The following is a 115,343-nucleotide window of genomic DNA, read 5'->3' as shown; positions in this document are numbered from 1 at the left end:
AAAGGGGTTATCGATCGCTTATGGAAAACCCATAGAAACCCGTTTGAGCGATTTAGCCGCCGACAACGAAGAAGGAGACATACAGGCGATCGCCAATCTGCTGAAGCTATCTGAAAAGCAAGTGCGTTCGCCGTTGTTATCCCTCGATGAAAAAACGATCGAACAACGCCTGCAAGGCGAAGATGCCATAGATTATCCTCAGTTGTTAAAACACTACATCCAACAGCTTGAAGGAGATTTAGTTTTTTTGGAGGGAGGGGGAACGCTTTTAGAAGGGAGTATCTTTGGTCTGTCTGTCGAGCAAATGGCTCATAATGCCGATGCTTCCGTGTTATTAATATCTCGCTACACTTCTCCTCTCGTTACAGATAATCTTTTAGAAGCGAAAAAAGACCTCGGCGATCGCCTCTTAGGAGTTTTAATCAATGATATCTCCAGCGATCGGTTAGAAGAAGTACAAAATTTCGTCAAACCTTTTCTAGAGAAACGAGGAATTGCCGTTTTTGGAACGTTGCCCAGTAGCAGTTTGTTGCGCAGCGTCAGCGTTAGAGAAATTGCGCGTCAATTAAAAGCTCAAGTCTTGTGCCGTCCGGATCGGTTGGACTTTATGGTAGAAAGTTTAACTATTGGGGCAATGAACGTCAATGCTGCCTTAAAATATTTTCGCCAAGGAAAAAATCAAGCAGTTGTCACGGGCAGCGATCGCACCGACTTGCAACTAGCGGCTTTAGAAACCTCAACCAGTTGTCTGATTCTCACGGGTAACGCACCGCCCCAACCCCTCATTCTCAGTCGCGCCGAAGACTTGGAAATCCCTGTTTTGGCCATCGATCTCGATACGTTAACAACGATAGAAATTATCGATCGCGCTTTTGGCCGCGCGCGCCTTCAGGAACCAATTAAAGTTGAATATATTCAGAAATTGATGGCAGAATATTTTGATATGGAGCGATTTCTGAAAAAGTTGGGCATATAGTCAGTCTATAGATCCAGCTTTAATAATTGGCTCAATGAACGCTATTTTGGCAATTTTTTTGCTATTGCTTCTAGCAGTTGATTCCTCTTGGTATTAATAACAAGCATCGCTCATTATGTGCTTATGTTAAATTCACGAATTCTTATTTTATCGATCGGGTTTTCTCATAATAAGTTTTAAGTCTATTGGCATTGCCGATCGCGATCGCTTTCTTGAAATAGGGGTCTCCTCGACGGTTAAGATAAAAAGTAATTCTGGATAATTGCGCTCCAAAGTTTATCAAAAGGTTATGCAAACGCTGGACAGTTCTATACAAGCTACTACGAATTCTGCTCCCGAATTTGACACAGTAATCCACCGACGCAAAACCCGTCCTGTCAAAGTCGGAGATGTCACCATTGGCGGTGGCTATCCGGTCGTGGTGCAGTCTATGATTAACGAAGATACCTTAGACATAGATGGTTCGGTGGCTGCCATTCGCCGCTTACATGAAATTGGCTGCGAGATTGTCCGCGTTACCGTGCCCAGTATGGCTCATGCTAAGGCAATGGCAGAAATCAAAGACAAACTCGCCAAAACCTACAAGCCAGTGCCTCTCGTAGCCGACGTTCACCATAACGGCATGAAAATCGCCCTCGAAGTTGCCAAACACGTCGATAAAGTGCGGATTAATCCGGGGTTGTATGTCTTTGAAAAGCCAAAAGCCAATCGCACTAAATATACGCAAGCAGAATTTGATGAAATTGGCGAAAAAATTCGAGAAACCCTGGAGCCTCTAGTGATTTCTTTGCGCGAACAAGGAAAAGCAATGCGAATCGGGGTAAATCACGGTTCTCTAGCCGAGAGGATGCTATTTACTTACGGCGACACCCCAGAAGGAATGGTAGAGTCTGCCATAGAATTCATTAGAATTTGCGAATCCCTCGATTTCAAGAACCTCGTTATTTCTCTAAAAGCTTCTCGCGTTCCCGTCATGTTAGCTGCCTACCGCTTGATGGTCAAGCGCATGGACGAGTTAGGCATGGACTATCCCCTCCATCTAGGCGTAACCGAAGCAGGAGACGGCGAATATGGTCGGATTAAGTCAACTGCTGGCATTGCTACGCTACTAGCTGAGGGAATTGGAGATACCATTCGCGTCTCTCTCACAGAAGCACCAGAGAAAGAAATTCCGGTTTGCTATAGTATTCTGCAAGCGTTGGGACTGCGGAAAACCATGGTGGAATATGTGGCTTGTCCGTCCTGCGGTCGCACTTTATTTAATCTAGAAGAAGTCTTGCATCAAGTGCGAGAAGCAACTAAACACCTCACGGGATTGGATATTGCCGTCATGGGGTGTATCGTTAACGGACCCGGAGAAATGGCAGATGCAGACTACGGCTATGTAGGCAAACAAGCCGGATATATTGCTCTCTATCGCGGACGGGAAGAGATCAAACGAGTTCCTCAAGACAATGGCGTGGAGGAATTAATTAATCTCATTAAAGCCGATGGTCGTTGGGTAGATCCTTAGCGATCGCAATTGACAATTCGCAATTAATAATTCAAAATTGCGAATTGTTAATTGTTAATGCCTCTTTTCTTGGCTATCCGAAAAAAATCCTGAAACTATTTAACCCAGATCTTGCACCATTCTCAACAACTGCTGTTGTAATTAATTTTCTGTTAGCCCGCAATCAATTGGCGAGCAGGTCTTCATTCAGACGGCAAGATGACGGTTTCTAGCCAAAACTCTTCAATTCCTTGGACAATTTTGAAAAGTTCGGCTAGATTGCGAGATTTAGAGATGTAACAATTGACATTCGAGTCGTAGCTTTGAAAAACATCGTCCTCGTTTCTTGAGGTAGTCAAGACGACTACGGGAATGCGTCTCAGATGGGGATCGGCTTTGATTTCTGCTAGAACTTCTCGACCATCCTTTCTTGGCAAATTGAGATCGAGCAAGATGAGGTCGGGACGCGGTGCGTTGACATACTCTCCCTCTCGGCGCAAATATGCCATGGCATCTGCCCCATTTCTAACTGTCACCATTTGATGCGGGATTGGATTGCTTTTAAACGCCTCCTCGATTAGGCGAATGTCGGCTTTATTGTCCTCGACTAAAAAGATAGTTCTGGGCTTTCCGTGTCCTTGTGCGATCGCCATCCCGTCCTCCTACTGGAATAGTAAAATAAAATGTTGCGCCTTGACCCAATTCTGACTCGACCCAGATCCGACCTCGATGACACTCGACAATCTTTTTACAAATCGCCAATCCCATTCCCGTACCAGGATAATCTTCCCGCGTATGCAGGCGTTGGAAAATGACAAAAATGCGATCGGCAAACTTGGGATCGATGCCAATGCCGTTATCTTTAACGGAAAATAACCAAGCGTCCTCGATTCGTTCGGCACCGATATGAATTTCTGGCAGTTTTTCGCTGCGGAATTTGATGGCATTGGCGATCAAGTTTTGGAACAGTTGCATTAACTGAGTGCCATCTGCCATGATAGTTGGCAAGCGATCTCGCGTAATCTTTGCATTGCTTTCGGCGATGCGTCCCCGCAAATTCGCGATCGCTTTTTCTAAAGCCGCTTCTGCATCGGTGAAGGCGAACTCAGCACCTTGCATATCTACTTTCGAGTACGCCAATACGTCATCGATCAGCGTTTGCATGAGGCTGACTCCCTCGACAGTATAGCCGATGAACTCTTGAGCATCTTCGTCGAGTTTTTCCCGATAGCGCATCTCTAATAATTGTACGTAGTTCGCCACTTGATTGAGCGGTTCTTGCAAGTCGTGGGAAGCGACATAGGCAAACTTCTTCAGTTCTGCATTGGAACGTTCTAAATCTTGCGCCAATTGCGCCAATTCATCTGCTTGACGCAACACGATATTAACAATTGCCTTTCTCAACTCTAGCGCCGCTTTAATTTCGACTTGTTTCCAAGGTAGAGATTTCAGGCGAACCGTTTCTTTCCACAATTCAAAAGATTTACGAGGAGATAGGCGTAAATTTCCCTCAAGCTGACTTGTTTCATAAGCTTTATTAGGGTCGCCTCCCCAATTAACCGTTTGAATGACTTCTGGACGGAACCACAAAACGTAGTTTCGCTTAGAAATTGGAATGGCTAACAAACCGCTAGCAACGTCTTTAAATTTTTCTGCATCTGAATACAGTCGAGGCAAAGACTCAGTATAGAAAACTTCTTCATTGACATTGCTTTGCAGCCATTGAACGAGATAATTGAGGTCTTCTTCGTTAAATTGAAAGCGTTAGATCTAACGGCTGTTGGCTAATTGGATTATTAATGGGAAAGAGGTTAACAGGCTTAGCCTTAGCATCTGGAATTAAGCGGATGTAGTTAGAACTAAATAATCTTCTCGCTGGTGCGGGAATATCTGATTCGGGATAGTGCAGTCCTAAATAAGATTCCAGACTTTCTAGCTTATCTTCTGCGATAACATCTCCATGGTTTTCCTCATCAAATTTATAGAGCATTACCCTGTCAAATCCCGTCAATTTTCGTACTTCTTTGACGATGATTTGACAAAAATCGCGAAGATTTGCAGTTTCTTCAAGCTGATTAATAGAAGCTTTCGCCAGGTGATAAAAACTCAGAAATGGGATATTTTCTTGTGAGATAGCTGGTTCTAATTCCAAAATTAAGAATCCATCTATATTGCGATGAAAAATGCCATCAAAAACAACATAGTCATCCTCTTTTACTCTTGCCCAAAGCTTACTGGGGTTGATGAAGTCTAGATTATCATCAGTTACTCCCTGTTTGATTCTTTCTATTTGAAAAGGATCGAAGATCTCCTCAAGTGTTTTCCCCAGTATATTTTCGGGATTGATTCCGAAGATATGATAAGTATTATTACTAGCTTGTACGATCTTGAGTTCGGGTTCTTCTAGAACGAAAACAACGCCATGAGGTTGAATTTGACCGCGAATATGTATTGCTTCTTGTTCTAGAGTATGTAGATTAATATCTTGTAAAGTTTGATTGATGGCTACCATAATATCCCCCTGCTTGTTTGCGCAAAGATTGAACCTTTCATCTTTTTTGAGTTTCTTTTGACTTAAATTCTCCTCTACAATTTCTGTAGCGTTCTAAAACTTATAACAAGATAAATAATATCGCGTTTTGTAGGATAAAAATAAGGTTTTTTGCCTTTTCGATATGTTAATAATTGCAGTCAAATCATTAATAATTGTCTTATTGTCTTGCGTTTTATTAAGTGCCGCTCTCAAAAGTATCAAAGATCGTGTTAAGCCAAGGGAAATATCTCCATATAACCAAATAATTTATATTTGGTTTTTAAAAAGTTGAGATAACCGAACCCAATATTACGGTTATGTGCCGCGATCGCCCCAACCAAGTTCCATGAAGAAATCTTACAATTATTAGAGAAAAGCTCTTCGATCTATAAGAACACTTCATAGCAATGGGTATTAAAGACAAACCGCCATCTCGTCCTCGCCAGATAGGAAACATACTCCTTCTGCTGGCGGGACTGTTCTTTTTGGCAAATTTATTTTTGCCTCAGTTATTTGGGCCTGCCATTCCATCAGTGCCTTATAGTCTATTCATCCATCAAGTCGATGATGGGGATGTCGCCAGGGTTTACGTCGGTCAAGACGAAATTCGCTATCAACTCAAAGGAGAAGATGACCAACTCGGACAAGTTCTCAAAACTACTCCTATCTTCGATCTCGAATTGCCGAAGCGATTAGAAAGCAAAGGAGTAGAGTTTGCGGCGGCACCGCCTTCTAAAAATGGTTGGTTAAGCAGTATCCTTAGCTGGGTGATTCCTCCTCTCATTTTTGTTGGGATCTGGCAATTTTTCCTCAGTCGCAGCGGTGGAAGTCCATCAGGCGCTCTCTCGTTTACCAAGAGTAAGGCTAAAGTTTATGTTGAGGAAGATGCCACGAAAGTTACTTTTGATGATGTCGCTGGCGTAGAAGAAGCTAAGGCAGAGTTAGAAGAGATTGTCGAATTTCTCAAGCAACCCCAGCGCTATCTCCAAATTGGGGCGAGAATTCCCAAAGGCGTTTTGCTTGTCGGACCGCCGGGAACGGGTAAAACTTTGCTTGCTAAAGCCGTTGCTGGAGAAGCAGGGGTACCTTTCTTCAGCATATCTGGTTCTGAGTTTGTAGAACTTTTTGTCGGCGCGGGTGCTGCACGAGTGCGCGACTTATTCGAACAAGCCAAGAAACAAGCCCCTTGTATAATTTTCATCGATGAATTAGATGCCATTGGCAAGTCTCGCGCTAGCGGTGGATTTGTTGGCGGCAATGACGAACGCGAACAAACTCTCAACCAGTTATTGACAGAGATGGATGGGTTCTCGGCATCAGATGCTACCGTAATCGTGCTAGCAGCGACTAACCGCCCGGAAACCCTCGATCCAGCGCTATTGCGTCCGGGACGTTTTGACCGACAAGTTTTGGTCGATCGCCCCGATTTATCCGGTCGCTTGAAGATTCTAGAAATATACGCTCAGAAAGTCAAATTAGACAAAGATGTCGATTTAAAGGAGATCGCAACGCGAACTCCTGGCTTTGCTGGCGCAGATTTAGCTAACCTAGTCAACGAAGCCGCCCTGTTGGCTGCCCGCGAACGACGAGAAACCGTTTCTCAAGCTGATTTTCGAGAAGCGATCGAGCGCGTCGTCGCCGGACTGGAGAAGAAAAGCCGCGTTCTGTCCGATAAAGAAAAGACCATCGTCGCCTATCATGAAGTCGGTCACGCTTTAGTCGGTGCTGTGATGCCCGGTGGCGGCAAAGTGGCAAAAATTTCTATCGTTCCTCGCGGTATGGCGGCTTTAGGTTATACCTTACAAATGCCGACCGAAGATCGTTTCCTCTTGTCTGAATCCGAATTGCGCGATCAGATTGCCACCCTTTTGGGAGGACGCGCCGCCGAAGAAATCGTCTTTGGTAGCATCACCACTGGGGCGGCAAATGACTTACAGCGTGCTACGGATTTAGCCGAAAGAATGGTGACGACCTACGGCATGAGTAAGATTTTAGGTCCGTTGGCTTACGAAAAGGGTCAACAGAATAATTTCCTCGGCGATGGTATGATGAATCCGCGCCGCATGGTGAGCGACGATACGGCAAAAGCCATTGACAAAGAAGTCAAGGAAATTGTCGAACAGGGTCATCAACAAGCGTTAGCAATCCTAAGACAGAATCGGGATTTACTCGAACAAATCGCGCAAAAAATTCTGGAAACTGAGGTCATTGAAGGAGAAGAGTTACAGAACTTGTTGAATCAAGTTCGTCCTGTCGAGAAGGTTGCTGCTGCGGTTTGAAAACCCGCAAGCAATCTCTAGAAAACTTGAGAAGCCTGCTATCGGTGCAGGCTTTTTTGTTGGGGACGCGATCGCACTATGAGCAGTATGATTAGAGATTAGATCGATGATAGATGTAGTTGACTTCTCTAGCGATCGATACGAAGGTTTTTTTTCCCTAAATACCAGCGTCGCCATTCTTGGGAGCTGCGAACTGCTAGCCATAGCAGGAAAATGGCAATCAAACCTCCCTGTTCGGGAGCTTTCAAGGCAAAAAAAACGAGACAAATACAAAGAACATCTTCTAGACAAACCATCCAGATAGGAAGACCTCGCAAGCGAAAAAACCATCCTATCTGAACTAGCTTGAGAACCAGTGCCAAGAGTCCCCCCACTAACCCAATCAACCAAATAGGTAGAATCTCCAAACGGGTAATATTGACGACGGTCATACCCATCAAAGCACCCACAAACGGGCTAAAGACTAATTCGATCGCCTGCAAAGTGCGCTGTCCTAGTAAGCTTTTGGAGCCGAACAACTCAAATAACGACCAACTGGTGAGAACGGTCAAGACAACTTTGGGATCGAAGTTAGACAGCACAGGAACATTCGACCACAATTCGTCGCTGCGCAATAAGCCAAGAATCAAAAGAGGAAGAGCAATTCTCATACCAGCGGCGGCTGAGGCAGAAAGTACGGCTAGAAGTCCGGCGACAAGCATTATTAAAATGAGGCGAAAAGAGAAACCAACCGTTAGGAACTCTATATCTAGTTTAGGGGCTCGCAGATGCTCTTCTCGATCGCGGAGGTCAAACTTTTTCTTTCCGATTTTTGCGGGTTTTTCATATCATAAAACTAAAAAATAAAAAGTAATGAATTACACTATTTTTTAAAATTTGTAGCAGCATCTACTTTTTTTGTGATTTAATGAAAATAGATAGAAATTTTATTTTTCTGCTCTTTTGAGGCGCAAACATTAAGTCTGCCCTTATTCTCTCTCGCTTTTAAGGAGCAATTTAAATATGTCTCGCTCTCTGCTTGCCGATGCTAGCATTAGGCTAGAAACTGCGTTAAAATACGTTTCGATTTCTGAAGATGCGAGCGAGCGCCTGAAATATCCTAAAGCTAGCTTGAGTGTTTCTATTCCCGTGCGAATGGATGATGGTTCCCTGCGGATTTTTCAGGGGTATCGAGTACGCTACGACGATACGAGAGGTCCAGGCAAAGGAGGGGTACGCTATCATCCCAATGTTTGTATGGATGAGGTGCAATCGCTCGCATTTTGGATGACTTTTAAATGTGCCTTGTTGAATCTTCCCTTTGGCGGTGCAAAAGGGGGAATTACGCTCAATCCGAAAGAATTATCTAGACAGGAATTAGAACGATTGAGTCGCGGATATATCGAAGCGATCGCCGATTTCATCGGTTCTGATATCGACATTCTCGCGCCCGATGTCTACACGAATGACATCATTATGGGCTGGATGATGGATCAATATAGTATTATTCAGCGAAAAATCAGCCCTGGGGTCGTTACAGGCAAGCCTCTGACTATGGGAGGTTGTCAAGGGCGCGATGCCGCTACGGGAACAGGAGCTTTCTACGTTATTAGTGCGCTTTTACCCAAATTCGATTTGATTCCCGAAAAAACGACTGTTGCAGTGCAAGGATTTGGGAAAGTTGGTATGCCAATAGCAGAATTGCTCGCTAATGCAGGATACAAAGTGGTGGCGGTTAGCGATTCTCAAGGCGGAATTTATGCAGAACAAGGACTAGATATTCCCAGCATCCGACAATACAAACAGCAACATCAAATTATTAAAGGCGTTTACTGTGAAGGAAGCGTTTGTAATATTGTCGAACACAAAGTTATCAGCAATGCAGAACTTTTAACTTTGGATGTAGACGTGTTAATTCCGGCAGCTTTGGAAAATCAAATTACACAAGAAAATGCCCCCGATATCAAAGCTAAATATATTTTTGAAGTTGCTAACGGACCTACAACATCTGAAGCCGATAAAATTCTAGAAGCTAGGGGAATTCATGTTTTTCCAGATATTTTGGTCAATGCGGGCGGCGTAACGGTGAGTTATTTTGAGTGGGTACAAAACCGTAGCGGATTGTATTGGAGTTTGCAGGAAGTCAATCAACGACTGAAGGAAAAAATAGTCGCTGAAGCGGAAAAGGTTTGGTCGATCGCGCGGGAATTTTCGGTTTCTATGCGGACTGCTGCTTATATTCATGCTTTGAACCGTTTGGGAGAAGCCATGGATGCCAAAGGCACTAGAGATTATTACATCAGCGGTTCTATTGGTTAAAGATAATACCAATTCGCAATTCGCAATTCGCAATTAACAATTAACAATTTGCATCGATCATCTGTAGCGTTCTTTTTTAGAAATGGTATAACTTGTTCCGAAGGCTTCTTTATTAAGATCGCATACCAGTCAGTCAGTAGGTTATAATAACCAATAAGACATACCAGTCAGTCAGTAGGTTGTAATCATTAAAAGATCATGCAAAAACGGCTGCATCAAAAGAAGGTCAATCCCTGGGTAATTGGTAGTGCGATCGCTGCTTTTCTCGGCGTAGGAGTCAGTTACTATAGCTTGACCCAGGTAAAAACTCAGTCGCCACCGCCCACGCCCACGGAAACGGTTGTCCGCGCTACAGCCGTGACTGCGCTGGGACGATTAGAACCTCAAGGCGAGGTGATTAAGCTGTCGGTAGCCAATGCTCAAGATAGCCGAGTCAACCAACTGCTAGTGCAAGAAGGCGATCGCGTCAAAGCCGGACAGGTCATTGCGATTCTACAAGGACTCGACAAGAGAAAAGCAGCTTTAGCAGAAGCCGAACAAAATTTGGCGATCGCGCGCGCGAAATTGGCTCAAATTCAGGCAGGAGAGGCAAAGACAGCAGAGATTGCGGCACAACGCTCCAACATTGCTCGCCTAGAAGCACAACTGCGTACCGAAACTACGGCAAGAAAAGCAGAGATTGCCCGTGCCGAAGCTGCGCTTCGCAATGCCCAGACAACCTATCGGCGCTATCAAACATTATATCGAGACGGAGCCGTCAGTGCATCCGATTTAGATAACAAGCGGGAAAGTTTTGAAACAGCCCAAGCACAACTCAACCTGGTGCGGGCACAACTAGAGACTACCGTATCCACTCTACAAGAACAGATCCAACAAGAGCGATCGCTCCTCAACAAACTGACAGAAGTACGTCCGGTGGACGTGCAAGTTGCTCGTGCCGAAGTAGACTATGCTATTACCCAAGTAACCAGAGCAAAAGCCGAACTCGATGACTTGTACGTGCGGGTTCCCGTTGCGGGTCAAATTCTCAAGATCAATACCCGCATTGGCGAACAAGTCAATACCAGCGAAGGAATTGTAGAACTCGGACAAACCGATCGCATGTACGCCATTGCCGAAGTCTATGAAACCGACATAGGCAAAATCCGAGTCGGTCAGCGGGCGACGATAATCAGCGAACACGGGGGGTTTGAGGGCGAGTTAGGCGGCACTGTAGACCATATTGGTCTGCAAATCAAAAAGAAAGACGTGCTCGAATCCGATCCCGCCGCCGAAAAAGATGCCCGCGTTGTCGAAGTCAAAGTTCGCATCGATCCCTCCGACAGCCCGAAAGTAGCGGGTCTAACCAACTTGCAGGTGCGCGTCAAAATCGATCTCGATAAGAAGGTTAGTAGTTAGTAGTTAGTGGTTAGAGGCAACAAATCACTACTAACCATTAACCAATTCATCAGCAACAAATAACCACTAACCCCTAGCAAATCCAAAATGAAACTACAATCGCTCAAAAATCTGCTTACTCAAGTTTCCAAAGAGCCGCTTTTAGGCTGGGCGCAACTTGCCCATCAAAAAGTTCGTTCTTGCGTGGCGATGGCGGGGATTGCCTTTGCCGATATCTTGATTTTTACCCAGCTAGGATTTAACGCTAGCCTCTTTAACGGCGTTACCCGCGTTCACGAGCATCTCAAAGGAGATTTATTTCTACAAAGCAACCGCGCTGAGTTTCTTGCTGATGGTCAGACATTTTCTCGCAACCAATTGTATCAAGCAAACGCAGTGGAGGGAGTCAAATCTGCCAGTCCCTTTTACTATGCCTATGGGAAGTGGGTTAATCCGTGGGATAAAAAGATCGTCAACGTAGCTATCATGGCTTTTAATCCCGCACGTCCAGTTATGGATTTGCCCGAAGTCAACCAACAACTCGAAAAACTCAAGCTACCCGATACAGTTCTGTTTGATAGCCAATCTCAACCCGACTTCGGACCAGTGGCTGAGACTTTGGCAAAAGGAGAAACGGTTACCACCGAACTCTCAGACCGCAGGGTGAAGGTTGACGGCATCTTTGCCTTGGGCAGTACCCTGTTTACGGAAGGGCACATCGTCACTAGCGATTGGAATTATTTGCGCCTGTTTGGAGAAGACAGCATCGATAAGGTTAGCGTTGGCATTATTAATTTAGAGCCTGGTGCAGACTTACAAACAGTACAAAGGGCGATCGACGCACGTTTGCCCGATGATGTCAAGGTGATGAACCGCGAAGAATTCCTGCAATCCGAGAAAGCCTATTGGGATAAGCATCCTGCTGGCGTAATTTTCAACTTCGGCGTGGCGATGGGATTTATCGTCGGAGTGGTGATTGTCTATCAAGTGCTGTATTCGGATGTGAACGACCACTTAGCTGAATATGCTACTTTGAAAGCGATGGGCTACTCAGATCGGCAACTATTGGCTGTCGTTTTCCAGGAGGGAACGATTCTCGCCGTGTTAGGGTTTGTTCCCGGTTTCGCTTCTTCAATTGGAATCTATTCCTTACTTGGAAGTTTAACCCGCATTCCGATCGCGATGGGAGGTGTTGTAGCTTCACAAGTATTTGCGCTGACGATTTTAATGTGTTTGATCTCTGCTGCAATCGCGATGCGAAAACTTCAGTCTGCCGATCCTGCGGATGTATTTTAGTTAGTGGTTAGTAGATAGTAGTAATAACCACTAACTACTATCTACTAACTTCTAACTCCTAAGTCGATTGTGAAGCTTTTTCTAGGTATTTTAAATAGGCGTTGAGATGGCAAGATCGTTAACAACTGGCTTGAGTTAGTTAATCCGATCGCTCCTTAAAAGTTTACGCACATAAGCTCGTCTCAACATTTAATTTTTCCACATCCAATCTAGATCGAATAAATTACGCGCGCCCTTAACTTTATTAATCCCAAAATCTCAACCAAACTCTCATCCACTATCCACTAACTTCTAACAATTAACCATGCTTCAACAACCCGCGATCGCGATTCGCCACCTCAATCACGCTTTCGGCAAGGGAGACTTGCGCAAAAGCGTATTGCATGATGTGAACTTAGAGATCTATCCGGGCGAAATCGTCCTTTTGACAGGACCGTCCGGCAGTGGCAAGACCACATTGTTGAGCCTGATTGGTGGTTTGCGATCGGTGCAGGAAGGCAGCCTCAAAGTCTTGGGGCAAGAACTATTGGGCGCTAGTAAAAAACAACTGGTGCAAATCCGCACTCAAATTGGCTTCATCTTCCAAGAACACCACCTGCTTTCATGCCTGAGTGCCGAGCAAAATGTCCGCATGTCCCTGCGATTGCACGACGACATTTCTATGGAGGAGCGAACCGAGCGAACGGTTTCTATGCTAAAAGCCGTGGGACTGGGAGATCGAATGGATTACTATCCCAACAACCTTTCTGGCGGTCAAAAGCAACGGGTAGCGATCGCGCGTGCCTTGGTTAGCCATCCCAAACTCGTCCTAGCCGACGAACCGACTGCTTCACTTGACAGTAAATCTGGGCGCGACGTGGTAGAAATTATACGGCGTTTGGCAAAGGAGCAGGGCTGTACTATCCTGCTAGTCACTCATGACAACCGCATCCTTGACATTGCCGATCGCATCGTGCATATGGAAGACGGTCGTTTGGCACAAGACATGGCACTTGGGAATGAAGGCGAGGAAATTAAATTTCAAGCCGAAACCTTAATTAATTCCGGTCGTTCGGTAAGGGCATAAATTAGGGTAGGCAGCAGAATAAGAAGCTAGCGATCGACATGTCTTTCTCAACTATAACTATTACGATCCTGCCTGAGGAGAATCAATCAGTTCTCTGAGTCTAGCGATACGATCTTCTGTCGCTGGGTGAGTACTCAAAAATGCGGGCGGTGATGGTTGGTTGCGCAATTTTTCTAAAAAGTCAATCATGGCAACTTGAGGATAACCAGCCCGTGCTAGAGTCTCAACTCCCAGGCGATCGGCTTCATATTCGGCTTCGCGACTGCGGGGACGGTGTATCGCCAGATCTACGCCTAACTGCACCAGCGCTTCATTATCTATACCCGCTGCCGAAGCTATTCCTTGGGCGATCGCGGCTTCTCGCATTTGCTTGATGGTATGGCGAGCGGCAATATGACCGATTTCGTGGGCGAGAACAGCAGCTAGTTGCGCTTCATTATCGGTAGCGTTTAGCAAGCCAGTGGTGACATAGATGTAGCCGCCAGTAGTTGCAAAGGCATTGATCCTGTTATCTCGCACGACTTGAAAAGTATAGGGAATATTGGGACGAGTGCTATTTTTTGCCAACCGCTGACCGACGCGATTTACATAGCGATTTACCCTGGCATTACGATAAAGTTGAAACTCTCGACCGACAAGCTGTCGATCCATCTGCTTGCCGAGCTGAACTTCTTGTTCGTCTGAAATATTAGATAGTTGGACGATTTGCGCTCCTCGCATCAGCAATTCAAACCAAGGAACTGCTAGGGCGGTTTGAGGCGTACCGACGCTGATGCCCAATGCGACTGATAGGCTAATTAATGGATAATACCAATTCCGACGATGGCGAGAAGACATTTTTTTCAGATATCAATAAAAAACAGTTGTTACTCAAAATTTTTAAATAGTAAAATAGATGAGGTAGCTTGAGGCGAATCTTTTCCTTTCTTTTATTATAAATAGTGAAAATTTTTCTGGCAGTTTTATTCCACTAATTGCAAATATTTTTAACTTTTTCCTCTTCGAGATAATTGCAATCGCTCTAGCGGTATATAAAAATCTTACCCAAGTTAGAAATTTTACATTAAATTTGTTAGATCTACTGGAATAGAATGGCAAGACTTAATCCCTACTCAGTTATCTGTAGCCAATATTTTTTTAATTTGTATTACCTAGATTTGCCATTATTATCTAGATACCATTTGTTGAGTACATCCTCAACTAAAACTTCTTTGATCCAGATCTGCAGGACAATCAGCAGAGGGATAGCGAGAAATAAACCCAAAAATCCGAATAAGCTTGCAAAAACAACTACTGCTAAGATAGTGAATACTGGCAACAAATCCACCTCTTGTTTCATAATTATCGGTACTAATACCAAGCTTTCAAACTGCTGAATCGCAATATAAAGCAAAATTACTGCCCCAGCTTTCCAAGGAGAGTCGAGCAAGGCAAGTAGTGCGGGTGGAATAACGCTTAAAGTCGGACCAACGTTAGGAATAAACTCTAATAGACCAGCTAAAGCAGCATTGATCAGAGGCAGCGGTACTCCTAGAATTGACAGCCCGATAAACGAGACCACACCAATGACGAGCATGGCTATGAGAGTGCCTTTAATCCAGCCCACTAAAGAGGTTTCGCACTCCTGGAGAATTTCATCGACGCGCCGCCGATAAAAAGCGGGAAAGGCAAGGATAAAGATCCGTCGATACTGGGAGGGATTGGTTAAGAGCATAACAGTCAGAACCAAGAACAGCAATAAGCTCACGACAGCAGCAAGAGAGTTATTGATGAGAACAAAAAAGTTGCCGATCATTCGCCCTATCCAGGTTTGAAGTTGTTGAGAAAGATTTTCAAACCCCTGGAATCGTTCTAACATCGGTCCCGAAATCGTAGATTGTAGCCAATCAGACCATATTTCCAACTGATTTGATACTTTCGGCAAGAGATTGACCAACTGTTGTAACTGTTCGATAATACGAGGCGCGATCGCAACAAAAAAGCCAACGATCGCTGCCAGTAAAACAACAACTGTAATCGCAATGGCAATTCCTCGCTGGATGCGGTATCGTTGCATTTGCCGTACAACTCGGTTTAAGACGGTTGCCAAAACGACAGCGGCAAAAAAAAGCAAAACAATTTGCCGAATTTGCCACAAAATATAGAGCGAGAGAACAAGAACGAGTAAACCGAGCCATTGCCTGAAATGCACAAAACTGCCTCCATTTATTGCTTGTTTTAGCTGTTATGCTTTTTATTGACGACAATAAAACTTTATATCGGCAATGCGTCATGCTAGAGACTGACTAAGAGATATTATTCGATAAAATAAGGTGCAAGATCTAGATTTTCGCGATCGCTCTTTGAAGAGACTTTGGTTGTTTTTTGTGAGCAACCTTTTACTAAAATCTGCTTTCATACTCGACTAGCGCCCGACTCTCGCCAGCAAAATTAGTAGAGGCACGTACTCTAACTTGGTCGCTAATGCGATAAATTCCGTTGTAACGGAAGGGTTCGTCGGCAGCAAAAACCGTTGACACCGAGAAAGAGATCTTGTTAGTAATGTCAAATACTACCTCTGCCGCTAAACCGAGTACCGAACTATTTTCAGTTGAGTCGGTCACAATAGTAGGAAATAAACGAAATTCGCTGATTCCGATCGTATTGCTCAGTTCGCCAAAGTTTCTTTGCAGGTAGTTAAATAGGGTAGTACCAGCGATGGTGACAAGTCCTTGGGCAGGATCGGCTTGACCGGCACTAAGAGCATTTACAAAAGAGCCTCCCAACAGAGCAACAATTTCTGTCTCGCTGCGGGGAGGATCGCTAGTCAGCTCTAGATTTTGAGACAATTCGCTAGCCGATCCCCGTGCCGTTGCTTGTACGCGAACGGTGCTTACAGATCTAAAGCCAGTTGCGGGAATATCCCTAATCTCGCTAGATAAAAATGGGTCTGAAGGGGCAACGATAATCCTGCCGCCCCTTACCTCCGGTACAGTTGTAACGAGCTGGATATCGAGAATCGGATCGAGTCCTCCCTGGGGAGTGAATCTTGCCGTTTGTTCGTAGCCCGGATCTAGAGTGAATTGAGTCGTAAATAAATTCACTTGTCCCCCTACCAAATTCACGGTTCCTACGGGACGAGGATTATTCAAGGTGCCACCGATTGTTAGATCGCCCTCTACCTCAAAGTCGAGTATGGGTTGAACGGTAACGCGAACATCCTCATCTAGGATCAGTCGCAAATCTGCTAACTCTATCGGCAAGCTGGGTGTAGGAGTTGTGTCCCCTACGGCGAGAGATTCTATCGCTTCTAGATTTGTAGCTGGGGTAGAAGTTTCTTCACCTCCTGCGGCTGCGATCGCGATTTGACCGTTCCTTAAAATAATCTTGCCGCCAATGTCCGGCGATAGAGCCGTTCCCGTAATAACGACGTTGCCGCTAACTCCTCCTTGATAAAGTCCTTCAAGATTGACATTCAAATCCTCTAGGGACACGGTAAGGGGATTAGTCGCCGCTAACTGCTGGGCTGCTTGAGTGGTAAAAATGGGCAAAACGCCCTCAGCGCTCAATTGCTCGCCATCGTACTGCGCTTGAATGCCCTCAACAACAATGCGATCGTCATTAAATTGTACCGTACCCGTCACGTTCGTTAGCGGTTGCGGTAAAGCCTGGGCTTTAAAGGTAGCATTTTCAACCGAGGCGGTTCCCCTCACTATCGGCTGGTTGAAAGTCCCCTCAACTGCTACGTTGACTTGTCCTTGACCGTCTACCCAAGCGACTGCATCGGTAAATAAATTCAATAGCGCCAAGCCTTCATCTTGCACGTTAGCTTGAAGACTAATGCGATCGCGATCGGACTCGATGGAAGCAAACGGTAACACCAGGGGGATATTTCCTGTAATTGCTACTGGCTGCTGCGTCTGTGCTACCAATACGGTACTGTCAAAATTCAATCGTGCATTGTTATAGTTAAAGTCGAGTTGGGCTGATTCAAGGGCGCGATCGTTGACAGTCCCCTCAACCAGAGCTATCTCGCCTGTGGCACTGGGATTTTCTAAACTGCCTGCTAAGGTGGCGATTGCGTTTAATCTCCCCGCAACCTGCACGGGTAATTCTGGCAGGAAAGGCTCTATCAGTGCCACTGGTAGTTCTTCTACTCGCACCTGTCCCGATAGTTGCTGTTGACTCAACTGTCCGGTAAAAGCTACGAGTGCTTCACCGAGATCGACCTGTAAAGGTTGTAGCGTCAAAGCGCCATTATCATAAGTCCCTTGAGCAACTATCTCGTCAATCGTGTATTCGCCCCATAGCCAATCAGTACCGAGGAGATCGAAACTGACGTTAAACGCTGGCTGCAATCCCGGCTCTAGGGAGCCGGAAACAGTAATCTTTCCATTGATGATGCCGTTCAATTCTGCCAATGCAGGGATGGTTGGCTCTTGTCGCCGTTGGCGCTGTCGTGCTAGCAGAGCTTGAATTTCCGAGAACCGACGCAGTCGATCGAGTACGGGGGCATTGGGCAAACCGACAGATAGATTTTGAAGGATTTCTGCTCCCGCCAGTTCTGTGGGTTCTAACCCGGTTACTATATCTTGATAATCAAATAAACCTAGCGTTTGTAAGACATTTTCGATTCTGGCAGAGTCTAAGTTAATTTGGAATTGAAAAGCTTGCCCAGCCTGCAAATCGCCAGTTAGAGCGATACGACTCTCACCCCGTTGCAATTGAGCCTCTCTCAACGTCAAATCGCCATCTTCATAACGGATGCGCCCTCGGAATGCGTCAGCTGCGATTGGGACTACTCTGGGTTGCGCGATCGCGATATCTGCTACAACAGTAGACTCGGCTATATCCTCTGCTAAATCGATAGCTAAGTTCCCGGAGATATCCCCAGCAATCGGTTCAATGTTTTGTAAAACATCGCCAGGAATCGCGTTCCTGAGTACCGCGATGGGAAAATCTTCGAGATTAACGATTAGATTTTCGTCTTCAGTTCTGCCAACTGCCACCGCCTCATTCCGTCGGACAAAGAATTGAGTCGGACGGTTTTCGGGGTCGAGAACGAAGGCAATTCGATCTTGTCTTCCCGCCACCTGGAGTTCTGTGCGCTGTCGTGCTTGATAATTTAATCTTCCCGTTAAAACTGACTCGAATGCTAAATCGTTGACTCTGAGGTTTTGTAGCCAAATATTGCCAACAGCATTGGGAGCGTCTGGAGATCCCGTTACTTGTCCTGTAAAATCTGCTGCACCTGCCAGCACTGTATTCCCAGGAAGGTTCAATCCAAGGTCTGGCAGGTTGTAATCCTCTGCTCGTACATTGAGATTGAAGCCTACGATTTGGGGGGCTTCTGCTCCCTCTAACCGAACGGCGACCTTTCCATTGGCATTAAATCCTGGCGCAGTTGCGTTGTCAACGATAATTTGCTGACCGTTCCACCTGACTTGTGCCGTTATCGGTCGCTCGATTATGGCTAATCCTTGGGAAAAGCCCACCCGTCCTTGCGCTCGAATGTCTGAGGGAGCGAATGAAGTTCCTTCTAAACGCAGATCGGCGCTAAATCGCCCCCGCAAATCCTGAGAAAACTGGTTTAATGCTACGCCAGAAGCATTGACGACGGCTTGAAACTGACCATCGACAATTTGACCGTTACCTGTCACTCTACCGCCTGCCACCTGGAAAATCGCATCCCGGATTAGAGTCGTTCCCTCATTAGTAATAACAACTTGCGCCGTGCCGGGATAGGTGGCTTCGGGCGCTCGCAATTGGGCTAGAGTTTGTATGTTGCCAGGAGTTCCCGCAATCTGTGCCGTTCCCGATACATTGCCGATAGTAAACGGGGGTGAGGTGCCATACTCTCGCGCGATCGCATTTCCTGGAACATTCCTCGCTTGAAAATTCAAAACGAGTTCGTTTTGACCTTCTAGGTTAAGCCGACCGCTGCCAGTTACCTGACCTCCTACGGTAGGAGTCCCTTGAATGCTAGCAAAGATAAGCTGCTCTGGTACCAGGCGAAAGCGAGTGCGAATGTTACTAAATTCAACGCGATCGACGGTCGCGGTTTGGATCGTGCTAGCGGTTCCGGTTAAAATCGGTCGTGCGATCGCGCCTTGCAAACGAAGATCGGCTCTAACCGTTCCAGCCGTAGGAAATGGCAGATCGACATCCAAAGTATCCAAAACGTTTTTGACGCTAACGGCTTGTACGTTACCTGAGAGGTTATAACCCTTGAGGGGATTGATGACCCCCTCAACTCGAACCGGAATTCTGCCATAGCGCGTAGAAACGTTTTCTAGGACTATATTCTGACCCGATTGGAATAGCAGTCTCCCTTGAGTATTGCTGAATGCTTGGGGAAGATTTTCAATTTGGACAGTGACGCTATTCAAGCTTACCCAACCCAGGATTATGGGGTCTTCTGGGTCGGGTTGTAATTGTACGATTAAGTTAGCGTCGGCACGACCCCCAAACGGGTCAACGGGCAAATCGACTAATCGCCTGACATCGCTTGCGAGAACATTTTGCCCTTGGATGGCGAGGTCGGTTTGTTCGATATCGGGGCGCGTTTCTCCAGTGATGGCGACTTTGCCTCCTCTGGTGGGTTGACCGCTAACTTCAAACTGAATGCGATCGCCTTGTTCGAGTAATCGAGCGATTCCATTGACTTGTGCGATCGCAACCGAACCTTGTGGTCTACCGGGTTCGGGAGTTGGTACTAACACTAGGTCGGCATTTTGAACCTGAATCGTCTGCAAGTCAATCTCAATGAGGTCTTCCTCCCCTTCTTGGGTCTGAATTTCAGTCTCAACCCAACCACCGTCTTGTGCCTGTTCGAGGTAAATTTCAGGCTCGATTAATGTGACATTAAGCGGCAAGGTTCGGTTTAGAACAACCTGCCAGAGGTCAAACCTGACTTCTACTGCCTTTGCTACTAAGCGATCCGGATCGGTAGGAGTGGCGGGGATAGATGCAGAGTTAAATCGCAGACTATTTAAAGAAAAATGCTCGATTTTCCCAATTTCTACGGGTCTTCCGAGCAATTGCTTGAGATCTCTTTCTAATAGCGGTGCTAGTCTTTCGTGGATAAATATCCATGCCCACCAAGCGCCTCCCGCGATCGCCACTAGCAAAATTCCCCCGATCGCAAGACTGGTACGGCTTAAGAGAAGAAGCCACAAACGCCGATTAGAATTGGGTTCGGGTTGGTTATTAGAGGAGTGAGTCATCTCTCATCATCGATACCATTATTTGGGTATCCCGTTCGTTGCGCGATCGCTCTAGAGCGGCAAAATCAACCGATGTATCTCGAAAAGTTTGAGTTATAAAGACTTCAATAATTTTATCTATCTTAGACAATAGTTAGGTTGGCTTGCAGCAGACAGAGATACTAATATCCGTTTTCATTTAATATTGGCTTTTTTATGCATAAATTCTTGAAAATTTAGGCATCAAAATTCTAAAATTTTTTAAATCTCTGAGACGATACTATAGCGATCGTCTTCTTCATATTCTTTTTCTGGAAAATCGCAGCCAGCGACAAGTGTTAGAGCTGCTGTAGAGGGAGCCAGATAGACTAAGTTTTTTACCAATTTTCGTTTCATAATTCTTATTTTTCATTCTTTAATCTCGGTAGGTCGTTCGGCTAGAAACACCGGTCAGATCGCTATCATCAATCATGATTTCTTCGCCCGCTCTATTTCTAGGGACTAATTTATCTCACAAACTTCGATCTAGCCTCTATCTAAAGAATGAATTGAAAGTTTCTCAAAAGTAGGAAAAACCAAATTCTTATGGGTAAAAATATTTTGTTTTCGATCGATCGCCTATTTTTATGAAGATATTTATCGCATTTATTTTGATTGACCCTGGATGCGATCGCAAGATTAAAAAAGATTTCTCAAGATAGCTAAAAAATTGGCTAAATAGTTATAATTACTTCAAGAAGAAGAAATTAATATTTATTGGTATTAACAAAAAAGATTATGAACAAACCAATAACTTACTTACTGCTACCTTTGCTTAGCATCGCAGTAGGAAGTTTGAGCGGTTGCACGATAGATTGGGGAAGAGAAAATCGTCCGGCGATCGCTCCCTCTCCAACGGTCGATCAGTCAGAAAATCAAAGCGCTCGTTCTCTAGCACCAACGGCTGACGATACTAACTTTGTGGTTGCAGTTGTCGAAAAAGTACAACCGGCGGTGGTTCAAATTAATACTTCCCGAACTGTCAGAACTCAAGTCCCGTCGCTGCCGGAAGAATTTAACGATCCCTTCTTCAGGCGATTTTTTGGAGACAGATTTCCCACGCAGACTCAAGAGAGAGTGGTGCGCGGTATTGGCTCTGGCTTTATCATTAATTCCCAGGGTCAAATTCTCACGAATGCTCATGTTGTCAGCGATGCCGATACAGTAACGGTAACGTTTTCCGACGGTCGCACGGTTGATGGCAAAGTGCTGGGAAAAGACCCCGTAACCGATATTGCCGTCGTGCAAATTCCTGGCGATAATCTGCCAGTAGTAGAATTAGCTAATTCCGATTCTGTACGACCGGGACAGTGGGCGATCGCGATCGGCAATCCTTTGGGATTGCAAGAAACTGTCACAGTCGGCGTTGTCAGTGCAACAGAACGCTCTGCTAGCGCTCTAGGGATTTCCGACGGACGGATTGGCTTTATTCAAACCGATGCCGCTATTAATCCTGGAAACTCCGGCGGCCCATTGCTCAATGCTCGCGGACAAGTCATTGGCATCAACACGGCGATTATTGGCGGCGCACAAGGGATCGGCTTCGCTATTCCAATCAACACCGCTCAAAGAATAGCCCAAGAGATAATCTCGACAGGGAAAGCGGAACATCCTTATTTAGGAATAGAGATGTTACCGATAACACCCGAACTAAAACAACAAATCAACAGCGCTCCCAACAGCGATATCCGCATCGAGGCGGATAGAGGTCTTCTGATTGCCCGCGTCGTCCCTAATTCTCCAGCCGCTAGAGCCGGACTGCGAGCAGGAGATGTCATCCAATCGGTCGGCAATCGTCCCGTGACTAATGCTGACGAGCTTATACAAACTCTTGAGCAAAATGGCGTAGGTAACAACTTGCCAATTGAAGTATTGCGCAACGGGCAGGCAGTGCAAGTAACAGTACGACCCGAACCACTGCCACCGCTGGCCAAACCCTAGTTGAGTGACAAAACTCAAATCGCCCTCACCCCAACCCCTCTCCCAGAGCGGGAGAGGAGCTTTCAACTCAAAACTTTGGACTAAAGTCCCTTCGCCCCTTGTGGGAGAAGGGATTTAGGGATGAGGGGCAAAGATTTGTCAGTCAAGATGAATTTGATTAGTTTCTCTAGGGAGAAACAACAGACGCAAATATTGCACCTTAAGCACTAAAACGCCCAGAAATCAATTTCTGGGCTAATCACCAAAGTCCACTTAAGAGGACTTAAGCTATGAGCCAGGAACTGAAGTTCCTGGCGGACTGAAATTAACCAGCTTCCGAGTGAGCTTCGACTGTTATGGTCTTTTGCTCGGCTTCTTCAGCGAGTTCGGCTTGACTTTCGGCAACGATGTCTTCAAAAGCTTCTCGTACTTCTGAAAAAATCCCTTTGCTTTTTTCATAGGCAACAATTCCCCCTTTGATCGCTGTTTTAGCAATGGGTTTACCCACCTTTGTCCAAGCAGGCCCGGCAATCGGGGCAAGAAGTAATACACCAGCACCAATAACGAGACCGGGAAGGCCGAAGTCTTCTACAAGATCGCCGACATCGAGTTTCAAAAAAGCCATAATACACCTCCAATTGATTTCTTAGTGACGGTTAAACGCTGCGCACAGACCATTCCCGCGATCGCGCTCGATCTATCATTGTCGATCGAAGTTGCTGCCATTGGGTTGAGTCTTACGGTAGTGGCGATCGCTCATCCAGAAAGGTTGTGAACCGCGACAATTCCCACATTTTGGTAGACAATTGGTTTGGCATAATGGGCAATGGCGATCGCCTCGACAAAACCCCGCCATCAACACCGTCGTAAGGATACGGACACGTCTGCATCAGCTAAGGCAGCGGAGTCGTTGAGTTCGTTGCTATTAAACCATCTCACCCCCTTTTTTATTTTCAAAACGATTTAAATAAACACTAAAGCTGGTTTGAGAGGCATATTTGCCATCGATTGCAGCATTAGCGTCAGCGCACTAAACTTAAACTGCGACCAAGGACTTGTCGTTTCTAACGTTGCTGCCTTGGGGGTTCTGAGATTGATGCTGTTGATGCGATTGCTTCAGTTGCTTCTGGGGTCGGGTTCGACTCAGGAGACTCATCAATCTTGCTATGCTCGAAGGAGCGATCGTCTGACTTTTCTTCTACCGACGCCGTAGGATTTTGCCGGCGAGCAAACCGAATCTGAGACAGGAATGCAGATGCATCGAAGGAGGTATCGGCACGGTAGTCGATGACTACCGTGGCAGTAGCGGGATTAACGCGCAGGCTTTTAATTCTCTTGTCTGCTGCGGCTAGGCGATCGAGTTGGCCAACATAGTTGCGATCCCAAGCAATGCGAGGAATGTGCAAGCGAATCCGTCCGGGAATCTGATGAATGACTTTGTAGGCGCTAGAGGACTTTTCTCGTTCTTTGGCAGGCCATTCGCGATCGAAGCCTTCGATCGCTTCGCGAGTCAAGTTTGTGGCGATTAAATAGGTAGCAATTGCTTGCCAGCCATACACTCCCAATCCTCTCGTCGTCATCAGTCCGACGACAGGGGGAACGAGCGATCGCAATCCTGTAAAAGCTTGCGATAAAGCTTCACAGGGAAAGTTCTCTGACCCGGTTCGCGCTTGGGAAACACAAAAGGGTTGAAGGGCTTCCTTGAGTTGTGATAATGTTTGTTTGCTTGGTTCAAATGTAACGCTCAAACTCCCTATTTGTTCATTTGTTCTGACAGATCGAACTCCGTTTTGCTGTCGTAGATGTTGCGCTACATTATTTAATTCTGCTTTAGCCTTTGCGTCTACAGCACGGAGGCGGACACGGTTGGCAACAGCGTGCAGAACTTCAAACCCACCTTTTGAGCGGGATGTTTCTACATCTTCCATTGACTAATACCTCGGTGATGTAATGGGTTAATGGTTTATTAAACTTTACTTAACCCTAATTTGATTTTAGATGGTTTTGCCAGTAATTTGGTTGCTATTTACACAAAACTCAATCAAATTTTCTGGTTTCAGTATTCTCGATATCTAAGCTGTTGTCCGTAAACGTTAAGCGTTCTAACGAATTAGAGGATTCAGATTTTCCTGTGTGGTTGAGTAGTAGAACGCACGCTTGCCTAGTTATGTCGTTCTCGCCACCTAAGAGAACATCCCAAAAGTCTATTTTGTCATTCTAGGTTCAGTAAGCGAAATATCTTCTACCAATTCGCCGATGCTCCTCCACTTCGTGAGAATCCGCGTCGGTTGGCAATTAGTCAGCAGTTCTGTGTGTAAGGCTTTTTCCTTGAGCATCTGTAGCGTTCTTTTTTAGAAATGGTCTTATATAAGTAGTAAGTTATATATTAGCCGATTTCCCGTAGCGATCGCGTCGAAAAAGAAGAGTCACAATGGATATTAAGGATTACCGATGAGTCCGAACAGCTTAGCAAGTCCACCGAGAATAGCGACGATCAAACCAATTAATACTCCTCGACTCAGGAATTCTTGATTTTCCATTCGTTTGTCGAGTCCATCGATCTTGGTTTTCACCGTTGCCATATCGATGTTTAATTTATCTACCTTTTCATCAACCTTGTCTATTTTTTGCTCAAGCTTATCTAGCTTTTGCTCAAATCTGTCCAAGTATTCTTTTAAGTCTTGTTCGATGGTTAGGCTCATGAGAGTTACACTTCAATTAGGTCAAGAATTGTGCCTGTCCCCTAGTTCCCCCTGGGGGGTTGTTTTTATTATCTCGTATTCGGCGAATGCCCTAATGCAACCAAGCCAAAATTGGAATTAAGCGTGAAACAAATAGCAGTAGTATTAGGTCTTTCAGTTGAATGAGTTAGGTAGTTTTTTAGGATTGCGATCGATCGCGCTAGCGGATTTGTTGCGTCGTCCTGGATTCCATTACGTCAATATGGAAAGGTTCGGAACAAAGTGTGTTATCAGCTAATCTGTTAATTTTTAATAAAAGTCATTCAATCTTGACAGACATAATGCTATGCAAATATACTCTCTGCTAGTAACAAGAATTAGAATTAGCGAGACTGATGGTAGCTGTAGCAAAGTGTGATGTTTAAAAAATTGGCTCAGGTCAATCAAAAGCTTAGCCCTGAGTTACGCAAGGTGATTGGGAATATAGGATGGCTATCGGTAGAAAAAATCTTTACGATGGTAATGTCTTTATTTGTGGGGGTTTATACGATCCGATATCTTGGAACGGAAAGCTTCGGCAAACTCAGTTACGGTGTTAGCTTTGTGAGTTTATTTGAGGCAATTGCTAAGTTAGGGTTGGATGGAATCGTAATCCGCAATTTAGTCCAAAAAGAAGAGTCAACTCAAGAAATATTAGGTACGGCTTTTGTACTGAAGCTTATTGGTAGTTCAGTGACGATTGTCTTGGTTGGCTGTGCTGCCTTCACTTTCAACCATGATTCTCAACTTCGTTGGATAATTCTCATTATTGCTGTTGGATTATTATTTAGTTCTTTTGATGCGATTGATTATTGGTTTCAGTCAAAAGTCAAGTCAGGTGCAATCGCAATAACGAGAAGCTTTCAACTAATTTTAAGTTCATTAGCTCGGATATTATTTATCGTACTTGGACTTCCTTTGATAGCATTTGTTTGGTTGATTTTGGCAGATGTTATCTTAAAGGCAATTGGGATGATTTGGATTTATACAAAGAGCGATCGATCGATTTTAAGCTGGAAATTCAACTGGTCAAAAGCTATAGAAATGCTTAAAGATTCATGGCCGCTTATCTTTTCCGGTCTAACGATTGCTCTTTATATGAAAATCGATCAAGTAATGCTAGGTAATATAACAAGCAATGAAGAGGTGGGGAATTATGCAGCAGCAGTGAGATTATCAGAAGTTTGGTATTTTATTCCAATGGTGATTTGCTCTTCTGTATTTCCAGCAATTCTTCGGGCAAAAATCAGAAGTCAGCACGAATATTATTTTAAATTACAACAACTATACGATTTAATGGCATGGATTTCATTATTGGTGGCAATACCGATGACATTTGGCTCAGAAATTTTGATGACTACCTTGTTAGGCGAGCCTTACAGAAGAGCAGGAGAGATTTTATCTTTGCACATCTGGGCGGGACCGTTTGTATTTTTAGGTGTTGCTGTTAGCCAATGGTGGATGGCAGAAAACTTGACGAAGTTTAGCGCTATATCAACATCATTGGGAGCTGGAACTAATATCGTATTAAATTTTTTATTAATCCCATCTTATGGTGGTGTGGGAGCAGCAATAGCAACCATCATATCTTATGCCATTGCTTCTCATGTCTTGTGTCTTATTTGTCCTTTTACCTTTAAAACTGGCTGGATGCTAACTAAGGCTTTATTTGTGCCGCTACGAATCTCTAAAAATTTAACCTACCTCAGTCAGTTAAAAAAATATATAGTATAAAAAAATGTCATTATGTTGAAAAGTAAAATTAAACAAAAAATTTGGATTTTATTAAGATGGGTGTTTGCAAGAAAAAAATTCTATCGTTTAAATAAAATTCTATATCAACTAAGCTTAAATGGTTTAGGTATTTTAAATTATGAAAACAAGCGAGTTAGTGGAGAGTATAATTTTCTAGCAACAGTTGTAAAAAATCTTGACAAGAATGCAGTTGTCCTAGATATAGGAGCCAACATAGGAGAGTATTCAAATTCAATCAAAAAAATAAGACCAGATATACAGCTTTTTGCTTTTGAACCTCATCCTAAGACTTTTAAAATTCTAGAAAAGAATGCAAAATTACATAATTATTGTGCTTTCAATTTAGCCTGTGGCAAAGAAAAAGCAAAATTAAAATTATATGATTACGAGAAATCAAATGGATCGCAGCATGCTTCTCTTTTTCATGAAGTTATAACAGACATTCATGGCAGCAAATTTATTGAGCATGAAATAGATATTATTAATTTGGATAGCTTTATCAAAGAGCAAAATATTAAAAAAATCAATCTTATTAAAATTGATGTTGAAGGTAATGAATACGGCGTTCTAGAGGGACTTCATGAAGCAATAAAAAATAATCTTGTTGAAATAATTCAATTTGAGTTTAATGAAATGAATGTTGTTAGTAGAAGTTTTTTTAAAGATTTTTATGAAATATTGTCTGAATATACATTGTTTAGAATGCTTCCTGACGGAATAGTTCCATTAGAAAAATACCATCCACTCTTTTGTGAAATTTATGCTTTTCAAAATATAGTAGCAATCCATAAAAAAATTAAATTGCATATCTAAAAACATGGATATCGTAGTTTAATTACTTTTGATCAAAATTTAGCAATGAGAACACCTGTCGCCTTCCTGATATTTAATAGACCAGATACGACAAAGAGAGTATTTGAAGCTATTCGCCAGGCAAAACCATTTAAGCTTCTGGTAATCGCAGATGGTCCTCGTAAAGATAAACCTGATGATGAGAAAAAATGTGCTGATGCTAGGGCTATTATCGATCGCGTTGATTGGGATTGCCAAGTTCTGACTAATTATTCTGACAGTAATTTAGGATGCAGGCGAAGAGTATCGAGTGGATTGGATTGGGTGTTTAGTCAAGTTGAAGAAGCAATTATCCTCGAAGATGATTGTCTTCCCCATCCTACTTTTTTCCGCTTTTGTGAAGAGTTGCTCGATTATTATCGAGACGAAGAAAAAGTTTGGCATATTGCTGGAACTAATCTAACACCAATTAGCGATTTGAAATCAAGTTTTTTATTCTCTCGATTAGTCCCAATTTGGGGATGGGCAACCTGGAAAAGGGCATGGCAACATTATGATATTGAAATGAAGTTATGGTCAAAATATAAGCATAGTGAAGATCTTCAATATTTTGGTAGCCAACAGCAAAATGTTTATCAAGTTTTTGAAGATAATTATCATAGTCTTGTAGATACTTGGGATGGTCAATGGGCTTTTAGTTGTGTAGCCCATCAAAGTCTTTCTATTATTCCCAAAACCAATCTAGTAATGAATATTGGCTTTAGATCGGATGCTACTCACACAAAAGGCAAGAGTAAGTTTGCTTATATTCCAGTTCGAGGTCTAGACTTTCCCCTAGTAAAACCTTTGAATATGATTCCCAATCAAGAATTTGATGAAAAATTCTTAAGCTTTCTGAATGACTCTGAATTTAGTTTAGTTAGTAAAATTAAACAATTTATTCGGAAAACCGTATTATGAACCAAAAACTCGACTATAGTCGCCACTATCTAAAATGGCATTCTGATACACCCCAGCATACTCAAAGTATGAAATCCTTTTATCAAAGTATGTTTTCCAGATTTCTACCTGCTGATAGAAATCTTTCTATATTAGACATTGGCTGCGGCATGGGGTTTGCCTTACTAGCATTACAAGACATGGGATATTTAGATGTAAAAGGAATTGAAATTGATGACGCACAAGTTAAATCTTGTCTTGAGAAAGGAATAAAAGTTATTAAAGTCGCTAATTCTATTGAATATCTAGCCAAAAAAAACAATAGTTATGAATTGATTTTATGCTTGGATGTGATCGAGCATATTCCCCACGAAAAACAATTAGAATTTGTTAAAGCTATTCAAACTTCTTTGAAACCGGGGGGGAAACTAATTTGTACTGTTCCTAATGCCAATTCGGGATTAGCGAGCCGATGGCGTTACATTGACTGGACTCATCATATTAGCTTTACAGAACATAGTTTAGACTTTTTGTTATTTAATGCTGGTTTTGAGAAAATTGAAATTTATGAGACTGAATTTTTTAAAAATCCTGGCCTTAAAGGTTTGATAAAAGTTAAACCCTTTCTTCATTGGTTACTATTTCTTTTAGTTCGTAGTCTCCGAAGATTGGAAATGATAGCAGAATTAGGCTGGGAACAAGGAAAAAACATTCCTCTGTCGCTTAACCTTTTAGCAACAGCAGAAAAACAAAAAACTTTATGAAAACAGTAGTTCATTCGTTCGATGTTTTTGATACAGTCCTAGTTCGTATCTGGGCTAAACCCACAGACCTGTTTTGGGAATTAGGTAACCAACTCCAGCGAAAAAACTTAATTACCATTTCAGTAGAAGCTTGGATGAATTTGAGAGTGGAAGCTGAAAGACAAGCCAGGAAAAAATCGGTGACAGAAGAAGTAACTATTGAAGAAATATATAAACCCCTTGCCGAATACCTAGATTGGTCACCAGATACTGTTGCCAGAGTTATCCAACAAGAAATAAATTTAGAACTTTTAAGTTTACGTCCTGTTCCAGAAATAAAAAAAAGAATTCAAGAACTTCATCAATGCCGGGAAAGAATAATTTATATTTCAGATATGTATCTTCCTAAAGAGGCAATCGAACTTTTTCTACAAAAAAATCAGCTTTGGGAAGATGGCGACCGATTGTATTTATCCTCAGAAATGGGATTGACTAAAGCCTCGCGAAAACTGTTTGAGCTATGTTTGGATAAAGAATGTCTTAAACCATATCAGTTGACTCACATAGGAGACAATTTATATTCCGATGTCAAAGTTCCTAAAAAGCTTGGTATTCAAACTAAATATTTCGCTCAAACTCACCTAAACCGTTATGAAAAGCTAGTAGCCGAGACAATAGATGTGCCTCTAAAATTCCGTTCGCTATTAGCTGGAACGAGTAGGTTAACCCGCCTGCAATGTCAGGAAAATAGCTTACACAAAAAAGTTATTTGGGATACAGCAGCAAGTGCGATCGCACCAATCTTGTTTGGTTTCGTTTATTGGTGTTTAGAACAGGCGCAGCGCCTAGGGAGAAAAAGACTCTATTTCGTTGCTAGAGATGGTCAAGTTTTACTAAAAATAGCTAAGATTATTTGTCATAATTGGAATTATGAGATTGATTGTCGATATTTGTACGGTTCTCGGCAAGCATGGCACTTTCCAGCCATTCAAGAAATTACAGAAAAAGAACTAGACTGGATATTCGATCCAACATTATTTTTATCAGTTAATTTAGTCTGTGAAAGAGTTAATCTTAACCCAGAAGAGATAAAAGATTGTCTTGTTAAAAATGGCTTTTTAGAAGAGGTTTGGAATACAAACTTAAACAAGCGCCAAAGAGAAGCTTTAAAAAGCATATTTCAAAAGGTTGAAATATGCGATCGCATTGTAGCCAGGGCAAAAGAGTATAGATTGAATGCGATTGGTTATTTTTGTGAAGAAGGATTAGGCGATGGAGTACCTTTTGGGATAGTTGATATCGGTTGGAATGGAAGGCTTCAGCGATCGCTCAGTAACCTACTTGCAACTGTGGATATGTACCCGGAAGATGGTGTGTGCGGATTTTATTTTGGCTTATCCCAGCGTTTAAAAGCTTATCCTACCGATCGATTATTAGCTTATTTTTCCGATCCAGATCGACCTTTAGAAAGAGATTATCTATGCTCTCACAGAGGTTTAATTGAAGTATTAGTATCTGCCGATCATGGCAGCACAGTAAAATTTGAGAAAAGTAGTGATAGTTACAGGCCAATTTTAAGGTCGAAACAAAATGAATTAGCAATTGAATGGGGAATAGAAACATACCAAAGAGTTTTAGAAGAGTGGGTTGACAATTTTACTCTTAAAGTAAATAAATCTTTATGCAAAGCTAATTATTTTCTAAGAATATCAGAATTGCTCATGACTACTTTTTTCGAGCATCCAACTCCTGAAGAAGCACAAACATTTGGTAGTTTTTTATTGTCCGAAGATCAAACCGAAACTATTTATCATAGAATTGCTCCTTATTATCATATCCATGAAGCTATTAAGTTATTGATTTTAAGAAAAAACAAAAGTAATTTTGCCTGGCTGCCAGCATCAGCACTTATCAGTGGTTCTATAGCCAGTTTTTTTTTAAAACTATACTTAATTCAATCGAAGTTTAAAAGATATATAAAAGCTATAAAATTTCAATCAAAATAATCTACTATTATATGAAACTATTAAATATTGGTTGTGGTACTGTATTTCATCCAGCTTGGGTAAATATCGATCTAGTCTCTTCTTCACCAGAGGTTCAAGTATGTGATATCCGAAAAAAGTTGACTTATCCTGATGCTGAATTTGATGCTTGTTATAGTTCTCATGTAGTCGAACACCTCAAACAAGAAGAAGTCAATCAATTGCTAGCTGAGTCTTGGCGTATCCTTAAACCAAAAGGTGTTATTAGAGTTGTCGTTCCCGATCTTGAAGCGATAGTTAGAGAATACTTAAAAGCTTTAGAGCAGGTTGAAGCTGGTGTTAAGGAAGCTGAATTAGACTATGATTGGATGATGCTAGAGCTTTACGATCAGGTAGTTCGTAGCTTTAGAGGAGGACAAATGGCTTGTTTTTTGGACAATCCTAATATTCTCAACAAAGATTTCGTGTTCTCTCGGATCGGTGACGAATTAGAAAACCATGTAGCAAGGAAATTAGTAAAAAAATCTTTATGGGAGAAACTGAAAGCGGAAAATTCATTTTGGCTAATCCAAAAAGTGCGAAACAATATTGCTAAATATTTAGTCACTATAGTAGCAGGTAGTGAAGCCAAACAGGCACTAGAAGAAGGGTTATTTCGTAATTCAGGTGAAATTCACCGTTGGATGTACGATCGCTTTTCATTACGAAGATTGCTTGAACGAGCAGGGTTTGTAGATATTCGGGTTTGTCGTGCTGATGAGAGCAGAATTTTAGATTTTAATAGCTATAACTTGGATATAGTAGATGGCAAAGTTCGCAAACCAGATTCCTTGTTTATGGAAGCGATTAAGCCATGAAAATTTTACTTCTAAGTACCTATGACTGGCAAGGAGGGGCAGCCAAAGCAGCTTACAGACTTCATCAAGCACTGCGAAGAACTGGTATCGATTCTCAAATGCTAGTACAAAGTAAATTGAGTGACGAAGAGACTGTTATCACTTCGGCAACTAAATTCCAAAAAGGACTGGCTAAATTAAAACCTTCTTTGGATCTCCTGCCTCTAGGATTATATTCTAGGCGCGAGCGCGTTACTTATTCCCTCCAATGGTTTCCAGATACTATTGCTTCTCAAGTAGCTCAAATTAACCCTGATATTATTAACTTACATTGGATTAACTCAGGCTATCTACGGCTTGAAACTCTAGCAAAATTCAAAAAACCGATTGTTTGGACGCTCCATGATATGTGGCCTTTCACTGGAGGATGTCACTATAGTAGTGATTGCGATCGCTACACTAAAACCTGCGGTGCTTGTCCCCAATTACGTAGCACTAGGAAATGGGATATATCTCGTTGGGTTTGGCGGCGCAAAGCAAAAGCTTGGAACAATTGTAATCTTGCTATTGTCACGCCTAGTAACTGGTTAGCTAAATGCGCTCAAGAGAGTTCTCTGTTTCAAAACTTTCGGATAGAAGTGATTCCTAACGGTTTAGACATCCAAAGATATAAGCCAATTGATAAACAGTTAGCTAAAAATCTGCTGGGATTGCCTATAGATAAACAAATCATACTGTTTGGCGCGGTTAATGCAACGAGCGATCGCCGGAAAGGCTTTCATCTACTATTGCCAGCTTTGCAAACACTCGATCGATCTCAATGGCAAGAGAAAATAGAGCTAGTTAGTTTTGGCGCTTCCCAACCCGTGGAACCTCCAAATTTTGGTTTTAAGGCTAACTACTTAGGAAAATTAAGCGATGAAATTTCTCTATCCTTAGTCTATGCGGCAGCAGATGTTTTTGTTGCTCCTTCACTTCAAGACAATTTACCCAATACGGTTATGGAAGCTTTAGCCTGCGGCACTCCTTGCGTTGCTTTTGAGATTGGTGGAATGTCCGATATGATAGAACACAAGCAAAATGGATACCTGGCTCGACCTTATGAAGTAAGCGATCTAGCAAAGGGGATTACTTGGGTGTTAGAAGATAGGGAAAGATGGAGAAATTTATGCGATCGCGCTCGCAAGAAAGTCGAACAAGAATTCAGTCAAGAATTACAGACAAAGCGCTATTTATCCTTATTCAGTCAGCTTTCTTTGTAGCCCCAAAAACTCACAAATTCAACCTTAATCATGTTTCAAGCAGAAACTCCATTTGTCTTATTTGAGTGCTTGTATTTAATTGTTGTTTTGTGTTATGTATTTACTCAATCAAAACTTGTATGCTGGTTAGCCTATAGTTTAGCTGGATTGAAATACTCTCTTTCATCTCTTGAAAGTATCGATATCATAACCTATGAGAAAATTTACAAGGCAGTCCAACAATTTGGATTTGAGCCTTTCATGGGAATGGAAGGAGCATATACAAGCTTATTATATTTGGCTAAAATAGCCAATCTATCACTAACTTTAATTCATGGGATTACTGTTATAGTTTTTTTGGTTGCAGTTACTTTTTTATTTCAAGTTTTTCTTCCCAAAAATAAAGCTATAGTAATCAGCTTTTTTTTTGGTTTTGTCCTAGTTGGTGGAGAGCTTAATTTGTATTTGTTAAGGCAGCTGCTGTCAACTGCTATTATTTTTTGGGGCATGAGTTTCTTATTTAAAAACAAGCCATTTAGAGCATTAGTAATCTATCTTTGTGGTTTCTTATTTCATTCAAGTACAGCTATTTACTTTCCACTATTTATTAGTGGTTTTTTTAGAAAAAAAATAACTAAAATCTTGATTGTCATAGGCAGTTACCTTTTAGTTTTTGTGCTGGCTTCTAATTTTGAATTAGGATATGAGCTAATTTCAGGGCTTACCGGACAAGAGTCTTTATATTATACAAAGTATCAAGCATACACTTCATTTTCCGGTAAAGCAGGATGGAGAGATGAAGGAAGCATGGGATTGCTTACTATAGGAATGATTTTATACTTCATTGCTGTAAATGTCTGGAATCGGCTCTATTTTTTTAGAAGTAAAATCTGGCTTTTTTATTTATTTAGTTTTACTATGGTAATTTTTCAATTTGCACTGGAAGCCTTTAGACTTTTCTGGATTTCTTCTAGATTAAATTTCATCTCAGATTCATTACTTTTAATATCTAATATTTTGATTAGTTTAGAACTCATACCCAAAAAATATCATCAGTTAATGATTGTTTTTTCAGTCGTAGCAATTTTTTGGGTTTCGGTCTATGCTATCGTCATAGGATACGATCGATATGGGCTTTACAGATTTTCACTTTGAGAAAATTTTTCCATTGATGCCAAGAAGCATGTCGATCTAGTTTTAGATTATCATATGAATATGAAAAGCACAAACTTAAATCTTACTCTACCCTTAAAAGAAGGTGGACTACAAACTCAAAATAAATTTAAATTTTCGACGGAAACCAAGCCATTAATTTCTATTATAACTATAGTATTTAATAGAAAAGATTTATTGGAAATAACAGTTCAATCAGTTATCGGTCAGTCTTATGAAAATATTGAGTATATTATTGTAGATGGTGGCTCAACTGATGGAACTGTTGAAGTTATTAGACAATATGAAGACAAAATAGATTATTGGGTTAGCGAACCAGACGAAGGAATTGCAGATGCTATGAACAAAGGAATAAACTTGTCTTCAGGTATTCTGATCGCTCATCTTCATGCAGGAGATAGATTTGTTTCTCAGGACATAGTGTCACAAATTGTTGAATCATATAAAAATGAAAAATGGAGATGGTGTTTTGGTAATCAAGCATTAGTAAACTCCACAGGTGATATTGTTAGTTTTTACCATCCACCCAAGTATAGTAAAAGAATCTTGCATTTAGCTAATATTATTCCTCATGCAACAGTTTTTGCTGAAAGGAGTTTATTTCAAGAAGTAGGTGGTTTTGACAAAAGTTTCAAATGTGCAATGGATTATCATCTTTGGCTTAGATTTGCACAAATATCTGAGCCAAAACAATTTGATTTAACTATTGCATTATTTTTACTTGGTGGTTTTTCTGCCAATATTAAATTGGCATTGCAGGAGGAATTTAGAGCAAGAGTTGAAGTCTTAAAACAATCTTCTGTTGAAAAATTAATTTCTTTTTGTGTAATTTGTATTAGAATTTTAAAAAGATGGCTCAATATTACAACCTTTGTAAAATTTAATGGTTCAAATTCAAAAATGACAAACTTTTAATTATGAAAATAGCTTATGTTTTGCCCAGATTAAAATATAGCGGCATGACCAGAATTGCTTTTTTATTAGCTACTAATCTTGCTAAAACTTGTGAGATTAAGGTATTTTACTTTGGTGAAACTTCTCCCTCTGAAAAAATCTTAAATTTCAAGGTTCCCGTTCAAAAAATCAAATTCACTGAGTTTTGTCATGAGTTAAATGACTATAATATTATTCACTCTCATGGTTTAAAACCAGACCTATATATTTATTTAAATAAAAATAAAATAAATGCTACTACAATTACGACAATACATGGTTATCATATAGAAGAATTAAGCTACGATCGAGGACTTATATTTGCTTTGATTTTTGGAAATATATGGAATTTTGCCTGCCGCAACTTGGATTTAGCAGTTTGTATATCTCAAACAATGGAAGAGCATTATCAAAAGCTAGGATTTAATAATACAAAAACTATCTATAATGGAATTCAAGTACCAATTGTTAATAGAACGTTCAACAAAAATAATATTTCTAATCACTCAAATAGAGATTACCTTAAAATCTCGACAGTATCGATTCTCAATAAAAGAAAAGGAGTTGAACAGATAATTAAATTATTAAAAATAAATAAAAATTGTTATCTAATAGCTATAGGTGGTAATGAAAAAGATATAAATCGCTTACGAAACCTAGCCAACGAATTAGGAGTAATCAATAGATGCAATTTTGTAGGCTATAAAGAGAATCCCTGGGAAACTGCTATTCATAGTGATGTGTTTATTTTTCCATCTCGTTCGGAAGGATGTCCTTTAGCATTAACCGAAGCTGCTGCTTTGGAAATTCCGATCCTCTGTTCCGATATTCCTACATTTCGTGAAATGTTTGAAGAAGATGAGGTAACCTTTTTTAAGCTTGACGATATCGATGATTTAAATCAAAAAATAATAAAATTAAATGAGATAAAAACTAAAGTAATAAAAGCAAAGTTAAAAGTAAAAGAAAAGTTTGATGTTGAGCAAATGTGTCGCAATTACTTTCAGCTTTATTCTCGAATTAACTAAGTCTAAATTACAAAAAAATATGGCGGTATGATCGTTGGAAGTTGTAATTTGTGTGGGTTTCCAGTTATTAAGATAAATAAAGATAACTTTGGTACTCGTTGTATTAATTGTAAATCTACTAAAATTCATAGAGCAGTCGGATTTGTCATTAAATCATTAAATTTTTCCGATCGCATTTTTGTTTACGAACTATCTTCTAGAGGTGCTTTGTATAAATACCTCAAAAGCCAATTTAAAAACTTTTACTACTCTGAATATTTTGACGATGTTCCGCCAGGATTAATTAAAAATTCTATAGTATGTCAAGATGTTCAACATCTTCTTCTTAATGATGAATCTTTCGATTTGGTAACTTCTACTGAGGTTTTTGAACATGTACCGAACGATAAAAAAGGCTTTCGTGAAGTCTGCCGGATTTTAAAAACAAACGGATATTTCATTTTCACCGTACCTTTATCAGATAATTTAACAACTGTTGAACGGTGTTATCAAAAACCCGATGGTACGATTGAGCATATACTCGACCCGGAGTATCACGGAGACAGAATTCGCGGACGCGGACAAGTTCTGGCTTTTAGAAATTATGGTTCTGATATTGTGGAGAGACTAAAGGATTGCGGTTTTTCTGCTGAGATTCGTAATATTAACTGCGATCGCAATTCAATCAATAATCAAAAGGTAATCGTAGCAAAGAAAATATCTATTTAAGTGATTTCTATATCAAAAGTATGAGACTTAGTGCATCACTTGTTCTTTATAAAAATGAACCAAACATGGTTCTTAAGGCGGTTGAATCTTTATTTAATACACCATTAGAAATAAATCTTATAGTGGTTGACAATTCTCCTTCAGCAGAATTATCAGAGATATTTAGTAATTTAAGCAACCTTAAAATCGATTATTTTTATCAAGACGGAAGAAATCTTGGATTTGGTAAAGGTCATAATTTGGCATTGTCAAAAATTCAAAATTCTGATTATCATTTAATTTTAAATCCTGATGTTTATTTCGAGCCGCATACTCTTATCGAACTAATTGACTATTTAGATAAAAATCCAGATATCGGTCTCATACAACCTAAGATTTACTATCCTAATGGCGAGTTACAATATCTTTGTAAGCGCTATCCTACTTTTTTTCTCTTATTTGCTAGAAGATTTATTCCACAATATTTAAAAGGGCTATTTAAAGATTACCTGAATTGGTATGAGATGCAAGATACTGGTTACAATCGGATAATAGACGTTCTTTATTTATCGGGATGTTTCATGCTATTTCGTAAAAAATATTTAGATGAAATTGGCTATTTTGATGAAAATATTTTTATGTATCTTGAAGATGCCGATCTAACTCTTAGAATGTCACAGAAATATAGAACAGTTTTTTATCCAGATGTTTGGATTTACCATCACTGGGCTAAAGGTTCGTATAAGTCTCTTAGATTGATGCTGATCTCTATTAGATCGGCATTCTATTTTTTTGGCAAGCATGGATGGCGATTTTTCTAACAATATTTTCACTGGAGACTAATAATGAATAGAACAGAACTTGCCGATTATATTACTAAAAGACTCGATCTACTCTTCTCTGAGAAAATAGAAGAATTCTGTCAGTACGGTCGGATTAATAGTTTTATAGTTGATGATGTTCTACCTGAGTCATTAGCGTTGCAAATTTACAATGCTTTCCCAAAAAAAGAAGAAATGATTCGCAAACGAAGCTTGCGAGAAAATAAATATGTTGCTGCTCAGATGAATTTATACAATCCTATTTTAGAGGAAGCTATCTACGCGTTCCAGGATCTTAGAGTTGTGTCTAGATTATCAGAAATTACAGGGATAAAAGATCTAATAGCTGATAAATATCTTTATGCTGGCGGCATAAGTCTGATGGACAAAGACTGTTTCCTGAATCCTCATATTGATAACTCTCATGACAAAGATCGGAGTAATTATCGAGTACTAAACTTACTCTACTACGTGACACCAAATTGGAAACTAGAGTATGGTGGAAACTTGGAACTCTGGGATAATGGTTTAAAAGGTAAACCTAGAACTATCTGGAGTAAGTTCAACAGATTAGTGGTAATGATTACTACTAGATCTTCTTTTCATTCAGTAAGTCCAATCAGACATGAAGGACAAAGATGTTGCTTGTCTAATTACTATTTCTCCCCGACTTCCATAGATGGAGAAGAGTATTTTCATATTACCGCTTTTAGGGGAAGACCAGAACAAAAGCTGAGAGATATTTTGTTAAGAGGTGATATTGCTTTAAGAAGTGCCATTCGCAAACTCGTTCCAAAAGGAATTCTTCCGTTGTCCCATGTTTACAAAAAGTAACTCAAATTGCCGATTTAATCTATAAAGAAACTCCCTTGCAACAAGAAACGAGATACTGCTGCAACCGCATTTTATATGCTTCGAGATCGCTGTTGCGATCGCACTCAAACATTGCCATCCCAATCTCACTGATTTGCTCCAACAACTGTGCTTGCTGATGTTCGGATAAAGCGATCTCAGGGGCAATTTCTTGAGCCAGTTCTTCTATTTTAGGAATAAAGCGATCGCTCTGAACTCCAAGACAATATAGCTCCGGCGCGATTGTTTCCCGATAGTAAGTCAAAACTTCATTGAGCAGAAACTGCCTCGCATTCTTAATCATCTTGCATTCAGATTGCATTCAGAGTCGTTCCTAGCTACTCTATTAGCGTTCCCAAAATCTTGTAAAAATTTAAGCGTAGCTAGCAATAAATGGTTAAATCTCTATCGACGTTTTGTACTTCCAGTACAACTTGGTATTGATATTTAATTATTTGCTCAAAACAATCAACTGCCGTTGTTGGAGCGATCGCACTGCATCTAAATCGAGTTCGACAGTGTTTAAAATCTCGCCAACCGTAAGCTTTCGAGATGAATTCGCATCGCAAGCTTCTAAAAAGGTAAATTCTGCTTGCGACAAGCGGACGGGTTGATAGTCGCAGTCGAGTAAATTTTGACTGGGATAGCCCATCAGACAAGGATGGCGTTCGGGAATGGCTGCTAATAGGGTTTCGTCAACCGACCAATCTGCTTTTAATAAGGGTGGTTTGCCCAAGAAAAATTCATAGTGGGTAATTTCGGGATCTAGCAGTTCGATCAGTCGATAGCGATCGCGATCGCTCATTTGCTTTGCTCTTTCCATCAACTCTGGTGATTTTCCGAGCAATCTTTCCAATTGCCAATATCGGGGATTGGAGAAGCCAATAAATTCTAACCCAGAAGCCTCAATTAACTCAAACAACGTCTCGATGTTGTAATCGACTTCTTGGGGATGGACGTACATATCTGCAAACGATTCGTCCCGATGGTTTTCCATCGACCAACGTTCTTTTTCTCTCTTGACAATTCGGTTATTTTCTGGTAAAGAGGCAAAAATTTGACGACCGACAAACACGCCATCGCGGTAATCCCCCCGTCGGACTCCTTGCAAAAGCGCGATCGCTTTTTGCATGAGTTGGATTTCCCAGCGTCCTAACTCAGCATAGACGAATACATGCAACAATCCGCCAGGAGCCAATTTTTCTGCCAGGGCACGAATTCCCTTGACGGGATCGGGCAAGTGATGCAACACGCCAACGCAGTTAATCAAATCGAATTCGCCGGGTAATTGAGTTGCCTGTTCGACTTTGAGGAGATGAAATTCAACCGACCGAACGCGGTTTGCTAGCACTCCCGAACGACGACAGCGTTCTTTTGCCACTTCCAGCGCTTTTTCGCTCAAATCGATCGCGACGATCTCCGCTTCTGGATTGAGGTAGATTAGATAATCGGTTCCCGAACCCGTGCCGCATCCGGCATCGAGAATGCGAATATCTTGTCGCAAGGGTTTTTGACCCATGCAGAAATTATAAGCGGCTACCCAATTCCAGCGCCAGTTATATCCCGGTGGTGGTTCGTCGGAAAGGGGATCTGGCGGAAATGGATAAGTATTGTAGAGTTTGGCAACGGCAGCGTTGATAGCTTGGGAATCGAACATGGTAAGAAAAATGACTGCAACAAAGTTATGGCAATATAATAATTATTTATTGTCCGCTGCGATCGCACTAAATTTTCATCTACTCGCTTGTTTAGATGCTCTTAAAGTTACTTCAGATTGATGAGTCTCATAAGTCTCCTGAGTTATCCTCTATAAACTGGGAAAAGTTAGCTCAAGAATATCAAGATCGAAAAGTTGCAGAATCGGGAGGATCTTATCAGTCTAAACCCTTAGGATACCCGAAAATTCCTACCGATCTCCAACTGCGAGACTATCAACAAACTGCCATTATTAGTTGGTTTCGTAACAAAGGGCGAGGAACGCTGAAAATGGCAACGGGTAGTGGAAAAACCATTGTCGCCCTCGCGATCGCAACCGAACTATATCAAAAAATTGGTTTGCAGGTTCTTTTGGTAGTTTGTCCTTATTGCCATCTAGTCACGCAATGGGCAAGAGAATGTGAAAAATTTAATTTAAAACCTATTTTAGCGTTTGAAAACGTTCATAACTGGCAAAGTCAACTGTCTTCACAATTATATACTCTTCGTTGTGGAAATCAATCTTTTCTAACGGTTATTACAACCAATTTTACCTTAACAGGAGAAGGATTCCAATCCCAACTTAAGTTTTTTCCTGAGAAAACTCTGATTGTTGGCGACGAAGCTCATCACCTCGGTTCGACTCGTTTAGAAGAGAGTTTACCGCGAAAAATTGGTCTGCGACTAGCCCTATCGGCAACGCCAGAAAGATATTTTGATGAAGATGGAACGGAAGCCATATTAAATTATTTTGGCGAGATTTTACAGCCTGAATTTACGCTTGCCGATGGGATTGAGAAAGGGGCATTAGTTCGCTATTATTACTATCCGATTTTAGTAGAATTAACGCCATCAGAAGCTTTAACTTATGCCAAATTAACGCAACGAATTGGTTGGGCATTAGAAAAGGAAGCGGATTGGAAAAAAAATGATACATTAACTTCATTATTAATGCAGCGATCGCGTTTAGTTGGCGCAGCAGCCAATAAATTAAAAGCTTTGCGAAATTTAATGGTTAAACGCTTGCATACTCGCCATACACTTTTTTATTGCGGCGACGGGTATATTGATAATTCTTCTTCTGCGATTTATAGCCGTCAATTAGAAGCCGTGACGCGCATTTTAGGGACAGAATTAGGCTATCGAGTTAATACTTATACTGCTCAAACGCCACTAGAAGAAAGAGAAAAAATGCGGCAACAATTTGAAAGCGGAGAGTTACAAGGTTTAGTTGCGATTCGCTGTTTGGATGAAGGAGTCGATATTCCCGCCATTCAAAACGCCGTCATCTTAGCCAGTACCGGAAATCCCCGTCAATTTATTCAGCGTCGGGGGAGAATCTTGCGTCCCCATCCCGGTAAAACTCATGCAACCTTATTCGATACGATCGTTATGCCACCAGAATTAGATCGAAAAATTTGGGAAGTCGAACGCAATTTATTGCGAAAGGAATTAAAGCGTTTTATTGAATTTGCCAATTTAGCTGATAATGCTGAAGAAGCTAAAGCAAAATTAAAAATTGTTCAAGAAAAATATGATTTGTTAGATAGTTAGTAGTTCATAGTTAGTCGTTACTTGATAGCGATTATTTATATTGTTTTCACTCACTAATAACCAATAACTAACAACTAATCAATCAAAATATCTTCTACGGATGCTTCGGTTTCGCGCTGCCATTCTATATTCGGCATTGCTTCAAATGCTTGGCGAACAAAGTCTTCCCATAACTTGCGCATCTTAGCTAAATAGGGATCTCCCAAGCGCAACTCTAAGGTATGGCGAACGACCAAACTGTCGGCTTTGTACATCACTAAATTAATCGGCGGACCGACAGAAATGTTAGATTTCATCGTCGAGTCGATTGACAGGAGAGCGCACTTAGCGACCGCTTCTAGCGGCGTATCGTAAGTAATCGTGCGATCGAGAATGGGTTTGCCGTATTTAGTTTCTCCAATTTGTAAAAATGGCGTTTCTTTGGTTGCCTGAATAAAGTTTCCTTGGGGGTAAATTAAGTAAAGCTGGGGTTCCTCCCCTTTAACTTGTCCTCCCAAGAGAAAGTTACACTGAAAATCAATATTATCCCTTTCTAACCATTGGCGATCGCGATCTTGAATCTGCCGACTTTTATGACCGATATAGCGAGCAATATCATACATACTGGAAAGATTATGCAGATTCACTTCCTCGTGGTTTTGGATATCTCGCCGTAATTCAGTAATCACCCCCTGCGTCATCGAGAGATTGCCAGAAGAGCAAATCAAAAGCACCCGTTCTCCCGGTACGGAAAAATCGAAGAGTTTTTTGTAAGCAGAAATATAATCAACTCCAGCATTAGTCCGAGAGTCTGCTGCAATCACGATCCCAAAGCAATTAACAATTCCCAAACAGTATGTCACGCCCCTAAAATCCATCTAGAGCTACCAACGGTTATTCTATCTTTGTTTAATGCAACAAGAGGACGGTCAATTTATTGACTGGTGAATTGTTGCCAAGAGCAAACATCACGCTACTCTATATATCTACACAGTTAACAGCTACAATTGTAGAATTTAAAATAGGAAAATGCGTTCGAGGTCAAAAATGCCTACTCTTACTTATGAATACAACTTGAAACCAACCCAAAAACGGTTAGAAGATATAGAACATATCTTGCTTGTCTGCCGTAAAATATGAAATTATGCTTTGCGAGAAAAGAAAGATTGGCTTCAATCTCCTAAATATAGGATAGATGCTCGTTCTTTCGAACACGAATACATAATTAAACCTGATGAACCTTTCCCTAGTTACCAGATTCAAGCTAAAAGATTAACTGAAGCTAAGAAAGAAAATGAAGAATTAAAGTCAGTTAACGCTCAAGTTCTTCAGCAATTTCTTAGAAATTTAGAGAAGTCTTTTGAAAATATAAGGGCTAGAAATTTCGGGTTTCTAAGGTTTAAGAATTCAGCTGGGATGCGGTCTTTTGTCTTTCCCCAACTAAAGAAATTCTCAAAGCAAGCAGAATCAAGCTGCTTTTTAGGGACTTCTGATAGTAAGTTGATGGCTAGACCTAAGTTTTTTAAATCGCTTCACCGTAAGCTGAAATTGCTAGTGCGACTCGTTCTACGGGAAAATCCGAACTGAGTCCGGATGAGCTTTACCCTTTTTTGATCCTTCCTCTTTTATACTGTTTCCCTCGATGGCGATCGCTACTTTCTAATTGAGTATGTCTTTAACCATGCACCAGCGACATCGGATGACGGTTACTTTTCTTGTTAGCTTGCAGGTCGTTGCTTCTCGTTGTTCGTACCTTTTAGGTGCGCTTTTGTTCGGGCTAACTTACTCGCTTGGGTTTGCTAGCGCTTGTCTGGCTCAAGCTCCCCCATCGCCGCCCCAGTCCCAATCACCAGAAGACTCGCTGCCAACCCTTCCCAACGCGACGCAACCCGTTCCCGTGCCCTCTCCCTCGCCAACCTTTAGACGAGGAGATTTACCTCCCGAAACCAACTCGACCCCCGTCTATGAGGAGAGAGAATCCAGACCTTTTAGAACCTATCGACTGGCGATCGGCGATGGCATTAATGTTAACGTAATCGACTTTCCAGAGTTTAATTTTGCAGGAACTATCGACAGCGAGGGAAATGTTTTTGTCCCAATTCTCGGCAAAGTTCCCGTGGTCGGACTAACTCTCCAGGAAGTGGAAACCAAAATTGCCTACGAGCTTAGTCGTCGCTTTCTTAAAGAAGAACCGGAGATCGCTGCCACCCTTGTAGCCGCGCGCCCTGTTCAACTGACTCTCTTGGGAGAAGTTGTGAGACCGGGATTTTATACCCTACCTCCGCAAACATCGCTTGTATCGATTTTGCTCTCAGCCGGAGGAGCAACCTCAAAAGCCGATCTCAGATCGATCGTCATTCGCCGCTCTTTAGTCGATGGAACGGTTTTAGAAGAAAAAGTCGATCTGTATACGCCTTTAATCAAAGGAGAAAAAGCGCCAGACGTACAGCTTCAGGGGGGAGATACGGTGATCGTCTCGAGACTGGAATTTGGTCAAGAACAAGGCTACGATCGCAACTTACTCGCTCGTACCAATCTGGTTCAGCCCAGCATTACCGTTCGCCTCCTAGCGCCCAATCTCGATGGAGCAGGAATCAGCTTGCGCAATCTCAACGTACCTAGCGGCAGCACTTTCTTGGACGTAGTAGCAAGCCTTCCCGCCGCCGATACCTTGCGAGTTAACTTTGATGAAGTCACTTTGTTGCGCTTCGACCCAGAAAAAGGTAGAGTAGTCACTCAAACGCTCAGTCCTACAAGCGCTGTCGAGGGAGACACCGCTCAAAATATTCCTCTCCAGGAGCAGGATGTCATCGTCGTCAGTCGTACCTTGCTCGGCAAGATTCTCTCTGCTTTTCGCACTATAACCCAACCCATTCGAGATGTTTTTGGTTTTTCTGACTTTATTTTTGACCTCCCGAATCGATTTGATTAATTTTAAGCGCTATCTTCTGACCCGCTTTGTTTGGGCAAACGTTAGCTAGTCGCTTAAAAAAACGTCTCAATTTCCTTCATCTGACAACCATTAACTTAAAATAGAGGCAACTACTAAGTTCGATTTGATGGCTATGGCTTCGACTCCACCTATTGTCAAACGCTATTTAATTGCTTTTGGACAATACAATTGGCTGGGATTTTTACTTTTTGCTTTGGCAGTAGGGGTTTCAGGGATTGTGGCTTTTCAGCCGCCGCCGCAACCTCCCCGTCCTACTTACAAAGCCATAGGACAATTAGCCTATCGCGTTCCGCCACCAACGTTTACTGCGACCGGAAGCCAGCTTCAAGAACAGGGGCGAACCATTAATCGAGATGCGTTGCTCTCCGTTAGAGTGCTCCAGAGAGTCGCCGAAAAATTGAACTTAACCGCCGACCAGATTTTAGAAATCCGCGACAAAAGGCTGCAAATTAGCTTTCCTGGCGAAGGACGGTCAGAAGGGAAAGAGGGGCAAGCAACTGCCCAATCGCAGACGATCTCGCTCGAATATACCGATCCCGAATCTCCCACTCGCGCGACTTTGATTTTAGAAACCTTCATGAAGGAGATGGTCGAATACAGCCGTTGGCTCAATACTTCCCAGCTACGCGGCAGGATCGAAGCCCTCACGGCACGATTGGGACAGGTACAAAACGATCTCACCAGAGCCGAAGAGAGATTTTATCGCTACATTTCTAGAGAAGGCTCGGATTTATTAGCCGTTCAAGATGGCAGCTTATTCAGCGGCATTACAAGCTCTCAGCAACAACAAAGACAAATCCAGCTGGCGCTACAGGAAATTGACGGTCAAATGGCTAGCCTGTCCAAGCAATTAGGCTTGACGGCAGATCAAGCTTATACATCTTCTGCGCTGAGTGCCGACCCGATTATTGCCAATCTGCGGGCGAGAATCTTAGAAAACGAGCTGCAACTCGTGCGTTTAGAGCAAGATTTGCGACCGGAACACCCGACCATCGTCAAGCTACGCAAAGACCAGGTGGTCAATAATACCCTCCTGCAACAACGCGCTCAAGAATTAATCGGTCGCGACGGGATTTTAAAACCCTTACCCGATCGAATTCGCAAAGACAGCAATCTCGATCCGGCAAGACAACAATTGGCTAACCAGTTAGTTGCCCTGCAAACGCAGCGGGAAGGATTGCTCAATCAACTTACCTCGATTGTCAAGACCGAACAGGAGTTGCGACAGCAATACGAAAGATTTCCCGACAAGCAATTGCAGCAAGCGCGTTTGGTTCAAAATGTCGAGTTTCAACGGGTAATTTACCAAAATATTCTTACTGCTCTGGCCGATGCTCAGTCGGCTGAGGCAGAAACGGCTAGCAGCTTGGCGATCGCGCAAGAACCCGTGGTTGCTCCACCCGGTACTTATACGCCAAGAGCGGCTAATGTCTTGCTGATTCTGGCTGCGGGTGCCGGTATCGGTTTAGTAGTCGGCGCTGGGGTTATCTTCTTGCTGGCAATGGTGGACGATCGCTTGCATACGCCCCAAGAATTGCGCGATACGGTATCGGATAAAGAATTCCCAGTACTGGGACAATTGCCGCTGATGCCCATCGAGGAAGGCAGCGAGAGACGCCGCCCGATTCTACTGGATGCCGAGTCTCCCTATTTGCCCTACTACGAGCGATTCCGCAGCAATATTCGCCGTTTGGCTTCGGAATCTTGTAAGGTTATTTTAATCACCAGTATCGCTGGCGACGAGGGGAAAACCGTTACGGCCTATAATCTCGCGATCGCTTCGGCACTAGCTGGCAAGCGGACACTTTTAGTGGAAGCCGACTTGCGCAGCCGTTCTAAGGCTAGCATCCTGCAAGTAACGCTCGACCCCGAAGCAGCGCTCGAACCTTTGCGCTATTACGCCAATCGCGGCGAGGCGATCAATTTGGTGCCGACGATCGAAAACTTGTATATTTTGCCTAGCCCCGGTCCTCAGAGACGAGCGGCAGCTATTATCGAGTCCAGCGAACTGCAACTGCTGCTAAAAGATGCAAAGGGTCGCTATGACATGGTTATCGTCGATACGCCATCGCTGTCGCGCTGCAACGACGCCCTCTTACTCGAGCCGCTCACCGATGGATTGATTCTCGTCACCCGGCCCGGACTGACCCGTTCTAGCCTGTTAAACGAAGCACTCGACCAGTTTACAGAGGCAGAAGTATCGGTTCTGGGCGTTGTTATCAACGGCGTTGAAGGATTGAATCCCATCTCGCCCACGCAACTAGAGACAGTAGATTCTCAAGAAACCGGATCGGACGAAGAGGGAACTAGAGTAGGCGTATAGGCAATGGTTTATTGGCTGAACTGTTGGGTGTGAAAGCGAGCGTAACGCCCATTTTGGGCTAACAATTCTTCGTGAGTTCCAGATTCAATAATTTGTCCTTTTTCTAGAACGAGAATGCGATCGGCGCGGCGTACCGTCGCGAGTCGATGGGCAATAACAAAAACGGTGCGTTCTTTCATGATGCGATCTAGGGCTTCTTGTATCAAAGCTTCTGACTCCGAATCGAGTGCCGAAGTCGCTTCATCGAGAATTAAAATTCTTGGATTGAGGAGAATTGCCCGCGCGATCGCAATTCTCTGTCGCTGTCCCCCCGATAAATTGACTCCTCGTTCTCCGACATAGGTGTAATATCCTTGCGATAGCTGAGTCACGAACTGGTGCGCGTTGGCAATTTTGGCCGCCGATTCGATCGCTTCGAGGTCGTATTCGGTTTGACCGAAAGCGATATTTTCGGCGATCGTGCCCGAAAAAAGCATGGTATCCTGGGGAACGATCCCGATTTGCCGTCGCAGACTCTTGAGCGTGACATCTTGAATATTAACTCCATCGATGAGAATATCTCCCGCTTGGGCATTGTAAAAACGCGGTAGGAGATTGACTAGCGTGGTTTTTCCCGCACCAGACGCACCCACTAAAGCGATCGTTTCTCCGGGATAGGCAATCAAACTGAGATTTTTGAGAACGGGTTTTTCTGGGCAATAGGAAAAATTGACGTGGCGATATTCTACTTTACCTGTAACGGGAGGAAGTGCGATCGCATCTTTTTTCTCGACGACGGTGGGTTGAATCTCTAAAAGTTCAAAAATCCGGTCTACAGAAGCTTGTCCCTGTTTGAATTCATTGTAATTGCTGGTGATAATGGCGATGGGATCGAACAACATCACTACAGCCACCAGGTAACTAACAAATTCGCTGCCTGTTAAGTTTTTCTGAGAAATTTGCCAACCTGCTAGGAAAAAGAGAAACACGATACTCATCGCTTGCAGAAAGCCAACCACGACATATTGAAATGCCTTGAGGCTTTCTGTATGATATTTTGCCTGTCGATTGTGTTCTGCTTCTTGCGCAAAACGTTGAATTTCATAATTTTCCGCTGCAAAAGCTTGTATTAATCGAATGCCGCTAAATACCTCGGTAAGCAAAGAAGCCAAATTAGATGTACGTTCTTGACTGCGGCGAGAAAACTTGACTAACTGTTCTCCAAACGCACCAACTAAAAATGTCATTAAAGGTGTAATAATCAAAGCTCCTAGCGTTAATTGCCAGTTGAGATAGAACATGTAGCCTATCACCACAATGAGTTGCAATACGCAAGGAATAAAGGCATGGAAAAACTTGTAGATAACTTCTCCGATGCGATCGATATCTTCTGTCAGTCGATAGGAAAGATCGCCTGTTTTGGTGACTTCAAAGTAATTGAGACTCAGTTTTTGTAGATGGCTATAAACTTTGACGCGGATGTCGAGGGCAATTTTTAAGGCAGCTTTTGCCATCAGAGAATCTTGTCCGTATTGTGCCGCACCTCGGACTAAAAACGCGATCGCAATAATTCCTCCCATTTGAGCGATTTTGCCAACATTTCCCTGTCCGACATATTCCGCGATTTGTCCGGTTAATCGCGCCAAAATCGGCCAGAAAATCGTAAAAACCATCGTACAAGCGGCAGCTTGAGCGATGGTTTGCATTTGAGGATGGAGATAGGGAAGCAATTGCCAGTAGTTCGATCGCGTTTTCAAGGCTCGTGGCTCATAAGTGGGTTGTGTAATAGTCTACAAGAAAGCTACAAACTTAGTGCTGAGTAGTGGGCTAATACTTATGCGATCGCACAAGGCAATTAAACCCATCCCTACTACCCAGCATGACCGTTGCTTTGAGATGTCGCATTAGTAGCTGGCTTTTGCTTTGGTGCGATCGATTGACTGACGCGATCGAGCGAATAGAAGTTACCGCATAACAGAAGGCGATCGCCTGCTTGTATATCGCTACTGCCATCGGGAAAGCGAATATACTTTCCTTCTCGTCGAATCGCCTGTATTAATACGCCAAACTGTTGCTTGAAATTGAGTTCTGCGAGCGTCTTGCCAACGACGGGACTATCTTCTGGCACTAAAAGCCACTGACAGGATGCATTTTCATTGGGAATCGCGACTTCTCCTTTAGCCAGATCCTTGAATCCTGCCAATTCATCGGGTTCTCCCACAATCAGGAGATCGTCGCCTTCTTGTAGCACGGTTTTGCGATCGGGATAATCCATTTCGTCTCCACCAGAACGGCGGATTGCCATCAGGCTAACGCCAGTCAGGCGGCGGAGATCGGTCTCTTCGAGCGTCATACCCACCAGAGGCGAATTAGCTGGCAATGGATACCACTTTCCGTTCATTTCCTGAGTCGCTTCCTGTAGCTCCCGCGACACTTGGTCGGGACGACGTTGGGGACGCAGCGTTAGATAGTGAGAATAGCGAATTTTTTGAATTTCCCGTTGAAGGGCAGGCAAGGATAGCCCCAGTTTGGTGAGAAGATGGGCAGAAAGTTCCAAGCTGGCTTCAAATTCTGGCTGTACTACTTCCCTAGCTCCGAGTTGGTAGAGGAGTTCGATGTCCTTATCCTGGTTTGCCCGCACGACGACATCGAGTTCGGGACTCAGTTCTAAAGCTCGCTTCAGGCACAGACGGGTACTCATGGGATCGGGTAGGGCGATTGCCATTCCGCGTGCTTTACCAACTCCTGCCTTTTTTAGAACGTGCAAGCTGACGGCATTGCCGTAAATGTAAGGGATTTCTGTTTCCCGTAGCTGTTGAATCCGATGCTCCGACTGGTCGATGACTAATACTGGATAGCCGCGATCGCGCAATAGTTGCACGATATTGCGACCAACCCGTCCGTAGCCGCAAACTACGACATGCTCCCCAACGGGTGAATCCTTCGATACTTCTAGCGGCACGTCAGCTTTATCGAGCCAGTGCTTGAGCCAGGGTAAGGATTCTGCCCAAACGAACATTTGCGGGAGCGATCGCAGCACGAACGGCGTGAGTAGCAGCGTCACTGCCGTGGTGCCCAAAATCAGCGAGTAAACCTTTTGAGAAACCAACCCCAACCGTTGCCCTTCACTGGCGAGCACGAAGGAAAACTCACCAATCTGTGCCAGCCCCAATCCCGCAATCAGCGAAGTTTTTAGAGGATAGCGGAATACCTTGACCAACGGTGCGATAATGAGAAACTTTCCTAGCAATACCAATGCCACCAACCCTAAGATCGAAGGCAGGTTATCCCATAAGAAAATCGGGTCGATTAACATGCCAATGGCGGCAAAAAACAAGGCAGCACAAATGTCCCGCAGGGGTTCTACATAGGTCAGCGTTTGGTCTGCATATTCCACCTCAGAGATCGTTAGCCCTGCTACAAAGGCTCCCATTTCGATAGACAGACCCAACTGTCCGGTTAGCAGAGCAATCCCCAAACATAGGGCAACTACGCCCAAGAGAAAGAGTTCGCGACTCTCTGTCCGCGCCAGCAATCGCAGTAGGGGAGGAATTCCCCAAATCCCGACCAACACAGCCCCCAAAGCGAATAACCCAATTTGCAGCAGCGCCCAACCCACTGCTAAACCAATTTCTCCAGGCGGTTTGTCCAGCGCGGGCAACACCGCCAGCATCAGCCCTAATGCTAGGTCTTGCACGACTAGGATTCCCAGCATGATTTGTCCGTGGAGGGTTGCCGTTTCGTTGCGTTCCATCAACCCCTTGAGGACAACTGCTGTTGAAGAGAGGGAGAGAATTGCCCCCAAAAAGATGCCCTGCGCCGGGGAAGTCACCCATCCCATTAGCAGAGACACCAAAGCCGTCATGCCAATCGTGAGAATGATTTGCAGTCCGCCGCCTCCCAAGCTAATGCCCTTGACTTTTTGGAGTTCGGAAAAGGAAAACTCAACTCCCAGCGAAAACAGTAAGAAAGCGACTCCCAATTGCGCCAGTGTCTCTACCTGAACCAGTTCTTTAATTAATCCCAGTCCGGCAGGACCGATAATTATGCCTGCCAGCAAGTACCCTAAGAGAATAGGCTGCCGTAGTAGAGCCGCCAATAAGCCTCCGACGGCGGCTGCTGTCAAAACTGATACTAGATCGATAATCAGTCTAAAGTCTTCTTGCACGAGATCTGCTTAGTCTGTTCAAAAACATTACCTCTTCTATTTTTTAGAATACAGAGTCTTTCAGACATTAGAAGAAAATTATGGGGTATCGATGGTGATTGTCGGTCGGGGCATGTTCGTGTATCGTTACTTCAAACGACGAGAACGTAAAATACTAACAATCAACCACAATCCCAGTAAGCTAGCAGCCGCAAAAAGAATATTACTAATTAAAGATAGCTGTGGCGTTTGTGCGCCTGTCGAAATAATCGCTGCGCCTATAATTAATGACCCGACAACGACACTAAACGAAAGTCGATTGGCAGAAGAATCCAAACTGCGTCGCAAAGGTTCTAATTCGCTCAGCCTCAAATTCCATTGTAGGGTTTCCGAACTGAGACGGTCTAATAAAACTTCTATTTGTCGTGGAGATTTGAGATAAATTGATTTTAGATCGAGAATTGTTCTTAGGCTTGTTTGTAAGGGAGTGTCGCCAATTAATTGACGACGAAAGAGATCGGTCATCAAAGGCTTGACTTCATCGAGGACATTAACTTCTGGATTAAATTGACGAGCAACTCCTTCTAAATTCGCCAAACATTTTGCATATAAACCTAGATTTCCTGGAACTTTTATCTTATTATTTCGAGCGATTTGTAGAAGTTGATAAACCACTTCGCTAAAATTAAATTGAGCGAGATTTAGATTGTAATATTTTCTCAGCATTCGCTCGTAATCTACTTTGAGGCGAACTAAATTTGTAGGTTGAACCGATTCAGATAACTCTAAAGTTAACTGAGTGCAAGCCCCTGCATCTAAATCGACAATTGCCAACAACATTTCTGTTAAGATTTGCTGCGTTCGCGGATCCAAACACCCAATCATGCCAAAATCGATGAGAGCGATTCGTCCGTCTTGCAGATAAAAAATATTGCCGGGATGGGGATCGGCATGAAAAAAGCCGTTTAAATATATTTGTTGAAAAAAGGCACGAAAAAGAAGAGTCGTAATTTCTTTTTTGCAATCGCTAACCGATTTTTTCTCATCTGATGAATAAATCTCAGCTTCTAGTAGTGGTTTTCCTTCTAACCACTCCATTACTAAAAGTTTTTCTGTCGTAACCTCCCAATAAATTTGAGGAATCACTAACTCTTTCGGATCGAACCAACGACTTTCCGATAAATTTCGCCTCAGTTGGTCGGTGTAGGAAGCTTCTAGAGTAAAATTCAATTCGGCTTTGACAGCTTGGGTAAACTCTTCTGCTAGTTTGACAATATCGTAGGTTTGTCCGAATTCTGTAAGAGCGACTAATTCAGCAATTCCTTTAATTAAAGTAGTATCCTGAGCCACGATTTTATCAATTCCGGGACGCTGAACTTTAATGGCGACTTCATGACCGTTACTCAGCGTTCCTCGATGAATTTGGGCGATCGAACCAGCAGCAACAGGAGTCGGATTAATTGTTGTAAAAACACTTTCTATTGGCTGTTGCAGTTGTTGTCTAATAACAAGTTCTATTTCCTCCCAATCAACTGCGGGAACGTTAGCCTGAAGGGCAGTTAACGCTTTGATATAGTCAGGCGATAGTAAATCGGGGCGAGTACTTAAAAGTTGCCCTAATTTGACATAAAAAGGTCCGAGTTCTACTAAGATTTTCCGCAAAACCTCCGGACGCGGAATTTGCGGTTCGTCGGGTTTGCCGCCAGTTAAAACTCTTCTCATATAGTCCCATCCATTACTTAGGACTATCTCGATAATTTCTCGCTGGCGGGAACTGGTTTGAGTGAGGGAAAACACAGATTTTGCTTGTTAATTGTTAGTTGTTATTAGTTAGTTGTTGGTCTAACAATCACTACTAACTAATAACCAGCAACTGCTAACTAATTAAAGTAATTTCTCAAGATGTGGATCGCCTTGCAGTAACTTCAGGACTTGTTTAATTTCCTGAGTGCGGTTTTTGTCAACGATGAGGGTGACGTTGCCATCGCGCACGATTACCACATCTTCTATCCCAATGGTAACAATTGCTTCGTTGCTATCGCTGGCATACAGAATTGCTCCTTTGGTATCGAGTTCGACATGCTTTGCTAAGGCAACATTTTTGCCCTCTCCTTTTAGCAATCTCTCGATCGCGTTCCAGTCGCCCAAATCGTCCCAATCGAAATTCGCTGGTAAAACATAGGCTAACTGGGTCTTTTCCATCAAAGCATAGTCAATGCTTTTTTTCTCCAGTTGGGGATAAACTTCTTTCCCTTGCTTCAATAAAGGTTCGATAATATTCGGCGCATGGACGTGCAATTCTTCTAAAACTACTCCCGCCCGAAAGATAAACATGCCGCTATTCCAACTAAATCGACCAGTACTAATAAAAGACTCTGCCGTATCGCGATCGGGTTTCTCGGTAAAGCGACTGACGAGATAGACAGGCAATCCTTCAAAGCTTCCCTTGAATTCTCCCTGTTCGATGTAGCCATAACCCGTAGAAGGCTGATTTGGCCTAATGCCTAGAGTAACTATAGAAGCTTCTGCGATCGCGATCTGGCTGGCTGCTGCCAGCGTTTTCTCAAAAGCCGCGCGATCGCCAATCCAGTGATCGGCAGGGAAGAAGCCGATGACTACCTCTTTTCCATGACGCTTAGAAACTTCCAGCGTTGCCCAAGCTACGGCTGGGGCGGTGTCCCGTCCTTCTGGTTCGACTAATAAGTTAGCTTCTGGCAGATGAGGCAATTGTTCTCTTACGCCGTCGGCAATTGGGGCAGAAGTGATAACCCACAAGTTTTCCCATCCCCCCGCTATGGACAGGAGGCGATCGGCGGTTGCTTGTAAAAGACTTCTGTCACTGCCGTCGAGGGATAGAAACTGCTTGGGTCGATGTTTGCGGCTGAGGGGCCAAAACCTTTCTCCTTTGCCACCAGCCAGAATTACGGGAACTAAAGATCGGGTCATAAAGCTTTATGGTTTAGAAGACTAAGTTTATGAATAAGTTGAATCGATTTTATCTTTCCCTCTGCAAAATTCCCAGTGAGCGTTATACCAATTCTCATGTTTTCGCGATCGACATCTTTTTCCCCTCTCCCAGTTTGGGAGAGGGGTTGGGGGTGAGGGCAATCGACTATCTGTGTCATTAATGAATGAAAAATGGTATTAAGCCTTTTTTGTGCCTGATAGAGTTGGCGGGTTTCGTAGAACAACAGATAAGAAAAAGCGATCGCTACTTCAATTATCTAGCGATCGCTCTATAGTCTATAGAACTATAGAAGCCTTATTTAGGCTGCCTGAAGCTCTCTTTCCCAAATCATATAGCCAAAGTAAGCTGAAATGACTGCTGCCAGAGCATGAAGCCAGATATTGTGACCGAAAATTGGGATTAAACCAAACAGTGTGGCAGTGGCAGGAATCAACCCCAAAACTGTCACAATCCCGTAAAAAATTGCCATGCTACGGGCAAACAACCGTGCATGGACGAATTTTCGATAGGCGACAATCCCTAGGATACCTACAACTAGGCGCACGATATTATGCAGCACGTTGACTGAAAACAAACCAAACAGGTAGCCATATCCAGTCTTAACTGCAAGATCGGGTGCGCTAGCTGGCAGCGTCAGTAGATTTGGGACGAATCCTAGTAGACCGATTACTAGGAAGACAATACCAGCAACTAGAGCGAAGTAACGTGTTTTCATATTCACCCTCCCTTCGCTACGGGTTAAACTTCAGATATTGCGATCGCAGGAGCTTATTTTCCGCTTATCTAACCAACCAATCCTGCGATCGCCCAGAAGGAACACGTAGGCGGGCTACGTTTGCATCGACACTCCTCACCCACTTTTAATTTTATTAAGTTAGTTAAGGCGATCGCCTGTCGAGATCTAGCTAGTTTCTCATCTCTATTATGGATACATTCCCAAGCGTTGGGTAAACTGATGCAAACTATTGCAACAATTGGTTGAGCAAATGTTTAGAGATCGTTACAGTTTAAGTTTAGATAAAATCGGTTAATTCTCATCGATCGCTAACACAGCTGCACCATTAATCTTGCCACTTCGTAAAGCTTCTAGGGCTTCATTGGCAGCCGATAGCGGAAAAGACGTAACCTCCGTGTGGATGGGAATCTGAGGCGCTAAAGTCAAAAATTCCTCTCCATCGAGGCGGGTTAGATTGGCAACCGATCGCACCATTCTCTCTTCCCAGAGAATACTGTAGGGAAAAGAGGGAATATCGCTCATGTGAATTCCCGCACAGACGACCGTGCCTCCTTTGGCAATCGCTCTCAAAGCAGCAGGAACCAACTTGCCCGCAGGTGCAAAAATAATCGCCGCATCCAATTCTTTTGGCGGCAATTCATCGGAACTTCCCGCCCAGACTGCCCCTAAATCGAGGGCAAACTGTTGTCCTTTGAGATCGTCGGGACGAGTAAAGGCATAGACTTCGCGTCCCTGATGGCGAGCAACTTGAATTAAAATGTGCGCCGCCGCACCAAAGCCATAGAATCCCAGCCGTTCTGCATCTCCTGCCATGCGATAGGAACGATAGCCGATCAGTCCGGCACACAGAAGCGGTGCCGCTTGTAAATCGGGATAGCCTTCGGGAATGGGGAAACAAAAATGCTCGTCGGCGACGGTATATTCTGCATAACCGCCATCGAGTTGATAGCCTGTAAATTGAGCGCGATCGCACAAATTTTCCCTTCCCGACAAACAGTAGCGGCAATGGTTACAGGTAGAGCCAAGCCAAGGAACGCCAACGCGATCGCCCTGTTTGAATTTTGTCACTTTCGCACCAATTTTCTCAACGATACCGACGATTTGATGACCCAAGACGAGGGGAAGTTTGGGATGAGTCAGTTCTCCATCGACGATGTGTAAGTCAGTCCGGCATACTCCGCAGGCACGAACCCGCAGCAGAACTTGTTCGGGTTTGGGAGTAGGAATGGGGATATCTGCCAGACGTAAGGGTTTACCAGGCACATCCAAAATCATTGCACGCATGGCTTCAACCGGAAAATAAAAGATTTTTCTATTTCGATCGTATCTAGCTTTCTTAATTTACGCGATCGGCGATCGAAGTCTTCTAAAGAAGGCCCGATAAGACCTTCAGTCTATCTTAATAGAGTTAAGCTTTGAGCCTAGAACTTTAGTTCTAGGGGTTGACAAAGGTTGCCAATCGCCTTTAACTTTCATCTTTTGACATATCCTTAACTCCTCGCACGATTCGAGAGAGTTCGCTCTTTTCATCAACCGCAATGCGAGTGGGCGAACCGCTGATGATTCTTTCATAATTGCGGAAGGAATCTTTAATTTCCGGTCCATCCTGACTGATACTATATTCGCGGATGCCTTTATCGTGCCAAGAACCGCGCATCTTAAACACGTTAATTGCCCTAGACATTTCACCGCGAATTTCTACATATTGCAGCATAAGAATAGTATCTGTAATTGTAGAAATATGGGATTCGGTAATCGAATGGGCTCCCATAAATTGATCGGTTGTATTCGTAAAGAAACCCGTAATTTCTTCCTGTTTGGCATACCCTGTCACGCCTATCACAAACTGTCGAAATGCATTGTTAGTTACCCCTCTAGCTAAAGCCGAGAGTGAGTCAATCGCAATGCGAGAGGGTTTGAATTCAGAAATCTCGGATTTAATAATCTGCAAGTGGTCTTCTAATCCTGCTGATTCGGGATAAGTACAAAGCAGTTTTAATAATCCCTTGCGCTCCATTTCTTCAAAATCAATGCCCCAAGAAAAAGCATTACGAGATAATTGCGCTCGCGACTCTTCATAGGCAAATAAAATTGCTCGTTCGCCTCGACGACATCCTTCTTCTAAAAACTTGCTCACTAGCAAAGTTTTTCCAGTTCCCGTCGCGCCAGTTGCCAAAATAATTGAATCTTTGAAAAAGCCCCCGCCACACATCTCGTCCAGGGTTTTAATACCAGAAGAAATCCGCGCATTGGAAGAACGTTGTGTGAGTCGCATTGCTCCCAAAGGAAAGATATTTATCCCATCATTAGTAATCGTAAAAGGATATTCTCCTTTCATATGAGTCGTACCGCGCAGTTTTAAAATTTCAACGGTTCGGCGGCGGCGTTCTCCTTCCAAAACATTGCGAACGATAACGACATTATCAGAAACGAATTCTTCGACTCCAAAACGAGCGATTGGTCCATATTCTTCTACCCGTTCTGTCGTCATAATAGACGTTACTTCAAGTTGTTTGAGTCGTGCGACGAGACGAAAAATTTCTCGTCTAACAACGGGTGCCGCATCGTATTGTTGAAAAACAGCCGTGATTGAGTCAATCGAAACCAGTTTTGCTTTATATTTACGAATGGCATACTGAATGCGTTCGATTAAGGCAGAAAGATCGAAGTTTCCAACGACTTCTTGACCTTCGGGATCGGGAGAAGCATCGAGTATAAATAATTTACCTTCATCAATTAATTTTTGTAAGTCCCAACCAAAACTATAGGCATTTTGAATAATATCATTGGGCGATTCTTCAAAGGTAACAAATAATCCCGGATAGTCAAAATATTTAATTCCGTGGTAAAGAAACTGAACGGCAAGTAAGGTTTTTCCCGTACCTGACGTGCCGCTAACTAGCGTAGTTCTCCCTACTGGCAAACCCCCATGACTGATTTCATCAAATCCTTCGATCATTGTCCGAATTTTTCGGACTCCTTTTGGGGCTAATTCATAAGCTTGCTGTCCGTTTGGAGTCGGTTGATTCATCTCGTTTTTATAAAAAAATTGCTCTTTGTCTACCTTTTATAAAACTTCTATTTAAAAGTTTATATTATTTAAAAATTTATCATCCCTCACTCTCATAACCCTCAAACTTTTAGTTTATTTTTCTAAATCTTTCTCTTCTCTCTCTCTAATTTCTTCATAAAGAAGATCTAAACCGATTAACACTTTTTCTCGGTCAGAAAGATCGCCAATAATTTTACGAACAGGAGGGGGTAAAATTTTGGCTAGCGTTGGGGTAGCTAATATTTTATCTTCTTCTGCCAGTTGAGGATTTTTCAGTACGTCGATAACTTTTAGGGCATAAACTCCTTGAAATTCCTGTTCGAGGATATTTTTGAGCGTCTTTAGTGCCCGAACCGAGTTAGGCGTATTTCCAGCTACGTAGAGTTTTAAAACATAAGTTTTTCTCAAATTACTCATAAAGGAATAGATATTTGGTTTAAGAACTAGACAATAATAGAAATTTTAATCTTTTTTACCCATTGAAGAAAATCGCTGATTTAATCCATTCGATATAATAGCTCAAAAGGAATATCTTCTCTAGGGATCGAACGCCGATACATCTCAGCCAAATGAGCGAGAATGTCAATTAAAACCAGCCGATAATCCAGTAAGATTTCTTCACTTCTTCCTTCTAATTTGAGTTGTTGAGAAAATTCATCCATTAACTCCATGTGGATTTCTAAAATTTGAGAGGCAGAAATATCTGCAAAAAAAGCACTATCGACAAAGCGATCGATCGCTGAATTGACTTCGGAATCTTGCTCGAAGTAATTGAGAATGATTTCGCGATATTCAGAGCTTAACTGTTCCAGAAGCTCTTTTTTATCTTCTTGGGATAAATTTCGATAAAAATACTGCGAATTCCTTTTATAGTACACGCCCAGATATCCCAGTCGCTCCTTGAGCTTTTCTGCCAAGCGACGCTGTTGCAGGAGGAGAAAACTTTCCCGATCGTTGTCGTTACTACTTTTAATTGTAGTTACTGTTTTTTCAGATAGCGAACAACTCGGTCCTAGATTAAGAAATTGAGCGACGGCTCGCTCGATGGCAGAACAAATTTGTTCGAGCTTTGTTGCGGTCAATCTCACTTCAGCGTTATGGTAAAAATAAGTCGGAGAATTGGTTGTTGTGATAGAATTAGCTTGAATTTTTGGCACGGGCAAGGTAGGCTGAGATTGGCTGCCTTTAGATACCTCTAGTTCGAGCAAAACGGCAGGCAAAAGCATTCCCCGTTCGTAGAGTTGGTTAAAAACGGGAAGCAGAGAAGGAGTATTGAGAAAAATAAGACAATCAATTTTTTCCTTGTTGGCTTCGACGAAGTTAATTAACTCGCTAGCAGAAGCGATGCGATCGAGAGTATAGCGATCGCCGCTCAAAAAGTCAGTCAAAGACTGAGCGAGCAACTCGTCGGGAACGAAAATACAGATAGAGAGTCGAGATGGCAATGGACGCTCGCAAGAAATACAGAGAGGGTCAACAATCGGCAATCGATTCGGAACGGCAGAGTTTTCGCAGCTCCTTCATACAAATTAACATCTATCGCTCCACCTGGGAATTGTAAGTCATTGTTAAGCATATAAAAGTATTTAAATTATCTTTTGCTCTGGCTCTAGATCGCGTCATAATAAAAGTTAAGGATTAGGAAAAAAGGCGGAAACCAAAAATTAGGCTTTTATTGCGAAAGAAATTGCGATCCCCTCAAGCAACAGACGCTAGCGATCGCGGCTTTCTCCTTCATATTACTTCCAGTCCCGAATGGGCAGAGCCTTCATGTCTAGTCTTTCTCTCACTCTCGACGCTTTCATTCAGCCCGTTCCCGTTGGCGAACCAACAACCAATTTAGCGACGGCGCTGAAAATGTTTCACTCCGACTGTCGTGCCCAAACAATGGCGATCGTCAACCGAAGAGGATTGCCCCTGGGAGCCATACGCTGTCGTTGCTTGCTCTCCTATATCCTCAAGCACTTGGGGATCGAATCGACAGCGCCTTCAGGTTCTCGCGCCTCGCTCAAGCAACTGCAATCCTCGCTGGCTCGTATCAAGCTTCAGTCTCTCATGGAGCCAGTAACGATCTTACCAGCTCGGATGCGGGTAAATGAATTGCCTTCCCATCTGCAAGAGCGCCAGCAAAATCTCCTCGACGATTCCCTTTATGTTTTGACAGACGAGAAGGGAAAGTTTGTCGGATTGCTCGATAGCTGCGCTCTGCTAAAATCCTTGCTAGCCAACAGCCCAGAGGAACGAGACAAAACGGCTCGCCAACCCCCATTCGTTTTAGAAGAGGTTTTCTTTCAAGCGATCGAACAACTACCCTTACCCATAATGGCGTATGCTTCCGGCGGACGGATTCTGTACCGAAACTTGCACTGGCGCGAGCAAATTGGCGAGTTTTTTCCGATCGATGAAGGGAGTTTTTGTCCCCTAAGTTTAGAGCCGACGAAGGTATCGGACGCTGGAGTGCCACTTCTTTCGCGAGGGGCGATCGCCGAGCTAACCCCCGATGTGGCGCTCGATTGCCTCAATGACGATCGCTATCTCGCCGCCCAACTTTCCCGCCGCCAATTGTTAGAAGTTGTGCCAGAACTCCTGAGAGTTGAAGATTCGGCTAATTCCCTTCCATCTTTCGCGCGATCGCAAAACTCCAAATTTTCATCGCGCCTGAGGCAACCCAAAACCGTCGGCGATCGCGCTTGGCAATTTGTCAAATTTCCCCTCCAGTTACAACAGAGCGATCGCGCAGAGAATTTCCCAATCTCTTTCCATTCGCAAACCTGGTTGGTAATCGCAACCGAGGTAACCGAACATCAGCGACTGTGCAAAGAATTGTCTGCTAAAAATGCCGATCTCGTCCAATTAAATCGCCTCAAAGACGAGTTTTTAGCCTGTATCAGTCACGAACTCAAATCCCCTCTAACGGCTGTCTTGGGTTTGTCGAGCCTACTGAAAGAGCAGAAATTAGGAGAACTCAATCAACGACAAGTCCGCTACGCACAGCTCATCTACCAAAGCGGTCGTCAACTGATGGATCTGGTGAACGATTTGCTGGATTTGACTCGCTTGGAGACGGGACAGCTCCAACTCAACTTCGCACCAGTACGGATTCAAACCGTCTGCGAACAAGCCTACGGAGCGATTGAAGAACAATATAAAAGGAAAACAGAAGAGCCGATCGCATTTAGCCTAGAGATCGAACCGGGTTTAGAGACGATAATCGCTGACGAACTAAGACTGCGCCAAATCTTAATTCACTTGCTCGATAATGCGGTTAAATTTACTCCGGCAGGCAAACCCATCGGTTTGAAGGTCAATCGTTGGGAAAATTGGATTGCTTTTACGGTTTGGGACAGGGGAATCGGGATTCCAGAAGAGCATCAGCACTTGATTTTCCAAAAATTCCAACAATTAGAAAGCCCCCTAACGCGCCAGTTTGAAGGCACGGGGTTGGGATTGTTTTTAACTCAGCGTTTGGCAAGAGCACACGGCGGAGATATTTCGTTTATTTCTAAAGTCGGGGTTGGCAGCCAATTTACGCTCCTGCTTCCTCCGAATTCAGCGCTTGAGAAAGGCGGCGAAACCGAAGGGCAGCAACGCCATCCCTTGGTTTTAGTCGTTGAAGCCATTCCGCAGGCAATCGAAGATTTGACCGAGAAATTGAGTGGATTGGGTTATCGAGTGGCGATCGCTCGCACGGGAACGGAAGCGCTAGAGAAAGCGCGTCAGTTACAACCCCATGCGATTTTCGTGAATCCTTCACTGCCTTTGCTGTCCGGTTGGGATGTCTTGACATTACTCAAATCAAACGAACAAACCAAGAAAATTCGCGTCATCGTAACCGCGACTCAATCTGACCAAACAAAGAGCCAACAATATGGAGCCAATGGCTTTTTGTCTTTGCCAGTCGAGCTAGGAGCCTTACGGGAAATTCTGAACGAGTCAGAAAACCAGCCAGCCTCGAAACCCAAACGCCTGACTATTTTGCGCCTCTATCCCCAACTCCAAACATCGAGTTTGGGAGATAGTTATAGTTTGGGCGTGAATTCTTTCATCGATCTAACCCTAATTACTCAGTTATCGCAATCGAATCATCGCATTTTGGAAGCAGACGATTTAGAGCAAGCAGAAATGCTGGCTTGCGTTTGGAAAATCGATGCAGTTGTCCTCGACGGTACGATTCCAGAAGATCCTCTAGATTACTTGCGATCGCTCGGTCAATGCGAGCAATTGTCTACCTTGCCTTTGATAACTCTGGACGCTCAAACGACTGAAGCGGCCAATCGAGTCGGCAATCTATCTGTTTTTCCCTGCTTGATTCCAGCTGACCGTCACAATTGCGATCGCCTCTTACAAGTCATTCAAATCGCTGCCCAGAGCAAGAATCAGGATTACGAAACTTGACCGATCGCTTCTCGAAAGCGAATCTCATCGCGATGGGGGTCGGCGCGATAGACTTGGACTTTCAGGCGATCGCCTAGGGAAACGGGGCGCTCGAACCGATGGGGTAACTCTAATCCCAATTCCTCTAACAAAATCACGCCTAAGTTTTCTTCTTCCCTCAGCCACCGCAATACCAATACTTGCCACACGCAATCGGCATGGCGACGCAAATATTCTAAGCCCCAATAGCGGTTTGTCTGTCTTTCGACAGCAGTTGCCTCTTGCGCTGAGGAAGTAACGCTGTAGAGAATCTCTTGCATCTGTTCGCTAGAAAAAGGCAAACTATCGCCGCGCAAATGGGCTTTCAGTTGAAAATGAGCCAACAAATCGGTGTAACGACGAATAGGCGACGTTACTTGCGTGTAGGTATCCAAACCCAAACTGGCATGACGAATGGGTGTAATGCCGATCTCGCTGCGAGGCATGCACCGACGCAGGGCACAGGCTCTCACCGGCCCCGCAGGCAGGAGTAAAAGTTCTTCTTCTGGGGGCAATTCTGGTTGGGGCTGTCCTCGAAAAGGAACGGGTAAGTTATGCTCCTGGCAGTACCGTCCTGCTACTTCTCCCGCCAAAATCATCATTTCGGCTACTAGCTGGCGGGCACGCGAAACCTCAAGCAATTCGATGACAATCTCGTCGTCAGCTTTGACTTTGATGACGGATTCGGGCATTTGAATATCGATCGACCCTTGCGATCGCCGCCACTGTTGCCGCCTTTGTGCCCAAGTTGCTAAGGCAGCAATCTCCGGTTCGGCTTGAATGCCGAGTTCGAGCATCTCGTCAACATCTTCATAGGTAAGGCGATAGGTGGGTTTAATCAAGCTAGTGTAAATGCTGTAATCTTCTACTGCCCCCGTCTCGTCTAAAACTATGCCAAAACTCAAAGCGGGACAGAGTTTTCCCTGCACTAAACTCATCGGATCGGTCGCCAGTGCGGGCGGAAACATGGAAATCATTCCCGTAGGCAAATACAAGCTAGTACTGCGTCGTCTGGCTTCTAGATCGAGTTCGCCTCCGGGGGTAACTAACCGACTGGGATCGGCAATGTGAATCCATAGGCGCACTTTTCCATGCTCGAGAAATTCGACGCTCAAACCATCATCAATTTCTTCAGTACTTTCATCGTCAATGGTATAAACCTTTAGATGGGTTAAATCCAAACGATTGGCGTCGGGATCGGGCGGAGGAGATGTCAGGCAACTTTGCGCCACTTCAAGAACCTTTTTAGGAAACTGCAAAGGGTATCCGCTACGGCGGAGGAATAGGTTTTCGTGGGGACTCCACCAGCCTAGATCTACCAACAATTCAAACGCCGCTTCTGGCGTTTGCGATCGCCCTGCCCAACTTAAAATTTCTTGAGCCGCACGTGCGGGTTGCTCTGGCTGTAAGACGAATTTTTCAACCGCTTCTAAACGAGAGCGATCGCTTTCTGCCCATTCTACTCTTTCTCCCGCTAATGCTTGTTGTAAGCGGTCTAAAAATGCCTCTTTTTCTCGATGGCGCTGCTGCTCTACTTCTATCTGGTGTTTAATTTCATCAACTTGGCTTGCCGAACGGGGTTCGTAGAGATCGCCTTTTCGCTTGAAATAGATTTTATCTTCCGATAGCAAGCAATGAGCAGCATAGCACAAAAGCGGACTTTGGTCAGAAAATAGTAGCTGTGCCATTTCCGAAGGAGAAACCGCCTTTCCCTCTTCTACCAAAAGTTCCCAAGCAACTTCTAAACTCGAAGGATCTAGGTAGGGTTTGACCTGTTGAATGAAGCTAGGAATGTCAGAAGGCTTGTAGGAGCCACCATCAATTTCGTATTCAACCTGTTGAGGGCGAATTTTATGAGCAACTCCCCCTTCATCAAGAACTATCCAATCTTTTTTACCTTCTGGACGGTCTATAACGGCGAGACGGCGTTCTCCTTGTCGTCTGAATTCAATCAGCTTTCCCTTTTCCACCAGCTTTGTGCTTTTGCGTCAACATTTGTTTGACTACCCTGTTATCTAGTCTAGCTATAAATGTTGGCGACTAGGGGCTAGTCACAATTAGTTCAACGTTTACAGTTTAGAGTTCAAAATTTATTGATTTTGAACTTTGCATTTTGAACGGTTTAGGCTTCTTTATTGATAAAGGGTATTAACGCTAGAATCCGAGCGCGCTTAACCGCTGTGGTCAAATCCCGTTGCTGTTTGGCTGTCAAACCAGTGATCCGGCGCGGTAGGATTTTGCCGCGTTCGGTAATAAACTTGCGCAGTAGGTCAATGTCTTTGTAGTCGATGGGTTGACTGGGAGGGATGGGGGAAAGACGCTTGCGAAAATAAGTCATAGTCTTCTCTCTAATTATCTTGACTTTTTACTTAATTTATGATAAAGAGCTATTTAATTTCTTTGTGAACGGTGTGCTTGTTGCAGTGGGGACAAAACTTTTTCAGTTCTAGTCTGGCGGTTGTATTGCGACGATTTTTGCTGGTCGTATAGCGAGAAACGCCGGGCGATCGCTTGTTAGGATTACTACGACACTCGGTACATTCTAGAGTAATAATTATACGGACACCCTTCTTGCTTGCCATAATTCAAAATCTAGCAACGTTAATGATGTTATCAATTTACACGCAAATATTCATCATCGCATATTGTATCTTAATTCAGCAAGAGGGAAACTTTTTAAGGACGGAGGACGCCAGACAAGAGGAAATCGGAAGTCGGAAGTCGGAACTTAGAAGGCAGAAGGCTTTTATGCAAAAGGCAGAAAGGGGAAATAGGGAACGGGGACAAACGAATAACAACTGTAGGGGCGTTTTTTTGACAATAAGTGTAGATAAATCTCCAGCGTTTTTAGATAAACCCGCCCCTACTAACTACTAACTACTAACTACTAACCAATCTCAATGACAACTGACCTTCTTTACTGCTATCCTCCTCTAATTTCTGGGATTTTACTCAGACGCTACAAACGCTTTTTCGCCGATATCGAACTAACTTCTGGAGAAATTATTACTGCCCACTGTCCTAACACTGGTCCAATGACGGGGGTTTGTGCGCCGGGAAGTCTCGTGCAAGTTTCTCTCAATAATAATCCCAAGCGAAAATTAGCCTATACTTGGGAAACAATTTTAGTCAATGATACTCAACCGACTTGGGTAGGAATTAATACGGGATTGCCCAATCGTATTGTTAGGTTAGCCTTAGAAAAGCAACTTTTTCCAGAATTAGGCGATCGCTACAGGCACATACGTTGGGAAGTTCCCTATGGCAAAGATAAAAAAAGCCGCGTGGATTTTCTTTTAACAAACGATGAGTCTGTATCGCCGATCTATATGGAAGTAAAGAATACTACGCTAGCGCAAAATAATGTGGCGTTGTTTCCCGACACGGTTACTACCAGGGGACAAAAACATTTACAGGAATTGATGGCGCTTCTGCCCGATGCTAAACCTGTTATGTTGTATTTTATTAATCGCAGCGATTGTTCTGTCTTTGCGCCTGGAGATCGTTGCGATCCGACTTATGGAAAACTATTGCGAGAAGCGGTTGATAAAGGTGTAAAAGTATTACCTTATCGTTTTGAAATTACTCCTCAAGGAATTCGCTATTTAGGATTAGCAGAATTTCTTCTCAAGCAACCATAAAGATAATTTTTCTTTAAAAAACCTAGCTTGAAATAGCTAGGTTGCTCGAATAGGAGGAAAACTATGATTACTTTTAACTGCTTTAGTTAAGTCGCAATACTCTACTGTTGCTTAAGCTGAGATCTTGCATCAGTCTCAATAGTCAGCCCCCCGATGTTCTATCGTTGCCTCACATTTAGAGTCGTCAGTCATCTTTAGACGACTGCATAAGTGTTTGAGTCGATTTTAATCGACTTAGTATATAAGACGGGGAATTAATTCCCCGGCGATTGTTGAGAATGGTGCAAGATCTGAATCAAATTCAGGGAGAGGGGTTGGGGGTGAGGGATGAGGGGTCAAAGATTTGTCAGTCAACCAGAACAGATAGTCATCAAAAAATTTTTTAGTCCACAAATTTCCACTTAATTCTATTTTTTTCTCTTTGGAAGAATTTTGCTATTAAAATCAAATAATTTCTTTCCATTTTCTTAGGGACTGACATCCATAAAGGCAATTAATTAAATTATAAATAGATAACGAATGCCAATAAAAATATGTCTAAAAGTAATCCTTTACAAGCTACAACCGCTCTATTTTTAACCTTTAGTCTCACCAGTGGAACTACTATTTCTTTTGCTTTTCAAGTTCCTACTTTAGCACAAAATAACCGCTTTTCTGACGTATCTAGAAACTATTGGGCAACGAATTTTATTGATGAATTAGTGCAACGACAAATTATTGCAGGTTTTCCCGATGGAACTTTCCAACCAGACGCTCCGGTAACGCGCGCTCAATTTGCTGCTATGGTGACAAAAGCTTTCCAAAGATCTAACGTTCGCAGCGCAGCTAGTTTTGTGGACGTTCCTGCAAATTATTGGGCCAATTCAGCCATTAACACTTCTTATAGGATGGGATTTTTATCGGGTTATCCGGGTAGAGTTTTTCAACCCGATCGTAACATTCCGCGAGAGCAAGTTCTCGTTTCCCTCGCTAATGGATTAAACTACAGAGCCAACGATAACGTTACGACGCTGCTAGAAACCTATAGCGATCGCGATCGCATTTCTAACTTTGCTCTTGCCCCCATCGCAGCGGCTACCCAAGAACGGCTAGTGGTTAACTATCCAACCCTCTCGCAACTCAATCCTTCTCGTAATGCCACTCGTGCTGAAGTTGCCGCCTTTATTTATCAGGCGTTAGTCAGAGAAGGCAAAGCCTCTCCACTCCAGTCCCCTTACATCGTTGCTAGGGATTTCGATGCGATTGACGAGTCTGCCGCTGTTGTTCGTGCGGGAACTAAAATTCCTGTTTCTTACGAACAAGAAAAAATCATCCTCAAATCTGATGAAAAGCTCGACGCTACCCTGACAGTTGCCAAAAATATCAAAGCTGCCGATGGAACCACTGCCATTCCCGCCGGGTCTAAAATCGCAGGTGAACTAAGACCTACCGATGGCGGAACCCGATTCGTTGCCAAAGAATTAATCCTGTCGGATGGAACGACCTACGATATCGAAGCTACTTCGGGCATTGTCACCGAAAAAGCAACCGTTAGAAAGGGAACCGATGTCGGTACTTTAGCCACCAACGCTGCGATCGGTGCTGCTGCTGCCGCTGCGATCGCAGCTATTACCGGGGATAAAGATATTGCTACTGAAGAGATTGTTATCGGTGCGGGTGCGGGCGTTCTCGCTTCTCTCATCCCTATGTTTTTCGGCATGAATAAAGTCGATTTGATCGTCGTCGAACCGGAACAAGATCTGAGACTGACTCTTAGAGAAGACCTAATTCTAGAATAGTTCGTTCTCGTTACTAGGCGACAGCCCGGTAACGAGAAATAGAATCTCAACCAAGCAAAAGAGGGAGCGCTTTCAATGCATCTCCCCTAACTCGATCGCTCGCCAACAGCAAGCGATCGCAATGTTTTTGTTGTCTGTCGAATCCGAACTCTTTATATTACTGCCACTTCTGAGCGACAATTTCGGCGAGATCGACGACTCGCTGAGAATAGCCCCACTCGTTGTCATACCAAGCAACCACTTTCACCATGTCGCCGCCCATGACCATGGTTAGGCTAGCATCGACGATCGAGGAACAATCAGTTCCCTGATAATCGGAAGATACCAGTGGCAGGTCGCTATATTGTAAAATCCCCTTCAAAGAACCTTCGGCGGCTGACTTCAGAACTTCATTAACCTGTTCGGCAATGGTGCTTTTTTCGACTTGAACGACGAGATCGACGACAGAGACGTTAGGCGTGGGAACCCGCAAGGCAATCCCGTTCAGTTTGCCTTTCAATTCTGGCAGCACGAGCGCGACTGCTTTTGCCGCACCTGTAGAGGTAGGTACGATGTTAATGGCTGCTGCTCTTGCCCGTCGCAAGTCGCGGTGGCTGGCATCGAGCAAGCGTTGGTCGCCCGTGTAGCTGTGAGTTGTCGTCATCGTTCCTTTGACAATGCCAAAGTGTTCGTGCAGCACTTTGGCAACGGGCGCTAAACAGTTAGTGGTACAGCTTGCGTTGCTAAGGATTGTATGCTTGCTATGTTCGTAGTCGTTGTGATTGACCCCAACGACATAAGTTCCCACGTTTGCACCCTTACCTGGGGCAGTAATTAGAACTTTTTTCGCACCTGCGGCGATATGCTTCGATGCCCCTTCTTCGTCAACAAAAACGCCCGTCGCTTCAATGATTAAATCGATTCCCCAGTCAGCCCAGGGCAAGTTTAGGGGATTGCGATCCGATACGCACTTGATAGTTTTGCCGTTGACAATTATCGAATTTTCATCGGCACCGATGTCGGCGTTCAATTTGCCGAGCATGGAATCGTATTTAAGTAGATGGGCATTGGTTTTAGGATCGGAAGTATCGTTGATCCCCACAACTTCTAACTGGCTGTTTTCTCTTCCCAGCCAGCATCTAAGAAAGTTACGTCCAATGCGCCCGAACCCGTTGATCGCTACTCTAATCACTGCGTCTTGCCCTCTATGATTTCGTTCAATACATTAAAACAATATTAATTGACCCCGATCATATCGCAAAGCTCGCACAATTCGATCCCCAAAATGCTAACTTTTTCTTGCTATGCTTGGTTGACATCCTTTCTCTACTGAAAAATATGCATTTTAAATTTTTGCTACGTTCAAAGAAACATCTATCTCGTCACTCAGTCTTTATTCAAGTAAGCCTAATCCCGATTGCGGGAGTATAAGAATGAATGCATGACGAAATCCAGTAATACTCGCATAAAAAACTTGGTTTCTACTGCGATCGCGCTTATTATTAAAGTGTACGCAAGTACCAAGCGCCCCTTAGCCCAAGCCATATTACCTTCAAGCCTTGTGGTGTGTCAGGAGAGATAAATAGTGAAAACGGTTGATTTTAGCGGAAGACCCTTCCATTTTATCGGTATAGGCGGGATCGGGATGTCAGCCCTCGCCTATATCCTTGCCAAACGTCGGTTACCCGTTTCTGGTTCCGATCTTCGTCCCAGTCACATTACCGAACGATTGCAGTCCGTCGGTGCCTATATTTTTAACCGCCAAGAAGCCACCAATCTAGAACTGTTTCAATCGCTCGATCCCAGCGCTTGCGAACCTTTACCGATTTTAGCCGGAGCGGGACAAACTGGCGTAACGACCAATGGCAGTGGAGTAAGCAAGTTTGCTCAGTACCTCAGTCAAACCAGTTGGTGCGATAGCCTACCTCAAGTGATCTGCTCGACTGCGATTGGAAAAAGCAATTCAGAGTATTTGGCCGCTAAAGAAAAAGGCTGTCCGATCTTTCATCGTTCTGACGTTTTAGCTGCTTTAATCTCAGAATATCACAGCCTTGCCGTTGCTGGCACCCACGGAAAAACCACGACCAGTAGTTTAATCGGCTACGTATTGCTCAAAGCCGGATTAGATCCGACTATCATAGTCGGTGGTGAAGTAGATGCTTGGGAAGGTAATGCCCGTTTAGGAGAGGGGCGATACCTCGTCGCCGAAGCAGACGAATCTGATGGCTCTTTGGTCAAACACGCTCCCAAGATTGGGATTGTCACCAATATCGAACTCGACCATCCGGATCGCTATCAGAATTTAGAACAGGTAATCGATATCTTTGAGAGGTTTGCCGCTCAATGCGAAACTACAATTGGGAGTATCGATTGCGAAACAGTTCGAGAACGCCTCAAGCCGCAAATTAGCTACAGTCTCGATTCGCATAATAACGCCGACTATACCGTTACAGAAATAACCCACCATCCTGGCGGCAGTATTGCTAAGGTATGGGAGCGAGGCAAGTTACTGGGAACGATGCAAGTGGGGCTACCCGGTCAGCACAATATTAGCAATGCTTTGGCTGCCGTGGCGGCAGGACGATTGCTGGGACTAGAATTTGAGATGATTGCCGACGCGATCGCAACCTTTGGGGGAGCCAAGCGACGGTTTGAGTGGCGCGGGGATTGCCATGGCATTACCTTGATCGACGACTACGCCCACCACCCCAGCGAAATCCGAGCTACGCTAGCAGCTGCTCGCGTAAAGATCTCTCAAAAGCAGAACGCGCGAGTGGTGGCAATTTTTCAACCGCACCGCTACAGCCGTACCGCTACATTTCTCGACGAATTTGCAACGGCTTTTGGCGATGCCGACTTGGTTGTTGTAACTGACATTTACAGTGCTGGCGAGGTGAATCTCCACCAACTAGACGGTCAGCAAGTTGCTGACGCGATCGCCAGCCATCGCGATCGGGTAATTTACCATCCCGCTTTGAAAACCTTGGGCGCTAAATTGAAAGAAATTCTCCAACCAGGAGACTTGGCGCTATTTCTGGGCGCGGGAAATCTCAATCAGACGATACCCGAATTAATTGCCCTTTATGGTGCCAATTAATTTAAATTGGCACTTTTAGTTTTGACTGTTAATTTAGACCCGGTTCCCCTCACAAAAGTTCGAGTTATTCTTTAATCAGTTTCTGTCTCAGCAATCCTATGGTTTTGTCTTCTGCCCCCTCGCCGATTCATTTGCCGGGTACTGAATGTTTCATTCGCCCCCAAGTCTCTCTGGCAGACTTTACCTCCTATCGAGTCGGCGGACTGGCGCAATGGTATGTAGCCCCGCGCAATTGGGACGAATTGCAAGCCACCTTCGAGTGGTTTCGAGGTCAAGATCTGCCCCTACTCCTATTGGGTGCTGGCTCGAATTTGCTCATCAGCGATCGCGGCATTCCCGGTTTAGTCCTTAGCACTCGCTACCTGCGGCGCACCCATTTCGATCCCGAAACGGCAAGAATAACGGCAAGCGCGGGCGAACCCATCGCTCGCCTCGCCTGGCAGGTCGCTAAACGGGGTTGGCGAGGCTTAGAATGGGCGGTTGGCATTCCCGGGACGGTTGGCGGAGCGGTGGTCATGAATGCAGGCGCTCACAACCACTGCGCTGCCCAATATCTGGTCAGCACCACCGTTCTTTCCCCCGATGGAACCCTAGAGGAGCTAACCCCCGACGCTTTGAACTACAGCTATCGAACTTCGGCATTGCAAGGCGGCAATCGGCTAGTTATCGAAGCTACCTTCCAACTACAACCGGGCTTTAGTCGAGATGAGGTTATGGAAACTACCAATCGCAACCTCCAACAGCGCAAAAGTTCCCAACCCTACGATCGCCCCAGTTGCGGCAGCGTTTTTCGCAATCCCACCCCCCATGCAGCCGGATGGCTCATCGAACAACTGGGGTTAAAAGGCTATCGCATCGGCAACGCAGAAGTCGCCCGTCGCCACGCTAACTTTATCCTCAACTGCGGCAATGCTAAAGCAGACGATATCTTTCGCTTGATCCGCTACGTCCAGGAACGAGTTGAATCCCATTGGTCGGTGTTGCTAGAACCAGAAGTAAAAATCTTGGGAGAGTTTTCACTCACCTAAAGCTGTTGCGATCGCCAGGAAAGGCTAAGATTAACTAGAGGTTGATTTCCTTCAACCGAGCAAGTATTTCTACTTGCTCTTGTCGATCTTGAATTCTAGATTACTCAACTGATTTTATAGAGATATGGCAAAAGGACAAGGATTTGGGTTTGGGTTAGGACAACTCAAAGAGGCTTTCCAGAAAGCCAAGCAAGTTCAAGAAGGCGCTAAAAAACTCCAAGAAGAATTGGAGCAAATGGAAATTCAGGGACAAAGCAGCGATGGTTCGGTAAAAGTTATCCTTAGTGGCAACCAAGAACCCCGTCGCGTAGAAATTTCTCCAGAAGCCGTCGCTCAAGGTGCACAAACACTGTCCGAACTCGTAACCGAGGCGATGACAGATGCTTACAATAAATCGACAGAAACGATGCGGACGCGGATGGAAGAACTGACTAGTGGTCTGAATCTTCCCGGAATGTAGAGCGATAGAGAGTTAGGGAGTCAAGTAGAGAAAGGCGCGCTCAAGTGCGGACGCAGGAAAATCCTACAGCCGCGCCCGCGCCTGCGTCATCGATCGCTGCGTCTCCCCAATCTCTTTTTCGGCTTATCTTGTGCTGAATCTTCAAAACAAGATGATATAAAATAATAAGTTTCTCTTGTGTAGCGGTTCTCGAAATAAATGAGATATAAGAGAGCAGAGCGGCGATCGCCGTTGTCGTTCAGTAAAATGCTAAAATTCTATGAAAGTTAGTATACAACCAGCGCTAAGCGACTCCCACCTAGATGCCAATCAAGCTAGAAGTCAGCGCCAATTGTCTTTGTCGATCGCCGCGATCGCCGAGGAACAGGAGCAATCGCTACCGTTAAATCTCTGTTTGGTACTCGATCATAGCGGCTCTCTGACCGGACGACCCTTAGAAACAGTCAAAGAAGCTGCCATTCGTCTCATCGAACGATTGAGTCACAAAGATCGCCTCTCGGTAGTTGCCTTCGACCATCGCGCCAAAGTCATCGTCCCCAATCAAACCGTGACGGAGCTTAGCAAAGTCAGGCATCAAATTCAACAGTTAGAACCCGCTGGAGGCACCGCGATCGACGAGGGAATGAAGCTGGGAATTATAGAAGCGACGAAAGGAAAAAACAACACAGTCTCCCAAATTCTGCTCTTGACCGATGGCGAGAACGAACACGGAGACAACCAGCGCTGCTTAAAACTCGCTCAGTTGGCATCAGAGTACAATATTACCATCAACACGCTTGGTTTTGGCACTCACTGGAATCAGGATGTCTTGGAAAAAATTGCTGATTATGCCGGAGGAACGCTCAGCTATATCGAAACTCCCGACAAAGTTCTCAGCGAGTTTAGCCGACTATTTAACCGCCTTCAATCAGTCGCCTTAACCAATGCACGCTTGTTGCTAGAACTAGCCCCCCAGGTGCGCCTCGCCGAACTCAAGCCCATCGCGCAAGTTGCCCCAGACACTGTAGAGTTAACCTCTCAAGTAGAAGGCGACTGCCATCTCATCCGCTTGGGCGATTTAATGACGGGAGATTCGCGGGTCGTGTTGGTGAATTTGTATTTGAGCCAATTGCCAACCGGAACGCAAACCATCGCTAAAGTGCAAGTGCGCTACGACGATCCGGCTACGTCCCAAGAAGGATTGCTCACCGAAAAACTGCCCGTCCAAGTAGAGGTGCAGTCTGTCTATCAACCGCAACCCGATCCCCAGGTACAAAAAGCGATTTTGATGCTCGCGAAATACCGACAAACCCAAATTGCAGAAACCAAACTCAAACAAGGCGATCGCGATGGGGCTGTCACAATGCTACAAACAGCTGCCAACACGGCCTTACAATTAGGAGACCAAGGAGCGGCAACCGTTCTCCAGACCAGCGCTACTCGCTTGCAATCGGGGCAAGACCTCTCAGAAGCGGAACGGAAGAAAACGCGGATCGTCGCTAAGACAATTTTGCAAGAGAAGACTACGCAAGCGTGAGAAAAACTCAACTAGCTAGTTCGATCTCAAGCTGATTGGTGAATCTCGCACTGTTTGAGTTTTTTCAACAAAGCAAGCAAGCGCACATCCGCTTGTGCGAGTTTGTATACCCAACAGCTTCGCTGGCGTAAGCAGTTGTCGCACAACATCGCTATCCTCCAACTGAAGTTTCCTCAAGATCTATTCTCTCGTAAAAAATCAGGTAGCCGCTCGAAATGTTGGCTGAATTTTAGGGGGTAGGCAGCAGTGACTCTGAATGAAACAGAAATAAGACATCAGGATAGTGTCTAAGTTTGTCTAACTTTATCCTATCTTGTCTAAGTTCTTAAGAGCGGAAATTAGTAGCCTGCTTCTTCTTCGTATTCGGGTTGTTTCTCTTTTTTCTTGTCGGGAATGTTAACCGGAGAAGGCTTATAAGGCTCCGGTTCCGTGTCGTCGTCCCAGACATCGCCTCGGACATCATCGTAGTCTTCGTAATCGTAATCCGGTTCGGGAGCCTTGGGTTCGTAAATGGGGGGTTGATAGCGAGCCGCAGCACGCTCTTTTCTGACTTCGCCCCAGTTGTCTTCTTCTAACTCCTCTTCGTATTCATATTCTTCCTCGTAGCGAATCGACTCGGCTTGCCGACGAGGAGGCGGAGCAGCGATAGGCTGTTCCCATTCATCTTCGTCCCAACGTTCTTCTACCACTGGCTTACGGGCTTCTACTGGCGTGCGAATGGGAATGCCGCTAGGCAGTTCGTTGCCCGGTTGAACGGTAGACGGATACATCTGTTCTTCTTCTCTTTCCCAAGGGGGTCTGCCAATGCCCAAACGTTCTAGGATTCCTACGGTTAACTGTCTGAGGCGCTCTTCTGCCCCTTCAAAAACGATCAGGCGATTGGGTCCGCTGCTGACCACTTCCTCCATAGAGAGTTCGTAGGTGCTGATGAGTTGCTCGGGAATCTGTGGAAATCCCAAAGAAGCGATCGTGATGGTAGATACTTTGCCATCCTCTAGATTGAATTGGAAGTCCCGAACGCGACCCAGGGGTTCTCCCGTTTCTGTAATTACTTCGCTATTGATCAAGGGACTGTAGGCATCGATATCGATGGCTTCGAGGACATCCTCATCCTCTACCAAAATGACATCGCCTACTTGCCGGATGCTAGAGATGTACATGTACTGAGGCATTCCAGAGAGGGCAAGAATGTTATCCCTCAGTCCCAACGCTACTACTTCTCGGCGATCGATATCGACTAATACTTCTTTAACAACTCCCAACTTTTTACCCGTGTTGCGAGCGATCACCTGAGTGTTTAAAAATTCGTTACGTAAACGGATGTTATCGGTGGTCATTTTGTCCTGTAATCGCAGCTATAGCTTCCTGTAGAAGTTTGTCTAATTTGTCTAATGATAATGTTCCAATAGTAATCGGTCGGTCTTGATTTACTGATAATAACTTAAGCTCTATGATTTAATACCTGGCAAGCAATGAAAGATAAGCTCCTTAAGTTTGTAGGATACTCAATATTTAGCTCGGACTGATATACAAGCAGATTGGTTCGCGCGAGTTAATCTTCAAAAATTGTACTAGCTAATCCGACTTGTTAATCATTTTAACTAATCGCTTGACATTTGCCCGCTCCAAAAGGGAATTATCTGTCTGCCCTGGAGAATAGAAACTGGATCTGTTCGGGCGTTTTGGTAATTTTTCTAAGATTTTTAGCGCGATCGCGTGCGGGGAAATTATTCTAGAAGAATTATCTAGAAAAACTATCGGATTAGCTAAGATAAAACCATATCTAGCTGGCAACCCAAAGTCATTCCATTGCGGTTAAGCGTTATGAGCGTGGCAATGAAAGAGTTAGAGCAATACTACAAAGTGCTGGGCTTGGAATTAGGGGCATCTCTCGAAGAGATTAACCAAGCTTACAAGGATTTAGCATTTATTTGGCATCCCGATCGCATCCCCAAAGATAATCAACGGCTGCTAGAAAAAGCCGTTGCCAAACTTCAGGAACTCAACCACGCGCGGGAGCAACTGCGGCAAATCCAAACCAAGGAAAAATCGTCTCGACAGTCCAAGTCAAAATCTCCTTCAAAGCCAGCAGCGCCTCCCCCAACGCGGGAACGTCCTCAGCCAACCCGGGAACGCCCTCAGTCAACTTATTCTCAGGCAAGAAGACCCTACTACAGCGATCTCAGCGGAGCGAACCTCAGAGGAGCCGATCTCAAAGAAAAAGACCTCTCTGGCAGAAACATGGCTGGTGCCGATCTCAGCGAAGCCGACCTCAGCGATAGCTTTTTACATAACGTTAATCTCGAAGGGTCTAATTTGTATAGAGCCAATCTATTTCGCGCTAATTTACTGCAAGCCAATCTCAAACAGGCAAATTTACGAGAAGCCAAGCTAATTGGGGCAGATCTGAGCGGAGCCGACCTGCGAGAAGCCGATCTCAGAGGCGCTAAAGTTGGTTCTGGCAATCGTATTCTGGTAAAACTGACAGGAGCTATCCTTACCGGAGCGATTTTGCCCGATGGGACGATTCATAGTTGAAGTCGGAAGTCGGGGATGATAAGGGGCGTGGGGGACTTGGGAGAAAGTTACCTAATCCCCAATCCAAAATCCGCCGTTTTCCTTGAAGCGTCTCAAGGAGCGTGCGGCGGCTTCGCCAAAATCTAAAATCCTTTCATCAAATTATTGACAAGTGGCTGAGCAATTTACCAAAGGCGGACAAGAAGGTTGGTTTCACGATCGCGGCTATTGGGGAGGATTTTTTCACACTTACGATAATTTTCAGGTGGGCAGAGAATGGGATAAGCCGCGTAAAGTTCATATTTTCTTGCCGCGAAATTATGAGATTAGCCAGGAACGCTACCCGGTCATTTACATGAACGATGGCGACACGGCTTTTTTCCCTGGGGGAGCTTACCAAAAAACCTGGAATGTGGCAGAGATACTAACGAGGCTGTATCTAAGCAATCAAATTCGTAAGGTCATCGTTGTTGCCATCTGTCCCCTCAACCGGGATTATGAATATACTCACGCTCCAGTCAAGGGAAGCGACTGGGGAGGATTGGATAATTACTCTAGCTATTTAGCGGAATCGGTCAAAGGATTTATCGATGCCAATTACAGAACCCTTGCCGATGCCGAAACGAGTTTGGTTTTAGGATCGTCCCACGGAGGGTTGGCTGCATTCTATACCGCTATTAAGCATCCCAACCGCTTTCGCTGCGTCGCTGCTTTCTCGCCTTCATTTTGGGTGGGAATAGATTCTGCGATGGATGCTTCTTTGTTCGAGTTTGCGGGTTCTTTCTTTGGGACTCTTGAGTCTTCGGCACTTCTTTTCGAGGCTTCAAAAACCCTAAACAATCCCGACAAGCGCTTAAAAATTTACCTGGACTGGGGTTTAGTACGAGAAGGAGGTTTTCACAATTCGTTTATTGAAGAGCGTGCTACGGCACGAGGTCGCGAAATGCGGGATATCTTAGTAAAAGATTTTGGGTATCGGGAAAACGAAAATCTCTTTGTTGTCGAAGATCCCACGGGAGAGCATACCGAAGAGTCTTGGTCGAGTCGGATGGAGAATGCTTTAAAAATCTTCTTTGGAATTTAGTTCGCAGCGATCGCAATTTTCTACGAAATTGCCTTGGTTTTGACCCATGACTTCTCCCAATAAAACAGCGATAAAAACGCCAGCGAGCTTTTCTAACGGCGGGGACAGTAGTCCGAACAATCTCTTGCCTCTGAAGTTAAAACCTTAGAAGGGTGAACGGCGCACTTGAGATAAAAGTTATTGTTAAAAAAATGACACTTAGTGCAGGGAACTTGCCGATCGCGTTTTGCAGTCGTTGATTGTTCGTCAAACGTTTTTAAAAACATCAATCGTTTGAGCAAGACCACGACTAACGTAATGGTAAAAACGATCGAGATGGCTAACAAGCCGCTAGAAATCAATAAGATTCCGCTATTATTAGCGCGATCGGCGCTTGGTTTTTCATTAGTCGGAATCTCAGTTTGCAGTGACTGATTTGAGTCAGCATTACCTCGATAGGCAGCTAAAAAGGTTTGTTCTTTCACCGCTGGTTGATATAAGTATTCTTCAGCATCCATATCATTTATCTCCGAGCAGAAACTCCTGAAAAGTTCAACGCTAGGCAAGCTTCGATCGAGAGGATCGTTCTCAACTGAGACTTGCACCTACGCTTCGCTCTACTCCACAAGGAAATTTATTCCCTTGCTCGGTCGCAATAGTCCTCGCCTATAGGACTAAATGATGACTAAATAAGACTTTCAGTCTATTTTAATGGACTTATTCTCTTAGCCAAGAACTTGATTTCTTGGCGAGATTTTAAGGTTTACTGGTTCTGGTTCTGATGCAAGATCTAAGTCAATCAATACTGAATCGGCAGACTCGATCGCCAGTGATTCTCCTTCGCTTGTTTCCTTTTAAAAGCATTTGAATTTTCCCCTCTTTTATTTTTAATATATAAAAATTTGCTGAAACAATATCGTCTCTCTGTCGAAAGAAAGCAGATTTCTTGCTATGGACAGAGTAAGATTGCATCTCAACTCCATTTTTTTGTTAGTAGTTCGTAAGTAATAGTTTCCCAAAAAATATTTACTAACTACTAACTATTAACTATCTATTAACGATTAACTGTTAACTTCCCGTGCAGGTCGAACTCCTGGTCGATTGACAGCCTTCAAAGCCATTAAGAGCCTGGAATATTGATGATGCGATCGCTGCTGCTACGCTGGCTCGATCGTCGTCCACTGGGTAGGACGGGTAAGCCAGTCTTTCTACATTAATTCGTTCTAATCTTCTAAGATTAGTACCAGTGCTAAGTTTTTTCTATGATAGTTTTTCTTTAAAAACCTAGCAAAAAAACTAAGAATTTTTCCTCACTCCTTAGTAATACCCTTAACTGACAAGACTGGCTTTATATTCTATCTTAAGATAGAGTTAATTTTAGGATTTCAAAACAACTGTTTTTTTTGTAAATATTTACACACCGATCGACTCACCTAGAAACGGTTAGTAAAATCAAGAAAAATTTTCTCGTTGACAACTAGGCTCTTAATTTTGCCGATCGGCAGAGAAAAATAAGACTGGAAACCAACTGCGACGTAGCAAGTCTCTCGCAAAACAGGGAACGGCTAACTCTAGCCAATCGGGTTGACGGTCAGTTGCGATCGCGATCGCGCTGATATCAAAATATAGCGCAGCATTGAGAATTTCTAGCAAAGGATTTCCCTGTCGTACCTCAGTATTGACTTCCAATCCCAGTGCTTCTAATTCAGCTTTGACGGATTCTAGTTTTTTCTGAGCTTCTTGCAGGCGGTGAGTTGTCAGTACCTTTTCGCGCAATCCATCGCTAACAACCCAAACGAGCATGCATTGTTTTAGATGCTTTTCTGGTTGTTTCTTGGCATACTCTTTGATTCGTTCGATTAAATAGCGAGCCGCTTTCCCATCATTGTAAGGAATTAACAAATAACGCCAAAGATGCCGACAGCGCAAGGATAATTCTTCGCGAGTATAAGTGGTAATTAGTTCGGGACGGAGAACGATGAGGGGTGTTGACATCAATTTCGTCAATGCCGCGCTCGTGCTGCCTAAGATTTTTTCTTCCAGCAAACTGCGAATTGGCGTGCCCACAAAAACGACATCGATTTGATGGGTTTCTACTGCTCGAAGGATTTTTTCAACCGGACGACCTAACGCAACTTCTACCTTGACTTCTACTCCTTCTGGCACGGAGGTGAGAGCGGCTGAGAGGCGTTCTTTAGCTGCTGCGATTTGCTCTTCGTCTATTCTAGAACCTCTTCCGTCTTGCCAAACCGAAATAATATGTAAAAAAACAATGCGTTTTAGACCGCTACTTGCTAAATCGGGAACAAAATCAGTCAATCGATGCAAGCCGTCGGAAAAGTCCGTGCAGATTAAACAGTGTTGAAACATAAATTAAAATTGTCGCTCGCGCCAATATTAGTATATTTGAAAACATCTACGTTCCGTAAAGTATGAGATAGAGATAGCGATCGCTGTCAGTTCTAGAACGCTTGGCTACACCTCGATCGACTCATAAATAGCAAGACTTATGTCGAACTAACCGTCGTTGATACTTTCCTTAACTAACCCTATTTCGCTAACCACGTTTGGCGTAATAAATCGATCGCTTTTTCTTTGTGTTTTGCTTCAATTTCTACTTACCTTCTATTTTTTTGCGGAAAGCTTATCGAACACATCTGTTTGTGACTTTCGATTGGCAAATCTCCAATTTGGTTTGAGAAACAGCCAGCAAACGAACAAAAAAACAGCGATCGCGATTTGCATAAGATCGATTGCAGATACATAACCATCGGCAAAAGCAGCGAGGCTTCGGTCAATCGTTCCAAATAACCAAGCAGCAATTCCTAAAAACCAAGCTAAAGTTCGGTAAATGTGAGAAAACTCTTCAGATTGTGATTTTTTTCTGAGATGCTCTGATAAGTCGCTGTTAGCCATAGTTATCTATTCCTAATAAATGCGACCCGAAAAATTTAGCTCCAACCTGCATACATCGTAACAATTCTTTACAGATCGGTTGAATGATTACTGGGCTGAGGATGGAGGCAGTTGAGCAGAGAGTTCGCTCGAACCATATAAATCGACGAATCTTTTATACAACCAGAGGGTGTTGCAATCCGAACCCTTATTCGACTTGAATAAGCGATCGATATTTCTTTGGGCTAGTTTGCGCAGATAAGGCAAATCTTCAAACAGAGTCACAATGGCAGCGATATGCAAAAGGAATTGCAATAAAGGTTTAGGCCACTTTAAGTCGGTGTAAATATCGATAAAGAACTTATGGGCGCCTTGATTGAGAGGAACGGCATTAAACAAGACAATTATATGTTTGCCGTTATAAACTGGGATGCTGAGTTCGACTGTATAGGGAGTAAGCAGGGTTAAGTTGACATCGACTAGCGGTTGTCGCCAAATTCTTAAAACATTGAATGGCGAATCCAAAACGGTTTGAAACTTAATTTTTCCTCCATTATGCGTAGACTCGAACTGACTGACTCCAACAACTTTTAAGTTATTGAGGCTGAAGCTGTGAATGGTTTCCAAATGCTTCAAATTGAGCAAATGATAGATTTGGCAGAGATAGGGAAAAGATAAAGTATACTCTTGACTAATCGCATGTTGCTCTTGCAACTGAAGCATTCGGTTAGCAACGATACCTTTGTAAACTTCAAGCCGCTCTGCATCGATATCGAGCTGATGGTTTTGCTGGTCTTCATCGGCGCTTTCCGAACTCGGTTCTGGCTTTAAATAAAGCCAAGTAACAAAGAAAAACACGATTGTCAGGATTTGTACGAATTCTAGGACAGATAAATGACCTTTGGTAAAAATAGCAAGGGCGCGATCGCAAATTGCAAACAGCCAAGCGGGAATCCCAACAAACCAAATAAGGCTTTTGACTGCATGTAGAAAAGGTGCAGTTTTACTCGTTTGCTCTTTCTGTTGTGGGATAACTTGGTAATCTTTTATCGCCACTGTTTTGTTAGACATAGGCACTCAACCCTCGCCTGTAAAGTCGTATACATTCGCATAAATTTCTTCAAGTTACTAAAAATTAAATTTAGTTGACTGAGGACATTCTTTATGCCTATAGCTAAGATAACAACCCAAAAATTTTTTTTCTTCTATCACAAGTTCAAGTTAAACTCTCTACCCAAATGATGAGGGGAACGAACGCAGCAAAGCTGAATCCATAAAGGTTTTCCCGCGCGATCGAGGAGTCCTGAGAAAGCGATCGCCATCTTTAGAGAAAACACGCTAAAATAAAGGTGAAACCCACTCCGAATCAATACTCTTCATTCAATCTAGAGCGAGCGAGAATAGAGATAAGTCAAAGAAAAATGCTTTGTTAAATGAGAATACAGCCATCGGTTCTAGTACATCTGGGCTTTGGTAAGTATGTGCGCTCAGACCAAGTAACAGCAGTTATCCCCATCGAGGAAGGTCGCGGACCGGGACGGCGTACTTTGATATACCTACAAGGACAAACCGAACCTATCGTTGCCTCTCGTGCTGAAGACTCAATCGTGCGCGACCTCGTACAAGAGCCGCGCGAGATCGTTCAGGCACGGCAGCAGCAGGAGATTCTAAGCGATTTACTCATGGATTTGCACAACGTCAATCCAACCATCCGTCGGATCGTTCGCGACGAAAGCGGTCTCGATCTCGAACGTTTAGAGCAGCGTATCCGCGAAGTAATCGAGGATGAGTTAGCCAAAGAAATCTTTCCAATCAGCTCGACTTCCAAATTCAACTATGGAGTGAGTTGGCGATCGAGACATTGTACTTCTTCCGGCGACAGTTGAACCTCGATCGCCCTTACAGAATCTTCAATGCTAGAAATTTTACTAGCACCGGGGATGGGGACGATGCAAGGAGATTTAGCGAGTAACCACGCCAATACAATCTGATAGACAGACGCACCTTTTTCTTTGGCTAGCTGGGCAATAATCGGAATATCTTGCAGGCGACTAACGCGACTACTCCCTCCCAGAGGACTCCAAGGCAAGAAAGTTAGTCCCTCGCGTTCGCAATATTCTAGCACCCCATCAAATTCAGGCTGACGGTACCAAGGATTATACTGATTTTGGACGGAGACAATCTCAACTACGTCGCGAGCGCGTTTAATCTGTTCTACCGAAAAGTTAGAAACGCCTACAAATCGAATTAACCCTGTTGCGACAGCTTCTTTGGCTGGGGCGAGTGACTCCTCAATCGTATAGTTAGGATCGGGCGCGTGGTATTGCCAAACATCGATGGGTTTTTCGCCCCCAAGCGCTTCATAACTTTGACGAATCGTCTCGCGCAGATGGTCGGGATTGCCATGGCGAGTCCAGTTGCCATTGGGACGCATTAAGCCCCCTTTAGTAGCAACAATAACATGGCTCGTATCTCCATGGTATTTTTGAAGTGCAGTAGCAATCAGGCGCTCGTTGTGGTGCTTGTCGGATTCATCTCGACAGTAGGAATCAGCCGTGTCAATCAGCGTGACTCCAAGCTCGATCGCTTTATGAATGACTTCAATTGCCACCGATTGAGGCGGACGACCGCTTAAAGACATTGGCATTCCTCCCAAACCAATGGCACTGACGGTCGTATCGGTATTGCCAAGTTTTTTGGTTTTCATGAGTGAGCTGGGTTGTTGCATTATCTTTTGCTTTCTCTCTATTTAGCCAAAAAAATTAAAGAAGGGTCGTCTATCTAGAGACAAATTAATTGTTTTGTCGTAAAGCCTCGATAATTTTGGTATTGGCTTTCGGAAAAGGAAAGCGATCGATTTCTTCTAATGTTACCCAGCGAACTTCTTCGCATTGAATTGGTTTTGGTTCGCCTCCCAGATAGCGGCAATAGTGAACGATTAGAGTCACCCGAAAATGGGTGTAAGCATGATCGATGCTGATGAGATGGTCTTCGACTTCGATATCGATGCCGATTTCTTCTAAGATTTCGCGCCGGATGCAGTCTTCGACGGTTTCATTGGGTTCGATTTTGCCGCCAGGAAATTCCCATAATCCTCCTAGCAATCCATTGGCAGGTCTGCGATCGATTAAAATCAGTCCTTCGTCATTGCGGATAACGGCGACACCAATTCGTTTATGAGGGAGGGGAGGAGAACTTTCGCGCATGGGGAGTTGAGCTTGCATGCCTTGACTATACGCCTGACAGTATGGCATCCACGGGCATCGATCGCAACTGGGACGCGATCGCGTACAAACTATTGCCCCTAAATCCATTAAAGCTTGGTTGAAATCTCTCGGATGCTGGGGATCGATTAGCGTATCCGACAACTGCCACAATTGCTCAATTGCTTTCTTCGGCGGCACGGGTAAAGCAACTAAGCGGGATAACACTCGCTTGACATTGCCATCCAAAATAGACCAAGGCTGATTAAAAGCAGCACTGAGAATGCCGCCTGCTGTAGTGCGACCGATTCCAGCTAAAGTTAAAACCTCGTCTAGCCGTTGGGGAAAGACTCCATTATAGTCTCGCACGATTTGCCCTGCTGCTTTGTGGAGATTGCGGGCGCGAGCATAGTATCCCAAGCCTTCCCAAGCTTTGAGAACGGTTTGCAGATCGGCGATCGCAAGGTCTTTAATGGTAGGAAATCGATCTAGCCACCGTTGATAGTAGGGAATGACAGTCTTAACCTGAGTTTGTTGGAGCATAATCTCCGAAACCCAGATAGCATAAGGATCGCTTTGATGGCGCCAGGGTAAATCCCGCCCCTGTCGTCCATACCACTCAAGCAGCGATCGCCTCAGTTCAGTTATCGGCGAACTAATGGCAAATGAGGAATAACGAATGACCAACTACTATTATTCCTGTTCCTGTTCTGGGAGAGAGCTGTTGAGAGCTTTAATAGACTTCTCAAGATTCATTCTTTGTTCCGCATTTCGTAGGAAATATCCACTCATCATCGCCGAGGCTAACAACCGTCCTAAGTTTTCCTTGCTAGTACTAATGGTAATGTCAAAGTTTTCTGAAGGCAGATTTCCTAACAAGCCAATAATATTGCGTTCCATCACTTGAAGAACTTCAGGAGAATCCGGTCTAGAAAGGCGAGCTATTGTTTCTGGAGTTAGAGATTGAACGTATTGCCACAATCCTTCTCCCGACTCCCTTTCGCTACCAAATAAATTTTGAGAACGATTTAATTCGTTGTTCACTGTTTGCCTCCTGTGACTTCTTCTGTAGTCTCAATCTACTGTCGAACGAGTCGATCTTTTTGGCGTTTTTATCCGTTTTGCTTTTCTTTAATGTAGCAAGACTGAAACTTGTCGGTCATTGGGTAGAACCGAACTCTAAACGTGTCGTTTTCCCTCCTAAAGATAAAGAGACAAAGAGAAGTCGGAGGAGACGGGGAGACTGGGAGAGTTGGGGACAAAAAGACAAGGGGGAGTTGGGAGAAAACTAACCACTAACTAATAACCACTAACAATTCCCAATCCCCAATCCAAAATCCTTTCATCCAAAATCCAAAATCAAACAATCCCCAACCATCAGTTCCCAAAAAATTCTCTGTACCTCGGACGTAAATTACGAAATAATTAAGTTAAAAAATCAGCCAATTCTTGGGAAAGGAGTCGAGGAATGCTGGAAACCATCGGTTTCGCACTAGGCGGTTTGCTGATGGACATACTAGGACAAAAATCTGCAACGAGTATGACAGCAACAGCATTATCAGTAGCGGTAGCTTGGCAAGAAGCAAAGGTTTTTGACATTCCTACTCAGCCAGATCCCATGGTAGAGACAATCGTTGAAGATTATTTAAAAAGGTTAGTCTCTCTAGGCTACTCTAGAGATCGACAGGGAGTTTGGATACAGTCGGAATGGGCAGAATTAGCAAAGCACCAAGATAGCATCCCTGCATCGGCAGCGTCTCTGACCAAAATTGCTACGACGATCGCGGCGTTAGAAACTTGGGATCTCAACCATCGATTTGAAACTCGTATTTATCAAACGGGCGTTATTCATAATGGAATTTTAGAAGGGGATTTGCTCGTTGAGGGAGGTGGCGATCCGTTGTTTGTCTGGGAGGAAGCGATCGCGATCGGCAATGCACTCAACGAACTCGGAATTCGACAAATCAAAGGTAATTTAATTGTTACGAGCAATTTTAAAATGAATTTTCAGTCCGATCCTCGAAAATCGGGCAAACTCTTTAAACAGGGATTGGATTCTCGTCGTTGGTCGTCTGAGGTGCAAAAGCAATATCAAACTCTGCCTCAAGGAACGTCGCGTCCTCAAATCGAGATCGCGGGTACAATCCAAGTTCAACCAAGCATCCCCGACACGGCTCAATTACTCCTGCGCCACCAGTCTCTAACCCTAACCCAACTCCTCAAACAGATGAATATCTACAGCAATAACGTCATGGCAGAAATGTTAGGGGAATCTGTTGGCGGCGCAGCAGTCGTCTCTAAGATAGCCGCTAGAGCAGCTAATGTCTCTGCTGAGGAGATTCGCCTGATTAACGCGTCTGGGTTGGGAGTCGATAACCGGCTTTCTCCCCGTGCCGCCGGTAAAATGTTAATCGCCCTCGATCGCAAATTAGATTCTCAACCGAGAAGTGTATCGGATTTATTCCCACTCAGCGGGCGCGATCGCCACGGCACAATGCAGTGGCGTGCTATTCCCTCTGGCGTTGTTATTAAAACTGGCACTCTCGCGCAAGTCAGCGCTTTAGCCGGCGTAATTCCTACCAAAGAACGCGGTTTAGTCTGGTTTGCCATTATCAATCATGGCAACAACATTGAAAGATTGCGAGCAGAACAAGACCGATTATTACAAAATTTATCCCGACATTGGCAAATCATCCCCGCTACAACTACGATTGGCACTGATAATGCTTATTTAGGCGATCCCAGTCGCAATCTAAAAGATGAAGGATGAGAGCGAACGATCGTTTCACAGTCAATTTCAAGAAGCTCGATCGCACAAAAATAAAACCAATCTCAATCTTATAAACCATCGTATTAAGATTTAATACTCAGCAACAATCTGCGCCTTTTTCTCCTGATATAACTAGAAAATAGAGTCAGTTGGATTGGCATCTCAAACCGAGATAAATCTCTGCAAAAAATTGCCAGTCACTTGCTTGCCGAACCGGAGGATTGACTATGACCAACGAATTCGTTTATGGAATTGCAGGATCGACTGCTTTATTAGGTTTATTAATTGGAGGAGCAATAACTTACCTACAACTCCGTAGGAGTCAAAGCAAGCAAGCGGCAGAATTTTTGTCTAAACAAAAAGAATTAGAGCAAGAAAAAGAGAAAATCTTAGAAAATCTCACTCAAGCGGAAGATTCTAAACAATCTCTTGGCGAACAAAATGCCCAACTGCAAAATAAGATTAGCCAGCTAGAAGAGAATACCAGTCAGTTACAACGGGCGATCGCGACTTTAGAAAAAACTAAAAGTAGCGTCGAAGCAGAGTTAAAACGCGATCGAGAAAAAGCTAACGATCTACAACGACAGTTAGGCGATCTCGAACGAGAAGCCGAACGTGCAGCAGTTGCTCTCAAACAAAAAACAGAAAAAGTCGCCGATCTAGAAAAACAAATTGAGAACCTAAGAAAGGAAAAAGAACGTACAGAAATAAGTTTAAAACAGGAAACAGAAAAAGCTAAGTCTCTGCAACAAAAATTGCAAAAAACTAATCAAGAAAAACAGCAGATTCAAGAAGAATTACAAAATCAAATTGATTCTTTGCAAAAACAAATTAACAACCTGATAAAAGACAAAGAAGATGTAGAGATAAAGCTTAAGGAAGAAACAGAAAAAGTAACCTTACTCCAACAGCAATTGCAGCAGTTAAATCAAGAAAATCAAAAATATCAGGAAGAATTTCAGCTTCAAATTAGTACAAGTCAAAAACAAAATTATGAACTATCTAAAGCAAAAGAAAAACTCGAATTAGCTTTGAAAAAGGAAACAGAAAAAGCAACTTCTCTAGAAAACCAACTACAACAAATAACCCAAGAAAAACAGCAAACTCAAGAAAGTTTACAGGTTCAGATCGACGACCTTCAAAAACAAAATTCTGACCTAGCTAAAGAAAGAGAAGGAATCGAAGCAGCTTTGAAAGAAGAAACAGAACAGGTTGCTTTGCTAAAGAAACAATTGCAGCAATCAAACCAGGAGAATCAAAAAGCTCAAGAGAGATTGCAAGAACAAATTACTAATCTCTCTCAAGAAACAGAAAAAGTAGAAGTTACCTTAAAACAAGAAACAGAAAAAGTTGACTCTCTAGAAAAAGAATTACGTCAGCTAACTCAAGAAACTCAAAAAGCTGAAAAAGCTCGAGAAGAAGCTAATAAACAAATTGCGTCGCTACAAAAACAGATCGAAGAACTAAAACAAGAAAAAGCAACTTTACTGGAACAACAACAAGCCAAAGATGAATGGCAAAAGCAAGTCGGTCAACTTCAAAAAGAAATAGCTAGCCTCAAACAAGAAAAAGAACGAGTAGAAAGTGCCTTAAAGCAAGAAACCGAGAAAGCAGAAGACCTGCAAAAACAGTTAAAGCAACTCGTTCAAGAAAACTCGTTAAAGGAAGCTGAAAAAACCACTCAAATAGTTACACCGCAACAGCCTACCCATCCTCCAAAACAAGAAGAAGAAATAAAATCGGAACTCCAACAAATTTCCTCACCAGAAGCAGAAAAGAAAACGACGGAAACTCAAAAGAAACAAAAACCACTAGAGGGGAAAAAAGTTGTTATACTGGGAACTTTAACCCAAGTCAATCGCGATGAAGCTAGAACTCTGATTCAAAATGCAGGTGGAAGCGTTATGAGTTCCCCTAGTGCCAAAACCAACTATATTATAGTAGGCAAAGCACCAGGAGAAAAACTCAAAAAAGCACAAAAATTAGGAATTCCTCAACTTTCGGAGTCGCAATTTCTAGAGTTACTCAAAACCTCTCAAGAATCTGCCTAAGTAATTAGGGATAAATATAGAGCTATTTCATTCTCGAAAGAAAGCCAGAGAATAAATTCTCTGTCTAATCTCTTAAGTCCTATAAGACGGACTTAAATTTTGAGCCAACTCGTGCTACAGATGCGCCTAACGGCGGCGCAGAGTCGCTCGTCAAATTTATTTCTTGGTTAACTGCAATCAGAATGGAATAATCCTAGGATAAATATTTATATCCTGAATCGATCTACTTCCGACTTATCAATGAACGATCTTCTTCAAAGCGGGCAAAAAGCACCAGATTTTTCTGCCAAAGACCAAAATGGCAATTTAGTAACTTTAGGCGATTTTTCTTCTCAATGGCTGGTGCTTTATTTTTATCCAAAAGATAATACGCCAGGTTGTACGACGCAAGCACAAGACTTTACTGCTTTTTCGTCGGAATTCAGCGATCTAGGCGCTAAAATTCTTGGCGCGAGTCCCGATTCAGAAACTTCCCACTGTAAATTTATCGAAAAACATAATTTATCAATTCAACTGTTAAGCGATCGCGACCATAAAATCGCCCAAGCTTATGGTGCATGGGGATTGAAGAAATTTATGGGCAAAGAATACATGGGCATTATTCGCTCGACTTTCCTAATTAATCCCGAAGACGCGATCGCGCATGCTTGGTACAATGTACGTGCCAAAGGTCATGCTCAAGTCGTTTTGAAGAAATTAAAAGAGTTAAGGAGCCTCTGAAACGGTTTTCCTGTCTTTCCTAGAACAGCAATCTTTTGCCTGCAAAAACCTGGGGAAAGCAACACTAACTCAGGCGACAAACAATTCGATCTAAAAAAAGGGTAAAGGATAAACGGCAAACCGACCCTTTATCGTTTATGCTTGCGATTATATTCTAATCTTTATTAAGATGGCGCACGAGAAACGTTTGAGAACTAATGACTATGGAAAAAACTGACATTTTAGAGACGGATAGCGTATCGGTTAATCCTGTAGAGGCGATCAAAATTCAGGTAGAAGACGATCGCACCGGGATGAGCCTGGAGACTCTCAAACGGGCTTTTCTCGACAATCTTTTTTATCTACAAGGAATCGGTCAGACTGAAGCAACACTCTACGATTATTATGTCGCACTTGCTTATACAGTGCGAGACAGGCTCTTGCACCGCTTTCTGAAAACATTAGAAACTTACAAGAAAAACCAGTCTAAATTGGTTTGCTATCTCTCGGCAGAGTTTTTGATGGGTCGTCACCTGGGTAACAATCTGATCAATCTGGGAATCTATGACAAAGTGCGCCAGACGATGGAAGATTTGGGGATCGAACTCGATGAAATACTCGAACAAGAACCCGACCCCGGCTTGGGTAATGGCGGGTTAGGAAGACTGGCAGCGTGTTTTTTGGATTCTCTTGCCTCTTTAGAAATTCCTGCGATTGGCTATGGCATTCGCTATGAATTCGGCATCTTTCACCAGAAGATTCAAGATGGCTGGCAAGTCGAAGTCCCCGATAACTGGCTGCGTTTCGGTAACCCCTGGGAAATTGCCCGTCCCGACGATACCGTTGAGATAATGTTGGGCGGACATACCGAGTTTTTTCACGACGAACGAGGATATGCTAAGGTAGTTTGGATTCCCGATCGCACCATTATCGCCATTCCCCACGATACCCCCGTACCGGGATACAATACCAATACCGTCAATCCCCTGCGCTTGTGGAAAGCTGAGGCAAGCCAAGACTTCGACTTCGATGCATTTAATGCCGGACATTACGATCGCGCCGTGGCAGAGAAAATAGACGCGGAGACAATCTCGAAAGTTCTCTATCCCAACGATAATACCCCAGCCGGACGAGAACTTCGCTTGGCACAGCAGTATTTCTTTGTCTCGGCTTCGTTACAGGATCTGGTTCGCCGCCACTTGCAAAGCAATCGGAGTTTGGACAATTTCCACGAGAAATTTTCCATCCAACTCAACGATACTCACCCAGCCGTCGCGATCGCAGAATTCATGCGACTCCTAGTCGATAAATATGGCTACTATTGGGATACGGCTTGGAAAATCACCCAAAAAACCTTTGCCTACACCAACCATACTCTCATGCCAGAAGCCCTAGAGCGCTGGTCGGTGAGTCTGTTTGCCAAACTCCTCCCCAGACACCTAGAAATCATCTACGAAATCAACCATCGTTTTCTCGAAGACGTGCGAACCTGGTTCCCCGGCGACGACGAACTGGTCAGTCGCCTCTCTCTGATTGAGGAAGGATACCACAAGCAGATTCGCATGGCTCATTTAGCCTGCGTGGGCAGCCATGCTATCAATGGCGTTGCCGCACTGCATACGGAACTTCTTAAAAAAGATACCCTCAAAGATTTTGCCAAACTCTGGCCCGAAAAGTTTTATAACAAAACAAACGGCGTTACCCCCCGTCGTTGGATCTTGCTCAGCAACCCTAGGTTGGCTAAGCTGATTGCCGAGAAAATCGACAATGGCTGGCTCAAAAATCTCGACGAACTCAGAAAGCTAGAGAAGTTCGCAGACGATCCTGACTTTTGTCGGCGCTGGCGAGAAATTAAGCAGGAAAACAAGCGCGATCTGGCTGCTTATATCCTCAAGCACAGAGGTATCGAGGTAGATGTCAATTCGCTCTTTGACGTACAAGTCAAGCGCATCCACGAGTATAAGCGCCAACATTTAGCCGTGCTGCACGTGATTAGCCTCTACAACCACATCAAACAAAATCCCAATATCGATATCCTGCCTCGGACGTTTATTTTTGGCGGCAAGGCAGCGCCGGGCTATTTTATGGCAAAGTTGATTATCAAGCTGATCAACTCGGTCGCCGAAGTCGTCAACAAAGATCCAGACGTGCGAGGTCGTCTCAAGGTGGTCTTCTTGCCAAACTTTAGCGTTTCTCTGGGGCAGCGAATTTATCCAGCGGCAGATTTGTCCGAGCAAATTTCTACGGCAGGCAAGGAAGCGTCGGGTACTGGCAACATGAAATTTGCTATGAACGGCGCTCTGACGATTGGGACGCTCGATGGCGCTAATATCGAGATCCGCCAAGAGGCGGGACCTGAGAATTTCTTCCTCTTTGGTTTGACAGCCGAACAAGTGTATGCGCTCAAATCTGACGGGTATAACCCGATGCATTACTACGAAAATAACGCCGATCTCAAAGCCGTCATCGATCGCATTGCTAATGGCTATTTTAGTCACGGCGATCGCGAACTGTTCAAACCGATCGTAGACTCGCTGCTCTACGAAGACCAGTACATGCTCCTAGCCGACTATCAAGCTTATATCGACTGTCAGGAGCAAGTGAGCCAAGCTTACCGCGATCGAGAAAATTGGACGCGGATGTCTATTCTCAATGCAGCACGCATGGGCAAGTTTTCTAGCGATCGCACCATTTGGGAATATTGCAAGGAAATTTGGGACGTAAAACCCGTTCGGATCGTTCTCGAACCCTATCATCAACCTGTGTAAGGAGAAGAGAAGAGGCGCGATCGCTAAAACTCGTAGGGGCAGGTTTGAAAACCTGCCCCTGCCAATTGTGGGCATTCATCCAGTAGTGCGAGCGTTACGTGTATTCAATTCTCTGCCTACCCACTTATAACTTTCAAGAGGCTTCTCGCTCTAATAACAACGTCACGGGACCGTCATTTTCGATGCTAACCTGCATCATTGCACCAAACTTCCCCGTTTCCACTCGCAAGCCGCTGGTTCTTAATTTAGAGACGAATTGCTCGTATAAGGCTTCTGCTTGTTGCCCAGAAGCCGAATTGCTAAAAGACGGACGACGACCTTTGCGACAATCTCCATAAAGGGTAAACTGACTTATTACCAGGAGTTCGCCCTCGATCTCTCGTACCGATTTTTCCCAGCGATCGCCGTTTTTGCCGTCTGGAAACAATCTCAACTCCAGGCATTTGCGTGCCATCCAGTCGAGTTCGGCCTCTGTATCGGTGGGGGCAATCCCAACCAATAGGTTTAATCCCCGTCCGATCTGGCCGACAATCTCTCCATTGACCGTAACTTGAGACGATTTAACTCGCTGGATGACAACGCGCATATGAAAGGATAAAGGAAAAAGCAAAAAGGCAAAAATGTTTCTTTAAGGCTTATGCAAACTTTTAATTGCTGGTAAAACCTCGAATATTATACTTTTGCCTTTTACCTTTTAACTTTTTAATTTTTCCCAAACCCTTTACCGCGACTGGTAGAAGGCGTACAGAGACAATTTTCGATTTGCTCGCGTAATTTCTCGTAGTCTAGATTTTGACCGATGAGGACTAACTGATTTTTCGGTTGTCCTTTCCAATCGTCGTCTTCAAGGGTGAATCGCTCGCCGCTTAAATGGAAAATGTGACGCTTGGGACTTTCCTCAAACCAGAGAATTCCTTTGGCGCGGAAAACGTTTTCTGGCAATTGATTGTCTAAGAAATACTGGAACTTCCGAATTGCCAAGGGTTTGTCGCTCTCAAACGACAAAGAAGTAAAGCCATCATTTTCCAGGTGATTGGAGTGATGATGATGGTGTTCGTGGTTGTGATCGTGGTCATGACTGCAATCGTGATGGTCGCGGTCGTGATGGTGCTCGTGCTTAGCTTCTGACGGATTAAAGTACTTATCTGACTCAAATAGTCCAACGCTAAGAATGAGAGGTAAAGGAACTTTTGCTTTTTGCGTGCGCAGAATTCTCGCACCCTTATGTTTGTGCACCTCTTTGACGATATCTCTAATTCTTACTTCTAGAGCATCTACGTCAGCTTCGTCCACTAGGTCGGTTTTGTTGAGAACAATGACATCCCCGTAGGCAATTTGGCTGTAGGCAGCTTGGCTATTGAACAAGTCAAGACTGAAATTCGCGCAGTCTACCATAGTAATGATAGAATCCAATCGCGTCATCTCTCGCAATTCCGTTCCCAAAAAGGTTAGGGCGACGGGCAGAGGATCGGCTAAACCCGTTGTTTCTACGACCAAATAATCTATTTTCTCTGGACGTTCTAGAACTTTGTAGACTGCTTGTACTAAATCTTCGTTGATGGTGCAGCATACACAACCGTTGTTGAGTGCCACCATATTGTCTTCGGTGGAGACGATCAGTTCGTTATCGATGCCAATTTCGCCAAATTCATTGACGAGAACTGCGGTCTTGAGTCCTTGCTCGTTGGTCAGAATATGGTTGAGAAGGGTTGTTTTGCCACTCCCTAAGAAGCCGGTAATGATAGTTACGGGTAAGCCATGTTTCGGGGCGTCCATGACCTTAGAGGTACCTGGCTGATTATCGACTGTTTGCATAATAGTCCCACTTGGAAAACGTCAAAATCGAGTAAGCTTTTCTGAAACTAGAGAAGGGTTGTAGATTGGTTGGCCTTCCTTTCCCTATTATTGCTCATCCCTCGCGATCGCTTAGAGCGAATCTTGAATTCTTGGGTTACAAACTTCGCACAAAGAGCGATCTCTCTAAGCTCGATTCCTAAAAACGCTTAATTTCTGGGAACTTTATTCTTGTAGTTCTAATACCAATTTTCAGGTTTTCGCGATCGACATTCTTCTCCCCTCTCTCTATTTGGGAGAGGGGTTGGGGGTGAGGGCGATCGACTATCTGTGTCATTAATGAATGAAAAATGATATTATCTATTCAATAATAGTTTCGTTCAAGCTCTTGGTGTAGCTGCATTAGTATATTTAACTTTTCAGTTTCTCGGTTGAGGTACTGAATCAATTCTTAATATTTTAGAAAGCTTTTCTCGTTGATATAAATTTTTGGGAATTAAATGGGCAGAAGAAGCAGCGATCGCTTTTAGTCTTCTTTTCTTATTAATTTTAGCAGTAACAAGTAGTAAGAAATATTAATAATCGATCCAAAGTAAAGTTATCAAATTTCCGATAACTCTAAATTGAATTTAAAATTGAATTTAGAGCTGATTCCTGATTTCTTAACTGATAACCGATTGAAATGATAGCTTTATTTGCGCCGCGTCCCACGTCTCACTAGGGAGAAAACCATACACTCTAGCATATAGTTGTTCTCTGTCCTTTCAATTCAAGCAGATGCTGAAGCCGAAGCCGATTATAACGCTGCACCCACAAACAAGGCAAGTTGAAAGTAGTTCCCACAACGAGATTTACCAGCACTCCCCAGCCAGGAGTCCAGAGCATGGTCACTAACCAGAACAGCCAGATGGCGACGTGAACGTATTCCGCTCGACGGGTTTCAGCCAAGAAACGGGACATTACGGTACAGTCCCCACCGCTAATGGAGCTTTTGCGAAATCCCCCTGGGAAGAAATCTCCTGCTTCTGGCAATCGATCCTTCCAGCATTTAATCCGCAGTACTCGCTCATACCAGTGAAGCTCTTCCCCCCAGGGTCGCGGTCGGGTTAGGCAGGTATCTGTTTCTAAAAGTTTTAGGGGAAGGCGATGGGCTACAAAACCTATCAAAAATGACCAGGCTACCCAACCGCCTACACATAGTGCGACGATGTCCCCATCCGGTAGCTGTAGTATGGGTACAATCATTCACCTTGCCATCGGGTGCTTATTATTCTTCCCTTCCATTCGATTTGACCGCGTTCGAGATTCACAATTGCCAGCACGAACACCGCAATGAAGAAGACAACCGCAATGGGAAAGAAAAAGGCAATCAATCTGAATGAACCCACTGGTCTGACGATTATAGCTAACTGGATGGCGAAGGCAAGATAAAGTAGTACGTTATATAGCAAAGAAGAATTCCCGACAATCGGCCAACCGAATAGGGATGCGGGCAGACACCAAGCTGCCCAGAACAATCCTGAAATCCAGAGTACAACTGCCAGCATCCGCGCCCAAGAGACTTGCCCAGCTGCGGTGGCAAAGTTTTTGTTGAAACCAACAATCAGGTCGCGCAGCCCGCCGGGGTACATCCGATAGTTCAGTTGACCATACCCCATATAGGCGCTCGCCGGTAGTCCTGCCCTTTCATAAACATGAGCCATGCACCAGTCCTCTACGACATATCCTGCCACAGCATCGTGACCGCCCACCCGTTCGTAGTCATTTTTGCTAGTAGCCATAGCCGGGCCAAAAGCTACACCTCCTCTTGCTCCAAGTTTGATGGCCATCAAGCCGACGAGATTGAACAAAACTGCTAACTGTTCGTAGAGGTGTTCGGTACGGTGATAGGGCTGAACCGAGACGAGACCTCCTAAGTGTTGAACAGTCGCCACTAGCCTGCGGAGCAGATCCTTTCCTGGCTCAGTATCGGCATCGAGAAATACGAGAATGTCGCCGGATGAGGCAGTATACCCAGTTTTGAGGGCCCAGTTTTTTCCTGTCCAACCCGTGGGCAAAGGGGGAGTCTGCACTAATTTCACCCCTGCTTGTTTGGCGATCTGGGCAGTTGCATCGACGGACTGGTCATCAATTACAATGATTTCGTAGGGCTTGAACGTCTGCTGCTCTAATGCAGTTAGCAGGTGGGGAAGGGTTCTCTCTTCATTCCTAGCTGGAATCAAAACCGAGACCTTAGGGGAGCCGACGACTGAAAGCTCTGGAAGTCGTGGCAACCGCCACATCAAGCCCCAACCGATGAGCCAGCGCACTACCAGTGTTATGGACATTAGATCCATAATGATTCAACCTTTCCTTCCGTTTAGAGCATGACTTTTATTATCTAATATTATCTACGGTCGAATCAGTCACCGATCTAGCTCTAGCTCCATAGTCTATCCCTTTCCTAGCATGACTGATTTTTCTGCGTTTGCTCCAGATACTTCTGCACATTCTGTCCCATTCGCACCAGATTCGGTTCAATCTTTTTGGATAGAAGCTCTTCGACTAGGTTAACCAACTGACCGAGCAAGAAGGGAGGGATGCCCTGAATTGCGCTGAGGTCAATCCTCACTTCGGCTCGGCTTTCGACTAATGTATAATTGCCTCGATCTAGAAAGCGGTTCTTGCCAGCGCAGAACACCGCCTCTCGGTAGGCATGGGTTTCAATCCGCCAGTCTACAGTAAATTCATTGTTGTCCCAGACATCGTATTCTGTCCAAGCGAACAGTTTTTCACTCAAAAGTGTCCGAGCGGCGGCTGGGATGTCTCCACCCCCATGCCACTCCAGTACCAGTCGCACTTGTCGCTCTGTTTCCTGACGAGACTTGAGCTGTAGCGATCGCACATTGGGCAGATACGGGCCTAACTCCACGAGCTTGTCCCGATAGGTGGAATAAACCAAGGGTCGAGAAAAAGACACCTGTGAATCAACTGAAATTTCGATCATCTTTGGGTTCTAATGGTATGCTCTACAGAACCGACTCAGTCGCATTGTAGTCGATCGCTGTTCGCCCTATCAAAGAATCGCCAGATTGAAAAAAGCTAGAACCATAAAATGGAGCAGTCTGATAAAGACTGCAACTATCAAAAATATTTGATTGAATTCAATCTTCTATATTTTTAGGCTTTAGAGCATGATTTAAGCTACTCGATATCGCGAGGAGCTTAAATCACAAAGCTCCTCACTCATCACTCTCACGTTCTTCTACCGAACAAGACCTAAATTTAGTAGCTCCTCAGCAGAAGCCAGCACGTCAATTGCTAAAAAGAAAATCTTGCCTTCAGGATTGAGTAAAAACCGCCAAGCAACGTTAATGACGACACTACCACCAAACCAGGGAGTTTGTACTTTTCCTGTCACTTTAACTTGGGTGAACCCTCCTTCTGCTGGTTCGGATATCCCTCGCTCAGGCATCAGCTTGAGTCCGTAGCAGTTATCCCGCATATAGGCGAGGATGTTCTCATGACCCACAATCGGTTCTTCGAAAGGAGGTTGCAGGGCACCATCTTCCGTAAATAAAGCTACTGCTGCCTTGAAATCAAAGGCGTTCATATTTTCCATGTAGCTTAGGACTGTAGAGTTGTCGATGCCTTCAATTGTGACCTTCTTTCGAGGTGCAAGTTCTTTAGGTGGAACCACAGGTTCTTTAACTTTTGGAGTACCCTCAGTTGGAGCATACCCCATCTTGGAGACAATCTCCTGCAAGACAGTAAGTTGCTGACCCCCTTCCAGTTGGCGGATGGCTTGGAGAACCTCTGATGCTTTTGCAGACAATTTATAGCGTTCTGGAATGGGAGCAACAATTCCCTGTTTCATCCACTCGCTTAACTGATACCAAAAGCCCAACTTAACATTCGTGCCGAAAGACGAATAGGTACGGCAGATGGGAGTGTCAGCATGGTTAACCAGATCGCACATCACTTGCGTTTGCTCGCCAGCAGGCATCTGTTTGATTTGAGTCAGAGTGTTTTCGGCAAAGACCATGTTGACTGCCGACATAGCTGCGGGAGTGATGGTAACTCCCATCTCGGTATAGGCAAACCAAAGTAAAGCTAACTGATCCTCAGCACTGAGTTGATTGAATGATTCAATCGTAGCCGGAACCGCATCAGCTACTTGAGTGTCAGGGAAAATGGTTCTAGCTGAGTCGATGGTATATGACATGTGAGAAGTCTCCAAAAATTGATTGGGCTATTTAGTTAATTAGAGCTTGAAAAAGTTAATTAAAATTTGACTATAAGATTAGGCAACAAATGTGAGGAACTTGTGAGAAATTACCATTTCCTCAATCCTAACTTCAGGGAGTACTAATTCGTGAAGATTTTATTCATCCAGATAAGCTCCCTTCAACTTAGCTCCTTCTAACTTAGTCTCTCTGAGGAAATTAAGTTAAAAAGCTGGCATTTTTTAATAGCAGTAGCTACAATGCCAGATCGACCCCTAGAACTAAAGTTCTAGGCTCAAAGCCCAACTCGATTAAAATCGACTGAAATTCCGAGCGGGTCTTTTCTAGAAGACTTTTTCGCTCGGCGGGGAAATTAATGACAACTTTAATAAAAATCGCAGTTGTAATTTTGAAGCCACAAAACGGGCAAAGCTAGATGAGATAATCGATTAGAATTAATAACTTTTGTGACTTTTAGTTGGCTAGCTCGACAAAAGCATCTGGACGAAATCGGACTATGCGCGAGGCTGCATAGCGATAACGATCGCCTATGAAGACTGATAGCGTAATATTGGTCTGACCGGAATCGAGGATGTATTGCACTGTGCAAACCTGCATCTTAGTATTGAAGTAGGCAACGATGCGATCGCCAACTCGAATATCTAACGCTTGAATTTTCATGACTACTTAACCTCATTGAGACCCAAGTTTGTTGGATTGAGACACTTTCGCTATAAAAAGCGGCGCTCGATGGGGAAAAGACAAATGCTTCCACCGAACGCGATCGCCAGCCAGAGCTAAAAAGACTTTAGCCCCACAGCTTAAAATTGTCTCTAGAATCTGTTATTTCTTCGACTGCCACCAAATGAGCCTCTGTTGTTGCGGTCTTCGCGAGGTTTGGCTTTGTTGACTTTCATCTCGCGTCCCATCCATTGGGCCCCATCAAGAGCTTCAATAGCAGAATCTTCTTGAGTGAGCGTGTCCATTTCCACGAAGGCAAAGCCTCGCACGCGACCCGTTTCGTAGTCAGTGGGGAGGTGGACTCGCCTGACCGAACCAAATTCAGCAAAGACAGAATTCAGAGCTTCTTCTGTAACCTCATAAGATAGATTGCCTACATAAATTGACATAGATTATCTCCGTCGATTGAAATGGTGTAGAGATTAAGATTTCGGAGAGAATCTTGCTAAAACTAAACGGGAAAAACCTGTAAATGCGAATAACTAGCTCTGCTACCGATACTATTCTCTGTTAACCCTTTTATTCTAGCACTAAAATCTTTTGTAAAAATTTTAGCAACTATTTTGTCTTAAATATAAATATATTCACTTATTCGCTCTACCTTCTAGCATCTGCCAAGCCAACTTTGCCGCCCCTATAATGCCTGCTTGATTGCCTAATTGTGCGGTTAAAAGCTTTAACCCAACGCGGGAAGTTGGCATAACTCTTCGTTCTATTTCTGCTAAAGTTGCAGGAAAGAAAAATTCTGCACTGGCACTAACTCCGCCGCCAATAACAACCGCTTCTGGCGACAAGATATAAATCGAACTAGCCAATCCTGCCCCTAACCATCTTCCATATTCTTCCCAGAAAGCCAATGCCTCCTTGTCGCCGCCTTTAGCTAATTTTCCTAACTCAGCAGGTTCTTTGCCCGTGATGCGACGAATAGCTCGAACTGAGACGTATTGCTCTAAAGATCCTTGATTGCCGCTATTGCAGGGTGGACCATCTGGATTTAAGGTAATCAATCCCAATTCTCCGGCTGCACCTCGGTGTCCTATAAACAACTTGCGATCGAGGATGACGGCACCGCCTACACCCGTTCCCAATGTTAATAGAATCATATTGCGAAATCGCCTTCCTGCCCCCAACCATGCCTCTCCCAGTCCAGCACAATTGGCATCGTTAGCAATAATCGTTGGCAGCCCCGTTTCTTTTTCTAACCAATCTGCTAGGGGAACATCGCACCATCCTGGGAGATTAATTGCTATTTTCGCGATTCTCCCTTCGGCATCGGCGGGTCCGGGCATACCCACCCCCAAAGCGATGCATTTCTTCTCGCGGTTGAGTTGCTCTAGTGCAGCAAGAATCGCTTCTACTACTGCTTCTGGCATGGCAGGTTGGGGAGTAGCAATGGTTATGAACTCTCGACAAGTTCCATCTTTGAGAACCCGTCCGAGTTTAATCGCAGTTCCGCCTAAATCGATACCGATAACTTCGAGATTATCCACTGGTGAGAAGGTGATTGAGAGATGGGGAGTGTGAGGAGACTGGGAAATGGGGAGACAATTAACGACTAACTACTAACCACTAACAAAAGACAAATGACCAATAACCAATGACCAATCCCTAATCCAAAATCGAATTACCGGTCACTAATTATGCGTTGATATTCTTGTTCGGTAAATAGGTCTTGAGTGCTTTCTACGCGATCGAGAAAGACAATACCATCGAGATGATCTAATTCGTGTTGGAAGATTCTGGCGACAAAATCCGTCAGTTCTCGATGCTGTAAGTTGCCGTAGCGATCGCAATATTCTACTTCGACGACTTGATATCTAGGTACTAAACCGCGAATTCCAGGAATGCTGAGACACCCTTCCCAACCTTTGACCATTTCCTCCGAATGTGCGACAATTTTTGGATTGAGCATAGCTGTCGGTTCCATTGACGGCGCGTTGGGATAGCGAGGGTTAGGACGCGAGGCAACAATAAACAGGCGATAGGAGCGAGCGACTTGAGGGGCAGCAATTCCAACCCCATTGGCTGATACTGCTGTTTCTATTAGGGAATCGATTAGTGTTTGAATCGTCGCGTCTGTAGTGTTAACTACAGGTTGGGCGACTTTTCTCAAAATCGGGTTGCCTAACTGGACAATTTCTAGGGGGTCAGCCATAATCAATTTCTTTAATCAATCGGACTTAAAAATAGATAATACTATTCTCTTTTAGATATCGCTAAACTATAAGTTTCTAGTCACCGATCGCAGATCGATTTCGTGTAAATGTCCCCACAACAACTCTGGAATCAAGTTCTAGAAAGACTTCAGCTACAACTAACTCGTCCCGCTTTTGAGACTTGGATTAAGACGGCGACAGTCCAGGAGTTAACAGACAATGTTTTGGTTATTAGGGCTGCCAACCCTTTTATTCTCAATCACCTACAAAAAAACTATCTCAAAACCATTGCCGATGCGGTACGGGAAATTCTCGGCTATCCGATAGAAATTCAACTCACAGCCGCCCAAGGAGAAAATCTCGCCATTGTTGGCGATCCCGATGCTTCTCGCTTTATGCTCGATCCAGCAGATAGTTTAGCGAGCGATCGCCCGAAACCGACCAAATTAAACCCCAAATATACCTTTTCTCGCTACGTAGTCGGACCGACCAATCGTATGGCACACGCGGCTTCGCTGGCGGTTGCCGAATCTCCTGGACGAGAGTTTAATCCTCTGTTTCTCTGCGGCGGCGTTGGTTTGGGAAAAACCCATCTAATGCAAGCGATCGCCAATTATCGCCTAGAAATACACCCGAATTCCAAAATTTTTTACGTTTCTACCGAACAATTTACCAACGACCTGATTAGTGCCATTCGTCAAGATAGCATGCAAAGCTTTCGAGAGCATTATCGCACAGCCGACGTGCTCTTGGTCGATGACATTCAATTTATTGAAGGCAAAGAATACACCCAAGAAGAATTTTTCCACACCTTTAACACCTTACACGAAGCCGGAAAGCAAGTTGTCTTGGCAAGCGATCGCCCGCCCAAACGAATCCCCAGCTTGCAGGATCGTCTGATTTCTCGCTTCTCGATGGGGTTGATTGCCGATATTCAAGTCCCCGACTTGGAAACGCGGATGGCAATTTTGCAGAAAAAAGCTGAATACGAACATATGCGCCTCCCACGAGAGGTCATCGAATATATCGCTGCTAACTACACTTCCAACATTCGGGAATTGGAGGGGGCGCTAATTCGGGCTATTACCTACATTTCCATTTCGGGTTTGCCGATGACGGTGGAAAATCTTGCCCCAGTTCTCAATCCGCCGATGGAAAGGGCAGCAGCTTCTCCAGAAAGCATCTTGAATGCGGTAGCCGAGACGTTTAAAGTCTCGATAGAGGACTTGAAAGGAAATTCTCGACGGCGGGAAATCAGTATCGCCAGACAAATCGGCATGTATCTGATGCGCCAGCATACCGATCTGAGTTTGCCCAGAATTGGCGAAGAATTCGGCGGCAAAGACCATACAACCGTGATGTACAGTTGCGAGAAAATCGGTCAGCTACGGCAACAAGATCCCCAACTCAGTCAAACCCTGTCTCAATTGCTCGATCGCATTAACCTAGATAACAAAAGTTAAACTTAGCAAACATTCGCTACACTGAATTCAAGGAATAAAATATCAGAACTTGACCTTAAAATAAAAATATATGCTAATGTCGGATCAAGAAACAAAGCTCAATTTTAATGAACTACTCCAGTCCGCTACGCTGAGATTAGCGTAGTTCATTAATTTTCCATTCCGCATCACTCAAATCACTCGGATACGCTTTGCATTTGGCGTTGGCAATCTTTGGCGGGCGGCTCATCTGACAGCCCTGAATCCGACTTGTTCGCGATACAATCTTCTCTTCTGCCACTGGCTCGGCTTTCGTTTCTCTCTAGGAATCAGCTCTAAAATAAAAAATTGTTCGTCTGTTAATTGAATCGTTAATTCCAAAGGCACGGGCAATGTAGAGTTGCGGAGTCTTCCATTGTCATGGGTTTAGGATAAGATCGCGGCAGGGTTACTCTTTATACCCTATTATTGCTTATTGGCTTGAATCTGAATCTATCTACAATCCCATGACTTTAAAGCTTTACAATACGCTTACCCGTCGCGAAGAACCCTTTGAACCGCTAGAACCTGGAAAGGTGCGGATGTATTGCTGCGGCATCACGGTTTATGACTACTGCCACTTAGGTCATGCGCGGACTTGTATCGTCTGGGATGTGGTGCGTCGTTATTTGGAATGGCGAGGTTATGAAGTCAAGTACGTTCAGAATTTTACCGATATTGACGACAAAATTCTCAATCGAGCCAGACAAGAAGGAAGCTCGATGGAAGAAATCTCAGAACGCTTCATTGAGGCATATTTCGAGGATATGGAACGGCTAAAAGTCAAGAAAGCCGATGACTATCCCCGCGCGACGCATACAATTGATGGAATTGAGCGACTCGTCTGCGAGTTAGAGCAGAAAGGTTATGCCTATCGAACTAATGGAGACGTATATTATTGCGTCTGCCGATTTCCCTCCTACGGTAAGCTCTCAGGACGCAAGTTAGAAGATTTACAAGCGGGAGCAAGCGGACGAGTGGATCTCGAAGATCCTGAAAACCAGAAAAAGAAAAATCCCGCTGATTTTGCTCTCTGGAAAGCTGCTAAACCGGGAGAACCGTCTTGGGATTCTCCTTGGGGCAAAGGTCGTCCGGGATGGCACATCGAATGTTCGGCGATGGTGCGGGAGAAACTCGGCGAGACTATCGATATCCACGTTGGTGGAAGCGATCTGATATTTCCGCACCACGAAAATGAAATTGCTCAATCTGAAGCAGTAACCGGAAAACCGCTGGCACGTTATTGGATGCATAATGGCATGGTCAAGGTGGAAGGCGAAAAGATGTCTAAATCGCTGGGTAATTTCATTACCATCCGCGATTTATTAGAGAGAGTCGAACCAATGGCAGTGCGCTTATTTATTTTGCAGGCGCATTACCGCAAACCCCTCGATTTCACTGACGAAGCCTTAGAAGCAGCAACTAATGGCTGGCATACGCTTAGGGAAGGTTTGCTATTTGGACATCGCTATGGAGAGCAATTGGGTTGGAATTCAATCCAAGAGAATTCCCAGTCCAAAATTCAAAATCTCCTAGAACAGCGATTTCAAGAAGCCGTCGATAATGACTTTAATTTTGCCGGTGGATTAGCGGTTTTATTTGAAATTGCTAAAAAGTTAGTCAAGGAAGGCAATTTGCTTGTCCATGAGGGCAAAACAGAAACGCCACCGCAGGAGTTAGCGCAACAGTGGCGGACTCTAGTAGAATTGGCGCAGGTTTTGGGGCTAGAAGCCGAAGCCGAAGCAGTTAAAGAAGAGGCTACAGGCGGTTTGAGCGATGCCGAGATCGAAGACCTGATCCAAAAACGTGCCGAAGCGCGAAAAGCCAAGAATTGGGCGGAAAGCGATCGCATTCGCGACCAATTAAAAGCCCAAGGCATAGTTCTTATCGACCAACCAGGCGGCGTAACCCGTTGGCATCGTCAGTAACCAAAACGCGATCGCTATCGTTCGGACATCAGTGGGGTTAAATTGAGGTGTTCGTCAACCAAATCGGCGATCGCGTCGAGGATCGCTTCTCTCTGTTCCCGATAGTTAGCAATGCCAGTCGGCAGGGAATATAGTCCTCGTCGCTGTCTGAGATAATTCAACCAGGCACGTCGCCAAGGTCCATTGTCAAACAAACCATGGAGATAGCATCCCCAGATCGATTGGGATTCATTAACCATTCCCAGGTTGGAATCGTTAAATAACGGGTAGTAACTGGGCTTTGTCGATTTCTTAGCGGGTTCGACTATCCGCGTCATTCCCTGATGAATTTCATAGCCCACAATCGGCAAACCCGACTGGGGATAGTTAGACACCACTTGTCGCTGGCGGGCAGTTTTATCGCGGGAAATAATGGTCTCGACTGGCAAGAGATTCAATCCTGGATATTCGTCCTCATCGCTCTCAACCCGTTCTGGATCGAACACCGATTGCCCCAGCATTTGAAAACCGCCACAAATTCCCAAAACGATCCCGCCTGCATCGGCATAATCTCGGATTTTATCTGCCATGCCGCTTTCGCGCAGTGCCATTAGGTCGGTAATCGTCGTCTTAGAACCGGGAATAATCACTGCATCTGGATGTCCTAACGGTTCCTGAAGATTGACGTATTTAATCGAAACCGTCGCTTCGGCATCCAAGGGGTCGAAATCGGTAAAGTTAGAAATGCGAGGCAGGCGAACGATCGCGATCTTGACTTCTGAATTCTGTTTATAGGAACGCCTCTCCAACAAATCTAGGGAATCTTCTGCCGGAAACATCGCCTCCCTCCAAGGAATAACGCCAACGACAGGAATCTGCGTCCGTTTTTCCAGCCAGCTAATGCCCGGATCTAAAAGCGATTTAATCCCGCGAAACTTATTAATCACAATTCCTTTGATTAAAGCGCGTTCTTCGGGTTCTAGTAATTCGAGCGTGCCCACAACATGAGCAAAAGCGCCGCCGCGATCGATATCCACTACCAATAAGGTCGGCGCGTTTAAATGCTTGGCTACTCGCATGTTGGTCAGATCGCGGTGTTTGAGATTGATTTCTGCTGGGCTTCCTGCCCCTTCGCATATCAGCAAGTCATATTCTGCGCTTAACTTAGCCAAAGCGCTGGTAATGGCTTCCCAGCCCCGCTCGAAGTAATTTTCGTAGTACTCTGCGGCAGTGGTTTTTCCCACGGCTTTGCCCATCATAATCACTTGGGAAGTCATATTTCCTTGCGGTTTGAGCAAGATTGGGTTCATTTCTACTCTTGGGGTCGTCCCCGCTGCCCAAGCTTGTACCGCTTGAGCATAGCCGATTTCTCCGCCTGTTGGCGTTACGTAGGCATTCAGTGCCATGTTTTGCCCTTTAAAAGGCGCTACGTGCCAACCTTGTCGGGAGAGAATTCGGCATAAAGCTGCCGTCAGGAATGATTTTCCTGCATGGGAGGTCGTCCCCACCACCATAATCGCTTTCATTAGATCGCGCTCGAATCTACCTCAATCTATAGTACCCTTGAATTTAGTCTTCAGAAAGGTAGGCGCAACCAGCGATTAAAGGTATCGATGAGACGATCTATCCAGGAAGGTTGCGGTAAAATCCCGCCCTGTTTTTGCCATTTGTCCGTCAGTTGCCGTCCTAGCGGCGTGAGGCGAAAACTATCCGTAATGCCTTGACCGTCTACTTCCCGTCGCAGCAAACCCACATCGATCAGCCACATGAGATCTCTTTCGGCACGTCTTTCTGAAAGCGGTTTTTGACTATATCCCCGCCGCACGCCACTTTGAAGTGCGATCGCGCTAAGGGGTACGCTTTGATTTTGCATGGCGACAAACAAAGCCAATTTAAAGGGAGAACAGCACAACGCCCGTTCCGCCCGCTTGAGCGTAGGGCTTGTATAGGAGATGGATTGAATTTCTTTAGTGGATGTCATTTGAGATTTTTAACTATCTGCTTGTTGTTGAAGATATTGTAAAGTTTTATGATCTAAACTAACCGACGTGAGTTGAGGAAGAAAAATTATGGCTCTATCAGTTGGCACGATGGCACCCAACTTTACCACTATTGACGACGAGGGAAAGACGGTTTCCCTGTCTGATTTCAAAGGTAAAATGGTAGTTCTCTATTTCTACCCCAAAGACGATACGCCTGGTTGTACTAAAGAAGCGCAAAGCTTCCGGGACAACTACGAACAATATCAAGGCAAAGACATGGTGGTACTAGGTGTCAGCATGGACGACCAAGCTTCCCACAAAATGTTTAAAGAAAAATACGGACTGCCGTTCCAGTTGCTGGTCGATAGCGATGGCACAATCACTAAAGCTTACGATGTCGATGGGGGTGGCTACTCCAAGCGCGTCACCTATATTATCGATGGCGACGGCAAGATTACTTATGTTGATGAGAAAGTGAAAACTGACACTCACGCCCAAGATATTCTTGCAGCTGCTGGCTTGTAGCTAGATTTTCTAACTTTTACGTAGGGCGCAGTCTTGTGCGCCCTACTATTAAGTAAGAAATCAGGCTTCTTGCTTTTATTCGAGTAAGGGGAAAGTTGCTCCTCTTTTCCCTGCATCTATAGCATTTTTCCGAGGTTGAAGATTCCCATAACTCATGGTTCGGAAAACTTCATCAAAGCTTTACACAGCAGAGTATTAAGCCAGGGCTTAATAGAGGTATAGTGTAGTAGAAGAATACTTAAACAATACAAGAATCCAGATCGACAGCAAGCCAATAAGAAAAATTTAGATATAGGTTGGTTTTATATAAAGATTTAAATTATAAAAAATTTAGATTTAGATATAGAGACACCAAAAATCTTTCTAACACTTGCTCACGATCGATAAACCTCGACCTTTTATATCCCGCTCAAAGTCTTATTGGCAGGAAAATAGATCGATTCGTTCTCATCGAGCGATCGCGTTGGCTACTTAAGTATTATTTAGTAAGGTTAAGTAGGCAATTCCTATCGGGATTCGATGAATTAATGCATTAATTAAAGATTGCTTGCTCTAGATACCAATTTTTCCGAAAAGCGGAGAAAGACATATTATTTTTCTTTATCCGAGGCAGAAATGTCGTTTGAATTCCTGATACATGTAAGTAACAAAAAAATGAAGCGCAAGTATTAATCGCGTTGCCGTCTTTCGTATCTAAATAGTAGAGTCTTGGCAATTCTTCTCTATTCCAGTAATTGTCACTGGGTAACTTTCCTTGCGGTCTGGTCAAGTTCTCATTGCGGAAAAAAGGTAGCTGCAAGCTTTTAGTCAAAATCCGCATCAGAAACTCGTGCTGAATTGTCACGTAGAACTGAATGTCTAAAGCTCGACTCAATATCTGCGTCCCCAAAATGAGCATCATCATGATTGGTCGTCTAATTTCGGAGGGTAATTCTTGGTCGAGCGCTAGAGCAGAAAGTTCGGCTACGTTAGTAGGAGCACCAAAAAAATAATCTTGCCAGTGTTCTCTACCAAAAAAAGTTTCGCTCTTGAGGGATTTTTGCTCGGATCTGAGTTGGACATTCATGTTGCCAACTACGGAACCTTGACGCGAAACGACAACTGCATAGTCATTGCCATCGATTAAATGCTCGGTATTCCAGACTTTACGGTATACTTCTTCTGCCAGAAGCCGTCCTTTCTTGTAGAAAATATCATTCTTATCTACTAAATGGATTTCTACTTTATCGGTCAATGAGTTTTGACTTAAACCAGTCTGTTGCAGTAAATTCGCTACCGAAGATTCCATGCATTCTCTCCTTGCTACTTGACAACACAAATTAACGGAAAATCTATAGCTAAAACAGCTTTGCCTCGTGCGAATCGATCGAAGGAATCGTCGATCTCCTTAATCTTTCTCATTAAATATGCCATAAACTATCTAGCGATTGGTAAATTTTCTAACTAAATCAATAATTTTTTCCTAACGATTTTTCCCAAAAAAACCTTGACCGAGCGACAACTTTGTGGTTAACCAGTTCCATGTCTGGGAAAATTTGCTTTTTCTCTCTAAAGCAATGAGAGCGAATCCTTAAAAAGGCAACAGTTTAATTAACATACATACTTCAACATAACTCTTCGTTCTATGACAATCTTTTTGATGGTTTTTTTGATGTTTAAGTTTGTTCTTTTTGGCATCGCCGATCGACTTTAAGACAGAAATTCGTCAATGTCAACCTAAAAACAAAAAGTAAAAAAATCGATTAGAGCATAGCAGAATCAGGCAGACCCTATCTAGTAAATTTGCAATTCTTAGGGTTGTTTTTTAAAATTAAAGGCTGATTCGAGCCAAACCTAAAATGAGTCGCTCGATCGCAACAGGCTCGATCGAAAATCGGCATAAAAAAAATACAATTTATACATAGCTCGAACACTTGCAGATGCGATCGCAAACATGAACGACAAGCGAAGATTATTATTTACGATCGCCAACGATCGCGGAGGACTCTACAAGCTATCATATCGTCAGACGCTAGCATAACCCTCCTGACTCCTTTACAATAACCAATCATGAACTCATCGAATGACAAACCACCCAGCGCTAATAATCGATTCAAAAAACACCTGCTGGTAGTCGATGGAAAAAACAGGAGACCAGACGACAGCGAAACTGCATGGGAAGCAACAACCCAGGAAGCTTTTGAAACCGACGATAGCGAACGACGGGCTTCCAAAAACCGGAAACGAGAAGCAGAGCAAGTAGGGTCGAAGGATTCGCAACAGCGATCGTTCGATAGCTTGAGGATAATCGCCTGGACGCTAGTCAGCATTGCCACCCTGAGCACAGCATGGGCAACGCTCGCTCACGAGCTTCAAGTCGAACAGGCGATCTCTGCCACAGGTCAGCTAATGACTCGCGAAACGATCAAAGAAATGCAAGTTCCCGAAAATAAGGTAGTCAAAGCGGTTTTTGTCAAAGAAGGAGACCGAGTTAAGAAGGGACAGCCATTGGTAGCGTTTGACTCGTTAACTTCCTACAAGAAACTCAAATCCCTAGAAACCAAACGTCAGTTGTTCGTGCAACAGAATCGATTCTATCGTCGCGCGATCGAGCAATCGATTGAGATGGCTCAAGTAGAAGGCGCGATCTTAGGTCTGAAACTTCCCAGAGAAGCTGCCTTTTTAGTAAGAAATCGCACGGCACTGATAGCAGCCAATCAGCAGTATCAAGCTCAGACGCTCGAACCCCAGACAGACAGTGCAGAAAATCCCCAAGCGCCGCAAGCCAATCCCCAAAAAGTGCTAGCCGAGCTAGCCGTCAGACAACTGCAAGAGCAATTAGAGCAAAATCAATCGCAGCAACAACAGGCGCAAGAGCGATTAATTGCCGCTCGGCAAAGGCTCGCTCAAATTCAAGCCTTAGTGAGCGAGGGAGCGATCGCTCGCTTTGAATCCACCGAACAGGAACAAGCGGTTCGTTCGAGCGCAGACGAACTAGAACGATTGCGTATGGAGCAACAACGTTTGCAATTGTCGCTCGAACAGGCAAGGGAGCAACTAGCCAATGTGTCAGTTGCGATGAGCAACGAGAACCAAAAGCCAGCGATCGATTATCAAAAACAAATTACAGACAATAAAAAGCAGATTGCCGAAATCGACAGTCAGCTTACCAAGATCGTCACAGAAAACGAGCGGCAGATTGCCGAGCTAGAACGCCAGATCGCTCGCGTTAAGCCTACCTCAAATTCATATATCCTGAAAGCTCCGGCAGACGGAAAAGTCTTTGCACTCAAAGCTACTCCCGGCTTTGGTTCTCAGCCCGACGAGGACAACACCCTATTCAAATTGAAGTCAGACGAACAATATTTAGTCGCTGAAGTCGTAATTCCCAAGGAAGATATCGATTTCATTCAAGATGGCATGCCAGCAGAGATAAAAATCGATGCGTCTCCTTTTAGCCAGTTGGGAAATCTTCGAGGACAGGTGCTCGCCGTTGGTTCGGATGCCTTACCACCCGATGCCGTCCATCATTTCTATGGCATTCCCGCAAAAATCGGTTTAGAGCGACAAGCTCTGGCAGTGGAGCCTCAGAAGATGCCCACGCGATCGGGAATTGCTGCAACCGTTACGATTAAAATCAACAAGAAGCAAACGCTGGGAGAGGCAATCTGGCAGAAGCTGTTACCAACCAATAGCCTTTAGTTGGATTACTTGAAAACCTGTAGAAGCTTGTGAAAAAATAAGTAATTTTCGCTACAGAAAAAATCTTAAGATAAAGGTAGGGCACGGAAAGATAAACTTTGAACTACTTGAACTTCCGCAAGGGGGTGAAAGAGATGGCAAGATTGACAATGCGAGAGCGGCGAGAATTACTCAGTTATTATCTGCAACAAATAGCTGATGGCGCAACCAACTATTCCATCAGCGATTGGGCAGTCAATCGCCTGCTGTTAGAGATAATTCAGCTAGGAAAGCGAGATCTGTCCATATTTGAGGTAGTAACGAGCGATCGCGATAAATCCAAACTCCCTTTGTCCGTGAAAGAAATAGAAGAGGAATTAAAGCAAGAAAGCGTATTTACCTAATCAATCTGAAATTTGTAAATCTAAGTTGACGGAACGGGCATATCTTCTTTCATAACGCGCCACGCCGTCTGCGTGCCTTCTTTGCCAACTTTAACGAAAATCCAGCAGCCGCGTTGATAAGAATTTTGACCGGATTGACAGTGGGGTTTTACGCCGATTAATCGCTCTACCTCCTCAGTCGTCAAGATCCAGTTAGAACTATGGGCGCGTTCTAATACGCTCATGTACCAGAGAGGATCGGCGGGTTGAAAGCGAGCGGTCAAGATTTCACCTAATTTTGCCAATGATTCTGCGATCGCGGCTAGGCGATTGTCAATTTGCTGGGTAAGCGTCGCGTCAAGTGGAGGAGAGGACGGTTTAGCTTCAAGCCCAAGCATAGCATCCGGCTTGGGTGCAGGTGGAACGACCTTTTCCGGGTGGATCGGTTCTTTAATCGCTAAGTTAGCCTTCAACTGCGACAATAACTCCTTAAGTTCCTCAAGCTGCTGAGATTGCTCGCTAGCTCTCGGAGTCGTTTCTTGGATTTCTTGCTCTTGGGGAGGCTCAAAAGCACCGACTTGTTTTAAATCCCGACTTAGTTCTGCTGCCAGATTTCCCAAAAAATGAGCGGTTTCCTGTTCTCCTCTGGCTGCCATCTGAGCGGCGACTTGTTTCATCACCTTCACTAACTCAGGATCGATTAACTCTTTGTTAGCTGCCAAAAGCTCTGCTTCCATTCCCTTGGGACAATTGAGTAGCGCCTGAATGAGCTGGAGATAGGCTTGGGTCTTCTCGTCGAGGTTTTGGGGGCGAGCAGCTTGCGATAGGACGTGGGCTAATTGTGCCTCCCAATGGCGCAAAAATTTAGCTGCTTGCGAGTTGCCCTCTGCTGTCAGTTGGGAAGAGACTTGTTCCATGACCTGCAACAATTCGGGATTTACCAGGTCTTCATGTTGCTGTAGTAGCGTCCACTCTTCTCCTTTAGGACAATTTAGCAGCTCTTGAATCAAATTCAAATAAGCTTTGAGGCTTTGTTGGTTCATCGGTGCGATGCCTCCGTAATGCTGCTATTATTATTTTCTCTTGACATCGACGCGACTGGGCAGTCACCGTTATATATGTATAAGTTGGAGTCCATCTGCGGCAAATGGCTCGAATTTAAGGTAAGATTATAAGTTTGCAGAACGACACTACTTGGAAGAAGGAGACAGCCTCATGCCTCGGATGTATTACGACGAAGATGCCAATTTAGACCTACTTGCTGGGAAAACGATCGCGATTATCGGCTACGGTTCCCAAGGTCACGCCCACGCCCTCAATCTCAGAGATAGCGGCATGAACGTCATCGTGGGGCTGTACCCCGGCAGTAAATCCGCTAAAAAAGCCGAAGCTGAAGGATTAACGGTTTATAATGTCGCTCACGCAGCTTCATCGGCTGACTATATTATGATTTTGCTACCCGATGAGGTACAGAAAACGATTTACAAACAAGAAATCGAACCTTATTTAACTGACGGCAAAGTCTTGTTATTTGCCCACGGCTTTAATATTCATTTTGGGCAAATCGTTCCGCCAGCGGGAGTAGACGTGGTGATGGTTGCGCCGAAAGGACCCGGACATTTGGTACGGCGCACTTACGAACAAGGAGAAGGCGTTCCTTGTTTGTTTGCAGTTTTTCAGGATGCTTCCGGTCAAGCTCGCGATCGCGCTATGGCATATGCTAAAGGAATCGGCGGTACCCGTGCGGGCATTCTCGAAACTACCTTCCGAGAAGAAACCGAAACCGATTTATTTGGCGAGCAAGCAGTTCTGTGCGGCGGCTTGACGGCTTTAATTAAAGCCGGATTTGAAACTCTTGTCGATGCTGGCTATCAGCCGGAATTAGCCTATTTTGAATGCCTTCACGAAGTCAAACTGATTGTCGATCTCATCGTCGAAGGCGGTTTGGCAAAAATGCGCGATAGCATTTCCAATACCGCAGAGTACGGCGATTATACCAGAGGTCCTCGCATCATCACCGACGAAACCCGCGCCGAAATGCGGAAAATTTTACAAGAAATTCAATCCGGTCAGTTTGCTCGCGAATTCGTCTTAGAAAATCAAGCAGGCAAACCGGGATTTACCGCCATGCGCCGTCAAGAAGCCGAACATCCCATCGAAGAAGTTGGCAAAGACTTGCGCGCTATGTTCAGTTGGCTCAAAGAAAGATAATTGAATTGGCGATTGGGAATTGGTAAGCTCATCCCTCGGTGTGGCTACGAGGGATGGGAGCGTCATTGGTCATCGATCGTCTGTCATTGGTACAAATGACGAAGGACAAGTGATAAAAGACAGTAGTGTGAGCGTCTCGCTTACCTACGGCAAGACACAAACAAGACGCAGAGCGCCCCTTCAGAACAAGCGAAGGAGCTTTCGCCCTACATGCCATTTTCTCAATCATCTAGGATTGCCATATCATCTACGAGATAGCCACTGCAAGATCGCTTGATTGACTATTTCAGGCTTTTCATCTTGAGGGCAGTGCCCTGCATTCGGAATGGGATAAACTTCTACATCGCGACCGTTTTGAGCGAATTCTTGGTAAATTTTTGCACCTGAGATGGGAGTCCAGGGATCGTTTTCTCCCCACAACACCAGTAAAGGCTGCTGCACCCGTGGCAATAATTCCCCCGGAGTCGGACCTGCAGGTGCAGTTAAAACGGCAGCAAACACCTGTTGAGCGCCGGGATCGCACGAGGGTTCGTAGAGCATATCTACTAATTCATCTGTTACTGCCGCGCGATCGCTATAGACTTGGAACAGAGTGTTGCGAATGCGATGTTTCTGACGAATATTGTCAAAAATAAACTTGCCCGTCAGCGGCGAACTCACTAGCTTGGTAAAAATTCCCATTACCAATCGCAAGGGAGGATTTAATTCATCTGGACGGTGATTGAGTCCTCCCGCACTGTTAATTAACACGCCACCTGCTGCAATTTCTGAATATTCTGCCATGACCTGCAAACAGAGCAAACCGCCGATAGAGTTTCCTACTAATACCGTCGGTTCTTGAATGTGCGCTTCCCAAAAATCTCGAATTTGTTGTCCCCAAAGTTCTACCGTATATTCTCGTGCTGGTTTATCCGAACCCCCAAATCCCAATAAATCCAGGGCAAATACGCGATAACCTGCCTCAGCGAGGACGGGAAGATTTTTCCGCCAATGTCCGATAGAGGCACCAAAGCCATGAATCAGCAGCAATGGCTGTCCGTCTCCCATGACAGTGTATCGAATTTTGTTTCCTTCCCAAATCCAAGTCAGCTTTTCAAAAGCAGTAGGTGATAGGTGTTGAGCGATCGTTTGCATTTTGAATTTTGAATTGACCGATTGACCGTTAAGTTTCTTAAACTCTCTTTGATGATACAAGAATTCACGGGGGATGCTATCTGTCGATAGAAAAGAGCAGTAATGGTAGAGATGGCATTAGAGGTCAAGACAGTAATAATACGATCGTTTTTATAGTATTAGGTCGGGAATGGGTGTAGAAGTCGATTTAGTTGCCGTTTGCTCTTTTACTGGCTATACTGCCGAGCAGAGGGCAACTTTTAAACGAGCGAATTTATCGTGAATGCAGTTAATTATTCTCATTGCTGCCCTTATCGTTAGTTGGCTGATATTTACCTGGTTGGTTAAGGTATTGAAAGCCAGTATCGGTACGGCATTTTCTATTGCGATCGTCGTTCTGATTTTACAGCTAGCCTTTGGGATCGCTCCCCAAGAACTTTGGCAACAAATCATTGACCTTCCGCAAGCGATTCAACAGGTTTTTAGCAAGTAAGGCGACGGGTTTGTCAAAATAGGGAGAAGAGAAGACACACGCTAAGGAGCTAAAGATCGACTCATGCGAGTTCTACATACCATGTTGCGCGTTGGCAACCTAGAAGAGTCCCTAAAGTTCTATTGCGACGTTCTGGGAATGAAATTGCTGCGTCAGAAAGACTATCCGGGCGGACAGTTTACCTTAGCTTTTGTGGGGTACGGCGACGAAGCAGACACTACGGTCATCGAATTGACCTATAACTGGGGAGTTGATAAGTATGACCTGGGGAATGCTTACGGTCATATCGCGCTCGGAGTTGATGATATTTACGCAACCTGCGAGAAAATTAAAGAGCGTGGCGGTAAAGTGACGCGGGAACCCGGTCCGATGAAACATGGTTCGACGGTAATTGCCTTTGTAGAAGACGTGCGATTCGTTGTTAGCTGAATCACGGTAATCAGCCCGTACATAAGCTAACCAA

General features: G+C 44.1%; 98 protein-coding genes and 2 pseudogenes (1 of these 100 running past the window's edge). 48 read left to right on the top strand and 52 right to left on the bottom strand.

Annotated features, from left to right (window positions below; all coding sequences use genetic code 11):
• Window positions 1-976: the 3' portion of a phosphotransacetylase family protein gene (locus NIES593_RS09145; protein ID WP_073599280.1), read on the top strand. Its footprint begins 95 nt before the window's first position; the window shows 976 of its 1,071 coding nt (coding positions 96-1,071); the start codon falls outside the window, past its left edge; the stop codon is at window positions 974-976.
• A 289-nt stretch (window positions 977-1,265) separates the two neighbouring features.
• Window positions 1,266-2,489: a (E)-4-hydroxy-3-methylbut-2-enyl-diphosphate synthase gene (gene ispG, locus NIES593_RS09140; protein WP_073599279.1), complete on the top strand. Its 1,224-nt coding sequence runs from the start codon at window positions 1,266-1,268 to the stop codon at window positions 2,487-2,489.
• Between the two features lie 182 nt (window positions 2,490-2,671).
• On the opposite strand, the gene NIES593_RS09135 is transcribed toward ispG, so the two are convergent.
• Window positions 2,672-3,121 carry a response regulator gene (locus NIES593_RS09135; protein WP_073599339.1) on the bottom strand — a complete coding sequence of 150 codons (450 nt, stop codon included), beginning with the start codon at window positions 3,119-3,121 and terminating at the stop codon, window positions 2,672-2,674.
• Window positions 3,063-4,980, bottom strand: a pseudogene (locus tag NIES593_RS25470) (ATP-binding protein). Before NIES593_RS25470 ends, NIES593_RS09135 begins: the two are co-directional and overlap by 59 nt.
• Before the next feature lie 428 nt (window positions 4,981-5,408).
• Between NIES593_RS25470 and ftsH4 the strand changes: the two are divergent.
• Window positions 5,409-7,280: an ATP-dependent zinc metalloprotease FtsH4 gene (gene ftsH4 / locus NIES593_RS09125; RefSeq protein ID WP_073599278.1), complete on the top strand. Its 1,872-nt coding sequence runs from the start codon at window positions 5,409-5,411 to the stop codon at window positions 7,278-7,280.
• 128 nt (window positions 7,281-7,408) lie between these two features.
• On the opposite strand, the gene NIES593_RS09120 is transcribed toward ftsH4, so the two are convergent.
• On the bottom strand, window positions 7,409-7,981 hold the full coding sequence (locus tag NIES593_RS09120; protein ID WP_073599277.1) for a DUF4126 domain-containing protein: 573 nt from the start codon (window positions 7,979-7,981) through the stop codon (window positions 7,409-7,411).
• A gap of 301 nt (window positions 7,982-8,282) precedes the next feature.
• Here NIES593_RS09120 and NIES593_RS09115 point away from each other — a divergent pair, with 301 nt between their 5' ends.
• From NIES593_RS09115 to NIES593_RS09100, 4 genes are all read left to right on the top strand, one after another.
• Entirely contained in the window at window positions 8,283-9,578 is a 1,296-nt protein-coding gene (locus NIES593_RS09115; RefSeq protein ID WP_073599276.1) for a Glu/Leu/Phe/Val family dehydrogenase, read from the top strand.
• A 198-nt stretch (window positions 9,579-9,776) separates the two neighbouring features.
• Entirely contained in the window at window positions 9,777-10,976 is a 1,200-nt protein-coding gene (locus tag NIES593_RS09110; RefSeq protein ID WP_073599275.1) for an ABC exporter membrane fusion protein, read from the top strand.
• A gap of 87 nt (window positions 10,977-11,063) precedes the next feature.
• Complete coding sequence (devC, locus tag NIES593_RS09105) at window positions 11,064-12,251, top strand: ABC transporter permease DevC (RefSeq protein WP_073599274.1); 1,188 nt, start codon at window positions 11,064-11,066, stop codon at window positions 12,249-12,251.
• A 304-nt stretch (window positions 12,252-12,555) separates the two neighbouring features.
• Window positions 12,556-13,317, top strand: coding sequence for a DevA family ABC transporter ATP-binding protein (locus tag NIES593_RS09100; protein WP_073599273.1), 762 nt, complete (start codon window positions 12,556-12,558; stop codon window positions 13,315-13,317).
• Window positions 13,318-13,377: 60 nt separating this feature from the next.
• On the opposite strand, the gene NIES593_RS09095 is transcribed toward NIES593_RS09100, so the two are convergent.
• The 5 genes from NIES593_RS09095 to NIES593_RS25155 all read right to left on the bottom strand — a co-directional run bounded on the left by NIES593_RS09095 (window position 13,378) and on the right by NIES593_RS25155 (window position 20,897).
• Window positions 13,378-14,154, bottom strand: a complete 777-nt coding sequence (locus tag NIES593_RS09095) for a M48 family metallopeptidase (protein WP_073599272.1) — start codon at window positions 14,152-14,154, stop codon at window positions 13,378-13,380.
• 310 nt (window positions 14,155-14,464) lie between these two features.
• Complete coding sequence (locus tag NIES593_RS09090) at window positions 14,465-15,508, bottom strand: AI-2E family transporter (protein ID WP_073599271.1); 1,044 nt, start codon at window positions 15,506-15,508, stop codon at window positions 14,465-14,467.
• Between the two features lie 190 nt (window positions 15,509-15,698).
• Window positions 15,699-20,522, bottom strand: a complete 4,824-nt coding sequence (locus NIES593_RS09085) for a translocation/assembly module TamB domain-containing protein (RefSeq protein WP_073599270.1) — start codon at window positions 20,520-20,522, stop codon at window positions 15,699-15,701.
• A complete protein-coding gene (locus tag NIES593_RS24030) occupies window positions 20,506-20,652 on the bottom strand; it encodes a hypothetical protein (RefSeq protein WP_175561085.1) in 147 nt (48 codons plus the stop codon). Before NIES593_RS24030 ends, NIES593_RS09085 begins: the two co-directional genes overlap by 17 nt.
• A 110-nt stretch (window positions 20,653-20,762) precedes the next feature.
• On the bottom strand, window positions 20,763-20,897 hold the full coding sequence (locus NIES593_RS25155) for a hypothetical protein (RefSeq protein WP_281250716.1): 135 nt from the start codon (window positions 20,895-20,897) through the stop codon (window positions 20,763-20,765).
• 381 nt (window positions 20,898-21,278) lie between these two features.
• On the opposite strand from NIES593_RS25155, the gene NIES593_RS09080 reads away from it, so the two are divergent.
• Window positions 21,279-22,481: an HhoA/HhoB/HtrA family serine endopeptidase gene (locus tag NIES593_RS09080; protein WP_073599269.1), complete on the top strand. Its 1,203-nt coding sequence runs from the start codon at window positions 21,279-21,281 to the stop codon at window positions 22,479-22,481.
• Between the two features lie 304 nt (window positions 22,482-22,785).
• On the opposite strand, the gene NIES593_RS09075 is transcribed toward NIES593_RS09080, so the two are convergent.
• A complete protein-coding gene (locus NIES593_RS09075; RefSeq protein WP_073599268.1) occupies window positions 22,786-23,085 on the bottom strand; it encodes a DUF5132 domain-containing protein in 300 nt (99 codons plus the stop codon).
• Window positions 23,086-23,109: 24 nt separating this feature from the next.
• Here NIES593_RS09075 and NIES593_RS25150 point away from each other — a divergent pair, with 24 nt between their 5' ends.
• A complete protein-coding gene (locus NIES593_RS25150) occupies window positions 23,110-23,235 on the top strand; it encodes a hypothetical protein (RefSeq protein WP_281250715.1) in 126 nt (41 codons plus the stop codon).
• A gap of 289 nt (window positions 23,236-23,524) precedes the next feature.
• On the opposite strand, the gene NIES593_RS09070 is transcribed toward NIES593_RS25150, so the two are convergent.
• Together NIES593_RS09070 and NIES593_RS09065 are read right to left on the bottom strand one after the other, a co-directional pair.
• Window positions 23,525-24,388, bottom strand: a complete 864-nt coding sequence (locus tag NIES593_RS09070) for a hypothetical protein (protein ID WP_073599267.1) — start codon at window positions 24,386-24,388, stop codon at window positions 23,525-23,527.
• 510 nt (window positions 24,389-24,898) lie between these two features.
• Complete coding sequence (locus NIES593_RS09065; RefSeq protein ID WP_073599266.1) at window positions 24,899-25,162, bottom strand: hemolytic enterotoxin; 264 nt, start codon at window positions 25,160-25,162, stop codon at window positions 24,899-24,901.
• Between the two features lie 396 nt (window positions 25,163-25,558).
• On the opposite strand from NIES593_RS09065, the gene NIES593_RS09060 reads away from it, so the two are divergent.
• The 13 genes from NIES593_RS09060 to NIES593_RS09000 are packed head-to-tail and all read left to right on the top strand — an operon-like array spanning window position 25,559 to window position 38,947.
• The gene (locus tag NIES593_RS09060) at window positions 25,559-26,914 is read left to right on the top strand and encodes a flippase (protein WP_073599265.1); all 1,356 of its coding nucleotides are present in this window, start codon (window positions 25,559-25,561) and stop codon (window positions 26,912-26,914) included.
• A 12-nt stretch (window positions 26,915-26,926) separates the two neighbouring features.
• Window positions 26,927-27,748, top strand: coding sequence for an FkbM family methyltransferase (locus NIES593_RS09055; protein WP_083602396.1), 822 nt, complete (start codon window positions 26,927-26,929; stop codon window positions 27,746-27,748).
• Window positions 27,749-27,793: 45 nt separating this feature from the next.
• Window positions 27,794-28,687, top strand: a complete 894-nt coding sequence (locus NIES593_RS09050) for a glycosyltransferase family 2 protein (protein ID WP_073599264.1) — start codon at window positions 27,794-27,796, stop codon at window positions 28,685-28,687.
• Complete coding sequence (locus tag NIES593_RS09045; protein WP_073599263.1) at window positions 28,684-29,430, top strand: class I SAM-dependent methyltransferase; 747 nt, start codon at window positions 28,684-28,686, stop codon at window positions 29,428-29,430. Before NIES593_RS09050 ends, NIES593_RS09045 begins: the two co-directional genes overlap by 4 nt.
• Entirely contained in the window at window positions 29,427-31,415 is a 1,989-nt protein-coding gene (locus tag NIES593_RS09040) for an HAD family hydrolase (protein ID WP_073599262.1), read from the top strand. The genes NIES593_RS09045 and NIES593_RS09040 overlap by 4 nt, the downstream gene beginning before the upstream one ends.
• An 11-nt stretch (window positions 31,416-31,426) precedes the next feature.
• Complete coding sequence (locus NIES593_RS09035; RefSeq protein ID WP_073599261.1) at window positions 31,427-32,251, top strand: methyltransferase domain-containing protein; 825 nt, start codon at window positions 31,427-31,429, stop codon at window positions 32,249-32,251.
• Window positions 32,248-33,492, top strand: coding sequence for a glycosyltransferase family 4 protein (locus NIES593_RS09030; RefSeq protein ID WP_073599260.1), 1,245 nt, complete (start codon window positions 32,248-32,250; stop codon window positions 33,490-33,492). The genes NIES593_RS09035 and NIES593_RS09030 overlap by 4 nt, the downstream gene beginning before the upstream one ends.
• Window positions 33,493-33,522: 30 nt before the next feature.
• Window positions 33,523-34,626, top strand: coding sequence for an EpsG family protein (locus tag NIES593_RS09025; protein ID WP_073599259.1), 1,104 nt, complete (start codon window positions 33,523-33,525; stop codon window positions 34,624-34,626).
• A 60-nt stretch (window positions 34,627-34,686) separates the two neighbouring features.
• On the top strand, window positions 34,687-35,559 hold the full coding sequence (locus tag NIES593_RS09020; RefSeq protein ID WP_245817382.1) for a glycosyltransferase family 2 protein: 873 nt from the start codon (window positions 34,687-34,689) through the stop codon (window positions 35,557-35,559).
• A gap of 2 nt (window positions 35,560-35,561) precedes the next feature.
• Window positions 35,562-36,605 carry a glycosyltransferase family 4 protein gene (locus NIES593_RS09015; RefSeq protein ID WP_073599257.1) on the top strand — a complete coding sequence of 348 codons (1,044 nt, stop codon included), beginning with the start codon at window positions 35,562-35,564 and terminating at the stop codon, window positions 36,603-36,605.
• A 27-nt stretch (window positions 36,606-36,632) separates the two neighbouring features.
• A complete protein-coding gene (locus NIES593_RS09010; protein WP_073599256.1) occupies window positions 36,633-37,313 on the top strand; it encodes a class I SAM-dependent methyltransferase in 681 nt (226 codons plus the stop codon).
• Window positions 37,314-37,333: 20 nt separating this feature from the next.
• A complete protein-coding gene (locus tag NIES593_RS09005; RefSeq protein ID WP_073599255.1) occupies window positions 37,334-38,113 on the top strand; it encodes a glycosyltransferase family 2 protein in 780 nt (259 codons plus the stop codon).
• Between the two features lie 24 nt (window positions 38,114-38,137).
• A complete protein-coding gene (locus NIES593_RS09000; protein WP_073599254.1) occupies window positions 38,138-38,947 on the top strand; it encodes a 2OG-Fe(II) oxygenase in 810 nt (269 codons plus the stop codon).
• A 19-nt stretch (window positions 38,948-38,966) separates the two neighbouring features.
• On the opposite strand, the gene NIES593_RS08995 is transcribed toward NIES593_RS09000, so the two are convergent.
• A complete protein-coding gene (locus NIES593_RS08995; protein ID WP_073599253.1) occupies window positions 38,967-39,287 on the bottom strand; it encodes a hypothetical protein in 321 nt (106 codons plus the stop codon).
• A 129-nt stretch (window positions 39,288-39,416) separates the two neighbouring features.
• Complete coding sequence (locus tag NIES593_RS08990) at window positions 39,417-40,622, bottom strand: class I SAM-dependent methyltransferase (protein ID WP_073599252.1); 1,206 nt, start codon at window positions 40,620-40,622, stop codon at window positions 39,417-39,419.
• Window positions 40,623-40,717: 95 nt separating this feature from the next.
• On the opposite strand from NIES593_RS08990, the gene NIES593_RS08985 reads away from it, so the two are divergent.
• Window positions 40,718-42,214, top strand: coding sequence for a DNA phosphorothioation system restriction enzyme (locus tag NIES593_RS08985; protein ID WP_073599251.1), 1,497 nt, complete (start codon window positions 40,718-40,720; stop codon window positions 42,212-42,214).
• Window positions 42,215-42,288: 74 nt separating this feature from the next.
• Here NIES593_RS08985 and NIES593_RS08980 read toward each other — a convergent pair whose 3' ends face one another.
• Window positions 42,289-43,056 carry a proteasome-type protease gene (locus NIES593_RS08980; protein WP_073599337.1) on the bottom strand — a complete coding sequence of 256 codons (768 nt, stop codon included), beginning with the start codon at window positions 43,054-43,056 and terminating at the stop codon, window positions 42,289-42,291.
• Window positions 43,057-43,342: 286 nt separating this feature from the next.
• Between NIES593_RS08980 and NIES593_RS08975 the strand changes: the two genes are divergently transcribed.
• The 3 genes from NIES593_RS08975 to NIES593_RS08965 all read left to right on the top strand — a co-directional run bounded on the left by NIES593_RS08975 (window position 43,343) and on the right by NIES593_RS08965 (window position 47,469).
• Window positions 43,343-43,780 (top strand): hypothetical protein, encoded by a 438-nt coding sequence (locus tag NIES593_RS08975; protein WP_073599250.1) that lies wholly within the window; start codon window positions 43,343-43,345, stop codon window positions 43,778-43,780.
• 82 nt (window positions 43,781-43,862) lie between these two features.
• Window positions 43,863-45,125: a polysaccharide biosynthesis/export family protein gene (locus NIES593_RS08970; RefSeq protein ID WP_139253661.1), complete on the top strand. Its 1,263-nt coding sequence runs from the start codon at window positions 43,863-43,865 to the stop codon at window positions 45,123-45,125.
• A gap of 133 nt (window positions 45,126-45,258) precedes the next feature.
• Window positions 45,259-47,469: a GumC family protein gene (locus tag NIES593_RS08965; protein ID WP_073599335.1), complete on the top strand. Its 2,211-nt coding sequence runs from the start codon at window positions 45,259-45,261 to the stop codon at window positions 47,467-47,469.
• 8 nt (window positions 47,470-47,477) lie between these two features.
• Here the strand turns inward: NIES593_RS08965 and NIES593_RS08960 are convergent, their stop codons facing one another.
• From NIES593_RS08960 to NIES593_RS08915, 10 genes are all read right to left on the bottom strand, one after another.
• Window positions 47,478-49,205 (bottom strand): ABC transporter ATP-binding protein, encoded by a 1,728-nt coding sequence (locus tag NIES593_RS08960; RefSeq protein WP_073599249.1) that lies wholly within the window; start codon window positions 49,203-49,205, stop codon window positions 47,478-47,480.
• A gap of 113 nt (window positions 49,206-49,318) precedes the next feature.
• Window positions 49,319-51,616 (bottom strand): monovalent cation:proton antiporter family protein, encoded by a 2,298-nt coding sequence (locus tag NIES593_RS08955; protein ID WP_073599248.1) that lies wholly within the window; start codon window positions 51,614-51,616, stop codon window positions 49,319-49,321.
• 126 nt (window positions 51,617-51,742) lie between these two features.
• Window positions 51,743-53,392, bottom strand: coding sequence for an ABC1 kinase family protein (locus NIES593_RS08950; protein ID WP_073599247.1), 1,650 nt, complete (start codon window positions 53,390-53,392; stop codon window positions 51,743-51,745).
• 87 nt (window positions 53,393-53,479) lie between these two features.
• A complete protein-coding gene (locus NIES593_RS08945) occupies window positions 53,480-54,541 on the bottom strand; it encodes a mannose-1-phosphate guanylyltransferase (protein WP_073599246.1) in 1,062 nt (353 codons plus the stop codon).
• Entirely contained in the window at window positions 54,538-54,720 is a 183-nt protein-coding gene (locus NIES593_RS08940) for a hypothetical protein (protein WP_073599245.1), read from the bottom strand. Before NIES593_RS08940 ends, NIES593_RS08945 begins: the two co-directional genes overlap by 4 nt.
• 141 nt (window positions 54,721-54,861) lie before the next feature.
• The gene (locus tag NIES593_RS08935; protein ID WP_073599244.1) at window positions 54,862-55,278 is read right to left on the bottom strand and encodes a DUF4383 domain-containing protein; all 417 of its coding nucleotides are present in this window, start codon (window positions 55,276-55,278) and stop codon (window positions 54,862-54,864) included.
• Between the two features lie 312 nt (window positions 55,279-55,590).
• Complete coding sequence (locus tag NIES593_RS08930) at window positions 55,591-56,583, bottom strand: zinc-dependent alcohol dehydrogenase family protein (RefSeq protein ID WP_073599243.1); 993 nt, start codon at window positions 56,581-56,583, stop codon at window positions 55,591-55,593.
• A gap of 181 nt (window positions 56,584-56,764) precedes the next feature.
• Window positions 56,765-58,330, bottom strand: a complete 1,566-nt coding sequence (gene kaiC / locus NIES593_RS08925) for a circadian clock protein KaiC (RefSeq protein ID WP_073599242.1) — start codon at window positions 58,328-58,330, stop codon at window positions 56,765-56,767.
• Between the two features lie 114 nt (window positions 58,331-58,444).
• Window positions 58,445-58,768: a circadian clock protein KaiB gene (kaiB, locus tag NIES593_RS08920; RefSeq protein WP_015145808.1), complete on the bottom strand. Its 324-nt coding sequence runs from the start codon at window positions 58,766-58,768 to the stop codon at window positions 58,445-58,447.
• Between the two features lie 80 nt (window positions 58,769-58,848).
• Window positions 58,849-59,796: a circadian clock protein KaiA gene (locus NIES593_RS08915; RefSeq protein WP_073599241.1), complete on the bottom strand. Its 948-nt coding sequence runs from the start codon at window positions 59,794-59,796 to the stop codon at window positions 58,849-58,851.
• Between the two features lie 325 nt (window positions 59,797-60,121).
• Between NIES593_RS08915 and NIES593_RS08910 the strand changes: the two genes are divergently transcribed.
• Complete coding sequence (locus NIES593_RS08910) at window positions 60,122-62,746, top strand: ATP-binding response regulator (protein ID WP_073599334.1); 2,625 nt, start codon at window positions 60,122-60,124, stop codon at window positions 62,744-62,746.
• On the opposite strand, the gene NIES593_RS08905 is transcribed toward NIES593_RS08910, so the two are convergent.
• The 3 genes from NIES593_RS08905 to rpmG form a co-directional block, all read right to left on the bottom strand.
• Window positions 62,734-64,734 carry a ribonuclease catalytic domain-containing protein gene (locus tag NIES593_RS08905; protein ID WP_073599240.1) on the bottom strand — a complete coding sequence of 667 codons (2,001 nt, stop codon included), beginning with the start codon at window positions 64,732-64,734 and terminating at the stop codon, window positions 62,734-62,736. The genes NIES593_RS08910 and NIES593_RS08905 overlap by 13 nt on opposite strands.
• Window positions 64,735-64,886: 152 nt before the next feature.
• Window positions 64,887-65,102: a 30S ribosomal protein S18 gene (gene rpsR, locus NIES593_RS08900; protein ID WP_015145812.1), complete on the bottom strand. Its 216-nt coding sequence runs from the start codon at window positions 65,100-65,102 to the stop codon at window positions 64,887-64,889.
• A 49-nt stretch (window positions 65,103-65,151) separates the two neighbouring features.
• Window positions 65,152-65,346, bottom strand: coding sequence for a 50S ribosomal protein L33 (gene rpmG, locus NIES593_RS08895; RefSeq protein WP_073599239.1), 195 nt, complete (start codon window positions 65,344-65,346; stop codon window positions 65,152-65,154).
• Between the two features lie 318 nt (window positions 65,347-65,664).
• On the opposite strand from rpmG, the gene sfsA reads away from it, so the two are divergent.
• Together sfsA and NIES593_RS08880 are read left to right on the top strand one after the other, a co-directional pair.
• Window positions 65,665-66,405: a DNA/RNA nuclease SfsA gene (gene sfsA, locus NIES593_RS08885; RefSeq protein ID WP_073599237.1), complete on the top strand. Its 741-nt coding sequence runs from the start codon at window positions 65,665-65,667 to the stop codon at window positions 66,403-66,405.
• 533 nt (window positions 66,406-66,938) lie between these two features.
• The gene (locus NIES593_RS08880; RefSeq protein WP_073599236.1) at window positions 66,939-68,183 is read left to right on the top strand and encodes an S-layer homology domain-containing protein; all 1,245 of its coding nucleotides are present in this window, start codon (window positions 66,939-66,941) and stop codon (window positions 68,181-68,183) included.
• A 157-nt stretch (window positions 68,184-68,340) separates the two neighbouring features.
• Here the strand turns inward: NIES593_RS08880 and NIES593_RS08875 are convergent, their stop codons facing one another.
• Window positions 68,341-69,354, bottom strand: coding sequence for a type I glyceraldehyde-3-phosphate dehydrogenase (locus NIES593_RS08875; protein ID WP_073599235.1), 1,014 nt, complete (start codon window positions 69,352-69,354; stop codon window positions 68,341-68,343).
• Between the two features lie 390 nt (window positions 69,355-69,744).
• Between NIES593_RS08875 and murC the strand changes: the two genes are divergently transcribed.
• The 4 genes from murC (at window position 69,745) to NIES593_RS08855 (ending at window position 74,263) form a co-directional block, all read left to right on the top strand.
• Window positions 69,745-71,259, top strand: coding sequence for a UDP-N-acetylmuramate--L-alanine ligase (murC, locus tag NIES593_RS08870; RefSeq protein WP_073599234.1), 1,515 nt, complete (start codon window positions 69,745-69,747; stop codon window positions 71,257-71,259).
• Between the two features lie 98 nt (window positions 71,260-71,357).
• Window positions 71,358-72,287, top strand: coding sequence for a UDP-N-acetylmuramate dehydrogenase (gene murB, locus NIES593_RS08865; RefSeq protein ID WP_073599233.1), 930 nt, complete (start codon window positions 71,358-71,360; stop codon window positions 72,285-72,287).
• Between the two features lie 124 nt (window positions 72,288-72,411).
• Complete coding sequence (locus NIES593_RS08860; RefSeq protein ID WP_073599232.1) at window positions 72,412-72,747, top strand: YbaB/EbfC family nucleoid-associated protein; 336 nt, start codon at window positions 72,412-72,414, stop codon at window positions 72,745-72,747.
• 259 nt (window positions 72,748-73,006) lie between these two features.
• Window positions 73,007-74,263, top strand: a complete 1,257-nt coding sequence (locus tag NIES593_RS08855; RefSeq protein ID WP_073599231.1) for a vWA domain-containing protein — start codon at window positions 73,007-73,009, stop codon at window positions 74,261-74,263.
• Between the two features lie 338 nt (window positions 74,264-74,601).
• Here NIES593_RS08855 and NIES593_RS08850 read toward each other — a convergent pair whose 3' ends face one another.
• Window positions 74,602-75,600, bottom strand: a complete 999-nt coding sequence (locus NIES593_RS08850) for a PRC-barrel domain-containing protein (protein WP_073599230.1) — start codon at window positions 75,598-75,600, stop codon at window positions 74,602-74,604.
• 499 nt (window positions 75,601-76,099) lie between these two features.
• On the opposite strand from NIES593_RS08850, the gene NIES593_RS08845 reads away from it, so the two are divergent.
• Window positions 76,100-76,801 carry a pentapeptide repeat-containing protein gene (locus tag NIES593_RS08845; RefSeq protein WP_073599333.1) on the top strand — a complete coding sequence of 234 codons (702 nt, stop codon included), beginning with the start codon at window positions 76,100-76,102 and terminating at the stop codon, window positions 76,799-76,801.
• Between the two features lie 151 nt (window positions 76,802-76,952).
• Window positions 76,953-77,864: an alpha/beta hydrolase gene (locus NIES593_RS08840; protein ID WP_073599229.1), complete on the top strand. Its 912-nt coding sequence runs from the start codon at window positions 76,953-76,955 to the stop codon at window positions 77,862-77,864.
• A gap of 92 nt (window positions 77,865-77,956) precedes the next feature.
• Here the strand turns inward: NIES593_RS08840 and NIES593_RS23225 are convergent, their stop codons facing one another.
• The 4 genes from NIES593_RS23225 to NIES593_RS08820 form a co-directional block, all read right to left on the bottom strand.
• A complete protein-coding gene (locus tag NIES593_RS23225; protein ID WP_083602394.1) occupies window positions 77,957-78,361 on the bottom strand; it encodes a hypothetical protein in 405 nt (134 codons plus the stop codon).
• Window positions 78,362-79,328: 967 nt separating this feature from the next.
• Entirely contained in the window at window positions 79,329-80,213 is an 885-nt protein-coding gene (locus tag NIES593_RS08830; RefSeq protein WP_073599228.1) for a universal stress protein, read from the bottom strand.
• Between the two features lie 255 nt (window positions 80,214-80,468).
• Window positions 80,469-80,759: a hypothetical protein gene (locus NIES593_RS08825; protein WP_073599227.1), complete on the bottom strand. Its 291-nt coding sequence runs from the start codon at window positions 80,757-80,759 to the stop codon at window positions 80,469-80,471.
• Between the two features lie 87 nt (window positions 80,760-80,846).
• Entirely contained in the window at window positions 80,847-81,809 is a 963-nt protein-coding gene (locus NIES593_RS08820; RefSeq protein WP_073599226.1) for a hypothetical protein, read from the bottom strand.
• A gap of 362 nt (window positions 81,810-82,171) precedes the next feature.
• Here NIES593_RS08820 and NIES593_RS08815 point away from each other — a divergent pair.
• A pseudogene (locus NIES593_RS08815) lies at window positions 82,172-82,525 on the top strand (hypothetical protein); the annotation flags it as partial.
• Between the two features lie 47 nt (window positions 82,526-82,572).
• Here NIES593_RS08815 and NIES593_RS08810 read toward each other — a convergent pair.
• From NIES593_RS08810 to NIES593_RS08800, 3 genes are all read right to left on the bottom strand, one after another.
• Entirely contained in the window at window positions 82,573-83,445 is an 873-nt protein-coding gene (locus tag NIES593_RS08810) for an aldo/keto reductase (protein WP_073599331.1), read from the bottom strand.
• A gap of 85 nt (window positions 83,446-83,530) precedes the next feature.
• On the bottom strand, window positions 83,531-84,628 hold the full coding sequence (gene mutY, locus NIES593_RS08805; protein ID WP_175561084.1) for an A/G-specific adenine glycosylase: 1,098 nt from the start codon (window positions 84,626-84,628) through the stop codon (window positions 83,531-83,533).
• A 6-nt stretch (window positions 84,629-84,634) separates the two neighbouring features.
• Entirely contained in the window at window positions 84,635-84,985 is a 351-nt protein-coding gene (locus NIES593_RS08800; RefSeq protein ID WP_073599225.1) for a DUF760 domain-containing protein, read from the bottom strand.
• Between the two features lie 424 nt (window positions 84,986-85,409).
• On the opposite strand from NIES593_RS08800, the gene NIES593_RS08795 reads away from it, so the two are divergent.
• From NIES593_RS08795 to NIES593_RS08780, 4 genes are all read left to right on the top strand, one after another.
• Window positions 85,410-86,711 carry a D-alanyl-D-alanine carboxypeptidase gene (locus tag NIES593_RS08795; protein ID WP_073599224.1) on the top strand — a complete coding sequence of 434 codons (1,302 nt, stop codon included), beginning with the start codon at window positions 85,410-85,412 and terminating at the stop codon, window positions 86,709-86,711.
• A gap of 227 nt (window positions 86,712-86,938) precedes the next feature.
• A complete protein-coding gene (locus tag NIES593_RS08790) occupies window positions 86,939-88,762 on the top strand; it encodes a BRCT domain-containing protein (protein WP_073599223.1) in 1,824 nt (607 codons plus the stop codon).
• A 240-nt stretch (window positions 88,763-89,002) separates the two neighbouring features.
• Window positions 89,003-89,482: a thioredoxin-dependent thiol peroxidase gene (gene bcp / locus NIES593_RS08785; protein ID WP_073599222.1), complete on the top strand. Its 480-nt coding sequence runs from the start codon at window positions 89,003-89,005 to the stop codon at window positions 89,480-89,482.
• Between the two features lie 203 nt (window positions 89,483-89,685).
• Window positions 89,686-92,229, top strand: a complete 2,544-nt coding sequence (locus NIES593_RS08780; RefSeq protein ID WP_073599221.1) for a glycogen/starch/alpha-glucan phosphorylase — start codon at window positions 89,686-89,688, stop codon at window positions 92,227-92,229.
• Between the two features lie 133 nt (window positions 92,230-92,362).
• Here NIES593_RS08780 and dtd read toward each other — a convergent pair whose 3' ends face one another.
• The 11 genes from dtd to def all read right to left on the bottom strand — a co-directional run bounded on the left by dtd (window position 92,363) and on the right by def (window position 101,124).
• Window positions 92,363-92,815, bottom strand: coding sequence for a D-aminoacyl-tRNA deacylase (gene dtd, locus NIES593_RS08775; RefSeq protein ID WP_073599329.1), 453 nt, complete (start codon window positions 92,813-92,815; stop codon window positions 92,363-92,365).
• 116 nt (window positions 92,816-92,931) lie between these two features.
• Window positions 92,932-94,044 carry a CobW family GTP-binding protein gene (locus tag NIES593_RS08770; RefSeq protein WP_073599220.1) on the bottom strand — a complete coding sequence of 371 codons (1,113 nt, stop codon included), beginning with the start codon at window positions 94,042-94,044 and terminating at the stop codon, window positions 92,932-92,934.
• Between the two features lie 178 nt (window positions 94,045-94,222).
• Window positions 94,223-94,360 carry a hypothetical protein gene (locus tag NIES593_RS24025; protein WP_175561083.1) on the bottom strand — a complete coding sequence of 46 codons (138 nt, stop codon included), beginning with the start codon at window positions 94,358-94,360 and terminating at the stop codon, window positions 94,223-94,225.
• Between the two features lie 401 nt (window positions 94,361-94,761).
• A complete protein-coding gene (locus tag NIES593_RS08765; RefSeq protein ID WP_073599219.1) occupies window positions 94,762-95,268 on the bottom strand; it encodes a glycosyl-4,4'-diaponeurosporenoate acyltransferase CrtO family protein in 507 nt (168 codons plus the stop codon).
• Window positions 95,265-96,359, bottom strand: coding sequence for a glycosyltransferase family 2 protein (locus tag NIES593_RS08760; protein WP_073599218.1), 1,095 nt, complete (start codon window positions 96,357-96,359; stop codon window positions 95,265-95,267). Before NIES593_RS08760 ends, NIES593_RS08765 begins: the two co-directional genes overlap by 4 nt.
• Window positions 96,360-96,466: 107 nt before the next feature.
• On the bottom strand, window positions 96,467-97,009 hold the full coding sequence (locus tag NIES593_RS08755) for a hypothetical protein (protein WP_083602392.1): 543 nt from the start codon (window positions 97,007-97,009) through the stop codon (window positions 96,467-96,469).
• 258 nt (window positions 97,010-97,267) lie between these two features.
• Window positions 97,268-98,227, bottom strand: coding sequence for an orange carotenoid protein N-terminal domain-containing protein (locus NIES593_RS08750; RefSeq protein WP_073599217.1), 960 nt, complete (start codon window positions 98,225-98,227; stop codon window positions 97,268-97,270).
• Between the two features lie 475 nt (window positions 98,228-98,702).
• Complete coding sequence (locus NIES593_RS08745) at window positions 98,703-98,909, bottom strand: hypothetical protein (RefSeq protein ID WP_073599216.1); 207 nt, start codon at window positions 98,907-98,909, stop codon at window positions 98,703-98,705.
• Between the two features lie 152 nt (window positions 98,910-99,061).
• A complete protein-coding gene (locus NIES593_RS08740) occupies window positions 99,062-99,358 on the bottom strand; it encodes an RNA recognition motif domain-containing protein (protein WP_073599215.1) in 297 nt (98 codons plus the stop codon).
• Between the two features lie 195 nt (window positions 99,359-99,553).
• Window positions 99,554-100,459: an ROK family protein gene (locus NIES593_RS08735; protein ID WP_073599214.1), complete on the bottom strand. Its 906-nt coding sequence runs from the start codon at window positions 100,457-100,459 to the stop codon at window positions 99,554-99,556.
• 134 nt (window positions 100,460-100,593) lie between these two features.
• A complete protein-coding gene (gene def / locus NIES593_RS08730) occupies window positions 100,594-101,124 on the bottom strand; it encodes a peptide deformylase (RefSeq protein WP_073599213.1) in 531 nt (176 codons plus the stop codon).
• Window positions 101,125-101,232: 108 nt separating this feature from the next.
• Between def and dnaA the strand changes: the two genes are divergently transcribed.
• Window positions 101,233-102,588 (top strand): chromosomal replication initiator protein DnaA, encoded by a 1,356-nt coding sequence (dnaA, locus tag NIES593_RS08725; protein ID WP_073599212.1) that lies wholly within the window; start codon window positions 101,233-101,235, stop codon window positions 102,586-102,588.
• A 485-nt stretch (window positions 102,589-103,073) separates the two neighbouring features.
• On the top strand, window positions 103,074-104,534 hold the full coding sequence (gene cysS / locus NIES593_RS08720) for a cysteine--tRNA ligase (protein WP_073599211.1): 1,461 nt from the start codon (window positions 103,074-103,076) through the stop codon (window positions 104,532-104,534).
• A gap of 14 nt (window positions 104,535-104,548) precedes the next feature.
• Here the strand turns inward: cysS and cobQ are convergent, their stop codons facing one another.
• The gene (gene cobQ, locus NIES593_RS08715) at window positions 104,549-106,039 is read right to left on the bottom strand and encodes a cobyric acid synthase CobQ (protein WP_073599210.1); all 1,491 of its coding nucleotides are present in this window, start codon (window positions 106,037-106,039) and stop codon (window positions 104,549-104,551) included.
• A gap of 50 nt (window positions 106,040-106,089) precedes the next feature.
• Window positions 106,090-106,494: an Npun_F0494 family protein gene (locus NIES593_RS08710; RefSeq protein WP_073599209.1), complete on the bottom strand. Its 405-nt coding sequence runs from the start codon at window positions 106,492-106,494 to the stop codon at window positions 106,090-106,092.
• Between the two features lie 88 nt (window positions 106,495-106,582).
• Here NIES593_RS08710 and NIES593_RS08705 point away from each other — a divergent pair, with 88 nt between their 5' ends.
• Window positions 106,583-107,020 carry a peroxiredoxin gene (locus NIES593_RS08705; RefSeq protein WP_073599208.1) on the top strand — a complete coding sequence of 146 codons (438 nt, stop codon included), beginning with the start codon at window positions 106,583-106,585 and terminating at the stop codon, window positions 107,018-107,020.
• A 532-nt stretch (window positions 107,021-107,552) separates the two neighbouring features.
• On the opposite strand, the gene NIES593_RS08700 is transcribed toward NIES593_RS08705, so the two are convergent.
• Entirely contained in the window at window positions 107,553-108,308 is a 756-nt protein-coding gene (locus NIES593_RS08700; RefSeq protein ID WP_073599207.1) for a hypothetical protein, read from the bottom strand.
• Between the two features lie 761 nt (window positions 108,309-109,069).
• Here NIES593_RS08700 and NIES593_RS08695 point away from each other — a divergent pair.
• Window positions 109,070-110,701, top strand: coding sequence for a beta-barrel domain-containing protein (locus NIES593_RS08695; RefSeq protein ID WP_073599206.1), 1,632 nt, complete (start codon window positions 109,070-109,072; stop codon window positions 110,699-110,701).
• 134 nt (window positions 110,702-110,835) lie between these two features.
• Window positions 110,836-111,084: a hypothetical protein gene (locus NIES593_RS08690; RefSeq protein WP_217651854.1), complete on the top strand. Its 249-nt coding sequence runs from the start codon at window positions 110,836-110,838 to the stop codon at window positions 111,082-111,084.
• 20 nt (window positions 111,085-111,104) lie between these two features.
• Here the strand turns inward: NIES593_RS08690 and NIES593_RS24545 are convergent, their stop codons facing one another.
• Window positions 111,105-112,106 (bottom strand): hypothetical protein, encoded by a 1,002-nt coding sequence (locus tag NIES593_RS24545; RefSeq protein ID WP_073599204.1) that lies wholly within the window; start codon window positions 112,104-112,106, stop codon window positions 111,105-111,107.
• Between the two features lie 172 nt (window positions 112,107-112,278).
• Between NIES593_RS24545 and ilvC the strand changes: the two genes are divergently transcribed.
• Window positions 112,279-113,274, top strand: coding sequence for a ketol-acid reductoisomerase (gene ilvC / locus NIES593_RS08680; protein ID WP_073599203.1), 996 nt, complete (start codon window positions 112,279-112,281; stop codon window positions 113,272-113,274).
• Window positions 113,275-113,517: 243 nt separating this feature from the next.
• Here ilvC and NIES593_RS08675 read toward each other — a convergent pair whose 3' ends face one another.
• On the bottom strand, window positions 113,518-114,408 hold the full coding sequence (locus NIES593_RS08675) for an alpha/beta fold hydrolase (protein WP_073599202.1): 891 nt from the start codon (window positions 114,406-114,408) through the stop codon (window positions 113,518-113,520).
• 262 nt (window positions 114,409-114,670) lie between these two features.
• Here NIES593_RS08675 and NIES593_RS08670 point away from each other — a divergent pair, with 262 nt between their 5' ends.
• On the top strand, window positions 114,671-114,880 hold the full coding sequence (locus NIES593_RS08670) for a hypothetical protein (RefSeq protein WP_015145852.1): 210 nt from the start codon (window positions 114,671-114,673) through the stop codon (window positions 114,878-114,880).
• 63 nt (window positions 114,881-114,943) lie between these two features.
• Entirely contained in the window at window positions 114,944-115,309 is a 366-nt protein-coding gene (gloA, locus tag NIES593_RS08665; RefSeq protein WP_073599201.1) for a lactoylglutathione lyase, read from the top strand.
• Window positions 115,310-115,343: the final 34 nt, after the last annotated feature.

Source organism: Hydrococcus rivularis NIES-593, from assembly GCF_001904635.1.
GTDB lineage: Bacteria > Cyanobacteriota > Cyanobacteriia > Cyanobacteriales > Microcystaceae > Hydrococcus > Hydrococcus rivularis.
The sequence above is the reverse complement of the archived record's forward strand: the minus strand, read 5'-3'. Positions and strand labels throughout refer to the sequence as shown.

Coding starts and splice junctions, on each gene's coding strand:
- bcp (WP_073599222.1), top strand. CDS start 89,003: ATGAACGATCTTCTTCAAAGCGGGCAAAAAGCACCAGATTTTTCTGCC.
- NIES593_RS08845 (WP_073599333.1), top strand. CDS start 76,100: ATGAAAGAGTTAGAGCAATACTACAAAGTGCTGGGCTTGGAATTAGGG.
- ftsH4 (WP_073599278.1), top strand. CDS start 5,409: ATGGGTATTAAAGACAAACCGCCATCTCGTCCTCGCCAGATAGGAAAC.
- NIES593_RS08965 (WP_073599335.1), top strand. CDS start 45,259: ATGGCTTCGACTCCACCTATTGTCAAACGCTATTTAATTGCTTTTGGA.
- NIES593_RS08760 (WP_073599218.1), bottom strand. CDS start 96,359: ATGGATCTAATGTCCATAACACTGGTAGTGCGCTGGCTCATCGGTTGG.
- NIES593_RS08985 (WP_073599251.1), top strand. CDS start 40,718: ATGCTCTTAAAGTTACTTCAGATTGATGAGTCTCATAAGTCTCCTGAG.
- NIES593_RS09075 (WP_073599268.1), bottom strand. CDS start 23,085: ATGGCTTTTTTGAAACTCGATGTCGGCGATCTTGTAGAAGACTTCGGC.
- rpmG (WP_073599239.1), bottom strand. CDS start 65,346: ATGGCAAGCAAGAAGGGTGTCCGTATAATTATTACTCTAGAATGTACC.
- NIES593_RS08695 (WP_073599206.1), top strand. CDS start 109,070: ATGAACTCATCGAATGACAAACCACCCAGCGCTAATAATCGATTCAAA.
- ilvC (WP_073599203.1), top strand. CDS start 112,279: ATGCCTCGGATGTATTACGACGAAGATGCCAATTTAGACCTACTTGCT.
- NIES593_RS08970 (WP_139253661.1), top strand. CDS start 43,863: ATGTCTTTAACCATGCACCAGCGACATCGGATGACGGTTACTTTTCTT.
- NIES593_RS09060 (WP_073599265.1), top strand. CDS start 25,559: ATGTTTAAAAAATTGGCTCAGGTCAATCAAAAGCTTAGCCCTGAGTTA.
- NIES593_RS09015 (WP_073599257.1), top strand. CDS start 35,562: ATGAAAATAGCTTATGTTTTGCCCAGATTAAAATATAGCGGCATGACC.
- NIES593_RS25155 (WP_281250716.1), bottom strand. CDS start 20,897: ATGAAACGAAAATTGGTAAAAAACTTAGTCTATCTGGCTCCCTCTACA.
- kaiB (WP_015145808.1), bottom strand. CDS start 58,768: ATGAGTAATTTGAGAAAAACTTATGTTTTAAAACTCTACGTAGCTGGA.
- NIES593_RS09085 (WP_073599270.1), bottom strand. CDS start 20,522: ATGACTCACTCCTCTAATAACCAACCCGAACCCAATTCTAATCGGCGT.
- NIES593_RS08910 (WP_073599334.1), top strand. CDS start 60,122: ATGTCTAGTCTTTCTCTCACTCTCGACGCTTTCATTCAGCCCGTTCCC.
- devC (WP_073599274.1), top strand. CDS start 11,064: ATGAAACTACAATCGCTCAAAAATCTGCTTACTCAAGTTTCCAAAGAG.
- NIES593_RS08705 (WP_073599208.1), top strand. CDS start 106,583: ATGGCTCTATCAGTTGGCACGATGGCACCCAACTTTACCACTATTGAC.
- NIES593_RS09095 (WP_073599272.1), bottom strand. CDS start 14,154: ATGTCTTCTCGCCATCGTCGGAATTGGTATTATCCATTAATTAGCCTA.
- NIES593_RS08740 (WP_073599215.1), bottom strand. CDS start 99,358: ATGTCAATTTATGTAGGCAATCTATCTTATGAGGTTACAGAAGAAGCT.
- NIES593_RS09115 (WP_073599276.1), top strand. CDS start 8,283: ATGTCTCGCTCTCTGCTTGCCGATGCTAGCATTAGGCTAGAAACTGCG.
- NIES593_RS08850 (WP_073599230.1), bottom strand. CDS start 75,600: ATGACCACCGATAACATCCGTTTACGTAACGAATTTTTAAACACTCAG.
- NIES593_RS09110 (WP_073599275.1), top strand. CDS start 9,777: ATGCAAAAACGGCTGCATCAAAAGAAGGTCAATCCCTGGGTAATTGGT.
- NIES593_RS08880 (WP_073599236.1), top strand. CDS start 66,939: ATGTCTAAAAGTAATCCTTTACAAGCTACAACCGCTCTATTTTTAACC.
- NIES593_RS08780 (WP_073599221.1), top strand. CDS start 89,686: ATGGAAAAAACTGACATTTTAGAGACGGATAGCGTATCGGTTAATCCT.
- NIES593_RS09030 (WP_073599260.1), top strand. CDS start 32,248: ATGAAAATTTTACTTCTAAGTACCTATGACTGGCAAGGAGGGGCAGCC.
- NIES593_RS09040 (WP_073599262.1), top strand. CDS start 29,427: ATGAAAACAGTAGTTCATTCGTTCGATGTTTTTGATACAGTCCTAGTT.
- NIES593_RS09050 (WP_073599264.1), top strand. CDS start 27,794: ATGAGAACACCTGTCGCCTTCCTGATATTTAATAGACCAGATACGACA.
- NIES593_RS08700 (WP_073599207.1), bottom strand. CDS start 108,308: ATGGAATCTTCGGTAGCGAATTTACTGCAACAGACTGGTTTAAGTCAA.
- NIES593_RS09100 (WP_073599273.1), top strand. CDS start 12,556: ATGCTTCAACAACCCGCGATCGCGATTCGCCACCTCAATCACGCTTTC.
- NIES593_RS09020 (WP_245817382.1), top strand. CDS start 34,687: ATGAAAAGCACAAACTTAAATCTTACTCTACCCTTAAAAGAAGGTGGA.
- NIES593_RS08860 (WP_073599232.1), top strand. CDS start 72,412: ATGGCAAAAGGACAAGGATTTGGGTTTGGGTTAGGACAACTCAAAGAG.
- NIES593_RS08795 (WP_073599224.1), top strand. CDS start 85,410: ATGCTGGAAACCATCGGTTTCGCACTAGGCGGTTTGCTGATGGACATA.
- NIES593_RS09070 (WP_073599267.1), bottom strand. CDS start 24,388: ATGGAAGATGTAGAAACATCCCGCTCAAAAGGTGGGTTTGAAGTTCTG.
- NIES593_RS09065 (WP_073599266.1), bottom strand. CDS start 25,162: ATGAGCCTAACCATCGAACAAGACTTAAAAGAATACTTGGACAGATTT.
- NIES593_RS09035 (WP_073599261.1), top strand. CDS start 31,427: ATGAAACTATTAAATATTGGTTGTGGTACTGTATTTCATCCAGCTTGG.
- def (WP_073599213.1), bottom strand. CDS start 101,124: ATGGCTGACCCCCTAGAAATTGTCCAGTTAGGCAACCCGATTTTGAGA.
- NIES593_RS09010 (WP_073599256.1), top strand. CDS start 36,633: ATGATCGTTGGAAGTTGTAATTTGTGTGGGTTTCCAGTTATTAAGATA.
- NIES593_RS08930 (WP_073599243.1), bottom strand. CDS start 56,583: ATGCGTGCAATGATTTTGGATGTGCCTGGTAAACCCTTACGTCTGGCA.
- gloA (WP_073599201.1), top strand. CDS start 114,944: ATGCGAGTTCTACATACCATGTTGCGCGTTGGCAACCTAGAAGAGTCC.
- NIES593_RS08940 (WP_073599245.1), bottom strand. CDS start 54,720: ATGACACAGATAGTCGATTGCCCTCACCCCCAACCCCTCTCCCAAACT.
- NIES593_RS08745 (WP_073599216.1), bottom strand. CDS start 98,909: ATGAAAATTCAAGCGTTAGATATTCGAGTTGGCGATCGCATCGTTGCC.
- NIES593_RS08825 (WP_073599227.1), bottom strand. CDS start 80,759: ATGGCTAACAGCGACTTATCAGAGCATCTCAGAAAAAAATCACAATCT.
- NIES593_RS08770 (WP_073599220.1), bottom strand. CDS start 94,044: ATGCAAACAGTCGATAATCAGCCAGGTACCTCTAAGGTCATGGACGCC.
- NIES593_RS09080 (WP_073599269.1), top strand. CDS start 21,279: ATGAACAAACCAATAACTTACTTACTGCTACCTTTGCTTAGCATCGCA.
- NIES593_RS24025 (WP_175561083.1), bottom strand. CDS start 94,360: ATGACACAGATAGTCGATCGCCCTCACCCCCAACCCCTCTCCCAAATA.
- rpsR (WP_015145812.1), bottom strand. CDS start 65,102: ATGACTTATTTTCGCAAGCGTCTTTCCCCCATCCCTCCCAGTCAACCC.
- NIES593_RS08820 (WP_073599226.1), bottom strand. CDS start 81,809: ATGTCTAACAAAACAGTGGCGATAAAAGATTACCAAGTTATCCCACAA.
- NIES593_RS08690 (WP_217651854.1), top strand. CDS start 110,836: ATGGCAAGATTGACAATGCGAGAGCGGCGAGAATTACTCAGTTATTAT.
- kaiC (WP_073599242.1), bottom strand. CDS start 58,330: ATGAATCAACCGACTCCAAACGGACAGCAAGCTTATGAATTAGCCCCA.
- NIES593_RS09000 (WP_073599254.1), top strand. CDS start 38,138: ATGAATAGAACAGAACTTGCCGATTATATTACTAAAAGACTCGATCTA.
- NIES593_RS08710 (WP_073599209.1), bottom strand. CDS start 106,494: ATGACATCCACTAAAGAAATTCAATCCATCTCCTATACAAGCCCTACG.
- NIES593_RS08675 (WP_073599202.1), bottom strand. CDS start 114,408: ATGCAAACGATCGCTCAACACCTATCACCTACTGCTTTTGAAAAGCTG.
- NIES593_RS08990 (WP_073599252.1), bottom strand. CDS start 40,622: ATGTTCGATTCCCAAGCTATCAACGCTGCCGTTGCCAAACTCTACAAT.
- NIES593_RS24545 (WP_073599204.1), bottom strand. CDS start 112,106: ATGAACCAACAAAGCCTCAAAGCTTATTTGAATTTGATTCAAGAGCTG.
- NIES593_RS08790 (WP_073599223.1), top strand. CDS start 86,939: ATGACCAACGAATTCGTTTATGGAATTGCAGGATCGACTGCTTTATTA.
- NIES593_RS09025 (WP_073599259.1), top strand. CDS start 33,523: ATGTTTCAAGCAGAAACTCCATTTGTCTTATTTGAGTGCTTGTATTTA.
- NIES593_RS08995 (WP_073599253.1), bottom strand. CDS start 39,287: ATGCAATCTGAATGCAAGATGATTAAGAATGCGAGGCAGTTTCTGCTC.
- dnaA (WP_073599212.1), top strand. CDS start 101,233: ATGTCCCCACAACAACTCTGGAATCAAGTTCTAGAAAGACTTCAGCTA.
- ispG (WP_073599279.1), top strand. CDS start 1,266: ATGCAAACGCTGGACAGTTCTATACAAGCTACTACGAATTCTGCTCCC.
- NIES593_RS08945 (WP_073599246.1), bottom strand. CDS start 54,541: ATGACCCGATCTTTAGTTCCCGTAATTCTGGCTGGTGGCAAAGGAGAA.
- NIES593_RS08855 (WP_073599231.1), top strand. CDS start 73,007: ATGAAAGTTAGTATACAACCAGCGCTAAGCGACTCCCACCTAGATGCC.
- NIES593_RS08750 (WP_073599217.1), bottom strand. CDS start 98,227: ATGTCATATACCATCGACTCAGCTAGAACCATTTTCCCTGACACTCAA.
- NIES593_RS09055 (WP_083602396.1), top strand. CDS start 26,927: ATGTTGAAAAGTAAAATTAAACAAAAAATTTGGATTTTATTAAGATGG.
- NIES593_RS08670 (WP_015145852.1), top strand. CDS start 114,671: ATGCAGTTAATTATTCTCATTGCTGCCCTTATCGTTAGTTGGCTGATA.
- sfsA (WP_073599237.1), top strand. CDS start 65,665: ATGACAACTGACCTTCTTTACTGCTATCCTCCTCTAATTTCTGGGATT.
- NIES593_RS08830 (WP_073599228.1), bottom strand. CDS start 80,213: ATGTTTCAACACTGTTTAATCTGCACGGACTTTTCCGACGGCTTGCAT.
- NIES593_RS08765 (WP_073599219.1), bottom strand. CDS start 95,268: ATGATTGTACCCATACTACAGCTACCGGATGGGGACATCGTCGCACTA.
- dtd (WP_073599329.1), bottom strand. CDS start 92,815: ATGCGCGTTGTCATCCAGCGAGTTAAATCGTCTCAAGTTACGGTCAAT.
- NIES593_RS09120 (WP_073599277.1), bottom strand. CDS start 7,981: ATGCTTGTCGCCGGACTTCTAGCCGTACTTTCTGCCTCAGCCGCCGCT.
- NIES593_RS09045 (WP_073599263.1), top strand. CDS start 28,684: ATGAACCAAAAACTCGACTATAGTCGCCACTATCTAAAATGGCATTCT.
- cysS (WP_073599211.1), top strand. CDS start 103,074: ATGACTTTAAAGCTTTACAATACGCTTACCCGTCGCGAAGAACCCTTT.
- NIES593_RS08935 (WP_073599244.1), bottom strand. CDS start 55,278: ATGAAAACACGTTACTTCGCTCTAGTTGCTGGTATTGTCTTCCTAGTA.
- NIES593_RS08755 (WP_083602392.1), bottom strand. CDS start 97,009: ATGATCGAAATTTCAGTTGATTCACAGGTGTCTTTTTCTCGACCCTTG.
- NIES593_RS23225 (WP_083602394.1), bottom strand. CDS start 78,361: ATGGATGCTGAAGAATACTTATATCAACCAGCGGTGAAAGAACAAACC.
- NIES593_RS08810 (WP_073599331.1), bottom strand. CDS start 83,445: ATGAAAACCAAAAAACTTGGCAATACCGATACGACCGTCAGTGCCATT.
- murB (WP_073599233.1), top strand. CDS start 71,358: ATGGTTTTGTCTTCTGCCCCCTCGCCGATTCATTTGCCGGGTACTGAA.
- NIES593_RS09135 (WP_073599339.1), bottom strand. CDS start 3,121: ATGGCGATCGCACAAGGACACGGAAAGCCCAGAACTATCTTTTTAGTC.
- NIES593_RS09005 (WP_073599255.1), top strand. CDS start 37,334: ATGAGACTTAGTGCATCACTTGTTCTTTATAAAAATGAACCAAACATG.
- cobQ (WP_073599210.1), bottom strand. CDS start 106,039: ATGAAAGCGATTATGGTGGTGGGGACGACCTCCCATGCAGGAAAATCA.